This window comes from Povalibacter sp., assembly GCF_036520495.1.
GTDB lineage: Bacteria > Pseudomonadota > Gammaproteobacteria > Steroidobacterales > Steroidobacteraceae > Steroidobacter.
Map to the genome: position 1 here is coordinate 1 of NZ_DATDJO010000047.1, position 113,379 is coordinate 113,379.

At 62.7% G+C, this 113,379-nt stretch carries 109 protein-coding genes, 1 pseudogene and 1 riboswitch (1 of these 111 only partly in view); of the genes and pseudogenes, 64 read left to right on the forward strand and 46 right to left on the reverse strand.

What is annotated here, in order from left to right; genetic code table 11:
- From VIZ63_RS16910 to VIZ63_RS16920, 3 genes are all read right to left on the reverse strand, one after another.
- Positions 1–1,647: TonB-dependent receptor plug domain-containing protein (locus tag VIZ63_RS16910; protein WP_331610855.1), on the reverse strand; the 1,647-nt coding region annotated here is incomplete at its 3' end.
- 254 nt (positions 1,648–1,901) lie between these two features.
- Entirely contained in the window at positions 1,902–2,882 is a 981-nt protein-coding gene (locus VIZ63_RS16915) for a FecR domain-containing protein (RefSeq protein WP_331610856.1), read from the reverse strand.
- An 11-nt stretch (positions 2,883–2,893) separates the two neighbouring features.
- The gene (locus VIZ63_RS16920) at positions 2,894–3,511 is read right to left on the reverse strand and encodes an RNA polymerase sigma factor (RefSeq protein WP_331610857.1); all 618 of its coding nucleotides are present in this window, start codon (positions 3,509–3,511) and stop codon (positions 2,894–2,896) included.
- Positions 3,512–3,821: 310 nt separating this feature from the next.
- Here VIZ63_RS16920 and VIZ63_RS16925 point away from each other — a divergent pair, with 310 nt between their 5' ends.
- From VIZ63_RS16925 to VIZ63_RS16935, 3 genes are all read left to right on the forward strand, one after another.
- A complete protein-coding gene (locus VIZ63_RS16925; protein WP_331610858.1) occupies positions 3,822–5,285 on the forward strand; it encodes a DegQ family serine endoprotease in 1,464 nt (487 codons plus the stop codon).
- A 108-nt stretch (positions 5,286–5,393) separates the two neighbouring features.
- Entirely contained in the window at positions 5,394–6,074 is a 681-nt protein-coding gene (locus VIZ63_RS16930) for a response regulator transcription factor (protein WP_331610859.1), read from the forward strand.
- A 109-nt stretch (positions 6,075–6,183) separates the two neighbouring features.
- Positions 6,184–7,635: a HAMP domain-containing sensor histidine kinase gene (locus VIZ63_RS16935; protein WP_331610860.1), complete on the forward strand. Its 1,452-nt coding sequence runs from the start codon at positions 6,184–6,186 to the stop codon at positions 7,633–7,635.
- On the opposite strand, the gene VIZ63_RS16940 is transcribed toward VIZ63_RS16935, so the two are convergent.
- Together VIZ63_RS16940 and VIZ63_RS16945 are read right to left on the reverse strand one after the other, a co-directional pair.
- Positions 7,608–8,201, reverse strand: a complete 594-nt coding sequence (locus VIZ63_RS16940; protein ID WP_331610861.1) for a hypothetical protein — start codon at positions 8,199–8,201, stop codon at positions 7,608–7,610. The genes VIZ63_RS16935 and VIZ63_RS16940 overlap by 28 nt on opposite strands.
- 189 nt (positions 8,202–8,390) lie before the next feature.
- Positions 8,391–9,176: a secretin N-terminal domain-containing protein gene (locus VIZ63_RS16945; RefSeq protein ID WP_331610862.1), complete on the reverse strand. Its 786-nt coding sequence runs from the start codon at positions 9,174–9,176 to the stop codon at positions 8,391–8,393.
- Positions 9,177–9,325: 149 nt separating this feature from the next.
- On the opposite strand from VIZ63_RS16945, the gene motA reads away from it, so the two are divergent.
- Together motA and motB are read left to right on the forward strand one after the other, a co-directional pair.
- On the forward strand, positions 9,326–10,183 hold the full coding sequence (gene motA, locus VIZ63_RS16950) for a flagellar motor stator protein MotA (protein ID WP_331610864.1): 858 nt from the start codon (positions 9,326–9,328) through the stop codon (positions 10,181–10,183).
- A gap of 13 nt (positions 10,184–10,196) precedes the next feature.
- The gene (gene motB / locus VIZ63_RS16955; RefSeq protein WP_331610865.1) at positions 10,197–11,159 is read left to right on the forward strand and encodes a flagellar motor protein MotB; all 963 of its coding nucleotides are present in this window, start codon (positions 10,197–10,199) and stop codon (positions 11,157–11,159) included.
- A gap of 127 nt (positions 11,160–11,286) precedes the next feature.
- Here the strand turns inward: motB and VIZ63_RS16960 are convergent, their stop codons facing one another.
- From VIZ63_RS16960 to VIZ63_RS16980, 5 genes are all read right to left on the reverse strand, one after another.
- Entirely contained in the window at positions 11,287–12,024 is a 738-nt protein-coding gene (locus VIZ63_RS16960; RefSeq protein WP_331610866.1) for a proteasome-type protease, read from the reverse strand.
- A gap of 149 nt (positions 12,025–12,173) precedes the next feature.
- Positions 12,174–13,001, reverse strand: a complete 828-nt coding sequence (locus VIZ63_RS16965) for a transglutaminase family protein (RefSeq protein WP_331610867.1) — start codon at positions 12,999–13,001, stop codon at positions 12,174–12,176.
- A gap of 173 nt (positions 13,002–13,174) precedes the next feature.
- Entirely contained in the window at positions 13,175–14,122 is a 948-nt protein-coding gene (locus tag VIZ63_RS16970) for an alpha-E domain-containing protein (RefSeq protein ID WP_331610868.1), read from the reverse strand.
- Positions 14,123–14,126: 4 nt separating this feature from the next.
- Positions 14,127–15,548 carry a circularly permuted type 2 ATP-grasp protein gene (locus tag VIZ63_RS16975; RefSeq protein ID WP_331610869.1) on the reverse strand — a complete coding sequence of 474 codons (1,422 nt, stop codon included), beginning with the start codon at positions 15,546–15,548 and terminating at the stop codon, positions 14,127–14,129.
- Between the two features lie 146 nt (positions 15,549–15,694).
- Entirely contained in the window at positions 15,695–16,084 is a 390-nt protein-coding gene (locus tag VIZ63_RS16980) for a hypothetical protein (RefSeq protein ID WP_331610870.1), read from the reverse strand.
- Positions 16,085–16,217: 133 nt separating this feature from the next.
- Here VIZ63_RS16980 and VIZ63_RS16985 point away from each other — a divergent pair, with 133 nt between their 5' ends.
- The 5 genes from VIZ63_RS16985 (at position 16,218) to VIZ63_RS17005 (ending at position 20,644) form a co-directional block, all read left to right on the forward strand.
- Positions 16,218–16,517, forward strand: a complete 300-nt coding sequence (locus VIZ63_RS16985) for a hypothetical protein (protein ID WP_331610871.1) — start codon at positions 16,218–16,220, stop codon at positions 16,515–16,517.
- A gap of 215 nt (positions 16,518–16,732) precedes the next feature.
- Entirely contained in the window at positions 16,733–17,074 is a 342-nt protein-coding gene (locus tag VIZ63_RS16990) for a hypothetical protein (protein WP_331610872.1), read from the forward strand.
- 196 nt (positions 17,075–17,270) lie between these two features.
- A riboswitch (cyclic di-GMP riboswitch) is annotated at positions 17,271–17,357 on the forward strand.
- A gap of 213 nt (positions 17,358–17,570) precedes the next feature.
- Entirely contained in the window at positions 17,571–19,553 is a 1,983-nt protein-coding gene (locus VIZ63_RS16995) for a hypothetical protein (RefSeq protein WP_331610873.1), read from the forward strand.
- A gap of 142 nt (positions 19,554–19,695) precedes the next feature.
- Positions 19,696–20,181 carry a ribonuclease E activity regulator RraA gene (gene rraA / locus VIZ63_RS17000; protein WP_331610874.1) on the forward strand — a complete coding sequence of 162 codons (486 nt, stop codon included), beginning with the start codon at positions 19,696–19,698 and terminating at the stop codon, positions 20,179–20,181.
- Between the two features lie 115 nt (positions 20,182–20,296).
- Complete coding sequence (locus VIZ63_RS17005) at positions 20,297–20,644, forward strand: high-potential iron-sulfur protein (protein WP_331610875.1); 348 nt, start codon at positions 20,297–20,299, stop codon at positions 20,642–20,644.
- Positions 20,645–20,707: 63 nt separating this feature from the next.
- Here VIZ63_RS17005 and VIZ63_RS17010 read toward each other — a convergent pair whose 3' ends face one another.
- From VIZ63_RS17010 to VIZ63_RS17025, 4 genes are all read right to left on the reverse strand, one after another.
- On the reverse strand, positions 20,708–21,802 hold the full coding sequence (locus VIZ63_RS17010) for a carotenoid 1,2-hydratase (protein ID WP_331610972.1): 1,095 nt from the start codon (positions 21,800–21,802) through the stop codon (positions 20,708–20,710).
- A gap of 2 nt (positions 21,803–21,804) precedes the next feature.
- A complete protein-coding gene (locus tag VIZ63_RS17015) occupies positions 21,805–24,327 on the reverse strand; it encodes an FtsX-like permease family protein (RefSeq protein WP_331610876.1) in 2,523 nt (840 codons plus the stop codon).
- Between the two features lie 3 nt (positions 24,328–24,330).
- Positions 24,331–24,996: an ABC transporter ATP-binding protein gene (locus tag VIZ63_RS17020; protein WP_331610877.1), complete on the reverse strand. Its 666-nt coding sequence runs from the start codon at positions 24,994–24,996 to the stop codon at positions 24,331–24,333.
- 145 nt (positions 24,997–25,141) lie between these two features.
- The gene (locus VIZ63_RS17025; protein ID WP_331610878.1) at positions 25,142–25,786 is read right to left on the reverse strand and encodes an outer membrane beta-barrel protein; all 645 of its coding nucleotides are present in this window, start codon (positions 25,784–25,786) and stop codon (positions 25,142–25,144) included.
- Between the two features lie 158 nt (positions 25,787–25,944).
- Here VIZ63_RS17025 and VIZ63_RS17030 point away from each other — a divergent pair, with 158 nt between their 5' ends.
- The 10 genes from VIZ63_RS17030 (at position 25,945) to VIZ63_RS17075 (ending at position 39,613) form a co-directional block, all read left to right on the forward strand.
- The gene (locus VIZ63_RS17030; protein WP_331610879.1) at positions 25,945–28,629 is read left to right on the forward strand and encodes a glycosyltransferase; all 2,685 of its coding nucleotides are present in this window, start codon (positions 25,945–25,947) and stop codon (positions 28,627–28,629) included.
- Between the two features lie 206 nt (positions 28,630–28,835).
- The gene (locus tag VIZ63_RS17035; protein ID WP_331610880.1) at positions 28,836–29,165 is read left to right on the forward strand and encodes a hypothetical protein; all 330 of its coding nucleotides are present in this window, start codon (positions 28,836–28,838) and stop codon (positions 29,163–29,165) included.
- 227 nt (positions 29,166–29,392) lie between these two features.
- Positions 29,393–29,593 carry a cytochrome oxidase putative small subunit CydP gene (cydP, locus tag VIZ63_RS17040; RefSeq protein WP_331610881.1) on the forward strand — a complete coding sequence of 67 codons (201 nt, stop codon included), beginning with the start codon at positions 29,393–29,395 and terminating at the stop codon, positions 29,591–29,593.
- Positions 29,590–31,128, forward strand: a complete 1,539-nt coding sequence (locus VIZ63_RS17045; protein ID WP_331610882.1) for a cytochrome ubiquinol oxidase subunit I — start codon at positions 29,590–29,592, stop codon at positions 31,126–31,128. Before cydP ends, VIZ63_RS17045 begins: the two co-directional genes overlap by 4 nt.
- Positions 31,128–32,252: a cytochrome d ubiquinol oxidase subunit II gene (cydB, locus tag VIZ63_RS17050; protein WP_331610883.1), complete on the forward strand. Its 1,125-nt coding sequence runs from the start codon at positions 31,128–31,130 to the stop codon at positions 32,250–32,252. The genes VIZ63_RS17045 and cydB overlap by 1 nt, the downstream gene beginning before the upstream one ends.
- Before the next feature lie 27 nt (positions 32,253–32,279).
- The gene (gene cydX / locus VIZ63_RS17055; protein WP_331610884.1) at positions 32,280–32,405 is read left to right on the forward strand and encodes a cytochrome bd-I oxidase subunit CydX; all 126 of its coding nucleotides are present in this window, start codon (positions 32,280–32,282) and stop codon (positions 32,403–32,405) included.
- A 199-nt stretch (positions 32,406–32,604) separates the two neighbouring features.
- Positions 32,605–35,310 (forward strand): serine/threonine-protein kinase, encoded by a 2,706-nt coding sequence (locus VIZ63_RS17060; RefSeq protein ID WP_331610885.1) that lies wholly within the window; start codon positions 32,605–32,607, stop codon positions 35,308–35,310.
- A gap of 103 nt (positions 35,311–35,413) precedes the next feature.
- The gene (locus VIZ63_RS17065; RefSeq protein WP_331610886.1) at positions 35,414–36,880 is read left to right on the forward strand and encodes a tetratricopeptide repeat protein; all 1,467 of its coding nucleotides are present in this window, start codon (positions 35,414–35,416) and stop codon (positions 36,878–36,880) included.
- Between the two features lie 295 nt (positions 36,881–37,175).
- Entirely contained in the window at positions 37,176–37,802 is a 627-nt protein-coding gene (locus VIZ63_RS17070; protein WP_331610887.1) for a response regulator transcription factor, read from the forward strand.
- 23 nt (positions 37,803–37,825) lie between these two features.
- On the forward strand, positions 37,826–39,613 hold the full coding sequence (locus VIZ63_RS17075) for a hybrid sensor histidine kinase/response regulator (RefSeq protein WP_331610888.1): 1,788 nt from the start codon (positions 37,826–37,828) through the stop codon (positions 39,611–39,613).
- Positions 39,614–39,799: 186 nt separating this feature from the next.
- Here the strand turns inward: VIZ63_RS17075 and VIZ63_RS17080 are convergent, their stop codons facing one another.
- Entirely contained in the window at positions 39,800–40,144 is a 345-nt protein-coding gene (locus VIZ63_RS17080) for a GFA family protein (RefSeq protein ID WP_331610889.1), read from the reverse strand.
- 99 nt (positions 40,145–40,243) lie between these two features.
- Between VIZ63_RS17080 and VIZ63_RS17085 the strand changes: the two genes are divergently transcribed.
- Complete coding sequence (locus VIZ63_RS17085) at positions 40,244–41,092, forward strand: pseudouridine synthase (RefSeq protein ID WP_331610890.1); 849 nt, start codon at positions 40,244–40,246, stop codon at positions 41,090–41,092.
- Between the two features lie 69 nt (positions 41,093–41,161).
- Here VIZ63_RS17085 and VIZ63_RS17090 read toward each other — a convergent pair whose 3' ends face one another.
- A complete protein-coding gene (locus VIZ63_RS17090; protein ID WP_331610891.1) occupies positions 41,162–42,052 on the reverse strand; it encodes an acyl-CoA thioesterase II in 891 nt (296 codons plus the stop codon).
- Positions 42,053–42,204: 152 nt separating this feature from the next.
- Between VIZ63_RS17090 and VIZ63_RS17095 the strand changes: the two genes are divergently transcribed.
- The 9 genes from VIZ63_RS17095 to acs all read left to right on the forward strand — a co-directional run bounded on the left by VIZ63_RS17095 (position 42,205) and on the right by acs (position 53,955).
- Positions 42,205–42,948, forward strand: coding sequence for a PspA/IM30 family protein (locus VIZ63_RS17095; RefSeq protein WP_331610892.1), 744 nt, complete (start codon positions 42,205–42,207; stop codon positions 42,946–42,948).
- Between the two features lie 154 nt (positions 42,949–43,102).
- Positions 43,103–44,758, forward strand: a complete 1,656-nt coding sequence (locus VIZ63_RS17100) for an AAA family ATPase (RefSeq protein WP_331610893.1) — start codon at positions 43,103–43,105, stop codon at positions 44,756–44,758.
- Positions 44,755–45,606, forward strand: coding sequence for a hypothetical protein (locus VIZ63_RS17105; protein WP_331610894.1), 852 nt, complete (start codon positions 44,755–44,757; stop codon positions 45,604–45,606). The genes VIZ63_RS17100 and VIZ63_RS17105 overlap by 4 nt, the downstream gene beginning before the upstream one ends.
- 43 nt (positions 45,607–45,649) lie before the next feature.
- Positions 45,650–47,338, forward strand: coding sequence for a phosphate ABC transporter substrate-binding/OmpA family protein (locus VIZ63_RS17110; protein ID WP_331610895.1), 1,689 nt, complete (start codon positions 45,650–45,652; stop codon positions 47,336–47,338).
- Positions 47,339–47,452: 114 nt separating this feature from the next.
- Positions 47,453–49,990 (forward strand): ATP-dependent helicase HrpB, encoded by a 2,538-nt coding sequence (hrpB, locus tag VIZ63_RS17115; protein ID WP_331610896.1) that lies wholly within the window; start codon positions 47,453–47,455, stop codon positions 49,988–49,990.
- Positions 49,991–50,111: 121 nt separating this feature from the next.
- Positions 50,112–50,885: a hypothetical protein gene (locus tag VIZ63_RS17120; protein ID WP_331610897.1), complete on the forward strand. Its 774-nt coding sequence runs from the start codon at positions 50,112–50,114 to the stop codon at positions 50,883–50,885.
- A gap of 54 nt (positions 50,886–50,939) precedes the next feature.
- Positions 50,940–51,203, forward strand: coding sequence for a DUF4404 family protein (locus VIZ63_RS17125; protein WP_331610898.1), 264 nt, complete (start codon positions 50,940–50,942; stop codon positions 51,201–51,203).
- Positions 51,204–51,254: 51 nt separating this feature from the next.
- Complete coding sequence (locus VIZ63_RS17130) at positions 51,255–51,728, forward strand: HIT family protein (protein ID WP_331610899.1); 474 nt, start codon at positions 51,255–51,257, stop codon at positions 51,726–51,728.
- Between the two features lie 211 nt (positions 51,729–51,939).
- Complete coding sequence (gene acs / locus VIZ63_RS17135) at positions 51,940–53,955, forward strand: acetate--CoA ligase (RefSeq protein ID WP_331610900.1); 2,016 nt, start codon at positions 51,940–51,942, stop codon at positions 53,953–53,955.
- A gap of 125 nt (positions 53,956–54,080) precedes the next feature.
- Here the strand turns inward: acs and VIZ63_RS17140 are convergent, their stop codons facing one another.
- Complete coding sequence (locus VIZ63_RS17140; RefSeq protein WP_331610901.1) at positions 54,081–54,593, reverse strand: C40 family peptidase; 513 nt, start codon at positions 54,591–54,593, stop codon at positions 54,081–54,083.
- 218 nt (positions 54,594–54,811) lie between these two features.
- Here VIZ63_RS17140 and VIZ63_RS17145 point away from each other — a divergent pair, with 218 nt between their 5' ends.
- The 3 genes from VIZ63_RS17145 (at position 54,812) to VIZ63_RS17155 (ending at position 57,487) form a co-directional block, all read left to right on the forward strand.
- Positions 54,812–56,473: a M28 family metallopeptidase gene (locus VIZ63_RS17145; protein WP_331610902.1), complete on the forward strand. Its 1,662-nt coding sequence runs from the start codon at positions 54,812–54,814 to the stop codon at positions 56,471–56,473.
- Between the two features lie 25 nt (positions 56,474–56,498).
- Entirely contained in the window at positions 56,499–56,726 is a 228-nt protein-coding gene (locus VIZ63_RS17150; RefSeq protein ID WP_331610903.1) for an EF-hand domain-containing protein, read from the forward strand.
- Positions 56,727–57,280: 554 nt separating this feature from the next.
- On the forward strand, positions 57,281–57,487 hold the full coding sequence (locus VIZ63_RS17155; RefSeq protein ID WP_331610904.1) for a CsbD family protein: 207 nt from the start codon (positions 57,281–57,283) through the stop codon (positions 57,485–57,487).
- A gap of 50 nt (positions 57,488–57,537) precedes the next feature.
- Here the strand turns inward: VIZ63_RS17155 and VIZ63_RS17160 are convergent, their stop codons facing one another.
- The 4 genes from VIZ63_RS17160 to VIZ63_RS17175 form a co-directional block, all read right to left on the reverse strand.
- On the reverse strand, positions 57,538–58,011 hold the full coding sequence (locus tag VIZ63_RS17160; protein WP_331610905.1) for a LytR/AlgR family response regulator transcription factor: 474 nt from the start codon (positions 58,009–58,011) through the stop codon (positions 57,538–57,540).
- Between the two features lie 13 nt (positions 58,012–58,024).
- Positions 58,025–58,717, reverse strand: coding sequence for a response regulator transcription factor (locus tag VIZ63_RS17165; RefSeq protein ID WP_331610906.1), 693 nt, complete (start codon positions 58,715–58,717; stop codon positions 58,025–58,027).
- The gene (locus tag VIZ63_RS17170) at positions 58,717–59,781 is read right to left on the reverse strand and encodes a sigma-54 dependent transcriptional regulator (RefSeq protein WP_331610907.1); all 1,065 of its coding nucleotides are present in this window, start codon (positions 59,779–59,781) and stop codon (positions 58,717–58,719) included. The genes VIZ63_RS17165 and VIZ63_RS17170 overlap by 1 nt, the downstream gene beginning before the upstream one ends.
- A gap of 156 nt (positions 59,782–59,937) precedes the next feature.
- Positions 59,938–61,302: a CHASE3 domain-containing protein gene (locus tag VIZ63_RS17175; protein ID WP_331610908.1), complete on the reverse strand. Its 1,365-nt coding sequence runs from the start codon at positions 61,300–61,302 to the stop codon at positions 59,938–59,940.
- Between the two features lie 289 nt (positions 61,303–61,591).
- On the opposite strand from VIZ63_RS17175, the gene VIZ63_RS17180 reads away from it, so the two are divergent.
- From VIZ63_RS17180 to VIZ63_RS17195, 4 genes are all read left to right on the forward strand, one after another.
- A complete protein-coding gene (locus VIZ63_RS17180; RefSeq protein WP_331610909.1) occupies positions 61,592–62,017 on the forward strand; it encodes a hypothetical protein in 426 nt (141 codons plus the stop codon).
- 38 nt (positions 62,018–62,055) lie between these two features.
- On the forward strand, positions 62,056–62,394 hold the full coding sequence (locus VIZ63_RS17185) for a BON domain-containing protein (protein ID WP_331610910.1): 339 nt from the start codon (positions 62,056–62,058) through the stop codon (positions 62,392–62,394).
- A 174-nt stretch (positions 62,395–62,568) separates the two neighbouring features.
- Positions 62,569–62,826, forward strand: a complete 258-nt coding sequence (locus VIZ63_RS17190) for a hypothetical protein (protein WP_331610911.1) — start codon at positions 62,569–62,571, stop codon at positions 62,824–62,826.
- A 9-nt stretch (positions 62,827–62,835) separates the two neighbouring features.
- Positions 62,836–63,600 (forward strand): DNA-binding domain-containing protein, encoded by a 765-nt coding sequence (locus VIZ63_RS17195; protein WP_331610912.1) that lies wholly within the window; start codon positions 62,836–62,838, stop codon positions 63,598–63,600.
- Between the two features lie 15 nt (positions 63,601–63,615).
- Here the strand turns inward: VIZ63_RS17195 and VIZ63_RS17200 are convergent, their stop codons facing one another.
- A complete protein-coding gene (locus tag VIZ63_RS17200) occupies positions 63,616–64,098 on the reverse strand; it encodes a MarR family winged helix-turn-helix transcriptional regulator (protein WP_331610913.1) in 483 nt (160 codons plus the stop codon).
- A 191-nt stretch (positions 64,099–64,289) separates the two neighbouring features.
- Between VIZ63_RS17200 and gtdA the strand changes: the two genes are divergently transcribed.
- The 5 genes from gtdA to VIZ63_RS17225 all read left to right on the forward strand — a co-directional run bounded on the left by gtdA (position 64,290) and on the right by VIZ63_RS17225 (position 70,568).
- Positions 64,290–65,330, forward strand: a complete 1,041-nt coding sequence (gtdA, locus tag VIZ63_RS17205) for a gentisate 1,2-dioxygenase (RefSeq protein ID WP_331610914.1) — start codon at positions 64,290–64,292, stop codon at positions 65,328–65,330.
- Positions 65,331–65,372: 42 nt separating this feature from the next.
- Positions 65,373–66,056 carry a fumarylacetoacetate hydrolase family protein gene (locus VIZ63_RS17210; protein ID WP_331610916.1) on the forward strand — a complete coding sequence of 228 codons (684 nt, stop codon included), beginning with the start codon at positions 65,373–65,375 and terminating at the stop codon, positions 66,054–66,056.
- Positions 66,057–66,109: 53 nt separating this feature from the next.
- The gene (locus VIZ63_RS17215) at positions 66,110–68,161 is read left to right on the forward strand and encodes an acetate--CoA ligase family protein (RefSeq protein WP_331610917.1); all 2,052 of its coding nucleotides are present in this window, start codon (positions 66,110–66,112) and stop codon (positions 68,159–68,161) included.
- 14 nt (positions 68,162–68,175) lie between these two features.
- Positions 68,176–68,814, forward strand: a complete 639-nt coding sequence (maiA, locus tag VIZ63_RS17220; RefSeq protein WP_331610918.1) for a maleylacetoacetate isomerase — start codon at positions 68,176–68,178, stop codon at positions 68,812–68,814.
- 167 nt (positions 68,815–68,981) lie between these two features.
- Positions 68,982–70,568 (forward strand): AlkA N-terminal domain-containing protein, encoded by a 1,587-nt coding sequence (locus VIZ63_RS17225; RefSeq protein WP_331610919.1) that lies wholly within the window; start codon positions 68,982–68,984, stop codon positions 70,566–70,568.
- On the opposite strand, the gene VIZ63_RS17230 is transcribed toward VIZ63_RS17225, so the two are convergent.
- Positions 70,498–71,775, reverse strand: a complete 1,278-nt coding sequence (locus tag VIZ63_RS17230) for an aminotransferase class I/II-fold pyridoxal phosphate-dependent enzyme (protein WP_331610920.1) — start codon at positions 71,773–71,775, stop codon at positions 70,498–70,500. The genes VIZ63_RS17225 and VIZ63_RS17230 overlap by 71 nt on opposite strands.
- A 67-nt stretch (positions 71,776–71,842) precedes the next feature.
- Positions 71,843–72,280 (reverse strand): hypothetical protein, encoded by a 438-nt coding sequence (locus VIZ63_RS17235; RefSeq protein ID WP_331610921.1) that lies wholly within the window; start codon positions 72,278–72,280, stop codon positions 71,843–71,845.
- Between the two features lie 109 nt (positions 72,281–72,389).
- Here VIZ63_RS17235 and VIZ63_RS17240 point away from each other — a divergent pair, with 109 nt between their 5' ends.
- The 3 genes from VIZ63_RS17240 (at position 72,390) to VIZ63_RS17250 (ending at position 74,053) form a co-directional block, all read left to right on the forward strand.
- Positions 72,390–72,671 (forward strand): hypothetical protein, encoded by a 282-nt coding sequence (locus tag VIZ63_RS17240; protein WP_331610922.1) that lies wholly within the window; start codon positions 72,390–72,392, stop codon positions 72,669–72,671.
- Positions 72,671–73,039: a DUF2784 domain-containing protein gene (locus VIZ63_RS17245; protein ID WP_331610923.1), complete on the forward strand. Its 369-nt coding sequence runs from the start codon at positions 72,671–72,673 to the stop codon at positions 73,037–73,039. The genes VIZ63_RS17240 and VIZ63_RS17245 overlap by 1 nt, the downstream gene beginning before the upstream one ends.
- 69 nt (positions 73,040–73,108) lie before the next feature.
- On the forward strand, positions 73,109–74,053 hold the full coding sequence (locus VIZ63_RS17250) for a 2-dehydropantoate 2-reductase (RefSeq protein ID WP_331610924.1): 945 nt from the start codon (positions 73,109–73,111) through the stop codon (positions 74,051–74,053).
- A gap of 65 nt (positions 74,054–74,118) precedes the next feature.
- On the opposite strand, the gene VIZ63_RS17255 is transcribed toward VIZ63_RS17250, so the two are convergent.
- Together VIZ63_RS17255 and VIZ63_RS17260 are read right to left on the reverse strand one after the other, a co-directional pair.
- Positions 74,119–74,655, reverse strand: a complete 537-nt coding sequence (locus VIZ63_RS17255; RefSeq protein WP_331610925.1) for a BON domain-containing protein — start codon at positions 74,653–74,655, stop codon at positions 74,119–74,121.
- Positions 74,656–74,818: 163 nt separating this feature from the next.
- Positions 74,819–75,121 carry a hypothetical protein gene (locus VIZ63_RS17260; RefSeq protein ID WP_331610926.1) on the reverse strand — a complete coding sequence of 101 codons (303 nt, stop codon included), beginning with the start codon at positions 75,119–75,121 and terminating at the stop codon, positions 74,819–74,821.
- Between the two features lie 225 nt (positions 75,122–75,346).
- Between VIZ63_RS17260 and VIZ63_RS17265 the strand changes: the two genes are divergently transcribed.
- Positions 75,347–76,894: a class I adenylate-forming enzyme family protein gene (locus VIZ63_RS17265; protein WP_331610927.1), complete on the forward strand. Its 1,548-nt coding sequence runs from the start codon at positions 75,347–75,349 to the stop codon at positions 76,892–76,894.
- Positions 76,895–76,903: 9 nt separating this feature from the next.
- Positions 76,904–77,770 carry a fumarylacetoacetate hydrolase family protein gene (locus VIZ63_RS17270; protein WP_331610928.1) on the forward strand — a complete coding sequence of 289 codons (867 nt, stop codon included), beginning with the start codon at positions 76,904–76,906 and terminating at the stop codon, positions 77,768–77,770.
- Positions 77,771–77,914: 144 nt separating this feature from the next.
- Here the strand turns inward: VIZ63_RS17270 and VIZ63_RS17275 are convergent, their stop codons facing one another.
- Positions 77,915–78,994: a VOC family protein gene (locus VIZ63_RS17275; protein WP_331610929.1), complete on the reverse strand. Its 1,080-nt coding sequence runs from the start codon at positions 78,992–78,994 to the stop codon at positions 77,915–77,917.
- A gap of 103 nt (positions 78,995–79,097) precedes the next feature.
- Here VIZ63_RS17275 and VIZ63_RS17280 point away from each other — a divergent pair, with 103 nt between their 5' ends.
- The 6 genes from VIZ63_RS17280 (at position 79,098) to VIZ63_RS17305 (ending at position 83,822) form a co-directional block, all read left to right on the forward strand.
- Positions 79,098–79,601: a hypothetical protein gene (locus VIZ63_RS17280; RefSeq protein WP_331610930.1), complete on the forward strand. Its 504-nt coding sequence runs from the start codon at positions 79,098–79,100 to the stop codon at positions 79,599–79,601.
- A 163-nt stretch (positions 79,602–79,764) separates the two neighbouring features.
- A complete protein-coding gene (locus tag VIZ63_RS17285; protein WP_331610931.1) occupies positions 79,765–80,298 on the forward strand; it encodes a c-type cytochrome in 534 nt (177 codons plus the stop codon).
- A 15-nt stretch (positions 80,299–80,313) separates the two neighbouring features.
- On the forward strand, positions 80,314–80,637 hold the full coding sequence (locus VIZ63_RS17290; RefSeq protein ID WP_331610932.1) for a hypothetical protein: 324 nt from the start codon (positions 80,314–80,316) through the stop codon (positions 80,635–80,637).
- Between the two features lie 117 nt (positions 80,638–80,754).
- A complete protein-coding gene (locus tag VIZ63_RS17295) occupies positions 80,755–81,498 on the forward strand; it encodes a histidine phosphatase family protein (RefSeq protein ID WP_331610933.1) in 744 nt (247 codons plus the stop codon).
- Between the two features lie 108 nt (positions 81,499–81,606).
- Positions 81,607–83,646, forward strand: coding sequence for a carbon starvation CstA family protein (locus tag VIZ63_RS17300; RefSeq protein WP_331610934.1), 2,040 nt, complete (start codon positions 81,607–81,609; stop codon positions 83,644–83,646).
- Complete coding sequence (locus VIZ63_RS17305) at positions 83,643–83,822, forward strand: YbdD/YjiX family protein (RefSeq protein WP_331610935.1); 180 nt, start codon at positions 83,643–83,645, stop codon at positions 83,820–83,822. Before VIZ63_RS17300 ends, VIZ63_RS17305 begins: the two co-directional genes overlap by 4 nt.
- A 122-nt stretch (positions 83,823–83,944) precedes the next feature.
- Here the strand turns inward: VIZ63_RS17305 and VIZ63_RS17310 are convergent, their stop codons facing one another.
- Together VIZ63_RS17310 and VIZ63_RS17315 are read right to left on the reverse strand one after the other, a co-directional pair.
- On the reverse strand, positions 83,945–86,134 hold the full coding sequence (locus VIZ63_RS17310) for a xanthine dehydrogenase family protein molybdopterin-binding subunit (protein ID WP_331610936.1): 2,190 nt from the start codon (positions 86,132–86,134) through the stop codon (positions 83,945–83,947).
- Positions 86,135–86,136: 2 nt separating this feature from the next.
- Positions 86,137–86,601, reverse strand: coding sequence for a (2Fe-2S)-binding protein (locus tag VIZ63_RS17315; RefSeq protein WP_331610937.1), 465 nt, complete (start codon positions 86,599–86,601; stop codon positions 86,137–86,139).
- A 540-nt stretch (positions 86,602–87,141) separates the two neighbouring features.
- Here VIZ63_RS17315 and VIZ63_RS17320 point away from each other — a divergent pair.
- The 4 genes from VIZ63_RS17320 (at position 87,142) to VIZ63_RS17335 (ending at position 89,219) form a co-directional block, all read left to right on the forward strand.
- Positions 87,142–87,621: a polymer-forming cytoskeletal protein gene (locus VIZ63_RS17320; RefSeq protein WP_331610939.1), complete on the forward strand. Its 480-nt coding sequence runs from the start codon at positions 87,142–87,144 to the stop codon at positions 87,619–87,621.
- Positions 87,622–87,631: 10 nt separating this feature from the next.
- Positions 87,632–87,982: a hypothetical protein gene (locus VIZ63_RS17325; RefSeq protein ID WP_331610940.1), complete on the forward strand. Its 351-nt coding sequence runs from the start codon at positions 87,632–87,634 to the stop codon at positions 87,980–87,982.
- A gap of 58 nt (positions 87,983–88,040) precedes the next feature.
- Entirely contained in the window at positions 88,041–88,619 is a 579-nt protein-coding gene (locus tag VIZ63_RS17330) for a phosphoglycerate mutase family protein (RefSeq protein ID WP_331610941.1), read from the forward strand.
- Between the two features lie 81 nt (positions 88,620–88,700).
- Entirely contained in the window at positions 88,701–89,219 is a 519-nt protein-coding gene (locus VIZ63_RS17335; protein WP_331610942.1) for a DUF1993 domain-containing protein, read from the forward strand.
- 162 nt (positions 89,220–89,381) lie between these two features.
- Here VIZ63_RS17335 and VIZ63_RS17340 read toward each other — a convergent pair whose 3' ends face one another.
- The 5 genes from VIZ63_RS17340 to VIZ63_RS17360 form a co-directional block, all read right to left on the reverse strand.
- Positions 89,382–90,155, reverse strand: a complete 774-nt coding sequence (locus tag VIZ63_RS17340) for an LOG family protein (RefSeq protein ID WP_331610943.1) — start codon at positions 90,153–90,155, stop codon at positions 89,382–89,384.
- 67 nt (positions 90,156–90,222) lie between these two features.
- Positions 90,223–91,410 (reverse strand): ABC transporter permease, encoded by a 1,188-nt coding sequence (locus VIZ63_RS17345; protein WP_331610944.1) that lies wholly within the window; start codon positions 91,408–91,410, stop codon positions 90,223–90,225.
- Between the two features lie 34 nt (positions 91,411–91,444).
- Positions 91,445–92,584 carry an ABC transporter permease gene (locus VIZ63_RS17350; RefSeq protein ID WP_331610945.1) on the reverse strand — a complete coding sequence of 380 codons (1,140 nt, stop codon included), beginning with the start codon at positions 92,582–92,584 and terminating at the stop codon, positions 91,445–91,447.
- A complete protein-coding gene (locus VIZ63_RS17355; RefSeq protein ID WP_331610946.1) occupies positions 92,581–93,276 on the reverse strand; it encodes an ABC transporter ATP-binding protein in 696 nt (231 codons plus the stop codon). The genes VIZ63_RS17350 and VIZ63_RS17355 overlap by 4 nt, the downstream gene beginning before the upstream one ends.
- Positions 93,277–93,471: 195 nt before the next feature.
- Positions 93,472–94,698: an MFS transporter gene (locus VIZ63_RS17360; protein WP_331610947.1), complete on the reverse strand. Its 1,227-nt coding sequence runs from the start codon at positions 94,696–94,698 to the stop codon at positions 93,472–93,474.
- 153 nt (positions 94,699–94,851) lie between these two features.
- On the opposite strand from VIZ63_RS17360, the gene VIZ63_RS17365 reads away from it, so the two are divergent.
- The gene (locus VIZ63_RS17365) at positions 94,852–95,217 is read left to right on the forward strand and encodes a DoxX family protein (protein WP_331610948.1); all 366 of its coding nucleotides are present in this window, start codon (positions 94,852–94,854) and stop codon (positions 95,215–95,217) included.
- Between the two features lie 87 nt (positions 95,218–95,304).
- Positions 95,305–95,487: a PLD nuclease N-terminal domain-containing protein gene (locus tag VIZ63_RS17370; RefSeq protein WP_331610949.1), complete on the forward strand. Its 183-nt coding sequence runs from the start codon at positions 95,305–95,307 to the stop codon at positions 95,485–95,487.
- Positions 95,488–95,563: 76 nt separating this feature from the next.
- Here VIZ63_RS17370 and VIZ63_RS17375 read toward each other — a convergent pair whose 3' ends face one another.
- A complete protein-coding gene (locus VIZ63_RS17375; protein WP_331610950.1) occupies positions 95,564–96,544 on the reverse strand; it encodes a YafY family protein in 981 nt (326 codons plus the stop codon).
- Between the two features lie 95 nt (positions 96,545–96,639).
- Between VIZ63_RS17375 and VIZ63_RS17380 the strand changes: the two genes are divergently transcribed.
- Entirely contained in the window at positions 96,640–97,023 is a 384-nt protein-coding gene (locus tag VIZ63_RS17380) for a VOC family protein (RefSeq protein WP_331610951.1), read from the forward strand.
- A gap of 66 nt (positions 97,024–97,089) precedes the next feature.
- Here VIZ63_RS17380 and VIZ63_RS17385 read toward each other — a convergent pair whose 3' ends face one another.
- Entirely contained in the window at positions 97,090–97,725 is a 636-nt protein-coding gene (locus VIZ63_RS17385; RefSeq protein ID WP_331610952.1) for an inorganic pyrophosphatase, read from the reverse strand.
- A gap of 74 nt (positions 97,726–97,799) precedes the next feature.
- On the opposite strand from VIZ63_RS17385, the gene VIZ63_RS17390 reads away from it, so the two are divergent.
- Positions 97,800–98,303, forward strand: coding sequence for an adenine phosphoribosyltransferase (locus VIZ63_RS17390; protein WP_331610953.1), 504 nt, complete (start codon positions 97,800–97,802; stop codon positions 98,301–98,303).
- 143 nt (positions 98,304–98,446) lie between these two features.
- On the opposite strand, the gene VIZ63_RS17395 is transcribed toward VIZ63_RS17390, so the two are convergent.
- A complete protein-coding gene (locus VIZ63_RS17395; RefSeq protein WP_331610954.1) occupies positions 98,447–99,166 on the reverse strand; it encodes a DUF2238 domain-containing protein in 720 nt (239 codons plus the stop codon).
- 376 nt (positions 99,167–99,542) lie between these two features.
- Here VIZ63_RS17395 and VIZ63_RS17400 point away from each other — a divergent pair, with 376 nt between their 5' ends.
- Positions 99,543–100,196, forward strand: coding sequence for a TIGR04211 family SH3 domain-containing protein (locus VIZ63_RS17400; RefSeq protein ID WP_331610955.1), 654 nt, complete (start codon positions 99,543–99,545; stop codon positions 100,194–100,196).
- 158 nt (positions 100,197–100,354) lie between these two features.
- Here VIZ63_RS17400 and VIZ63_RS17405 read toward each other — a convergent pair whose 3' ends face one another.
- The 3 genes from VIZ63_RS17405 to VIZ63_RS17415 all read right to left on the reverse strand — a co-directional run bounded on the left by VIZ63_RS17405 (position 100,355) and on the right by VIZ63_RS17415 (position 102,691).
- Positions 100,355–101,341 (reverse strand): GlxA family transcriptional regulator, encoded by a 987-nt coding sequence (locus VIZ63_RS17405; protein ID WP_331610956.1) that lies wholly within the window; start codon positions 101,339–101,341, stop codon positions 100,355–100,357.
- The gene (locus tag VIZ63_RS17410) at positions 101,338–101,898 is read right to left on the reverse strand and encodes an isochorismatase family protein (RefSeq protein ID WP_331610957.1); all 561 of its coding nucleotides are present in this window, start codon (positions 101,896–101,898) and stop codon (positions 101,338–101,340) included. Before VIZ63_RS17410 ends, VIZ63_RS17405 begins: the two co-directional genes overlap by 4 nt.
- 142 nt (positions 101,899–102,040) lie before the next feature.
- Entirely contained in the window at positions 102,041–102,691 is a 651-nt protein-coding gene (locus VIZ63_RS17415) for a carbonic anhydrase (protein WP_331610958.1), read from the reverse strand.
- 138 nt (positions 102,692–102,829) lie between these two features.
- Between VIZ63_RS17415 and VIZ63_RS17420 the strand changes: the two genes are divergently transcribed.
- Positions 102,830–103,183, forward strand: a complete 354-nt coding sequence (locus tag VIZ63_RS17420; protein WP_331610959.1) for a RidA family protein — start codon at positions 102,830–102,832, stop codon at positions 103,181–103,183.
- Between the two features lie 35 nt (positions 103,184–103,218).
- Here the strand turns inward: VIZ63_RS17420 and VIZ63_RS17425 are convergent, their stop codons facing one another.
- The 4 genes from VIZ63_RS17425 to VIZ63_RS17440 all read right to left on the reverse strand — a co-directional run bounded on the left by VIZ63_RS17425 (position 103,219) and on the right by VIZ63_RS17440 (position 111,356).
- Positions 103,219–104,970, reverse strand: coding sequence for a DUF885 domain-containing protein (locus VIZ63_RS17425; protein WP_331610960.1), 1,752 nt, complete (start codon positions 104,968–104,970; stop codon positions 103,219–103,221).
- Positions 104,971–105,093: 123 nt separating this feature from the next.
- Positions 105,094–107,472, reverse strand: coding sequence for a TonB-dependent receptor (locus tag VIZ63_RS17430; RefSeq protein ID WP_331610961.1), 2,379 nt, complete (start codon positions 107,470–107,472; stop codon positions 105,094–105,096).
- A gap of 105 nt (positions 107,473–107,577) precedes the next feature.
- Complete coding sequence (locus VIZ63_RS17435; protein WP_331610962.1) at positions 107,578–110,493, reverse strand: TonB-dependent receptor plug domain-containing protein; 2,916 nt, start codon at positions 110,491–110,493, stop codon at positions 107,578–107,580.
- Positions 110,494–110,750: 257 nt separating this feature from the next.
- A complete protein-coding gene (locus VIZ63_RS17440) occupies positions 110,751–111,356 on the reverse strand; it encodes a rhomboid family intramembrane serine protease (protein ID WP_331610963.1) in 606 nt (201 codons plus the stop codon).
- A 141-nt stretch (positions 111,357–111,497) separates the two neighbouring features.
- Here VIZ63_RS17440 and VIZ63_RS25450 point away from each other — a divergent pair.
- Positions 111,498–112,436, forward strand: a pseudogene (locus VIZ63_RS25450) (aspartyl/asparaginyl beta-hydroxylase domain-containing protein).
- Between the two features lie 33 nt (positions 112,437–112,469).
- Here VIZ63_RS25450 and VIZ63_RS17450 read toward each other — a convergent pair.
- Positions 112,470–113,174 carry a hypothetical protein gene (locus tag VIZ63_RS17450; protein WP_331610965.1) on the reverse strand — a complete coding sequence of 235 codons (705 nt, stop codon included), beginning with the start codon at positions 113,172–113,174 and terminating at the stop codon, positions 112,470–112,472.
- Positions 113,175–113,358: 184 nt separating this feature from the next.
- A protein-coding gene (locus VIZ63_RS17455; RefSeq protein WP_331610967.1) for a hypothetical protein crosses the window boundary here: on the reverse strand, positions 113,359–113,379 show its final stretch. The gene runs 330 nt beyond the window's last position; only the last 21 of its 351 coding nucleotides appear in the window; the start codon falls outside the window, past its right edge; its stop codon occupies positions 113,359–113,361.

Here is a 113,379-nt window from a genome sequence, read left to right on the forward strand (position 1 = left end):
ATCCTTGCGATACAGCTCCAGCCGCGCGTCGAGGCCCGAACTGAACGAATGCTCGATGCTGAGGATGGCGTGATTGGCGTGCTGGGCCGGGTAGAAGCGATCGACGCCATCTTCGATCTGCAATTCATTGATGCCCTGTGACTGGTAGAACCGGCCCCAGCTCGCGCGCAGTCGTGTCTTCGGGCCAGCGTTGTAGAGCAGGTTGATGCGCGGACTCCATTGCGCCGAATCGCCGGAGCCGTCATAGGTCTGCGTGTCGACGCGCAAGCCGACCTCCATGGTCCACAGGTTGTTCGGCTGCAGCCGCGCGTCCCAGTAGCCGGATGCCTCGTAACCATCGGGATGCAACTCGAGATCCCGCAGCGTGGCGGTCGGCGGCGAGCCCGGGAACGGATAATCCGCGTCGAAGCGCACGTCGGCTCTGTATTCGTATTCGGCCCAGAGTCGTCGCACTTCGGCACCGAACCGATGCGACGCAGGCGCCGTGCGCCACTCATTCTCCAGGCGCAGACCGATGACACCGAACGATCGGTCGTCACGCACTTCGCCTGTCCGTCGACCCGGATCGCTCACCGCGCCGTGGCGCTCATCCGACACACTCGTCCACGACAGGATCGCGCGACTGGACAGCGAGTCCGACCAGGCATGGCTCAGCGTGCCCCACAGATAGCCGTTGCTGGATTCATCCTGCGCACGTTCCGTACCCGAGGAGCGCACCGCCGTCACCCGGTCGTGCGACAGCAATGCATGGAGCGCACCCGTCGTGGTCTCGCTGAATTGCCAGTCGAGCCGCGCGAAGCCATCCGAGTACTCCGGCTTGCCGATGTCGTTCTCGGCCAACGACGACAACTCGCCGAGGTTGCTGCGCCGGGCGGAAAGCAGCAACTGACCACGATCGTCGTCGAGCGATGTCGCGACCACCGCGTTGACATGAAACAGCGTGAGTCCGATCTCGTAATAACGATCGGTCTCGGGGCGCACCGATCGTGCGTCGACGATTGCGCTCATGCGATGACCGTATGGCGCGGGAAAGCCACCGAAGTACACGTCTAGGCCATCGATCAGCCGCGAATCGAGCAGGCTGACCGGACTGAGATAGTTCTTGAGATGAAACGGTTCGTAAAGCCGCAGGCCATCGAGCAGGATGGCCGTTTCATTCGGCACGCCGCCGCGAATCGGTCCGATGCTGGAAAAGCCATTGACCGCCGCGCCGGGCAACCGCTGTACGGCGTGCAGCGTTTCGTCGCCGAGCCGCGGCAGGTTCGTCACCTGCACCTGATCCAGAAACGCATGCGAGCCCGACAGGTCGGCAGCCAGTGCATAACGACTGGTCTGCACGACGACTTCCTCCAGCGTCGGGCGATTGCCCGTCCTGGCCACTGCGGAGCGCTGTTCCCTGGCGGATCGCTGCACCCTGACGACCGTGAACGTGCGCGGCGCGACTTCATCGAGCGTCAATTCGTAGGGCGCCAGGATCTCACGGGCCAGCGCCTCGCCCGATACGGCGTTCGGCTCTGTCGTCACACGCAGCGCGTCCGAGACGATTTCATCGTTATAGATGAACGTCAGTCCTTGCTGGCGCAACTCATCGAGGACGTCGTTGATTCGGCGGCCCACCAACCCGGCAGCGCAGACAGCGTCGCTCATGATCAATGCCAGCAGCACACCCGGTAAAAGGCGACGCGCGACCCGCAGGCCTCTGCTCCGTGAAATGCGGTCGACCAAGGGGATGCCGATGATTGCGTGCTGCGATGGAACGCGACTCACGGCATGTTAACAAAGACTCTCCGGCAAGCACCGTCGGCATGATCCCGGCGAAGAGCCGCGATACGTGCTTTCGGCGGTTTGCCCGCCACTGCGCGATCTTCTTGGATAAGCGCCTTGGATAAGCGCCATTGCCCCTAAAGCCCGATGCGAATCGAATCGTCGGTCTGCGTGCGCGTGAACGGCGTCGTCGCGAGCACCGCGGCGAGAGCCTGTTCCGGCGGCAGGTTGCTGACAGAGCCGCGCAGGATGAGCTGCTCGGCACGTGCCTGCACTTCCGGACTGGCGTAGACGATGCGCTTGCCGGTCTCGCGCGCCATCCATTCGAGAAACTCCGAGAGCGACCGGCGATCGATCGCAAAGACCGGGGCGATGCCAGTGGCCCATTGCCAGCGCGGATCCTGCGTCGAGATCGCTTCACGCTCGATGTCGCCCTGGCGCGGGATCATCAGACGCTCGCCAGCGGTGCCGGCATACACCTGTCCGGCACGCTCAACTTCGATGCGGCCTTCGCGCACGCTCACCGCGATGCCGCCGCCCAGGGTGCGCAATTCGTATTGCGTGCCGACGTGCCGCACGGATCCGAACAGCGTATCGATCACCAGCGGCTGCGCAGCCGCAGCGTCGCTGCCGGAATCCACGTACAGAGCACCGCTGTCGAGCACGATGCGATCCTCGCCCCTGAGCTCGACCAGCGAGTCGCTGTCGACCCGCACAGACACGCCTGCGCCGACGAGCAGGGCGGCACGTGTGCTTTCATCCGTGCGCAACATCGCACCTCGCGGCAACGGTGTGCCCGGAGTGACCGGGTGCCATTCGTCGCCGCCGCCACTGATGGTCATCTGCAGCGTGCCCTCGACTCGCGCCACCGTCGCTATCGGCTCGCCGAATCGCTGGCCGGGCTGGAATATCAGGATGGCCGCGACGATACCGGCTGCGAGGCTGGCCGCAATGCCATAGCGCACGATCCGACCGCGGCGACGCTGCCGAACCAGCTGCCGCCATTCGCGGTACACGGCCTGGCGCGCGTCATTGATGACGTTGTCGGGCGGCAGCTCGCGAGCACCGGCTGCGCGCAGCAAGTCACGCACGCTGGTTTCGTCGTCTGGTCCGGTCATGTCTGTTTCGCTCATGCAGCACCGCCCATGCCCGCCAGCACGTCGGCGGCGGTCGATCCGAACACGGTTTCCAGCGCTTCGCGAAAAGCGACCCGCGCACGTGCCAACATTGATTGCGCTGCAGTGTGACCGATTCCCAGCATGGCACCGATCTCCTCGACCGACCGGCCTTCGACGTACTTCCATTCCAGCACGTCGCCGTAACGCGCCGGCAGGCGATCGAGGATGCTGCGGATCAGGCGCCGGGTCTCCTCGGTGCCGTACTGGTGCGACGGCTCGTCCTGCACGGGGGCCTCGATGGAATCCAGAGCGGCGCGCAGTTCGGGCGTGTCCTCGATCAGGCTGATGCGGCTGGTGTGCCGGCGCTGGCTCCGCAGGTAGTCGACCACCTGATTCCGGCAGATCTCGCACACCCAACTGAACAGTGCGGCTTCGCCCCGATAGCTCGACAGATAGCGCATGGCTTTGACCAGGGTGGCCTGCACCACTTCCTTGCCGGCTTCCGGGTCGCCCCCGACGCGAGGCAGGGCAAAACGATAGACGCGGGGAAAATAGTCGTCGAAGAACACGCTGAACGCGCGTTCCTCGCCTGCCAGCATGCGCTGCACCAGTTCCCGATCGTCAGCCAAGTTGCCACCTTCCCGTTCCTGCTGCACGTTGGACGTTACCTCCGCGGCCGATCAATCGCACCGTGCGGGCGGTGCATCGCGCCGCGACAAATGTCGCTATACGTATGAATTCTTTGTAAGAAACCGGAATCGGCGCAGCGCGCGACCAAACTTTCCCCCCAGCACGTCGTCTCAATGACAATCGCGGAGCAGCAGCAGCTTTCATACCGGCGTTGCTCCGGCGCGGGAACGACCGGCAACGCAGCGGTGTTGTTCCCCCAGGGACGTACAGGTCAACTTCTTTTCGCGTGGAGACACTATGGTTGCGCATATGGTTCGGGCTTCGGTATTGGTCGCAGCAATCGGCTTTTCGCTCGCGGCGTGCTCCAAGGATCAGGGCGCTGCTGTACTTGGGGGCAGCTCGCTCGCCACTGCGACAACGCAGTCGGCCGCAGAAGCGCCCATCAACCTGAGCGGGACGCTGCCGGACTTCACGGTGCTGGTCGATCGATATGGCCCCGCGGTCGTGAACATCGGTGTGGTCGAAAAGAACCAGCCGGTCAGTAACTCCCCCGGTCCGCCGGGAATGTCGCCGAATGACCCGTTCTATGAGTTCTTCAAGCGCTTCGGCGGCCAGGCGCCACGCGGCAATCAGCCGCCGGCGCGCGGCGAGGGTTCCGGCTTCATCGTCAGCCCGGACGGCTACATCCTGACCAATGCGCATGTCGTCAACGGCGCTACGCAGGTCACGGTCCGGATGACCGACCGGCGCGAATACGAAGCGAAGGTGATCGGCGTCGACGAACGAACCGACGTGGCCGTCATCAAGATCGACGGCAAGAACCTGCCGATCGTGAAACTCGGCGATGCGTCGAAGCTCAAGCCAGGCGAATGGGTCATCGCCATCGGTTCGCCGTTCGGCTTCGAGAACAGCGTGACGGCTGGCGTTGTCAGCGCGACCTCGCGCTCGATGCCCGGTGAAGCAAACTACACACCGTTCATCCAGACAGACGTGGCCGTGAATCCGGGCAACTCCGGCGGCCCGCTATTCAATCTCAAAGGTGAAGTGGTCGGTATCAACTCGCAGATCTACAGCCGCACCGGCGGCTACATGGGCCTGTCGTTCGCCGTGCCGATCGACGTCGCCAACAACGTCAAGCAGCAACTCATCACCAACGGCAAGGTGACGCGCAGCCGCATCGGCGTATCGATCCAGGAAGTCGACGCACAGCTCGCGGATTCGTTCGGCCTCGATCGGCCGCATGGCGCGCTCGTAGGCATGGTCGAATCCGACAGCCCGGGCGCCAAAGCGGGCATCAAAGCCGGCGACGTCATCCTGAAAGTCGACGGTGCCGAGATCGAAACCTCCTCACAGGTACCGGCGATCATCGCTTCGACCAAGCCCGGCACGCCGGTGAAGATCGAGGTGTGGCGCGATGGCGGTACGAAGGTGGTTACCGCACGTCCTGAGGAGATCAAGGACGAAGCGCAACAAGTCGCCGCACGCGGCGGCGCCGATGTCGATTCGGCTAGCAAGCTGGGTCTCGCGATCCGTCCGCTCGCCCCGGAAGAGAAACGTGCGGCCGAGACCGAGGGTGCAATCCTGGTCGAGGACGTCGGCGGTCCTGCTGCCGACGCCGGCGTGCGTCCGGGCGACATCATCCTCGGCGTGAATGGCACGCGCGTGAAGTCGGTGCAGGAACTGCAGAAGGCTGCGAGCAAGAGCGGCAAGATCGTCGCCCTGCTGATCCAGCGCGACAACGCGCAGATCTTCGTGCCGGTCCGCGTCGGTTGAGCCGTGACACAGGAGCCCATGACGCATAAGGTTGGCGGGCAGGAATTTGCCTCCACACCCTCCTCCGCGTTGCGGGGGAGGGTCTCACGGCCCGCCATGGATTCCGTCATGCATCTGCTGTTGATCGAAGACGACCTCGAAGCGGCGGAATACCTCGTCAAAGGTCTGCGCGAAAACGGCTACACGATCGAACACAGCGCCGACGGCCGCGATGGTCTCGCACGCGCCACGCAGAATCGTTACGACGTCATCATTGCCGACCGGCAACTACCCTTCGTGGATGGCCTTGCCATCATCGGCACGCTGCGCCAGAAGGCCGATCACACGCCGGTACTGATTCTCTCGGCGCTCGGCACGGTCGACGATCGCGTGCATGGCCTGAAGGCTGGCGGTGACGACTACCTCACCAAACCGTTCGCTTTTTCCGAATTGCTCGCGCGTATCGAGGCGCTGAGCCGTCGCAGCTCCGCCTCCGGCGCGGAAACCACGCGACTGCAGCTCGGCGACCTCGAGATGGATCTGCTGTCACGCCGCGTCACCCGCGAAGGCCGTGACATCGCTCTCACGTCCAAGGAATTCCAGCTGCTCGAGTACCTGCTGCGACGGCCCGGCCAGGTGGTGACGCGAACCATGCTGCTCGAAGGCGTCTGGAATCTGCACTTCGATCCGCAGACCAACATCATCGACGTCCACATGAGCCGGCTGCGCAACGCGGTCGACAAGGGCTTTTCACGATCGCTGATTCACACGGTACGCGGCGCGGGTTACATGCTGAAGGACGAGAGCTGAAGTGGAGAGTTGATAGTTGATAGCTGAAGAGCAACGGAGGCGCGTTCTGTCGCTATCCACTATCAACTTTCAACGATCCACTTGCCGCCACTCGCTATAGTTGCCGCAAATGGCAACGACCTCGCAGCCCTCCAGAAAATTCCGCCTCTCCACCTCGCGCCTGTCGGCGCTGTTCGTGGGCATCTTCGCAGCCGGAATCGTCATCCTGCTGACCACCGTCTACGTCCTGACGGCCCGCGTTCTCGATCACGAAGTCGACGTGGTCATCCAGGCCGAAGTGAATGGTCTGCTCGACGAATACCGGCGCGGCGGCATCCTGCAATTGATCCAGAACCTGCATCGGCGCGCCGACAACTGGGGCCGCACGGGCGCCGTGTACCTACTCATCGACGGCCAGGGACGTCGCATCGCCGGCAACATCGCGCGCTGGCCGTCGGACATCAGCCTCGGCGACCAGTGGATCGAGTTCGAGATCGACGCCAGCGAGCACGGCGGCGGCGTGGCCCATCCGGTACGCGCGCAGACGTTCCTGCTGCCCGGCGGGCGCGCCCTGCTGGTCGGCACCGACGTTCTCGATCGCAAGCGCCTCGCCTCGCGCCTGCGCTCCGCCATGATCTGGGGCACGGGACTGTGTATCGCGCTCTCCGTGCTGGTCGCTTATTTCTACAGTCAGCGGGTCCGTCGCCGCGTCGCCGCAATCGCGAACACCTGCGACACGATCATGGCTGGCGAACTGTCGGAACGTCTCGCCATCGAAGGCGCCAACGACGAGTTCGACGAGCTGTCGACGACCGTCAACCGGATGCTGGATCGCATCGAACAGCAGACCAGCCTGCTGCGCACGACCTTCGACAGCGCCGCACACGACCTGCGTGCGCCGCTGTATCGCGCGCGCGTGCGCATCGAAGAAGCCCTGCAGCATCGCGAACTCGCCGAAGATTCGCGCGACGTGATGGAAGCGACGCTCGCCGAGCTCGACCGCGTGCAGCGCACGCTCGGCACGCTGCTGCAGATCGCGCAGGCCGATGCATATTCACGCGAACTGCCGCTCGAGGAGGTGGATCTGGCCAACCTCGCGCGCGAAATCGTCGACCTCTACCAGCCCGAAGCCAGCGAACGTTCGCAATCGCTGATCTATCGTGGCGAACAGAACGCTGCTCTGCGCGGCAACCAGCAATTACTGGCGCAAGTGCTGGTGAATCTCGTGGAAAACGCACTCAAGTACGTGCCTGCAGGCGGACGGGTGGACGTCAGCGTCGACACCAGTGCCGATGCCATCACGCTGACCGTCGCCGACAATGGACCGGGCGTGCCTGCCGAGGATCGCGAACGCATCCAGCAACCGTTCATGCGACTGGAACGCGATCGCAGCCAGTCGGGAAGCGGCCTCGGACTCAGCCTCGTCGCCGCAGTGATCCGCCTGCATCGAGGCACTGTCGAGCTACTGGACAATCAACCGGGACTGATCGTGCGCTGCCGGTTGCCGAAGGAGAAAACGGAGAGGCCGCAAAAGACCGTGACCGCAAGGCTTCCTCACCGCACCGCAACTTCCTCGACATAGAACAGCTCGCAGGCACCGGCGCCGGTGTCCTTGCGTGTCAGCGACGTGTTCCAGGTATAGCCATCGGCACGACTGACGTTGACCAGGTATCCCGTCAGCTGCACGACGTTGCCGGCGCGCACGGATTCGAGCTGCTTGCGCACCCGTTGCGAAGCGGGAATCAGATGCATGTTGGCGGCGCCCAGCAGTGCGGTGCCCAGATCGATGGCGCTTTCATCGGGATAGATCGTGAAGAAGCGGCTGCCCTGCTTGATCCGGAAATGGGACAGCACGGCGCTGTCGGACATCGGACCCCAACCCACCGCGAAATCGATCGGCGACAGTTTCGCACCGCCATCCACCCGATAGGGCTCGACGGACAGCACGCGGGCGCTGATGTCGAAACGCGCCTGTGGCGCGATCCGGAACTCCCCGATGCTGAAAGGCGCTGCGTCAGTCGGCGTCTGGATCGGTTCGTCCGGCGCGAGCACGCCAGGCGGACGTTCGATCGGCCGGCCGGACAACATGCCGGCAATGCCGAAGCAGCAGACGATGATCGCCAGCAGGGGTTTCCAGAAATCGCGCAAGAGGTAATGGTTGTCGTTTGAACTTGTGACGACGCTAATGGCGATGCGGGCGTCTTGATACGACACAGATCACACTAGGAGGCCGACTGGCTCACTGGCTAACTGGCTAACTGGTCTGCTGGCCAGAATGGAGTTTCCTGAGTTCTTGCCAGTTGGCCAGTTGGCCAGTCGGCCCCGCGTCCGCGCATCTCACCGCTCCTCCACCCTGACCCAGACCTCCAGATCATCGCTCTGCGTCGCGTAGCTGCGGCTGAGGATCCCGCTGGACTGCGAACGGGTCGACTCGCTCACGCCTCCCAGCGAAATCCATTCGCCTATTGCACCGCTGGCCTGCGTACTGATTCGCTGCGTCTCGATGGACTGATTGTTGGCGCCGACCTGCTCGGCCCGCTGTTCGATGTCCAGAGTCACACGCTGTGCCGACACACGTGGCGTGACGATAAACCCGGTGTTCACTTCGCTGTGGCTGGTGGAGGCCCCCACCCAGGGCTTGCGGCCGCCGGCCACGACTGCGGTCACGAGGGGAATACTCCGGCCGGTGGAGACGAACGCCGATGCACCTTCGAGCACGTGCACGCTGCTGATGCTGGATCCATTTGCCTGCGACGCGGCATCAGTGGCTCGCAGAGCGGCGCCCGATCCGCGATTGCCGATGACGACGGCTGCTTCCGCCGACTCGCGCTCGATGGCCTGGCGGGTCGCCCGTCGCACCGACACCAGCAACGAGCGCGGTTGCCGATCGATCTGTTCGAGCGCGCGCCGGATCTGCGCGACATTGGCCGGGCTGGCACGTACGAACAGCTTGTAGTCCGTGCCGCTGAGCGCACCGCCCGGCTCCACCAGCGGCTGCAGCACCGGGATCACTTCCGGTGCGGTGCGATAGTGCAGATCGATGATCTCCAGTTCCTGTCCCCAGGCGAGACCGGCCACCAGGCACAGGAGTGCAACGCGCCACGACAGGGTTAACAGTTTCATGCGTGGCATTGTCACCGCAGAAGGCACGCGTGGCGACCGGACATCGGGGGATACCTGAATCGCAGGGCCCTCAAGGTCCGCCAGCGCCGGCCGATCCTCATGGCTTGGACGGTGGTTTCCACGTCCATGTATTCCAGGAACTCCTGACCATGAATCTGATTCTCGGCATCGTCGTTGTCATGGGCTGCGTACTCGGTGGCTTCGCCTGGCATGGCGGTCAGTTGGTAGCGCTGTGGCAACCCTCGGAACTCGTGATCATCGGCGGCGCCGCGATCGGCGCCTTCATCATCGCCAATCCTTTCAGCGTGTCGAAGCGCGCGCTGGGCGGCGTAGGCGCACTGCTGAAGGGCTCGCCCTACAAGAAGGCCAACTATCAGGCCCTGTTTTCCGTCATGTACGACCTGCTGTCCGTGGCGCGCAAGGAAGGCATGATGGGCCTCGAACGCGTGATCGAAGATCCGTCCCAGAGCGAGATCTTCGCCAAGCGCCCGGTGCTGTTGAAGGACCTGCACGCGACCGAATTCATCCAGGACTACCTGCGACTCATCATCAGCGGCGACATGGACCAGTTCCAGCTCGAAGCCCTGATGGACCTGGACATCGAAACGCATCATCACGAGGCCGTGGAACCCGCCGGCGCAATGAACAAGGTCGCGGACGCCCTGCCTGGCTTCGGCATCGTCGCCGCCGTGCTGGGTATCGTGAATACCATGGGCTCGCTTGGCGGTCCGCCGGAAGAAATCGGGCTCAAGGTGGCTGCGGCTCTGGTCGGCACATTCCTGGGCATCCTGCTTGCGTATGGGCTCGTGAGTCCGATGAGCAATGCGATGGAGCGCATGGCCAACGACGAGTCGCAGTTCTACAAGACCATCAAGACCTGCATCCTCGGCTTCGTGCAGGGACATCCGCCGCAGGTGGCCATCGAGTTCGGTCGCAAGGCCACGCCGGGAGCGCTGCGCCCGAGCTTCAAGGACCTTGAAGCGCAGCTGCGCGGCAAGAAGGCCTGACGGGCAACTCGCGATGGCCGCAGGTAAAGGCAGTGACGCGCAGACGATCGTCATCAAGCGCGTAAAGAAGGGCGGCCATGGTCATCATGGCGGCTCATGGAAGGTCGCGTTCGCCGATTTCGCCACGGCGATGATGGCGTTCTTCCTGCTCCTGTGGCTGATGGGTTCCACCACGGAAGAACAGAAAGGCGCGATCTCCGAATACTTCAACAATCCATCGGCCGTTCCGGGCTCGAGCACCGCGCCTTCGCCGACATCGATCAATGGTCCTGGCGGCGCCAGCACCAGCATGATCGCGCTCGGCGGCGGCATGGAATTGCACCGCACTGCCACGGCAGAGACGAATTCAGCAGATGCAGCCGCGCCGGTGGACGTCGACGAGGCAGAGAAGATTGCCGAAGCGCTCGACAGGGAACGTCTCGAATCGCTGCTGCAGGAATTGAACAGGGCGATCGAGCAGCGTGAATCGCTGGCGAAATTCAAGGACCAGATCCTGCTCGACGTGACACCCGAAGGCGTGCGCATCCAGATCATCGATCATGAGCGCCGCTCGATGTTTCCGCTCGGCAGCCCGGTGCTGGAAGCGTTTGCCGATACGATCCTGCGTGAACTTGCGACCGTCATCGACGATGTGCCGAACCGCATCAGCATCAGCGGCCACACGGACATCCGTCCTTACGGCCGCCTCAACTACAGCAATTGGGAACTCTCTGCCGACCGTGCCAACGCCGCGCGCCGCTCACTCATAGGCGGCGGACTTACCGAAGCCCGCATTGGCCGCGTCGTCGGCCTGGCATCCAGCGTGCTGCTCGACCCGCAGGCCGCGGATAACCCGATCAATCGACGCATCAGCATCGTCGTGATGAACAAGCGCACCGAAGATGCGATCCATCATGAGAACGGCTCGATCCTCACCGTCCAGGACAACGGCGCTTTGGTACCTGCTGGCGAACCGGTGGCGGCAGTAGGTCAGTGAATCAAGGCAAGTACACCAAGGAGCACAAGGCCGGACCACAAAAGAGTACAAAGTAAGTCTCTCGGTCAGATCAAATCCCTTTGCGCGCTTGATTTGCGATCCTTTGTGTACCGTACTCAATCAGGACTCAGCTGCGCCGCATCCATTCCGGATCGGGCAGCTCATGGAACGCATGGCGCAGGCTCTCGCTCCAGCGCCTGCGGACCATCCGGAAATATTCGTGATCCTCGTCGATGTTGATATGACTCTGCACCCGCAGCGCATCGCGATGAATGCTCAGGAGGTCCAGCGGCAGGCCCACGGAAAGATTCGAACGGATGGTCGAGTCCATCGAGATCAGCGCGCACTTGGCGGCCTGCGCGACACTCGTGCTGCGGCTGACGACGCGATCGAGAATAGGTTTGCCGTACTTGGACTCGCCGATCTGGAAATACGGCGTATCGGTCGTCGCTTCGATGAAATTGCCCGCGGCGTAGACACAGAACATGCGCGGCGGTTCGCTGCCGATCTGGCCGCCGAAGATAAGCGAGGCATTGAACTCGATGCTGTGTTCCTTGAGGGCTTCGGCATCGCGCCGATAGACCTGTCGCAGCACCTCGCCGACATGCTGCGCCGCTGCGAACATGTTCGGCGCCGTGAAGAGACTCTCCGTCTCCGGATCATTCACCTGCTCGCGCAGACTGTTGTTCAGCGCCTGCGAAATGGCCAGGTTCCCGGCACTCATCAGCACCATCACGCGATCGCCCTGCTTCTCGAAGACCGAGATCTTGCGGAACGTGCTGATCTGATCGACGCCGGCATTGGTGCGCGAATCGGCCAGGAACACCAAACCGGCATCCAGCAGGATGCCCACACAATAGGTCATTTGAAATCCGCCTTTGGATTCTGCAATTCTGCAGAATAGCCGCAAAAGACCGTGACCGGAGGGAATCCCACGGGGCAAAAAGGCAAGACCGGCTGCGGCAGCGCCTCATCGTTTATCGTCTTGGTGCGGTTTTTGGCGGCCTCCGTCTCTTACTGTTGCTGTTGCTGTTGCTGCTGCGCCGAGGCAGCCACGATGACCGCAACTTCCATTTCTTCCGCACCGCCGCCCCGGCGGACGCCGCGAACCGGGCAGGCATCGAGATAGTCGCGGCCGACGGCGAGTCGGCAATGGCGGCCACTGATCAGCGTCCGATGAGTCACGTCGATGGGCATCCAACCCTCTTCAGGGCCGAGCCAGGCATCCGCCCATGCGTGACTAGCAAACTCATCGTCCTTGCCGCCGGTGTAGACGTAACCGCTGACATACCGCGCAGGGATTCCCACGGCGCGGCAGCAGGCAATGAACACATGAGCATGATCCTGGCAAACGCCCTTGCCGCGCGCGAACGCACGGGAGGCCGATTCGTGGACGTCAGTGGCGCCGCGCTCGTAGCCCACTGCGTCGCTCACCGCGTCGGCGAGTCGCAGCAGATTGGCTCTGCGGTCCGTCGCATGCGCCAGCCGATTCTTCGCGAAGGATTGAATCGCCGCATCAGCGCGCGTCAACGGCGTCTCCGCGAGATACGTCAGCGGCGACAACTTGCCCTCGTTGGGCAGCATCTCGCCTTCGATATCACGCGTCTCGACCACGCCGTTGACGATGATCCGGATCTCGTGATGCGGCTCACCCAGGGTCAGCAGATGCACGACATTGCCGTAGGCATCGATCTGTTCGTGCTGACGCCCCGGCGCACTGATGTTCCAGTTGAGCGCTCGCTGCACCGGATCGCGCCGCGGCGTGAGCCGCAGATTCTGGACACTACGCTTCACCGGCTCGTCATAGCGATAAATGGTTTCGTGGCGGATGTGCAGCTGCATTCAAAACTCCAGATTCAGCAGAAACAAGATCTCCACGGAGGACACGGGGCAAGAAGTCACTCAGGGGGTCGGATCTGCACAAATGCCACCGCCGGATGCAGTCCATGAGGAACGGAAGTTTCTTAGCCCCCGTGTTCCCCGTGCTCCCCGTGGAGATTCCTCATCCCAGTCCTCTAGTCCGCCGAAGACACCAGGAAGTCGCTCGACACGCGCTCGCCCAGGTCGCGCGTGCGGCCCATGAACTGCACGAGGTATTCGTGCAGGCCGAGCTCGAAAATATCTTCGATGCGGCCGAACCGCAGCGACGCATGTAACTCGCCGGCACGTCGCTCGGTTTCCGCCGACTGTCCGTTGCGGATGGCAATCAGGTGCGTGTACACCTGCTCGACACAGCGATGCAGCGAACGCGGCATGTCGGAGCGCAGCACCAGCAGCTCGGCTACGCGGCGTGGTGTGATCAGATCGCGATAGACGCGTCGATACACCTCGAAAGCCGATACCGAATTGAGCAGCGCACTCCACTGGTAGTAGTCCGCTGCGCCGCCGACCTTCTCGCCGCGCGGCAGCAGCAGGTGGTATTTCACATCGAGGATGCGCGCCGTGCTGTCCGAGCGCTCGAGATAGGTGCCGAGCCAGGTGAAGTGCCAGGCCTCGTCGCGCAGCATCGTCCCCTGGATCACGCCGCGGACCAGATGCGAGCGATGCTTCACCCATTCGAAGAAGTTGCCGACTTCGGCTTCCGTCGATGAGCGCATGCCGGCAACCCGCATTTCCAGCCAGGTCGCATTGATGCTTTCCCAGATTTCCGAGGTCAGTGTGCCGCGGACAGCGCGCGCATTCTCGCGGGCTGCACGCACGCAACTGTAGATGCTCATCGGGTTGTCGCGATCGAACACCAGGAAGGCAATCGCATTCGCCGGCGTCACTGCGGTGTAGCTCTGTTTGAACGCATCCAGCAGCCCGATGATGGTCAGGGTGGCGATCCAGCCCTGCTCGACGATTTCCGGGCCCTGCGGCAGCAGCGACATCCGGTAGTTCACTTCGAGGATGCGCGCGAGGTTTTCGGCCCGCTCGGTATAGCGGGCCATCCAGTAGAGATGGTCAGCGGTGCGGCTCAGCATTGACTCATCGCTCCAGCACCCACGTATCTTTCGTCCCGCCGCCCTGCGAGGAATTGACGACCAGCGAGCCTTCGCTCAGTGCGACACGGGTCAGGCCGCCCGGCACGAGCGTGACTTCACTGCCCGAAAGCACGAACGGCCGCAGATCCAGGTGACGCGGCGCGATGCCCTGATCGACGAAGGTCGGACAGGCCGAGAGCGCCAGCGTCGGTTGCGCAATGTATTTCTCCGGGGTGCGCAGAATGCGCTGACGAAAGTCCTCGATCTGTTCCCTGGTCGACGCCGGCCCGATGAGCATGCCGTAGCCACCGGCGCCGTGAACTTCCTTCACGACGAGTTCGGACAGGTGCGCCAGCGTGTACTCGAGATCCTCTTTTCGCCGCAGCACATACGTCGGCACGTTCGAAAGCAGCGGCGCTTCGTCGAGATAGAAGCGGATCATGTCCGGCACGTAGGGATAGATGGACTTGTCGTCCGCCACGCCGGTGCCGATGGCATTGGCGATTGTCACGTGTCCCGAACGGTACGCGGAGAGCAGCCCGGGAATGCCGAGCATGGAGTCGGGCCGAAACGCCAGCGGATCGAGAAAATCGTCGTCGATGCGTCGATAAATGACATCTACCCGTTGCGGCCCACGAGTGGTCCGCATGTACAGGAATTCGTCTTCGACGTAGAGATCCTGGCCCTCGACCAGCTCGATACCCATCTGCTGCGCCAGGAACGCGTGTTCGAAGTAGGCGCTGTTGTAGGCGCCCGGCGTCAGCAGCACGACGGTCGGATCGTTCACGCCAGACGGCGAGACGCTGCGCAGGTTATCGAGCAGCAGATCCGGATAGTGCTCGACGGGCGCGATTGAATGCCGCGCAAACAGCTCCGGAAACAGCCGCATCATCATGCGCCGGTCTTCGAGCATGTAGGACACGCCCGAAGGCACACGCAAGTTGTCTTCCAGGACGTAGAACTCGCCGGCACCCGCGCGCACCACATCGATGCCGGCGATGTGCGCATAGATCGACCCCGGCACGTCGATGCCCTGCATCTCGGGCCGGTATTGCCCATTGCAGAGCACCTGCTCGGAGGGAATCTTGCCGGCGCCGAGAATTTCCTGATCGTGATAGATGTCGGCGATGAAGGCGTTCAGCGCGCGGACCCGCTGCCGCAGACCTGCCGCCAGGTGCTGCCATTCCTGGGCAGGAATGATCCGTGGAACGATATCGAAGGGAATCAGGCGCTCCGTGCCCGCTTCCTCACCATAAACGGCGAAGGTGATGCCGACGCGGTGAAAGAGCGAATCCGCCTCGGTTCGCTTCTGGGCGACCCGGTCCTTCGGTGTTTTGGCCAGCCATGACGCGAAAGCACGGTAGTGTTCGCGAACACTACCGTCGGCGGCATGCATCTCATCGTACGGTCGGTCCCCTGCTGGCATCGCAATCCTGGTTTTCCGGCAACAGAAGCGACGGGAGCGAAAACCGTGCCAGCCAGAAATCGGTGCAATCCATAGGGATTCAACAGACGGATCACGCTCGACTGCCCCATAACAGGGCAGTCATACTGCCAAATTGGTGCAGTGAATCAGGGCAGCTGAATCTTGCCGCCGCGGGGGCCGCCACCCAAGTTGGGCATCCCGCCTTGCGGGACGACCAGCTGCGAGGCCTGCTGGCGGCGCATTTCCTGAATCTGCTGCACCGTCCGTTCGATCGCGGCCTGGGCCGCCACGCCAAACCCGGCAATCGCTTGCTCGAGCGTGTCGCCCGGAATCTCGAAGCTCAGGGGCACCGGGCCCATGTTCGTCATGATTTCAGCCTGCCCAACGTACAACGTCGGGCGATCGGTATCGGGAGAACCGTCCCTTTTGACCGGTGTGAGCCGGCGCAGCGCGCCCACACGGCGGTCGGTAAACATTTCTTCCTGATAGAGCGCATCCACGTCCATATGCGCTTCAGCGTCGCGTTCGTCAGCCATGGGATCCTCGGCAGTTATTTCAGCGGCGGGGAGTAAAGCAGCCCTGTTCTTTCACATCAAGGCAGGACCTTCTCTATCAAGGCGGGCCCGGCTGGTTACAATACCAACCCTCTTTGTTCGCTCCCGACCCCCCATGCAGGAAACTGACAACCCCTTCTCCGAAGCGTTCGGCAAAGCCGTCGATCTCGGCAATCGCATCGCTGATACCGATCAGAAGGCGGACATCTGGGATATCGCCGATGGCCTGCTCGCGGGTGCCGTCCAGTACTGGCTGTACTCGCGTCAACCCTGCTCTGACCCCGACTGCGAGGAATGCCTGCCGATCAGCACTGCTGACGGTCGATTGGAAGAACTGCGCAAGCTCATGAAACAGTTTGCCGCCGAAAGCGAATACTTCCATTCGCCAACGGATCGCAACGTCGGACGGGCCTGAAACGCCGCGCCAGCGGCATGACCGCAATCACAAGTCAATCGGGTTTTGGCCGGGCTCGAAGCGAAAATTTTTCTTTTCGCGCAGGTACTTGATCCGCAATGAGGCGCCGACGCGACACCGAAATGCGGCCGCCTTTTGTGATCCGGTTCACACCACGCGCCGGGCCCGCTTCCGCAGACTTTCGCCGACCAAACTCGAAGGACGGGCAAGCAGGTATGGGGTTGCTCCGAAATCTGAAGCTGCGGAACCGGGCCTACGTCTGTGCCTACAACTCGTTCCGCTTTGCAGCCCGGCTGCGAGGCGACCTGAGCGAGTTCGCACCGTCGATCGCCGAGACCCTGCAGAGCGTTGGCGATGAACTCGCCTCGCTGGCCCGCGACGCGTGCCCGAGCGAGACCGATCGACGCCAGCTGATCGATGGACTGGAAGGTGCGCTACGAGCCCTCGGCCTCTCCGATGCCGCTCAGGTTCACATCGTGTCCCAACTCGCGCCGCGGATCATGGCGGGCGAACCGGCCAGCGTGAGCAAGGAAGCCTGGACGCGCATGGCCGTCTGAATGAGACAGAGGGACGAAAGTGACGAAGATTTCCGAGGACATTGTGTCTGGATGTTTTCACCTTCGTCACCCTCGTGACTTTCTTCATAGGACATAACCTCATTCAGCCAACAGTCCCACCACTGTCGCCGTATCACCTGTCTCCTGAAGCCGACCTGGCTGCTTGACTTATCTACCCCCCTGCCAAAGAATCAAGTCGTGCTCAGGGCAAACTCGCCGAAAGGCGAGGACGCAAAGCTACCGGTCTAACGGAGTCATTTCCCAGGACAGCGGGGTTGCCACGAATCGCAGGATGAGTGCGATTGATTCGGCGGACGCAATCGGTTCAACGGCAGAAGTCCTCTGCTCGAAGTGAACCAGAAATTCCATCAGGCGCCGCCGGACGTGACATCTATCGAGTGTGCGGCGCACGCATGCTCTCCCCGTAGAAATGATCCTTCGCCAGGCCGCGCGCTTCGACCTGTTTTCGGGTTGCGTATGTGATGGGGAAGGAACAGTGGAAGAGAACACCAACAAGGTCTTCGTCGGACGCAGTGCCGCGACGCCTGTCGATCCGCTGCTCGTCGCAGCGCCGTCGACCGAACCCGCCAACACGCTCTTCATCATCAATCTGTGTTCGTCGATCGCTCCGGTGCAGACCACAGGGAAGACCATTCCCGGTTTCGAAGGCCACAAGCTCTATCAGGTCGCACGTGCGGAAGACGGTCGCACTCGTCATCGCCTCAGGCTCGGATTTTTCACCAGCGAAGCAGATGCCGAGCAGGCGCTGATCGCCGTTCGCGACAACTATCCGACCGCCTTCGTTGCCTGCCTGACCGACGACGATCGTCGCTTCGCTCGCGGTTACGTACCGGCCGCCGAAACGACGGCTGCCTGGAAGCGCCCCGTGCTCGTGCCGAAGCCCGAGGCCTCGCGATCACTCGCCGCCACCCCACCCGTTGCTGCACCGGCCGTGGCCACGGAAGTTGCGATACCCGCGCCAGCGGCCACAGCAACCCCGACAGCGAAACCGGTTCCTGCCAAGACAGCAACTCCACCACCGGCTGCCGCAGCAGCACCCGTTATTGCGAAGGCAGCGCCTGTTGCAGCGCCGGCTGCCGGGCTCGACGAAGCCATTGAACTCGACTGGGAACCGGCGATTGCACCCGCGGCCACCGCAGCACCGACGCCTGCAGGGTCGAATTTCGACACGGAGATCGAACTCTCCTGGGATCTGCCAGAGCTGACCGCGCCGCAGCAACCGGCAACAGCCGCGCAGCCAACACCGCAGACCTTCGCTCCCGTCTATAAGACCGACACCGTCATCAAGGCGCCGGCGCGTCCGGCCGAAGCCGCAAGAAAGCCCGCCGCTCCGCCTGTCGAAATCAAGTTGACCCTGGAGAAGGAGCCCGCAGCCGCGACACCACCTGCAGCGGTCACGGCCAGCAATGCCCCGGCGCAGCCTTTCCACGTGGGCAAGGGTGTCCAGATCCCGGCCTCGGCGCTAAGCCTGGAAGCCACAGCACATCACCCCGTTCCTGCCGCGCCGACCAGGCCAATCAACTCGAAGGTCGCAACACCGACGAAAGCTCCGAAACCCGCGGCGACGAACAAGAGCGAGCCTGCACTCAAGGCGCCCGAGACCAAGGCAGCGCCCGCGCGCAATGGGCACGCTCCGGAGCTCGACAGCACTCAGACGATTCGCGCGCTCACCAGTGCCGAGCTGAACGACGACTCGCAGGAAAAGTGGTTCTCGATTCAGCTGGTCGTCTCGGAACGTCCCGTCAATCTGGATGCGATGCCGCACCTGGATATCTTCGAGGCCTATCGGGTCTATTCGATCGCCAACGCCGGCAGCGGCAAGATCGTCTATTCGCTGCGCCTGGGCTTCTTCCGCGAAGAAGTTTCCGCAGAAGCGGTGTCCGGCTATCTGCGGACGTTCTTCCCGTCGCCGAGCGTGATTCGCATCAGCACCGCCGAGCAGACCCGCTTCAAGGATGCGCCGGCGCCACGGGCCACTCTCGCTCAATCCGAAGCCAAGGTCTTCGAGATCAACCACGCGCGCGACCGCAAACCGACGATCCCTACCGTGACCATGGAAGTGAGCGATCGCAGCCCGACCGGTGCTTTCAATCCCAATGCCACGGGTTCGTTCAAGCCCAACGCGACCGGATCGTTCAAGCCGAATGCAACGGGCTCGTTCAAGCCCGGCTCAACCGGATCGTTCAAGCCAAACGCCACGGGTTCGTTCAAGGTCGACGCGAGCGGCAAGCACAAGACGTTGAAGCCGGCCGCCAAAGCGGCCGCCCATGCCACCAGGCGCTCAGCCCCCGTCAGCAAGACGTCCACGTCAGGTAAGTACAAGTCGCTGCAGAAGCGCAGCCTGCAGGAGCAACTTCTCGACGAAGCACGCGAAGTGCAATTGTCGGAGAGCGCCATCCGCAAGCTGCCGAAGAACGATTCGCTGCTGTCCAGACTGGTCGGCAAGCTGACGAAGTAGAAGAAAAGGCCGCTGGACGCTGGCCAGAACAGACGTTCGCCCGCTCTCGATTTATTTTGCCGGCAGCAGCTCGGTTCTGTTCGCCTCCTCCCGGCGTCTGCGGCAAACTCCGTCGGGTCATTCATCGACGCACGTTGGGCCCATGGACTTCAGGACTGCCGATCTCTGCGATCAATTCAGCGACGAACTCCAGGTCTGTGAGCCGCTATTCTTCAACTATGGCGGCACGCCGCGCTTTGCCGGACCCGTCGTCACCATCAAATGCTTCGAAGACAACTCGCGCGTGCGCGATCTCGTCGCTGAACCGGGCAATGGCCGCGTACTGGTGATCGATGCCGGCGGCTCGAAGCGTCGCGCCGTTCTCGGCGACCTGCTGGCACAGACGGCCGTCGACAACCGCTGGAACGGCGTGATCGTGTACGGCTGTATCCGCGATTCCGCAGCCATTACGACCATGCCCCTCGGTGTCCGTGCACTCGGCACCTTACCGATGAAAACCGACAAGCGCGGCGAAGGTCAGCGCGACCTCCCCGTGCAGTTCGCTGGCGTCACCTTTCGCAATGGCGATTGGGTTTATGCCGATGAAGATGGCATCGTCGTCGCACGTCGCGAACTTCCGGCGAACTGAAAATCACTCGCAAGAACATTAAAAGTTGTCGGGTGAATGCGCAGACCCGACACCCCGCACACGACTCGGCGCTAGAATCCGCGGCAGCCAGCATTTCGCCAGCCGAGGGTACGCCATGAGTGACTCCAGGTTCGATCGTCGCACGCTACTGAAGACAGCCGTTGCGAGCCTCGTCGCCCTTCCTTGCGCCAGCCTGGTCCGGCGCGCAGAAGCCGACGAACTGCCGCACCTCTCCGAGCAGGATTCGCTCGCCGTAGCGATGGGCTATGTGCATGACGCGCACAAGGTGGATCCGAACAAGACGCCGCAGTACAAGCCCGGCAGCTTCTGCCATAACTGCGTACAGCTGACGGGCAAGGAAGGTGACACGTGGCGGCCTTGCAACCTGTTCCCCGGCAAGACCGTGAACAAGGATGGCTGGTGCAAGGTATGGGTGATCAAGCCCGGCGCGAAACCCGGCTGATCAAGCAGGCGCAGAACCAGCGGTGATCAGGCGACCGCGGGCCTGATCACCTTGCGACGTGTTTCAGAACCGCAGCTTCGCGCCATATCCCGTCAGTTCGAGATAGCCGCGTCCGATGGCACGGTCCTGCTCGTCGAACGCAGTCACCGCGCCTTCCCAGTAGATGATTCCAGTGCTCTCACGCGTGTCGCTTTCCTGATCGTCCATCGACGGACGCAACCGGAGGGTCCGCGCCCCCACACGCACCTGCCATTCCACCGGATACTCGATACCGGTCCGCGGCGAACGCCAGCGTCGCAGCGGTCGCCAGTCGATCTCGTCCGGCGCGAACGTCTGCACCTCACCCGTCTGACCCGATCGCACCGAAGCGAACGCCCACCGCTGCGCTTCAGCGGCGTCGCGTATCCGTGACGCCATCAATGCCGAGCCGTCATCCAGATTGAGGCCGATCCAGTCCCATCCACGCGCCTGCGAATCGAGGAAGGCGGTCGACCACTCGTGATCGAGCCACGCCTCTCCGCGCACTCGCTGCGTTCCTGCAACGGTCCGCAGTGTTCCTTCCACCTGCAGCCCGGGACGGCTGTAGTAGTAGCTGGCACTCTCGGGATCCGGTCCCTTCTGGCTGTAACCGCCGTTGCCGTTCAACAGGGGCGGCGACTGTGCACGCAGTTGCAGATCGAGCGAGAAATCCGCAGCGTCCGCGACTGCGCGATAAACGGCCGTCTGCGTGTCGCCATCATCGAGTCGCCGCAGCGACCAGTCGTCGATGGCGACATCGAGTCCGCCCGTCCGCGCGTACGCGAGTTCGAATCCTTCACGCGCCGCACGCTCCCCGCGCAGCAATTTGCCGCGACGGGAATCGCTCAATGCCGCATGCGCGAACAGCACCTGCTTCGCCGCGAAGCGTGACGGGTTGTCTTCCTGCGTCCCGGGACGCGTGCGAAAGAATGTCACCTGGAAGCCCAGGGGTTCTCCCTGCGGCGTTTCGAGCCAGCCGGTGACGTACCACCATTCCGTGCGGAACTGCGGATGACTGCCCTCATCCCGCGGGAACTCGATCGAGTAGCCGGGCACGACAGCAAGATAGACAACTTCGGCCGCGACCGCGGACAGCCCTCCTCCCCCCAAGACTGCGATTGCCAGCACGAGTACGCGCATCCTCACCAATCCTCCTTCACTGCTGCGATGGCGTCGCCGCGCATCGCCTGGCGGCCGCTGCCTACGGCGATGAGTGCGGCCGCAGCGATGAGCGCCGCACTCAACACCGCCAGCAGCCCGACCGGCACGAACAGATCCATGCTCCAGTGAAATGACTGGCGATTGACGACATGGATCAGGATCAGACTCACCAGCCCGCCCGTGACGAGTCCCGCGATCACGCCAAGCGTTCCGAGTCCGGCGCCCTCGATCGCCAGCGTTGCCGCGATCTGCCGGCGAGTCAGTCCGATATGTCGCAGCACACCGAACTCCCGCCGTCGCGCCAGCACCTGCGCGCTGGTGCCGGCGGCAATGCCGAACAGTCCGATGAGGATGGCAATCAATTCGAGTATGTAGGTGATCGCAAACGTCCGATCGAACACCTGCAGCGACAGACGTCGTATCTCTGCGGGCACACTCATGTCGAAAACGGCGCCTGCCGGCAGCCGCTGACGGATCTGCGCCTGAGCGTCGTCTTCCCGCGCGCCTGGCTTCAACCAGACCCAGAGCGTATTGATGGCCGTATCGTTGGTGAGTTCGAGATAGGCGTCGCGCTCCATGATGATGGCGCCGCGCGCGTGTTCGTAGTCACGCCAGATGCCCTGAATCCACGCCGGAACTTTCCGGTCTCCCACGAACAACTCAAACGTGGCCCCAGGCGCCAGGCGGATGTCGTCGGCAACGGCTTCGGACAACCACACGCGAACACTGCCCGTGGGCGGCGAACCGCTCGCCACCTGTTCCAGCCACAGCACGCGACCCGCGTGTTGTGGCTCGATATCGCGCGCAATGAGCGTAACGGTGCGTCCGGAGGCTGCAATCTGCGCTTCGGCAAACCGGCTGACCCCGACGCGCTCTATCGATTCGATGTCACGCAGGATCGCCACCGTCGCGGCATCGAAGTGAGACGACTGGCCGACATATCCCGCACGCAGGTACAGGTCCGCAGGAAGCAGTCGCTGCGTCCACGCATCCAGCGAGTTGCGAAACGACGCCACCATGATCGCCATCGCGACCATCAGGCTGAAACTCACGACGATGGCGGACACGCTGAGCGTCGCATAACGCGCGGTGCCGCGCAGCTGTGCAATTGCTATCTCCCACGGCACTGCGGACAACAACGGCGCATGCGTCAGCAAGCTGCGCAGGATGAGCGGCATGGCAATCACTGCACCGATGATCAGCAATGCAATGGAGACATAGCCGGGCAACGGCAGGCCTGCGATCGGCGGCAGCAGCAGAACGAGGAACGCCAGCGACAGCAACCCCGCGACCAGGATGCCATGCGTGCGCGTTGCGTCGCCCGCCACATCGGCGGCCTTCAGTGCCTGCGCCGTCGGAATGCGCGCTGCATCCAGAGCCGGCTGCAACGTGCCCGCCATGGCGACGACCACGCCGAGCAGACAGAACGCGGCAGCCTCGGGGAACTGCAGCTCGAGTTGCGGAATCGCGCCGCGAAAAAAACCCGCGCCCAGATCCGCCCCCAATGCATTCAATCCGAATTGCGCCAGCACGGCGCCCAGCAAGACTCCGAGCACGGAACCGACGACCCCGATGAGCGCACCGCCAATCAGCGCCAGCCACAACTGTCCCGGCCGCGTCACGCCCAATGCATGCAGCAACGCGAACTCACGCCGTCGACGCAGCGTCGCCAGCGATTGCGTCGAGTAGACGAAGAAGCCGCCCGTGAACAACGCCACCAGCGCCAGCGCCGTGAGATTCGAGCGATACGCCCGTGACAGGCTGAGCGCTTCGTCCGCGGCATCACCGGGCGACACCACGCGTGCACCCGGCGGCAGGACGCGCTCGATGTCGGCGAGGGCCTGCTCGATGCCTGTCCCGGGCGCGAGCCGCAGGTTCATGCGCGAAATGCTGCCCAGGCGAGCGAACTTCCATTGCGCCACCGCGATATCCAGTATTGCGGCGCGTTCTTCCAGTGCCGCCTGCGGCAGCACACCTGAGACGACGAACTCCAGCTGTTCCAGGCCTACCTGAAATCGAATGGGCGAACCTCGCTGCAGCCCGAGACTGCGCGCGGCGCTGGCGCTCAGGAAAATCGGTTCTTTCGATGTGTCGATGGGTTCGTCATCCGGATTCCCGGACGTGACACCCGCGAAGGCGGGCTGCAGTCGTCGCGACTGGAAAACATCCATGCCGAGCACGGTGAGTGCGCCTCGCTCGCCAACCAGCTTTGCTTCGATCTGAACCACCGGACTCGCGACGGCAATGCCCGGCAGACGAGCGATGACGGGATAGAGATTTTCATCGATCCCCTCGCCCGTCGCTTCGACCGCAAGATCGGCTTCGCCGAACAGACTGCGCGCTGCGAGCGACACTTCATCGGCAGCGACGCGATTGATGAGATAGATAGCCAGGCCGAGCGCTACACCCAGGGCGATGGCCATGACCGCGAGCAAAGTGCGACCGGGCGCGTGACGCATCGGCCCCAAGACCGCGGCGTTCAGCACCGTTGCATTCGCAGCCATCGCTCAGGCCCGCTCGAGTCCGTTGGCGCTCAGGCGCAGAACGCTGTCGGCCGTTGCGGCAGCCATCGTCGAATGCGTCACGAGGATGCCGACCGCCTGATCGCGCTTCAGCTGCGAGCGCAGCAACTGCAACACCTCGGCCGCCGAATCACTGTCGAGGTTGCCCGTGGGCTCATCGGCGAGCACCACCTGCGGACGATGCACGAGCGCACGCGCCACAGCGACTCGCTGCATTTCTCCGCCAGACAGTTGCGACGGCGAATCGCGCCGCCGGCCACTCAGACCAACCGCCGTCAGCAGTTCGTCGACTCTTGCAGCGGCCGCACTGCCGACGATGCCGTTGAGCGCCAGCGGCAGCGCGACGTTGCGCTCGACGCTGAGATGCGGCAGCAGATGAAACGCCTGGAACACGAACCCCAACCTCGCGCGGCGCAGACGGGTTCGCCCGGTATCATCGAGCGCCGCCATGTCCTGGCCATCGATGACGATGCGGCCGGCATCCGGCGTATCGAGGCCCGCGATGAGATTGAGCAATGTCGACTTGCCGCTCCCCGACTCGCCCATGATCGCGAAGTAATCGCCGGGCGAGGCCTGCAGCGAGATATCGCTGAACACGCGACGCGGCGACGCGCCGGCAAATGACTTGGAGAGCCTTTCGACGATCAGCATTCCGTCACCGACACGCTCCGGATCGAGGTCAGATCATGGGCGACGGGGCCAATTAGCAATTGAGAATTGACAATGAACAATGAACGAATCGGACGCGAGATCCCATCTCAATTTTCAATCGTTCATTGTCAATTGTTAATTGACCTCAGAACGCCGCGATCAAGCCGAGGCCGGCGCCGTACTGAATGAACGTGTCGCCCGACGCGGCGATGGCACAACCGGACCCGGTCGACGGGTTGGAAACACAGAAGAAGCTGCCATCCGTGTCCAGCAGCGTCACGAAGGCGCGCACGTCGAAGCGCAGGCCGATGTTGCGGGTGAACTTGTATTTCAATCCCGTGCCGACACTGGCGGAGAACTTGGTTTCATCGTCGAGACCAGGGCCGTCGGGACTGAACTTCGTGGCGCCGATGGTGATGCCAAAGTACGGGATGACGGGCTGCACGTCGGTGAAGTTCACGATGCCGCCAACATGCAGGTACCGGATATCCAGGTCGAGCGGCACGGCACCCTGCACCTGCGTGCTCTGGTTGGCGTAAATCACTTCGTACTGGCGTTCCGGGCTGTCGGCGTTGATGTTGAAGAACAATTTGAAATCGGTATCGCCATCGACGTCACGATCGCTGCCGTCGGTCGTATCCTTGAACTCGCCGCCGGTGAGCTGGCCGACATACGGAGTGATTTCGAAGTTCGGTGGCTTCTGCGACTCCGCAGCCAGCGCCGTCGAGGCCAGCGACAGCCCGATGCACACCCCCACTGCCGACAGCACACTGCTCACCCTGCGGGACATGTTGAAGTTCTCCGTGTAAACAAGAAGTTGAATTGCCGTCAGCAGCCCTGTGCCCGACGGGCTGCGCACAATGGCCGGTAAGTTACCATGCAGCCAGCACGGTACGCGGCCCGGAGAAATACCGGCACACCTCCCCACCAACCCCCCGCAGCGGAGCGATGAAGTTTTCCAGTTACCTCGTCGCGATCGTCTTCGCAGCGATCACTTTCGGCCTGTGGGCCTGGCTGAACAAGCCGGTCGACGAGCCGCGGTGGCCGCATGGCGTGCAGGGCATGGCGTTCTCGCCATTCCATGCCGATCAGAATCCGGCCGACCGTGTCCTGCCCTCACCCGCGCAGATCGATGCCGACCTGGCGCTGCTGGCCGCTGCTTCCGTCAATGCCGTGCGGACGTATTCATCGCTCGACACCCTGGCTGACGTTCCCGCACTCGCGGCGAAGCATCAGATCAAGGTGGCGGTCGGCGCCTGGCTGGATCGCGATCGCGCGACGAACCAGAAGGAAATCGACGCTGCCATCGCACTGGCGCGTCAGCACAGCAATGTCATTCGCGTGATCGTCGGCAACGAAGCCGTCCTGCGCGGCGATCTCACTGCGGACGAACTGATCACTGCACTCGAACGTACGCGCGCCGCAGTCGATCAACCCGTCAGCACCGCCGAGCCCTGGCACGTCTGGATCAGTCATCCGCAACTCGCGGAGCACGTCGACTTCATCGGTGTGCACCTGCTGCCGTACTGGGAAGGCATCCCCGTCGAAGAGGCGATCGACTACATGGCCTCGCGGATCGAGTTGCTGCAGCAGACGTTCCCCGGCAAGGCCATTGTGATCTGCGAAGTCGGCTGGCCGTCTGAAGGCCGCACGCGCGAGGGAGCCGTGGCATCGCTGAGCAATGAAGCGCTGTTCCTGCGGCGCTTCCTCGCGCGCGCGCGCGACGAAGGTTACGTCTACTACATCATGGAAGCCTTCGATCAGCCCTGGAAGGCGCGCTACGAAGGCGCGGTCGGCGCGTACTGGGGCGTGTACAACGTCCAGCGCCAGCCGAAATTCGAATTCATCAAGCCGATCGTGCGCATTCCTCAATGGCAGCTGCTGGCGGGCATCTCCGTCGTCACGGCTGCGATCCTGCTGCTGCTCGTCTACACCAACACCAGCGGCATGGGCACGCGCGGACGCAGCTTTCTTGCGACGGTGATTTATGCAGCCGCAACCTGCGCGGTGCTCGTGATCTATCGGTTCTCGCAGCAGTACCTGACGCTCGCGAGCGTGATCGTCGGCACGTTGCTGATCTTCGGCATGCTCGGTGTCATCGCGGTCGTGATCTCGGAGGCGATCGAATGGGCCGAAGCGCGCTGGGTTCGTCAGCGTCGTCGCGCGCTGGTCCAGCCGCTGACCGCGCCCGAGGTGTGGCCGAAAGTGTCGATTCACGTGCCGGCGTACAACGAACCGGCATCGATGCTGATCGACACGCTGAACGCGCTCGCGCGACTCGATTATCCCGACTGCGAAGTCCTGGTCATCGACAACAACACGCCGGACGACGCTACATGGAAGCCCGTCGAAGCGCATTGCCGCCTGCTCGGACCCCGCTTCCGCTTCTTTCATGTGAAACCGCTGGCAGGCTTCAAGGCCGGCGCGCTCAACTATGCGCTGCAACGAACCGATCCTGCGGCAAGCATCGTCGCGGTCATCGACAGCGACTACGTGGTCGAACCCCAGTGGCTGAAAGACCTCGTGCCCGCTTTTGCCGATCCGACCGTCGCCATCGTGCAGGCGCCGCAGGACTACTGCGATCACGACCAGAGCGCCTTCAAGGCAATGTGCCATGCCGAGTATCGCGGGTTCTTCCACATCGGCATGGTCACGCGCAACGAACGCAACGCCATCATCCAGCACGGCACGATGACGCTCGTGCAACGCGCAGCGCTGGACAGCTCGGGCGGCTGGGCCGAATGGTGCATCACCGAAGATGCCGAACTGGGCCTGCGCCTGCTGGAGCACGGTCATCAGTCGCACTACCTGCCACGCAGCTACGGACGCGGCCTGATGCCTGACACGTTCATCGACTACAAGAAGCAGCGCTTCCGCTGGGCCTACGGCGCAATGCAGATCCTTCGCCGTCACTCGACCGCCTTGTTTTCGAAGAGCACGCAGCTCACCGCGGGACAGCGCTACCACTTCATCGCCGGCTGGCTGCCCTGGCTCGCCGACGGACTCAACCTGCTGGTGAACGTCGCCGCCGTCGGCTGGTCCATCGCAATGATCTGGGCGCCGCATCGCATCGATCCGCCGCTCGTGATGTTCTCGGTGCTGCCGCTCGCGCTGTTCACGTTCAAGCTGGTCAAACTCGCACATCTGTACGTATCGCGAGTCGGCGCGAACATTCGCCAGACCATCGCCGCCGCGCTGGCGGGTCTCGCGCTGTCGCACACCATCGGCCTGGCCGTGGTGAAAGGCATGGTCACGAGCAATCAGCCTTTCTTCCGCACACCGAAGGGAACCCAGCCGCATGCGCTGGCGCGAGCCTTCGCGGATGCGGCACAGGAGACGGCGTTCCTGATCGTGCTGCTGATCGCCGTTTACTTCCTCACGCACCAGAGCGTGATCGCTGGCCACACTGTGGGCGTTCCAGCGGAGCTGCGCGGGCCGGATCTCAGCATCTGGGTTGCGGTGCTGATGATCCAGTCGATTCCGTATGCCGCATCGCTGCTCGTGTCGCTGATCGCAGTGCTGTCACTGCCGGCACGCTGGCTGGGCCCCGCGCCGGGGACACAGGACAGGGATCAGAAATATTCTCCGCTGGACACACAGGGCGGTGCGAAGCAATCCAAGCCTCGGACCTGAGAGTCGAAGATCTCCACGGGGGAGGCATGACCGAGAGAAAGCCCGCGGGACGGGTGGAAGAACTGCATTTTTGTAGCCTTCTCTTGCCCCGTGTCATCCCGTGTTCCCCGTGGAGACTCTTCATCTCTGCTTCGAAATCCGTCATCTCTTCGCAACACGCGACTTCTTTACTGCGTCGGTCGTCAATCAACCGCGTGGAGTCTGCCGTGCTGGACAAAGATGTTTTCACCCCTGCCGTCGCTGTGGGTGAGGAGCCTGAGAGCAACCCCTCGAACAAGCCCTGGTTCACCGACATCGTCGAACGGCGCTACGACCGATGCGACATCGTGAAAGGCGGTGTCGCCGCCGCAGTGACCGGACTGGTGAGCCAGTCCGCCCTCGCCGGCAAGGACGAGCGGCACAATCATCACGATCACGACGATCATGCCGACTGGCCCCGGCGTCGTATCGATCCGGGCTTGCCGCGGTCGCTGCATTCAACGCCGGCCTCGAAGATCAGGTCGTCGTGCCCGCGGGCAACCAGGCCCAGGTGCTGATTCCGGAAGGCACGCCGATCAGCGGCTAGCTGCGGTCCTACATCCCCGGCGACTTCAACACCGGCGCCGATCGCGAACAGCTTCCTGTGGGTTCGACTTCCCCGCGGGATTCCTTTGAGTCACAGTCGAACGCTTCAACGTCTCCCGAACGTCCGCGCGTATTTCCCGCAATTGATCGCACCGCAGCAACCTCCGAGAATCGCGGCGGTCAGTCGCAGGCGATCGGCATGTCTGATCCACTTCATCTCAGTCCGCACGCACGACACATCTTCGGCCTGCGCCGTGAAATCATCGCGGTTCTCGCTCTCAAGTTGCTGGCGCTGATCGCACTGCGCTTCCTGTTCTTCGACGAACGCCCCGAGATCACGCCGACGCGCGTGGAAGAACACCTGCTCGATTCCTCTTCTCTTGCAGAGGACGGATCATGATCGATGTCGACGTCGTCATTCTTTCGCGGCTGCAGTTCGCACTGACGGCGCTCTATCACTTCCTGTTCGTACCGCTGACGATGGGCCTGTCGGTGCTGATGGCCATCATGGAAAGCGTGTACGTGATGACAGGGCGCCCCATCTGGCGTCAGATGACGAAATTCTGGGGCGTGCTGTTCGGCATCAACTTCGCGATGGGTGTCGCGACCGGGATCACCATGGAATTCCAGTTCGGCACCAACTGGGCGTACTACTCGCACTACGTCGGCGACATCTTCGGTGCGCCGCTGGCCATCGAAGGTCTGATGGCGTTCTTTCTCGAGTCGACGTTCGTCGGTCTGTTCTTCTTCGGCTGGGATCGACTGTCGAAGTTGCAGCACATGATCGTGACCTGGCTGGTGGCGCTCGGCTCCAACTTCTCGGCGCTGTGGATCCTGATCGCGAATGGCTGGATGCAGAACCCGGTGGGTTCGCGCTTCAACTTCGAGACCATGCGCATGGAAGTGACGTCGTTCGCCGAAGTCATTTTCAATCCGGTGGCGCAGGCCAAGTTCGTTCACACCGTCAGCGCCGGATATGTCACGGGCGCGATGTTCGTGCTCGCGATCAGCTCGTTCTATCTGCTGCACCAACGCAATCGTGCGTTCGCGCGGCGCTCGTTTGCCGTGGCCGCCAGCTTCGGCCTCGCTTCAGCTCTCTCGGTCGTCGTGCTGGGGGATGAGAGTGGCTACACGGCGAACGAGCACCAGAAGATGAAGATCGCCGCCATCGAAGCGATGTGGCACACGGAACCGGCGCCCGCGGGTTTCACGGTCTTCGGCGTTCCCGACGTGGCGCAGCGCAAGACGCACGCAGAAATAAAGATTCCCTGGGCGCTCGGCCTGATCGCAACGCGGTCAATCGACAAGGAAGTGCCCGGCATCATCAACCTGGTCGACGATGCGGAAGCCCGCATCCGCAACGGCCAGATCGCCTATGCAGCACTGCAGCGTCTGCGTGTCGACGGCAAGGACGTAGAAGCGCTGCGTCACTTTGGGCGCTATCAGTCCGATCTCGGGTACGCACTGCTGCTGAAGCACTATGTTGCCGATCCGAAGGACGCCACCGACGACCACATCGAGGCCGCCGCGTGGTCCACGGTGCCCAACGTGCCAGTGCTGTTCTGGTCCTTCCGCGTCATGGTTGGACTAGGCATCTTCTTCATCCTGCTGTTCGGCACGGCATTCATCCTCACGGCTCGTCGTCGCATCGAGAATCATCGCGGCCTGCTACGCATCGCTCTCTACAGTCTGCCAACGCCGTGGATTGCCGCGGAACTCGGCTGGATCGTTGCGGAGTACGGCCGCCAGCCGTGGGTGATCGAAGGCATGCTGCCGACTTCGTTGGGCGTCTCATCCGTGAGTTCCGGCCAGGTCTGGTTCAGCCTGCTTGGCTTCGTCATTTTCTACACCAGTCTCGCGATAGTCGATGTCTTCCTGATGCGACGAGTCATCAAGCAGGGACCTGAACGCTGGTCGGCAGAAGGAGCGCACTGATGGACTACGAAATTCTGCGCCTCATCTGGTGGGCCTTGCTCGGTGTGCTGCTCGTCGGCTTCGTCGTCACGGATGGTTTCGATCTGGGCATCGGCATGCTGTTCCGGTTCCTCGGCAGAACCGATGATGAGCGCCGCGTGTTCCTGGAGACGATCGAGCCCGTGTGGGAAGGCAATCAGGTATGGCTGATTCTTGGCGCCGGCGCAATCTTCGCCGCCTGGCCGCCGCTATATGCGACGGCGTTCTCCGGTTTCTACACGGCGATGTTCCTGGTGCTCGCCGCACTGATCCTGCGACCGGTCGGTTTCTCGTTCCGCAACAAGCTCACCCAGCCGCGCTGGCGCAACGCCTGGGACTGGGCGCTGTTCATCGCCGGCTTCGTACCCTCACTGGTGTTCGGCGTAGCGTTCGGCAATCTCCTGCTCGGCGTGCCGTTCCGCTTCGATGACACGCTACGCGTCTTCTACGAAGGCTCGTTCCTCGCGCTGTTGAATCCGTTCGCGCTGGTGTGTGGCGTCGTCAGTGTCGCGATGCTGGCGATGCACGGCGGAGCGTATGCCGCCTTCAAGACTCATTCGCCCATGATGGATCGCGCCGCTGCAGCAACGCGTGCGATGGCAGTCACGTACATCGCGCTGTTCACGATAGGCGGCGTAATGATCACCATGTCGGTCGACGGTTATCGCATCGTGTCAGAGATCAATCCCATCGGCCCCTCGAATCCGCTCGGCAAAGCGGTGATCGTCGGGACTGGCGCGTGGCTCGACAACTACGGTCGCTATCCGTGGATGATGCTGGCGCCGGTGTTGGGATACGTCGGCGCGATTGCCGCGTTTGTGTTCGTGCGTCTGCGACCCGGACTCGCGCTCATGGGCAGCGCCCTGACCGGCGCAGCCACCGTCTGCACCGCAGGATTCAGCGCGTTTCCCTTCCTGCTGCCGTCGTCACTCGATCCCGGCAGCAGCCTCACGCTCTGGGACGCCAGCAGCAGCCGTCTGACGCTGCTCATCATGCTGATCGCGACATTGATCTTCATGCCGTTGATCCTTGCTTACACGAGCTGGGTGTTCCGCGTGCTGCGCGGCAAGGTCTCGCTGGACCACTTGCACAAGGGCGCCTACTGAAGTCGCCCTCACATCACGGTAACCGCCATGTGGTACTTCTCCTGGATTCTCGGTCTCGGGCTCGCCTGCACCTTCGCGATCCTGAATGCGATGTGGCTGGAGTTGTACGAGAGCGACATCGCGTCGAAGGACGACGGTGAACCCGATCAGTAGGGCCTGACCTGGCGGCCAACGCCGCCCCCTCCACGCAGTTCCTTGCGCATTTTCGCCTCGTCGAACTGCCGCGGTTGCGATGCATGTGTCTTGGACATGACGGTCTCCACAGAGTATTGAGTGCTCGAGGTATTTACACCCTCCCTGCACCACGCCACAAGCGGACCTTTGTACGTCGCATCCGCGCTGATCACGTGTCATGACGGACGCTGGTAAATCCCTGCTGGATCAGATCGTGAACGAGGCGCAGACCCTGTCGCCGGAGAAGCGGCTGCAATTCATCCGTGCCGCGTGTGCCGACGACAGTGCGTTATTCCAGAGCGCCTTGCTGAAAGTGCAATCGCGGCAGCAGTGGTTCGACGACCAGTCCGTCGACGATTTCGACCCCGGTGTCGTGCTGCCGGATCCCGCGGGAGAACTGATCGGCCCCTATCGCATCGTGCGCAGTCTGGGCGCGGGCGGCATGGGCGAAGTGTTCCTGGCCGAGCGGGCGGACGAGCAGTTTCAACAGCAGGTTGCAATCAAGCTCGTGCGCCGCGGACTGTTATCGCGTCACGTACAAAGTCGGCTGCGGCAGGAACGCCAGATTCTCGCTTCGCTCGACCATCCCAACATCGCCCGACTCTATGACGGCGGGGCGACTGCCGACGGCACGCCGTACATAGTCATGGAATATGTGGACGGCGAGCCCATCGATGTCTATTGCAACCGACGACGACTGAGCATCGAAGCGCGAATGCAACTCGTCGTAGCGGTGTGCGCCGCGGTGCACCGCGCTCATCAGAATCTTGTCGTGCATCGCGACTTGAAGCCGTCCAACATCCTCGTGACGGCGGACGGAACCCCGAAGCTGCTCGATTTCGGCATCGCCAAAATGCTCGACGAGCGGCAGATGATGCACACGATGGCCGTGACGCAGGCGGATATCCGCGTCATGACACCCGATCATGCGAGCCCCGAGCAGATACGCGGCGACCTCATCTCCACCGCGAGTGATATCTACGTCCTCGGCGTGCTGCTCTACGAACTCCTGTGTGGCTACAAGCCGTTCGTCCTGCACAGCAACCGCCTGCAGGACCTGGAACGCACGATCTGCGAACACATGCCGCCGGCGATGAGCGTTGCGGTTGCTGCGGCGCAGGACACGCCGGACAGTGGCATCCACGAGATCGCCGCCGAGCGCTCGACCACAGCCACCCGACTTGCGCGGCAGTTGCGGGGCGACCTCGACAACATTGCGCTGATGGCGCTGCGCAAAGAGCCCGAGCGCAGATATTCGTCGGTGGAACATTTCGCAGGAGACATCGGCAAGTATCTGCGCGGCCTGCCCGTCAGCGCCCGGGCGGACACCTGGGCATATCGGGCTGGCAAATTTCTGCACCGGCATGCGCTGGTCGCGGCCATGTCGGCGGCGTTCGTCGCGCTGCTCGTCGGCTTTACCGTCACGACCTATCTGCAATCCCGGCGCATCGAGCAGGAACGTGACGCGGCGCAGGTCGAGAGAACGCGGGCCGAGGCGGAACGCGAACATGCGCAGGCCGTGTCGTCGTTCCTCATCGATTCGTTCCGCCTCGCGGACCCGACTCAGTCGCGCGGTAAGGAGATCACGGCGCGCGAAATCCTCGATAGCGGCGCATCGCGCATCACGCGCGAATTGCAAGGCCAGCCGGCTCTGCAAGCGACATTGCTCGACACCATTGGCCGCGTGTATCTGGGACTGGGTGACTTTGTCGACGCGCAGCCGCTCATCGAGCAGGGACTGTCAGTAAGGCGTGCGCTCGACCCCGACAGCGTCGACGTTGCGCGCAGCCTCTACAGCCTGAATCGGGTCTACGAAAAAAAGGGCGACCTCAACACCGCGGAAGCATTGGCGCAGGAGAGCCTGCGCATCACGCAGACTGAAACCGGCAGGGACAGTATCGAAACCGCAGAGAGTCTCTGCAGGTTCGGCGTCATCAAGCAGGAGCAGGGCCAACTCGCCGCCGCAGAATTGCTGTTGCAACGTTGCCTGGACATTCGCGTGCAGCGCCTCGGCAGCGACAGCGAGGGAGTTGCCATTCCTCTGGACAACCTCGCGCGCATCGCGCAGACGCGCAACGATCTTCCCAGGGCGGAAGAGCTGCTACGCCAGGCTCTCGCGATCGACGTGCGCCGCCGGGGCACCGACCACCCGTACTACATCCGCCATCTCATCCGGCTCGCGATGATCACTGCGGACCAGGGACACGTCGCTGAAGCCGAGAAACTCTATCGTGAAGCGGTTGCGGCGCATCGCAGCGTCATGGGCATCGAGCACCCCGAAACCGTCGATGCCATGAGTTCACTCGGCCTCTTTCTGATGGAGACCGGACGTCTGGACGAGGCGCAACGGATTCTCGAGCAGGTCCTGGAAATCAGCCGGCGCATCCGCCCCAATCATGCGTACGTCGGGAATGACCTCGAGAACCTGGGTCGCCTCGCATTTCGCCGGCAGCAATATGCGCGCGCGGAAAGCTTCTTCCAGCAAGCGCTGGCGATCTACTACCAGACTCTGCCGCAATGCCACGGGCTGATCGCCACGACCTCGACGGTTCTCGGACGCGTGCAATTGCTGCAGGGTCGCCCGAGCGACGCCGAAAAATTACTCACGGGTGCGCTCGAATGCTGGCGCATCGAGTACGGAACGCAGAGCCCGGGCTTCGCGATGGCGAGAGCCGCTCTGGGGCGCTCATGGGCAATGCAGGGCAAGTTCGCGCAGGCGGAACCGGCACTGCTCGAGAGCTATCCGGTGCTGGCGAAGGATATGCGCGCCACCGGTCGTGAGGCGAGCGGCGTCGTGCGCGAGTGGATCGAGGACCTGTACAGAGAGATGCACAGACCGGAGGCCGCTCAGCAGTATCTGCAAAAATTTCCGGGATCGGGATGATCGACTGGTCGTAAGTGCGATTGTGGCGAAGAAGATCACTCGATCACCATGATCAATGGCAGCGCCCTCCGCCATCAAGATGAACAATGCCAGGGAGAGACCCATGAGAATCCTGATTGCCGATGACAAGGTCGCCGGGTCCAGGGCTTTGCGCCCATTCTTCAGAACCGGCGCGCGCAGCACACGTGTCAGAAAATTGCGCGGCACCAGGGCCGGCAAGGCGACGATGGGGGAACTGATTGTTTCGTGCCCACCGCGCAAAGCGATCAAGGGGCCCGAGGATTGCTCGTGCGCCGGCATTGATCTCGGCGACCAGCCTGAACAAGCGGCATCCGTCTTCGATGCGCTGGGCCTCGCGCTACTGAATCGTGGCTGCCTGAAGGAAGGCGCAGCACTCGTACAACGAGCGCTGGAAATTCGCCTCAAGTTCTTCGGCCCCGACCATCCGTTGACGGCGCTGAGCCGCAACAGCACGGCACGCGCCCAACGCGAACTCGGCGAACTGGACTCTGCCTTTGCTGCAGTCAGCGACGCAATCCGGATCAACACCAAGGCATACGGGCCGCACAGCCTTGCAATCGCGATCAATCTCGTCGAACTTGGCATTTGCCAGCTGCAGCAAGGCAGTTTCGGGGCCGCGCTTCAATCGGCCCGCAATGGCCTCTGTATCCTCACGACGCTGGGCTTGTACGACACGGACCCCAACACGACGCGTCTGCTGGACATACGCGGCCGTGCAGAATTGAATCTTGATCAGGTGCAGGAAGCTGCAGCGACCTACAAGGAGTTGTTGCCGCTCGACTTGCGGCAGCTCGGCACCAGGAACCACCCCAAGTATGCGACCCACCTGGCGAACGAAGCGGGAGTGAAGGAAGCGCTGAGAAAAATTGCCGCAGCCGAGCAAGGCTATCGAACAGCCATCGATCTCTATGAGAAGAGCCTCGACCGGCCATGCCATCCCAACTTGATCGACGCGTGTAGCGCGCTGGGGTCCCTGCTGCGGATTCGCAATGGCTCAGGGGATCTCGCCGAAGCTGGCGAGCTGTTTGACAGGGCCCTGCGCCTGGACGTGCAGATTCGCGGCCCCGGTCACTACTTCACAGGTAACGATCACGCGGACCTGGGACGCTACTACTACGACTCGGATCAGCGCTCCAGCGCCCTTTCGGAGTTCCAGCAGGCACTGGATATCTATGACAAGAATGTGCAAACAGGCGCCCTGCCCGCCAATCATATATTCATCGCCGAATCGCAAACCTGGAAAGGCCGCATCCTGATCGAAAGCGGGGAAGCAGACGCAGGGTCAGCTGAATCGATTCTCGAGAATGCAGTGCAGATCTGGCCGACCCAGCTCGGGCCGGATACGGTGGGCGGAGCCATTGCCAAAGCATGCCTGGGTCGTTCGTTGTTCCTGCAACACAAGTCATTGCCTCGCGCACGACAACTATTGCTCGAGGCCTATCCCATCGTTCTGCGTGCTCTGGGCGTCAATCACGCATTCACGCAGCAGGTCCTGCAATGGCTCGCAGAGCTGGGAATCAACCCTGCAAAGAAACGCGCTATGGCTTAAGCGCCAAAAAAACGCCGGCGGTTTTGCAACGGCCGGCGCAACTCTCACGGGGGATCGAAGTACGGTGTTATCGTCCTCCGCGATCCTTGTTCGGACAATTGGCACTATGGGCAGCGATGGCCGTAGAAACCGACGCTGCTTTCGCGGTGCACCAAAGGGCATTGCCCGCATCCCGTGCCCGGACGTACGATGGACTCGACGTATCGAGGGGGCTAGAACCCCACACTGCAGGCAACGGAAGCGCTGCAATCTTCTCTGGCAGGAGCGATCGCTTTAGCACCGTTGGGGCACAGCCATGAAAATCCTGATCGTGGACGACCATCCTCTCTTCCGGGCCGGCTTTCATGCGGTTCTCGAGCAGGGTGCGCTGGACGCCGGAATCCTCAGTGTTTCCTCCGTGCAGGAGGCGATGCAAATCCTGCAGCGCGATCCTGAAGTCGGCCTGGTGCTGCTGGATCTGCATCTGCGCGGCGAAGACGGCTTCAATGCACTGAAGGTCATCGGCGAAAAGCACCCGACCACTGCCTGCATCATCATCTCGGGCGACGAGCAGGACGGAATCGCTTCCCGCGCCGTCGCGGCCGGCGCTTCCGGATTCATTCCAAAGTCCTTCACCGCGGATGAAATGGTCGCAGCGATCAAGCGGGTGCTGGAAGGCGAAGTCTTCATGCCCAAGGAACAGGCGTCGGCGACTGGCGACAACAGCTCCCTCACGCTACGCCAGCTCGAAGTGATTCAAATGCTGGGACGGGGTTGCAGCAACAAGGAAATTGCGCGCGCGCTCGATGTCGCGGAGCGCACGGTCAAGGCCCACGTGAGCGCCGTGTTCGAAGCGCTCAACGTGCGCAACCGCACGCAGGCCGTGCTCGCCGCGCAGCGCCGTGGCTTTCTGCCATCGACGGCCTACGCCGCCACGCGCTGATCCGCCGCCCGTCCACCAACCCCATGGACGCCGCGCTGTTGCGACGCGTTGAACAGCAACGCGTCGCGATGCTGTATGGAAATACCGCCGCGGTTTCGGGGTCGGCCGTGCTCATGGCCGTGCTCATGGTCATCATCGCGTGGCCAGACGTTTCCGGACTGACGATCGCTCTGTGGTGCACCGGCGTGCTGCTGGTACAGGCGGGCGTGCAATGGTTGACGTTCGCGTATCGACGCGCCGCCAATGCGCAGGCCGAGCCGCGCCTGTGGGGCATGCGCCTCGCCAATGCAGCCTTCATCGCTGGACTGGTCTGGGGCTCGGCGGCATTCGTGCTCGTCGGGCCGAACCAGTCGCTGGCACTCGCCCTGATCTCCGCGTGTCTGGCGAGCCGCGCGACCATCAGCATCATGACGCACGCCTACTTTCCACCCGCGCTGCATTCCTTCGCCGTGCCCGTGTTCGGCCTGCTCGCGGTGCGCTACGTGTTCGAGGGCGGCTATCGCAATGCGGCGCTCGGCGTGTTGTGGATCGCTGTCCTGGGCTATGTCCTGCTGTTCGTCGAACGCCAGGCACGTGCGGTCGCGACGCAGATCCGGCTGCGTATCGAGAACGAACAGCTCGTCGATGAGCTCAAACGTCAGAACACACTGGCGGAAGAGGCGCGCGTGCGCGCCGAAGAAGCGAGCCGTTCGAAATCGAGGTTCTTTGCGGCTGCCAATCACGATCTGCGTCAGCCACTGCACTCGCTGGGTCTGTTCGCGACGGCGCTGCGCAATGGCTCTGCCGGGCGTTCAGGCATCAAGCTGGTCGACCAGATCCTGCTGTGCACTGAATCGCTGGAACAGCTGTTCGACAACCTGCTCGACATTTCGCGACTGGACGCCGGACAGGTCCAGGTCAAACGCGAGGCCGTCCCTGCCGATCAGGTCCTCGATCGATTGCGCAGCACCTTCCTGGTGCCGGCGCAGGAGAAGGGGCTGCGGCTGCGCGTGCGACGTTCCGGGGACATCCTGGCGACGGACTCGACATTGCTGTTCCGGATGCTCTCCAACTTCGTGTCGAACGCGATCCGTTACACGAATGATGGCGGTGTGCTCGTGGCCTGTCGCAAGCGCGGCAAAAAGCTGCTGGTCGAAGTCTGGGACACCGGCGTGGGTATTCCGCCCGATCAGCACGAGCGGATTTTCGAAGAGTTCTACCAGATCAATAACCCGGAGCGCGATCGCACCCGCGGACTGGGCCTGGGACTCGCCACCGTCCGGCGTATTTCGACACTGCTCGATCACCCGCTCACGCTCGACTCGAGACCAGGACGCGGTTCGCGCTTTTCCATCGAGGTTCCGCTCGCGGATGCGCAGCGCGCACCGTCGGTGACTGCAACGGTCGAACAGAAAGTACCGAATCTGCTGCGAGGCAAGCTCATCGTCGTCGTGGACGACGAGGCTTCCGTACGCCTGGGCATGCAAAGCCTGCTGGAAAGCTGGGGCTGCCGCTGCGTGACGGCCATGGACGCAAGCGAAGCGCTCAGCGCACTCGGCAGCGATATTCCCGATTTCATCATTGCCGACCTGCGGTTGCGTGGCGAGGACACGGGCATCGAGGTCATCCGCACGTTGCGCGCACAGCTGGGCGAATCGCTGCCGGCCGTGCTGATCTCCGGCGACACCGCGACCGAGCAATTGCGCAAGGTAAGTACGGCCGGCCTCACGATCATGCACAAGCCGCTCAAGGCAGTGCGCCTGCGTGCCCTGCTCAATCACGAGTTCGCGCGGCAGGGGCGCGAGGTGCTGGCAGAAGCGGCAAAAGCTTGAGGGGGCGCAGGGCTGCTGGCAGACACAAGACAAAAGCAGCCAGGATTTCACACGGGGATCACGGAGGGCACGGAGGGGAAAATTCTTCTTTTTCCGTTCCGGGGCCTCCGTGTTCTCCGTGAACTCAGTGTGAGCTCTGTTCCAGCTTCGTAAGTCAGTCCATTGGGCTGCGGCCAGCGGCCCTCTTCAGAAACTCCTGCCATCCACTGGCGTGATCTTGAGCGCCGAGCGATCCACGTTCTCCAGGCAGCGGACATTGATCGCTGCCACATCGCCCTGCGGGCCCTTGCCTTCGCCGAACGGGGCGCAACCGCAATTGCTGCAGAAGCGATGCCGGATGGCGTGCTTGTTGAAGGTGTACGTCTGCAGGGTGTCCGCCGACGTTTTCAGCGTCAGCTTGTCTCGCGGCACGAACCACAGCAGGTAGCCCTTGCGGCTGCAGTGCGAGCAGTTGCACTCGTTCACTTCCGTCAGTGTTCCCTCGACTTCGTACGCAATGCTGCCGCAGTGACAGCTGCCGCTGTAGATCATGATGAACTCCTCCCGAAAAGGACTTGCAGAACCACGAGAACCGCTCAGTAGCGGGCAGCGAACCTATAACACCGCCCGCCTGTCCGGTAAGCTGCCCCCATGAAGAATCATTCCCCCGCAGCCCGCACTCCCGCGGGTGTCCGGCTGCAGAAAGCCATGGCTGATGCCGGTATCGGTGCAAGACGCGACTGTGAAGACATGATCACGGAGGGGCGGGTGCGCGTGAACGGCAAGGCCGTGACCACATTGCCGTGTTTCATCCATCCCGAAAAGGATGTCGTCGATCTGGACGGCGAGGTGATCCAGTTTCCCGACAGCGTATACGCATCGGCGACGGCAAGGGCTGCCACGAGATCGCACACCTACGTGCTTGTAAACAAGCCGAAAGGCGTGATCACCACGACGCGCGATCCGGACGGTCGGAAAAATGTCCTCGACCTGCTGCCGCCGGCGATGCGCAAGGAGGAGCGCCTGTACCCGGTGGGGCGGCTCGATGGCGACTCGACCGGCCTGCTGCTGCTCACCAATGATGGCGACCTCGCGTTCCAGCTGACGCACCCCAAATTCGGCGTCGCCAAGGAGTATCGCGTCCTGTGCGCCGGACTTGCTTCCGATGAGCAATTGCAGGCATTGAAGCGCGGCATGTATCTGGTCACGCCGACATCGGACGGCGCGAAGACATCGAAGCGCGCCTCGATGGAGTCGGTGCGCATCGTCAAGCGTTTCGTCGATCGCAATCGCGGTGATCGCACGCAGCTGAGCGTGACGCTGCGCGAAGGCCAGAACCGCGAGATTCGCCGCATGCTGGCGCGCGTGGGTCTCAAGGTGAAAGAGCTGGAACGAGTGGCGATCGGTCCGCTGCGCGCAGGCGATTTAAAGCCCGGTCAAATCAAGCTGCTGGGGAAGAAAGACGTGGATAAGCTGCGATCGGCGGTGCTCGGTAGTTGATAGTGGATAGTTGACAGTTGCAAGCTCCGGACAGGCGCTGCAGCCTTCCTCGCTATCCACTATCAACTTTCAACTCCTCTTCATCGGCCTCACCAACCCCTCCTGCGCCACCGATGCCACCAGCCGGCGCTGGCGATCATAGACTTCGCCGCGAGCGAAGCCCCGGGCGCCACCCATGAAGGGGCTCGTCGTATCGAACAACAGCCAGTCGTCGGCGCGGCACGGCCGATGAAACCACATCGCGTGATCGAGACTCGCGAGCAACACCTCAGAGCGAGTCGCCTCGGGATGTCGCAGCAGGGCGCTGCTCAACAGGAAGTAGTCGGACAGATATGCGGCGCCGGCCAGCTGCGTCACCGAATCGTTGGGCAGCGGCGAGGAGGACCGGATCCAGTACAGGCCACGCGCAATATGGGATTTGCGCATGAAGAACTCGTCGGGATTGGTGGGACGGAACTCAACGATCGACGGCCAGTGCTCGAGCGGCGGTGAGTCCTTCGGCAACAAGGCCGAGTACTTCTTCGCCAGCTCCACGGTGCTCATCAGATCTTCGGGGTCCGGCACGTCGATATCGAGCACGACGTCGTGTTCGTAACCTTCTTCCTGCCGATGAAACGACAATTCCATGTGGAAAATGGTCTTGGCACGTTGGCGGGCGACCACGCGCCGGGTCGAGAAGCTGCCGCCGTCGCGCGTCAGTTCGACGTCATAGATGACGGGAATATCGCTGGCTCCGGCCAGCAGGAAATAACCGTGCAACGAGTGGGCATGACGCGCGCCATCCACGGTGAGCGCCGCGGCTTTCATGCTCTGCCCGAGAATCTGCCCGCCGAACAGCGAGCCGTTCATGTTTTCCTGATTGGCGCGGCTGCGGAACAGGTTGCTGTCGAGCTGCTCGAGTTCGAGCATCTCACTCAAATGCTGGGGCGCCAGTGGCGGCGTGCTGATAGGTGCGGGCATGGCGCAAGTATAGCCAGTCCGCGAGATCGGCCGGTAGGCAGCGGCCACTCGCCGGTGGCTCTCCGTATCTTGCCTGCCCTCCCTACTCCTCACACAGGGTTTGCCGTAGTCTCCCTGCCGATAAATGTATGGTGACCGTCGCCGGAGGACGCATGTTCAGCAGAGTCGCAAATCTCATCAAAGGATTTTTTTCGCTGTTCATCTCGGGAGTGGAGAGGCGCAATCCCGAAGCCCTGCTGGAACTCGAGCAGGAAAACCTGCGCAAGCAGATCGCCAATTTCAACCAGGGCCTGGCGACGCATGCCGGCATGTGCGAGCGGATCATGGGCCAGGTCCGCAAGCTCGAAGCGGAACAGAAGGATCTGCGCGCGAGGACGACCGCCCACCTGCGCGCGGGCAACAAGCAGGCCGCGGGCCAATATGCGCTGCGGCTGCAGACGATCGAGCAGCAGCTCGAAGAGAACCGCAAGCAGCTCGAACAGGCCGAACAGACGTACAAGAATCTCGTCAAGGCCCGCGACGTGGCCGTGCAGACAGCGCGCGCCAAGATCGAAGGCCTGAAGGGCGCCATCAACGACATGCGCATGAATCAGGCCATGGCGGAAATACACGAAATGGCCTCGGGCATGATTTCGACCATCGGCGGCTCGGGCGACACGCTCAACCGGCTGCATGAGATGGTGGAAGAAGACCGCACCAAGGCCGCCGGACGGGCGCGCATTGCTCGCGACTCGGTCGACATGAGCGAGGTGGACCTCAAGGAAAGCGAAATGAACGCGCTGGCCGATCAGGCTCTGGCTGACTTCGCGGCGCGCGAAGGCATCTCACTGCCGGGCGAAGCCACCCCGGCCGCACCCGCCGCGCGCAGCATGGGCACCGAGAGCCAGAGCGGATGAAGATCCGAGACGGAGAAGATCTCCACGCGGGGCACGGGGAACAGGGGTTCGGAACAAGTGATTCAGATGCAAGCATTCCTCCTTCGTCTTGATCTTGCCCCCGTGATCCCCGTGTCCCCCGTGGAAATTCCTTCTTCTCTTTTCTGATCGTCATATGCCTGCACCCCAAGGAGCTCCCGGCTGGGCGAATGAACTCGCGCTTGCGTACGAAAGCGGCGCGCATGGTCAGTTCATTCTCTACGGCAACGTCCATGACCGGATCGCTGTGGGCAACCGGCTGGTCAACCTGGCCGGGTATCTCGAGAACGAACTGCTGGCCGGATTTCAGATCGTGCTGTCGTACGACCTCGGCAACGGGCTCACCATCGAGCGGGGCGGCGAAATCGTCGAGAAGTGGTCGGGCGCCGATCTCAAGCGTGCGCCGCGCCTGCCGCTCGACGCGATCCAGTACATCAGCAAATACCTGCGCTATCTCGGCAACCTGCGCGCACTCGGCAGGGAGTCGAAAGAGAATGTCGCCGTCATCCTGCGTGGCATCGATCAGATCGCACCTGCCGACGGCACCGGTTACGAGCACGGCAGCCTGACCAGCCTGTTGGGTGAGTGGGCCAGCGAGGCGCCGTTCGCGGATCTTGCGTTCACCAGCATCCTGATTGCCGACAATCTCAACGACGTCGCCCCGTCGATCGCCTTCGATGCCCACACGGCGCGCATCCGGGTACCCCTTCCCGATGCGACTGCGCTGGAACGAGCATTGACGCTGCTGCAAACATCGCAGCCAGCCGCATTCGCGCCGAACGTCGGTGTGAGCCAGCTCGCCGCGGCGCTGAGTGGCGTCACTGTGTCGGCGCTGGAAAGTCTCATCAAGATTCGCGGCCACGAAAAACGCTCACTCGATGCCCAGGACCTGACGCGCATCAAGAAGGACCTGGTGGAGCGCGATTCAGCCGGCCTGGTCGAGTTCATCGAATCGAAGCGCACGTTGGACGACTATCACGGCCAGTCCGCACTCAAGCAGTGGCTGCGCCAGGACATCGCGCTGTGGCAACAGGGCGATCTGAAGGCCTTGCCGATGGGCTACCTGCTGTGTGGTCCGGTCGGCACGGGAAAAACATTCCTCGTCGAATGCCTCGCCGGGGAAGCCGGTGTGCCAGTCGTCAAGCTCAAGAATTTCCGGGACCGCTGGGTCGGTTCGAGCGAAGGTAATCTGGAAAAGATCTTCCGGCTCGTGCGCGCCCTGGGACGCTGCATGGTGTTCATCGACGAGGCGGACCAGACGCTCGGCCGGCGCGAATCAGGCAGCGGCGACAGCGGCCTGTCGGGTCGTCTGTATTCGATGATCGCGCAGGAGATGGCCGACAACGCGAATCGCGGGCGCGTGCTGTGGATACTGGCGTCGTCGCGACCGGACCTGATCGAAGTCGATCTGAAACGTCCCGGTCGCCTCGATGTAAAAGTACCGCTGATGCCGACGGCAACGCAGGCAGAAAGCGCCGGGCTCATCGGGGCACTCGCCAGGCGCTATGGATTGCCGCTCGAAGCCGCGGAGCTGACCGCACTCGAATCGAAGATGCCCATCCTGCTGACGCCCGGCGCTGCCGAAGCGCTGGTGGTGAAGGCTTACCGGCATTCGCGCACACAGAATGTCGCAGCCGCCGCGGCGCTCGACGCCTGCCTCGTCGGCTACCAGAATCCCGTACCGCTGGATGTGCTGGAATTTCAGATGCGCATCGCCGCACGCGAAGCGACCGATCTCGCCTTCGTTCCCGAGTCGTTCCGCCACTACGCGGCGGCCTCGCCTGCGGCATGAGCGGCCGTCGTTCCTATCTCGCGGCGGCCTTCAACGCACGCCCCCTGGGCATGCCGGTGCCGCCGAACTGGTTCGGCGTCGCCGCCTTCGCATTACTTGGCGCACTGATCAATCCCGGCTTCTGGCTGATCGGCGCCGGCCTCGAAGGTTTGTATCTCTGGGCGCTGTCGCGCAACGATCGTTTCCGTGCGACGGTCGATGCCGAAGGCGGCAAGCAGAACTGGACCAGTCGCTACGGTTCGTTGCTTGCGCTGCTCGACAATCACGGGCGGCAATCTCAGGACGCGATCGAGGCGCAGGCCCTCGAGATCGTCGACCTGCTGGCGCGCACCGGCTCGACCGAATCGCAGATCGCCGATGTGCGGCAGATGGCATGGCTGCATCTGAAACTGATGGCGGCGCGAGCCTCCATCCTGCAGGTGATCACTTCTGCCGATCGCGAGAAGCGCAATCTCGAAGACCAGGAACGCCGGCTCATCGAACGACTGTCCGGCAACGACATCAACGATGGGCTGCGTCGCAGCCTCGAACAGCAACTCGATGTCATCCGTTCGCGCCGCGCCGCGCACACCGATGCGCAAAGCCGCCGCGAGCTCGTCGAGGCCGAACTCGAGCGTCTGCGCCAGCAGGTATCGCTGGTACGCGAACAGGCGTTGCTGGCCACCGACGAGCACAGTGTCGCGTCGTCACTGGATGCGCTCTCCGCTTCGCTCAACGAAGCCAATCGCTGGCTCAAGGACCAACGCGAACTGTTCGCGGGCCTCGACTACCTGACCGACGAGCCACCGCCGGCGGAGTTGCTGCGCCCCAAAGCGACTACCGGGCGCCGGCAGCGAGTGTCGGAATGACAACCGCCGTCACGATGCAAGAACTTCATACAGGAGCTTTCTGATGAATCAGTCCCGCCCCAGCCAGACCTGCGGCTCTGCGGCCGGCAATCTGATCACGCTGCTGTTGTTCGTGGGACTCATCGCACTCGGCGCGTGGCTGTGGCTCGGCAAGAAGACTCCCGACGCAACCTCGCCGAACGGCTCCCCATCGTCAGTCAGCACGACGGCCGCCGATGGCACCGCACCTGAGCCGATCGAGCCCGTCGACGGCACCCCGACCCTGGATGCGGCCGGCACATACGAACCCAAGGACGGCGTGCTGCAGATCGACATCAGCGAGTACGCAGGCTACGGCGGACTGATCGTCGCCAACGGCGGGCTCGAACCGAACGCCGATTCCTTCTTCGCCAGGGAATATGGCTTCAAAGTGAAGATCTCGATGAGCGAGGACGAAACCTGGTCACCGCTCAACAATGGCCGCCTCGCCGCCACGGCAACGACGACCGACGCGCTTGCCGTGCTCGGTCGCCAGTTCGACGCTGTCGTGCCGGTGCAGATCGGCTTTTCGCGCGGCGCCGACATGGTCGTGGTCGATCGCGGCATCGCGTCGATCAACCAGCTCGCCGGCAAGGTGCTGGCGGCATCGCAGTTCAACGAAAGCGAATTCTTCATCCGCTATCTCGCGCAGGAAGCCGGCGTACCGGTCACTGTGCTGCGCGATCTCGATTCGAAACCCGACGCCGGCCAACTGGGACTGGTGTTCTACGAGGACGCCTTCGTTGCCTGCGACGCTTATGCACACGAACTGAATCGCAACTCGCAACGCCTGAACGGCTGCGTCGGCTGGACGCCGCGCACCAACGAAGTGGTGGAACAGTCGAACGGCAAGGCCAAGGTGCTGGTCTCGAATCGCAACCTGCTGGTCATCGCCGATGTGCTGGCCGTCAACAAAGGCTTCGCGAAAGCGCATCCCGACATGGTTCGCGGCCTGGTGCACGGCATTCTCGAGGGTAATCGCCGGTTGCGCGATCAGCAGGCCCAGAACATCGGCGTCGTGGCGAAGGCCTTCGGCTGGACGGAGACCGAAGCACGCGATGAACTGGCGCACGTGCATCTCGCCAATCTGCCCGAGAACCGCGCCTTCTTCGCCGGCACCATCGACTCTGCCGGCTCCTTCGGCGGCATCTTCCAGTCGTCGGTGCTCGCGTACGGCAGTGTCATCAGGAATCCCACCGACCCGGCGCGCTTCGTCGATACCAGCTTCCTCGATGCACTCGCCGCCAAGGGCCTGTTCGCCGATCAGAAGATCGCGATCGCGCCGATCAAGACCTCGAGCTCCGCGTCGCTCGAAGGCGATCCGCTGCTGAGCAAGGACATCCGCTTCTTCTTCGAACCCAACTCATCGACGCTGGACAAGAACGCGACCCAGAACGCCGAGTACCTGGAAACGATCAATCGCTTCCTGCAAGTCAGCCCCGGCTCGACCGTGCTGCTGCGCGGACACGTGGATAACGCGCGCGTGAACGAGTTTCGCGACCAGGGCGGCGAACAGCTGCTGAAGAGCATGGCGCTGAAGGCCATGGAGCTGTCACGCCAGCGCTCGATCGCCGTACGCGACGCGCTGCTGGAACGTCACCAGAAAATCGACGCCTCGCGCATCGAGACCGTCGGTCGCGGCTGGGAAGAACCGGCCAGCCCCAACAGCGACCTCAATCGCCGCGTCGAGGTGCAGTGGTTCACACTGGAGTAGAAATCAAGAATTGGGAGTAGCCGCATAGAACACATAGAAAGGGCATCATGCGAAATCTTCACCTGATGCACTTTGTGTCTTCCTGGGTGCAGGCTGCGTGACCATAATCGCGCGGTGACCCACACCCTGCCCTCCCTGCCCATCACCGAAGCGCTGCCGCAGTTGCGGCAGGTACTCGCCCGGAATCCCAATGTCGTGCTGCAGGCGCCGCCGGGCGCTGGCAAATCGACGCTCGTGCCGCTGGCCCTGCTGGACGAACCCTGGCTGGCCGGCCAGCGCATCGTCATGCTGGAACCACGGCGGCTCGCCGCGCGCGCAGTCGCCGCACGAATGGCGCAGCTGCTCGGCGAACCGGTGGGACGCACCGTCGGTTATCGCACGCGACTCGACAGCAAGGTCACGGCGCAGACCCGCATCGAAGTGATCACCGAGGGCATCCTGACCCGCTGGCTGCAGCGCGATGCCGCGCTGGAAGGGGTCGCGATCGTGATCTTCGATGAGTTTCACGAGCGCAGCCTGCAGGCCGATCTCGGGCTCGCGCTGTGCCTCGATGCGCAGGGCGCGCTGCGCGACGATCTGAAGCTGCTCGTCATGTCAGCCACTCTCGACGGAGAGGCCGTGGCGAGATTGCTGGGCGATGCACCGATCGTCACCTCCGCCGGGCGCATGTTTCCGGTCGACACGCACTACCGGACGGCGCCGCCCGCCCGCACGGGTCGCGGATTCGACGAGGATATGGCGATAGTTGCAGCAAATGTCACTGCACGCGCCGTTGAAGAACACGAAGGCGACGTGCTCGTCTTCCTGCCCGGGCAGGGAGAAATCCGTCGCGCGCAACGCAGGCTCGACGAACTGCAGCTGCCGCGTGGCACTCGCGTGCTGCCTCTGTACGGCGAGCTGGCCATCGAACAACAGGACGCTGCGATCCGTCCGAGCGTTGCCGGCGAACGCAAGATCGTCCTCGCCACCAATATCGCCGAGACCAGTCTCACCATCGAGGGCGTGCGCGTCGTCGTCGATTCCGGGCTGGCGCGACGTGCGCAGTTCGATCCTGCCAGCGGGATGAGCCGGTTGGAGACCGTGCGAATCTCACGCGCGTCGGCCGATCAGCGGCGCGGACGCGCCGGCCGTCTGCAAGCGGGCGTTTGCTACCGGCTCTGGCCGGAAGGCGAACAAGCGATGCTGCCCGCGCAGACAGCGGCGGAAATCATCGAAGCCGATCTTGCGCCGCTCGCGCTGGAGCTGGCCAACTGGGGCATCAGCGATCCTGCGTCGTTGCGCTGGCTGGATGCGCCACCCACGGCAAGCTTCGCCCAGGCACGCGACCTGTTGCGCGAACTCGATGCGCTCGATGCCGATGGCCGCATCAGTCCACACGGTCGCGCGCTGGCGCGAATCGGCGCGCATCCGCGGCTCGCTCACATGATCGTTCGCGGCAACGAGCTCGGGCTCAAGGCGGCGGCGCTGCAGATTGCGGCGCTGCTGGGCGAGCGCGACCTGCTGCGTCTGCCTCCGGGGAATCGCGACGTCGATTTCCGGCTGCGAGTGGATGCACTTCGCGATGGCCGTGCGCCCCCGGGAGCGAGTATCGATGCCGGCACTCGCCAGCGTGTCGCGCGCAACATGGAGCTGCTCGAGCGCCAGGTGAGTGTGCCCGCCACTGCGCAGACGTCGTACAGCGATGAAACTCCCGGACGGCTGCTGGCCCTCGCCTATCCCGACCGTATCGCACAGTCGCGCGGCGACGGCGGCCGCTACCTGCTGGCACAGGGGCGCGGCGCCCGGCTGCTCGAAGCGACCAATATCGGCCAGCAGGAATTCATCGTCATCGCCGACCTCGATGCGGGCGAACGCGAGGCAACGATTCGCCTGGCCGCACCGATTTCCCGGCACACGCTCGAACGGGATTTCGCCGGGCATCTGCAGACCCGCGAACGCATCGAATGGAATTCGCGCGAACAGGGCGTCGTCGCACAGCGCGAGCGCTGGCTCGGCGCGATTCCCTTCGAGTTGCGACGCCTCGAAACCCCCGACAGTGGTCGGGTCGTTGCCGCGCTGCTTGCCGGCATTCGCGAACTGGGAATCGCCAGCCTGCCGTGGACGCGTGAAGCCAGAGCATTGCAGACGCGCATCGGCTTCGCGCGTGCCGGAGATCGGCAGGCGAACAAACCGTGGCCGGCGGTCGATGACGCGACACTGCTCGATACACTCGAGGAATGGCTCGCGCCGTGGCTCGACGGCATGACGCGGCGCGATCACTGGTCGCGGCTCGACCTGCATGCCGCGCTGCTCGCGCTGCTCGACTGGGATCAGCAGCAGCGTCTCAATGAGATTGCGCCCACGCATCTCGCGGTGCCGAGCGGCTCGCGAATTCCGATCGATTACTCGAGCGAATCGCCGAGCGTCGCCGTCCGGCTGCAGGAAGTGTTCGGCCTGCGCGAAACGCCATCGATCGCCGGAACGCCGCTGACGCTGCAGCTGCTGTCGCCAGCACATCGCCCGGTGCAGGTAACCCAGGACCTGGCCAGTTTCTGGGCGCGCGGCTACGCCGATGTCAAACGGGAACTGAAAGGCCGCTATCCGCGTCATTATTGGCCGGACGATCCGCTGACAGCGGCAGCGACTGCGCGGGCGAAACCCCGCGGAACATGACACGCGCACCGCGCCAGCGCTGAAATACGGCCCGCGCTGAATACCGACTGTGCAGTGCATTGCGGCTGCTGCACAATCGACACGACCACGCCACGGGGAAACGCTTCATGGGAAACGCTTCATGTTGAGTCGCATTGTGACGCTCTCGCTCGTGCTGGCTGCGGGGGCCACGCACGCAGGCACGGTGATCGAAATGCTCAGCCGTGACCTGGGCGGCAAGTCGGCTGAAACGCTGATGACGACCCACGCGCAAAACGGCCAGTTGCGCATCCAGTCCAGCGACAAGGAGGGCTTCTCTCTTTTCAAGGACGACGCGCTGACCATCGTCAATACGCGCGACAGGAACTACGTCGTCATGGATCGCGCCGCGCTGCAGAAAATGGCGGACGCGATCAGTCCCGCCATGAAAATGCTCGCCCGGATGCCGCCCGAACAACGCGCACAAGTCGAGAAATTGCTGGGCGGGAAGGCCGCCGGCCTCAGCGGATCGTCGCAGCAGGAGGTTCGCAAAACAGCCCGCAGCGACCAGGCCGCCGGCCACTCATGCAACTACGTGGAGATTCTCAAGAACGGCGTCATCGAGGACGAACTGTGCGTGGTCGCGCCGAACACCCTGAAAGGCGGGGACGAACTGATGGCGGCAGCACAGAAAATGAGCGCGATGCTGCAGGATGCCTTCAAGGATCTGGACGCACCGCAATTGAAACAGATGATCGACGATCAGACCGCGCTGTACGCCAGGGTCGGCGGCATTCCCGTGCTTTCCCGCCATTACACGGATGGCAAGCCGGTCACTGAAACCACACTGAAATCGAATCGCAGCGAAACCATTCCCGCATCCACCTTCAACGTACCTGAAGGCTATACCCGCAAGGATTTCATGCCGGGTCGCTGACGAAACGACGATCGATGCACCGCAGACGACGCACTACGTCAACCGGAGAAAACCTTGAACCAGGATTTGCGCCAACAGATCGAAGCCATGCACGTGGAGCTGAGCCGGATCGACTCGGTGGATCCGCAATCGCGCACGCTGCTCATCACCCTTCTCGGCGACATCACTCGCCTTCTCGAACAATCCAACGGCGACACCGACCAGCACAATCTCGCCGAACGACTCGATGAACTTGCCGTGCATTTCGAGGCCGACCATCCTTCGCTCGGCGCGGCGCTGCGTCGCGTCGTGGATGCATTGGGCAAGGCAGGCATCTGATGCGGAAGGTCACGAGGGTCACGCAAGTCACGCAAGTGACGCCGGCCTCCGATGCTCCCGCACCTTCATCACTTTCGTGACCTCATCACTTACGTCACTCTCACCATGTACGACCCGAACAATATCTTCGCCAAAATCCTGCGCGGCGAAATCCCCGCATTCAAAGTCCATGAGGACGCGCACACCCTCGCCTTCATGGACGTGATGCCGCAATCCGAGGGCCATACGCTCGTGATCCCGAAGACGCAGGCGCGCAACATCTTCGACATCGACCCACCGGCGCTGGCGCGCCTGATCGAATCGACCCAGCACGTGGCAAAGGCCGTGCAGACGGCATTCAAGCCAGACGGCATGCGCATCATCCAGTTCAACGAACCCGCTGCCGGCCAGACAGTCTTCCACATCCACTTCCATATCGTGCCTTGCTATGAAGGCCGTGAGATGAAGGGCCACGCGCGCGAGATGGCGGACAAGGCAATGCTTGCGGAACACGCAGAGCGGATCCGCAAGGTGTTAACCGCGTAACCCGGAACGCAGGAAGGGACCTCCACGGGGGCCACGGGGAACCACGGGGTTCAAACATCTCCGGGCTTCGCACCTGCCTTGGACTCTCTATCCCCGGTGATACCCGGTGCCCCCCCGTGGAGATCTTCTTCTCTCCGGCTTGCCTGACTCTCGTGCGACCGGCTATCTGATAGGCTCCACTTCCCCCGACCGACGAGCGGACTGACACGCGATGAGCAACAAGATCTACAAGGTCCCCGAGGATTTCGCCGCATTGGCGCACCTGCGCAATGCCGACTATCAACGGCTCTACCAGGAATCGGTGCGCGATCCGAACGGCTTCTGGGCCCGCATGGGACGACGTCTCGACTGGATCCAGCCGTACAGCAAGGTCAAGGACACGAGCTTCGACGAGCACGATTTTCGTATCCGCTGGTTCTACGACGGCAAGCTCAACGTATCGGCGAATTGTCTCGACCGGCATCTGACCAAGCGCGGCGACAAGGTCGCAATCATCTGGGAAGGCGACGATCCGAAGCTGTCGGAACACATCACGTATCGCGAGCTGTACGAGCGTGTCTGCCAGTGTGCCAACGCGCTCCGATCGCTCGGCGTCAGGAAGGGCGATCGGGTCACGATCTATCTGCCGATGATTCCGGAGGCTGCAGTCGCCATGCTCGCCTGCTCCCGCATCGGCGCGATTCACTCGGTGGTGTTCGGCGGCTTCTCGGCGGATTCGCTCGCAGGACGCATCGTGGATTGCGGTTCGAGTGTCGTGATCACCGCCGATGAAGGCGTTCGCGGCGGCAAGCGCATCGCGCTCAAGACCAATGTGGATCTCGCGCTGAGCACGCCGGGCACCGAATGCGTCAAGCACGTGCTGGTGATCAAGCGCACCGGCATCCGCGTGCCCATGTATGGCCGCGACCAGTGGTTCGACGCACTCGTCGACGCGCAGCCGAAGGAATGCCCGGCAGAACCCGTCGATGCGGAAGATCCGCTCTTCATTCTCTACACCTCGGGCTCGACGGGACGACCGAAAGGCGTGCTGCACACGAGCGGCGGTTATCTCGTTTACGCCGCGATGACGCACGAACTGGTGTTCGATGTGCGTGAGGACGACATTTTCTGGTGTACCGCGGATGTGGGCTGGGTCACCGGTCACAGCTACGTCGTCTACGGTCCGCTTGCCAACGGCGCGACGACGATCATGTTCGAAGGCGTGCCGAACTACCCGGACGCCGGGCGTTTCTGGCAATCCGTCGACAAGCACAAGGTCACGATCTTCTACACCGCACCTACGGCACTGCGCTCGCTGATGCGCGAAGGCGAAGAGCCCGTGAAACACTGGTCGCGCAAGTCGCTGCGACTGCTCGGCTCCGTGGGCGAGCCCATCAACCCGGAAGCATGGGAGTGGTATCACCGCGTCGTCGGTGACGGTCGCTGCCCCATCGTCGATACGTGGTGGCAGACAGAAACCGGCGGCGTGCTGATTTCACCGCTGCCCGGCGCGATCGACCAGAAGCCCGGCTCGGCGACGCTGCCCTTCTTCGGCGTAAAGCCCGCGATCGTCGACAACGAAGGCCAGGTGCTGGAAGGCGCGACCGAAGGCAATCTGGTCATCAATGACAGCTGGCCGGGGCAGATGCGCACCGTGTTCGGCGATCACCCGCGTTTCATCGACACCTATTTCAAGACCTTTCCGGGCAAGTATTTCACGGGCGACGGCGCACGCCGTGATGAAGACGGTTACTACTGGATCACGGGCCGCGTCGACGATGTGCTCAATGTCGCGGGCCATCGACTCGGTACGGCGGAGATCGAAAGTGCGATGGTGGCGCATGCCAAGGTCGCGGAAGCCGCCGCGGTCGGTTGCCCGCACGACATCAAGGGCACCGGCATCTACGTGTACGTCACACTGATCGCTGGCGAGGAGCCCTCGGAGGCGCTGCGCAACGAACTGCGCGACTGGGTCCGCAAGGAGATCGGCCCGATCGCAACGCCCGACTTCATTCAGTGGGCGCCCAACCTGCCGAAGACGCGCTCGGGGAAAATCATGCGCCGCATCCTGCGCAAGATCGCCGCGAACGAACACGATCAGCTCGGCGACATCTCCACGCTCGCCGATCCCGGCGTCGTCGAGAGCCTGGTACGCGAACGCATGAATCGCCCGGCGTCAGAGATGGAGAAAGATGCTCCCGCTGCAAAGGCCGCGACGAGATCGAAGCGGAAGAAAGCAGAGAGCTAGAGCGAAAAAAAAGCAGGTACACAGCACACCAGAGCGCAGATTAAATTTTCCGGAAAGAAAGATCTCTCTGTTTTTGTGCTCCTTTGTGGTTCCGCCTTGCGCTCCTTTGTGTACTCGCCTGGTTCTTAGAACAGCCGCCCAGCGCCGGCGAGACGCGGCTTGTAGTACTCGTCATCCAGCGTGCGTAGTTCGATCGGACGTCCCGTCTGCGGTGCGTGCACGAAGCGTCCGGAACCGGCGTAGATGGCGACATGCGAGATGCGTTTGCCGCTGATCCGGAAAAACAGCAGATCGCCCGGGGCGATGTCATCGAGCCGGATGGGAGCGGCGGCGCGATATTGATCAGCCGCGGTGCGCGGCACATCGAGGCCGAGTTCGTGATGGATGAACTGCACCAGGCCACTGCAATCGAAGGTCGTCGGTCCGCTGCCGCCGAATCGATACGGCGCACCGAGCAGTGAAATGGCGCGTATGACGATTTCGCTGCCGACGGAGGCAACGGCGCCTTCCTGTCGCTGCGGAAATGGCGTATCGAGCGGACCCGGCACTGAGCCGATGTCCCCCAGGGGCGGCAGCATTCGCGACGGTGGATCGGTGGCGCATCCCTGCAACCCCACGGACAGCGCTACGCAGGCCACGGCGATGTGGCGACAGGACCCTGCAGATTGACGCTTTTTCAATTCCAATACCCGGCGGCTCCGGTGTGGCGCGCGAAGAATGCCCCATGCCGATCCTCGGCGCCAGCCGCGGAATGGACTGTGAACCCGGACGGGCCGCAGAATTCCCAAACGCGACAGACTGTGTGTAGTGTGTTGTCGCTCAGACGACTGTGGAACACCTGAGAACGATCGCGACTATGACCCGCAGATGGCGAATCACAAACTGGCTGGCCGCCGGTACGGTACTGCTGACGGCGACGACTGCGCATGCAGCAGAGCCCTGGTCGCTGGTGCGACCCGAGGCGATCCGCAGCCATGTCGAATTCCTCGCTGACGACCTGCTCGAGGGACGCGCCACCGCATCCCGCGGTTATGACATTGCCGCCGCGTACGTGGCGGCGGAATTTCGCCAGGCCAATCTGAAACCGGCTGGCGATGGCGACGGTTTTTTTCAGACGGTGCCGTTGCTGGAAGCGACGCCGGTACTGCCGGGATCGTCCGCTGAACTCGTGATCGACAAGCAGACCCATACGTTCGAATACGGCACCCACTACCTGCCCTCGGCCGACTATCTGTCCGCGAGTTCCACGCTCACTGCGCCACTGACCTTCGCGGGTTTCGGCATCGCTGCGCCGGAACTCGATCATGACGATTTCGCCAATGTGCATCTGGCCGGGCGCATTGCCGTGATCTTCAGCGGCGCACCCGCGCAATTTCCTCACACGCAGCGTGCGTATTATTCGTCCAGTCATGCGAAGTTCGAGCAGCTGATCGAACGCGGCGCGGTCGGCGTCGTGACGATCGCATCCCCGCAGGACGAGAAGCTGTTTCCCTGGGAACGCCAGGTCGCGATGAGCTGGACGCCGCAGATGCGCTGGCTCGACGACGCCGGCAAGCCGCGCAATGCATATGAGCAGCTCAAACTGCGTTTCCGCTTCGATCAGAAGGCCGCTGCGGGCTTCTTCGAGAACGCGCCGAAGGACTTCGCCGAGACCCTCGCCGCGGCCGAGGCCGGCGAAGCGCAGGCATTCGATCTGCCGGGCATGCTCACGATGTCGGCCACTACAGGCTTGCGACGCACGGAAAGCGCCAACGTGGTCGCCGCTGCGACGGGTACCGACCTGCGCGACGAGGTTATCGTGATCACCGCGCACCTCGACCATCTGGGCCGGGGTTCCGCGGTCAACTCAGACTCGATTTACAACGGCGCGCAGGACAATGCGCTGGGCACCGGCATCCTGCTCGAAATGGCGCGCGCGCTGCACGCATCCGGCGTCAAGACCCGCCGCACCCTGCTCTTCGCTGCACTGACAGCCGAGGAAAAAGGCCTGCTCGGTTCCGACTACCTGGCTCAGCATCCGTTGCTGGCCGGCAAGACGGTCGTCGCCAATATCAATATCGATATGCCCATGCTGTTTGCGCCGACGCTCGACATGGTCGCTCTCGGCGAGCAGCATTCCTCGCTCGGCATCGCTGCCCGCAATGCGGCCACACATCAGGGCTACCGGCTGAACCCCGACCCGATGCCCGAGCAGGTGGCCTTCGTGCGCAGCGACCAGTTTTCGTTCATCCGGCAGGGCGTGCCTGCGATCGTGGTCATGGGCGGCTACCAGTCGCGCGACAAGCGCACCGATGTGGCGGTGATGCGTAGTGAGTATCTCGAGAAGCGCTATCACCAGCCGAGCGACGATCTGTCGGGCGCCATCGACTACGGCACGGCGGCCGACCTTGCGCGCATCAACCTGCGCATGGCCGTTGATGTGGGAAATGCGACCGCGCGGCCACGCTGGAAGAACGGCGATTTCCTGGGTCGCATCTTCGTGCGACCCGGCCCGAATGGCACTGACAAACCGGAATAGTTACATCGTCATCGAGGGAGGCCGTATGCAGGATGTGAAACCGGATGAACTGAGCGAACTGCGCCAGAGCTTCGACAGCTGCGACCACGACGCCGACGGCTGGATCGATACCGGAGAATTTACGACCCTGCTGCAATCGCTCGATCAGGATCTGTCGAAAGACGAATGCCTGCTCGCCTTCGAGATGACGGACGGCGACGGCGACGGCCAGATCAGCTTCGAGGAATTCATGGGATGGTGGTCGGGGGAGTAATGCCGTTTACGTCGGGGGAGTAATGCCGTTTACGAAGCGTTGCGCCTGACCGAGCGCGGCCGCGACGCCTGCGCGGACTCTTCTGCGCACCGAAGGACCGATCCGCCTCTTCTCTTGCAGGCTTTGCTGCAGCAGCGCCTGACGTCCTCGACATGGGTGCTCGCCGGGATGGGTGCTCGCCGGGTCGGCCCGAAGGCCCTCCCTCCAGTTGCAACTCTGATACTCGCTCAAAAAAAGGCCGCGCCGGGGGCGCGGCCTGAATGTACAGCCACCTGCCGTGGTGTGCGATGGGATCTCAGCGGGTGCCCCATCGAACTGGGAGGTCCACGGAGTGCACTGTACGGATCGAGAAAGAAACAGCACGACGTCAGCAATCCGTCGTGCAACGCCTGCCGACCGCTTGCGGATCCATGGAGCGCGATTTTTTATTGGTTTTTTTATTGGCCCGCGACGCCAGAACGCTCTTTACGCAACGAACCATTGCTCCGCTCATTCGTTGAAGATAAGGACGCGGCGCATTCAGTTTCGCGTCATCACGATCCCGGAGGAACGTCATGAACAAAGACATTGCAGCAGGCAACCTCAAGCAACTGAAAGGCAAGATCAAGCAGCAGTGGGGCAAGCTCACTGATGACGAGATCGATCAGGTCGAAGGCAATATCGAAATTCTCGCCGGCAAGCTGCAGGAGCGGTACGGCTGGGAACGCGACGAGGCCGAACGCCAGGTGAAGGACTTCTCCTCACGTCACGGCTGGCAATAAGACCAGGCGCACGCCGGCCGGTGATCCGGCCGGCTCGGCGCTTGGGCCCGTCAGATACTGCTGCGCGGGCGATGGCTGAGCAGCACATCGCGCACTTTGTCGAACTCGGAGGCCTTGTCGAAAAAGTGATCGGCGCCGCATTCGTGGCTCGCCTGCCGGTAATCGTCGGTCGGATAGTTGGTGACCACGATGACGAGTTCGGGCCGATGCATGCCCGCCGCACGCATCTGCTTCAGGAGCCGGATGCCGCTTCCGCCACGTAACTGGATGTCGAGAATCAATACGTGCGGCTGTGAGCTGCGCACTCCTTCGAGTGCATCCGTGACTGCCACAGCCTCACCGACGACACGCGTATCCGGAATCTCCCGCACGGTTTCGATCAGACGCTCGCGTACAGGAGCCGAATCCTCGACGATGTAGATCGTCAATTCGCGTGGGGCCGGCGATCCGCCGACGCATGCATCCTCCGACGCGTTCGCGCTGATGGAGGGCAGAAGATCGAGTGGACGCGCGCGTCGCGGCAAGATTACCTCGCGCTCAGTCGACCAACTGATTGCGGACGGCGTACGCGGCGATTTCCGCATTGCTGCGCATGGCCATTTTTTCCAGGATACGAGCGCGGTAAGTACTTACCGTCTTGACGCTCAGTCCCAGCTCACTGGCCATCACCGCAGGCGAGATACCGCGGGCGATGCGTGTGAAGACCTGCAGTTCGCGCTCCGACAACCGATTGTGCATCGGACCGTCTTCGTTCTCGGCACAGTCGGACGCAAGCAACTCGGCTACGATCGGCGTGATATAGCGACGACCTGACCCCACAGCACGTACGGCCTTCACCAATTCTTCGGGTACGATCATCTTGGGTACGTAGCCGTTGGCGCCGGCACGCATCAGGCGTACGGCAAAACTCCGTTCGGGGTGCATGCTGAGCACCAGAATCGCGAGTTCCGGACGCTCATCGCGCAGCTGCTTGAGCAGCTCGATGCCGCTCTGTCCGGGCATCGTGATGTCGAGTACGACGACGTCGACTTTGGGACCGCCCGCCAGAAACTGCAACGCTTCCTCTGCGGATCCCGCCTCGCCGACGACCTCCAGACCATCCTCGTCCGACAGCATCTCGCGCACGCCAGCACGCAAAATGGCGTGATCATCCACAATGAGGATGCGGATCTGTTGATCCTGGACGGGGCGATGGGTCTCCGGCATCTCGTTTTCTCGGGCATTGAACATCAGTTGGCCACCTCAATAGGTTCACGGTCATGATCGCCCGTCAACCCCTGCGCGCGGTAGGCATGCAATCGGTTGTAGAGCGTCTTCAGACTTACACCCAGTAACGCAGCAGCCCGCGTCTTGTTTCCCTCACATTTTGTCAACGTCGCAAGAATCATCCAGCGCTCCGCGTCCGCCAGCCGCGTACCAATGGGGATGCGCAGGCATTCAGCGTCGCCAATCGAAGACAGCGGCGGCGGTCTATGGATGGCCGGTGCGATATCCAGGTCGCCGTCCGCCAGAATGAAGGCACGATGTACCGCATTGCGCAATTCGCGCACGTTGCCCGGCCACGAGTAAGCCATCAGGCGTCGAGCGGCATCGCCGGACAGCCGCTTTGCAGTGCCCTCCTCCGCATTCAGCACTTCGAGGAAATAATGCGCGAGCAATTCCACATCCTCGCCACGCTCACGCAGCGGCGGCACGCGCAATTGGCAGACGGCGAGACGATCGAGTAACTCCGGTCGCAGCCCGCTCTGCGCGGGATCCCCCTGCAGCGTCGTGACGACGCGGCATTGATAGGTGAGTTCGTGCACACCGCCCACGCGCATGATGCGGCGCGATTCCAGCGCGCGCATCAGCTTCAGCTGCAATTCGGGCGAGAGTTCTGCGACTTCTTCCACCAGCAGCGTGCCGCGCCCGGCGCGCTCCATGCTGCCCTGCTGACCGGAAAACTGCGACACGACGCCTTCGATGCGGTGGCCGGATTCATGGCCGAACAGCTGCGATTCGACGAGGGAGGGCGTGAGGGCCGCGCAGTTCAGGACCAGAAAGGGTTGCGGCGACCGACCGCTGAGGTCGTGCAGACAGCGTGCCGCCAGCTCCTTGCCGCTACCGCTTTCCCCCACGATCAGGACATCAGTGTTCAAGCCGGCGATCCGCGCCATCTGCTCGAACATGGTCTGCATCGCCATCGATTCACCGAGCAATCCGCCAACGCTGCATACGCGCGCGACGGCCAGGGCATCCGAGTCGCTGAAGGATGACGACTGAAATGCACCATATTCATCGGACAGGACGGTCATCGCTGTTGTTCTCCGTGCCGGTCATTCGTTCGTGGACCCAACCCTCCTCGCAGCAATGCGAGAGACTGGCGTTAGCGGCCGGCTTTGGCCTCGTGAGTATCGGCAAATCGTTACTGCGCTTGCAGCATCCACAACCGACTGCGCGTCAGCAGGTTCCTACACTGCGGCTCGCGGAATGAATGCATCGACGATGGTCCCACCCTTCACTTCGTCCTTGCCAAAATGGATCACGCCGCCGATTTGTCGCATGCGTTCGCGCATGCCAATCAGACCGTGCGATTTGGCGCGCGAGATTGCCCCATCAGGAATCCCGGCGCCATCGTCGATGATACGCAAGCGGATTCCCGCCTCTTCCCGCGAAAGCTCCACGTGCACCGACTTGGCGTGAGCGTGTCGGGTGATATTCGTCAGCGCTTCTTGTGCTATGCGATACAGCGCGATCGACCATGCTGGATCGAGGTCGTCGAAATCTTCAGCGACCTGGACCTCACACGGTATGCCCGTACGCCGCGTGAACTCGCGGCAATGCGTGCGAATGGCGTATGACAGGCCGAGATTGTCGAGATGACTCGGCCGCAAGCCCTCGATCACTTCATGTTTCAGCTCCACCGTATCCGCCAGCATCTGCAATGAGCGTTGCAGCCGGTCGCGCAGCTCATGGTGTTCGGGCGGCAGGCGCTTGTTGATCCAGTTGAGATCCATGTTGATCGCCGTGAGATTGCTGCCAAGCGTGTCGTGGAGCTCGCGGGCGATCCGCGCTTTCTCCTCCTCGGAGACACTGATCAGATGCTGCGACAGCTCGCTCAACTCCGCGGTGCGCTCCTCGACCTGGCGATTGAGCTGCTGATTCGCCTCGAGCAGTGCCCCCTCGGCGCGCGCGCGTGCAGCTACATAGCGGCGCAGCAGCGCCTGCAGTCCGATCAGCACGCCAACCGTGAGCACGGTCGTGAAGACCGCGACGCCCACGGTGAGCCACATGTCGTGCAGCACTTCGCCACGCAGAGCCTCGATGCGCATGTCTTCCTCCTCGACCATGCGCGTGACGCGTTCCCGAACGAGATCCATGTCGGCTGTGGCCCAACCGGTTCCAGCGACATCGGCATTACCGGCTTGCCCGGTTTGCCTGATCGTGTCTTCCAGGCGCGCGACCGCGTTGGCGGTCAGCGCCTCCAGTTCATTCAGATCCGTGGCGCGCTGCGATTGACCGGTGCCGCCGTTATCCGCCACCAACGTGCGCAGACGCTCGATCTCGGCGCGCCATCGGGCCACCGCGCGCTGAAAAGGCTCCAGATAAGCGGTCTGACCTGTCAGCAGATAACCGCGCTGCCCCGACTCCGCCGTGGCGATGGTCGATTGAAACTCCGTGAGCGAGCGCTTGATCTCATACGAACGCGCGTACTGCTCATTCGAGTCCATCGTACCGGCGGTGTTTATGACGAGGAGCGTCGCGTTCAGCAACAGCAGAGCAATGGATACGAACGTGATCACCACGACGGCGAGCGGTACCTGGCCTGTGGCCATGGCAGTCGCAACGGGTCTGTCGGTGACCGGGGTTTCAGACGGGCTGAGCAAGGACGTGGACATCAAGACATCTAAGGGAAATGGGGAAATGCAAGGACTGCCTGACGGATTCTTTCCGACGTCTGCAGTAACGCGATCACATCCTGCGAGTTCCTTGCAAAATCCCCGTCGCGACGTGGCGACGCTGCAACTGCCGCGCCTGGAACCTTGAATTCGACCGCACGTTAAACGACGCAGGTAAGGGCCGCGCACCGGGCGCGAATCGACTTCCAACGATGAGGATCTACCAATGAAACTTTATTCAGTTCTGATGATCATGGCCGCGGGTATCGCGGTAGCAGGGTGCAACAAGGCGGAGTCCCCCGCAGAAGTGCAGCACGATGTCGCTGATGCGCGAGCTGATGCGCAGCGCGATGTAGCCGACGCGCAGGCGGACGCGCGCGAGAACATGGCAGATGCGCAGAAAGACGTGGCTGATGCGCAGGCTGACCGTGATTCCAGTGAACTGGCTGATGCCGCCGGCGACGCCAGCGAGACAGCGGCGAAAGGCGACTTTAAAGTAGCGGTCGCCCAGGCCGAAGCCAATCACAAGATTGCCCGCGAAAAGTGCGAGTCCCTGAGCGGTTCGGCACAGGCCGACTGCAAGGATCGCGCTGATGCAGATCTCGAGACTGCCAAGCGGCAGGCCGAGATGCGCCGTGACGGTGCTGGCTGAATAACGATGAACAGGAATAATCAGAACAGGAGCGCTCAATGAGTATCTTTAACGTAGGTAAGCGCACGGGGGCCCTGCTGGTCGCTGCGATGCTGGGTGGTTTTCTGGTGGCGGGGTGCAGTTCCACACCGTCGCAGCAGTCGACGGGCGAAGCCATCGATGATGGCGTGGTCACGGCGACGGTGAAGGCCAAGCTCATCGAAGATCCGGTCACCAAGGCTCATCAGATCAACGTCGATACGTTCAAGGGCAATGTGTCCCTGAGCGGATTCGTCGAATCTGAACAGGCACGGTCCCGGGCGCTGCAGCTGGCACGTGACGTCAATGGCGTGAAGAGCGTCAAGGACGCGATGCAGATTCGCAAGGCGACTTCGTAGTCGTCAGCCAACCGTCCTGGAGGCAGCGGGCGTTCTGTGAAACGCCCGCTGCTTTTTTTTGCGCCGTGACTACAGATTCCTGGCGCGGCTTTCTGGACCAGATGCTGGCTTATACTCCGGCTGCACAGCCACTGACTGACGCTATTCGCAGTCGTCCTTCCTCGGAGTTCGCAGATGAATCCTAGAAAAATATCCGGTGCAGCCCTGGCTTCGGCAGCAGCGCTGTTGTTCGCGTCGACCGCAGTCACCACCGCGACTGCCGCAGATGAAGCAGCGGTGAAATGTGAAGGCGGCAATGCGTGCAAGGGCAAATCCGCCTGTCATACGGCGAAGAACGCCTGCGCCGGTCAGAATGCCTGCAAGGGTCAGGGCTATGTGATGCTGCCGCAGGCTGAATGCGAGAAAGCGCAGGAATCCAGCAAGCAGTCCTGAGACATCGACATGGATCTCGCGCAGCTACAGCGAGCATTTCAGCGGCATGTGCTTGCCGGGGACGAGACGATCGCCGCCGTCATCCATGCCTCCGCAGCCGTGCCCGTGGCGACCCGGCTCGCGGTCTATGCAGGCGCCTATCGCCTGCGTCTGGCGGAGGCTCTGGCTCACAACTATCCGCGACTGCAACAGCTGCTCGGCAGCGAAGCTTTCGATACCGTCGCGCACGGTTACATTCAGGCGCATCCGTCCACTGTCGCGTCCGTGCGCTGGCTGGGCGACCAGCTCGCGGACTATTTCGCGTCCATCCATCCCGATCAGCCGATCCTCGCCGATCTTGCGCGGTGGGAATGGGCGATCGCCGCTGCATTCGATGCGGCCGATGTCGAACCGCTCACCGAACGCAGCATGAACAGCATCGACCCGGTGCAATGGGCCGCTCTGCGGCTGCAACTGCATCCGTCGGTGAAAGTGTTGCAGATGAGTACGAACGCTCCTGCCGTGTTCAAGGCGCTGACGAACAATGCGGAACCGCCGCCGCCAGCGACACTCCCATCACCGCAGAGCTGGTTCATCTGGCGTCAGGAACTGACGCCGCGTTACCGGTCGGCGCCTGACGACGAGGCCGACGCGTTGCAGACGCTGGCGTCACAAGGCACGTTCGAACAGCTCTGCGAACGGCTGTGTGACTGGCACGATGCCGACGCCGTACCGACGCGGGCCGTGATCCTGCTGAAGGGTTGGATTCGCGACGAAATGCTCGTACGCGACTGACGACTCACGACCGCCTCAGGGACGGTCCACCATCTTGGCGAGCAGCTTGAGCAGCGTGGCGCGTTCGACCGCAGTGAAATGGTCGGTAAAGGCCGACTCGTGTGCCATCACGGCGGGAATGGCCTCGTCGAGGAACTCCTGTCCGCGGCGCGTCAGATGCAACGCGTAACTGCGTCGATCACCGATCAAGCCGCGCCGCTCGACCAGCTTCTCGCGCTCGAACCGATCGACGAACTCGCCCAGCGTGGCACGCTCGATCCCCACCGCACGCGCCAGGGCGACCTGGTTGATGCCCGGATTCGCGGAAATCATCACCAGCAGCCCGAGCTGGCCGGGAGTGATCTTCAAATGTTGCAGGTGCTCCTCGAAATGCGCGAAGAGACGGGTCTGGGCGCGGCGGATCTGGTAGCCGAGCAGCTGATCCAGGATGCCGCGTTTGGGCACTTCCATCACCCGCACCGTTTTCGCGGCAGAGGTTTTCTTGGCTTTCACTGTCATGATCGAATCCTACGGAACTGCCCGATTGGCCGTCCACACCGTTGATTGACACCAGCGGTACGAACCGCTTACTGTAAGGTCACCTTACTAAATCACTTGTCATCGTTCCCGTGCACCTGCCGGCTTCCGGCCGGGAGGGTACTGGGCGACAATGGCGCAGCCGTTCGCACCGCTTGCAGCGGGGTAATCACATGACCGTGCCTGCCGAAAACATCGCCCGGCTTCGCCAGCTTTTCTACCAGCGCATCGCCCCGCGCCATCTCAAACCGCTGTGGGAAGTGCTGCATTCGCTCGTGCCGCCGCAGCCCCAGCCCAAATGCGTACCCGTGCTGTGGAAGTACTCTGATCTGCGCGGGCCGCTGCTCGAAGCCGGCGACCTCATCTCGGCCCGGGAAGCGACGCGGCGCGTTCTGATCCTGGAAAACCCCGCCTTCGCGGGTGAATCAAAGATCACCAATTCCCTGTACGCCGGCGTGCAATTGCTGAAGCCCGGCGAAGTCGCGCCGGCGCACCGGCACACACAGTCAGCCCTGCGATTCGTACTGGAAGGCCGAGGCGCGTTTACGGCTGTGGACGGCGAACGCGCCTACATGGAACCGGGCGATCTCATCCTGACGCCGTCCTGGACATTCCACGATCACGGCAGCGAGACCACCGAACCCGTGATGTGGCTCGACGGACTGGATATTCCCATCGTGCAGCTGCTGGATACGGGCTTCTGCGAGGATCTGAGCCAGGATCAGCAGCAGGTCGCACGCCCGGTCGGCGATGCCCTCGCCCGCTATGGCGCCAACATGCTGCCCGTGGATTACCAACCGCAGACCCTGACGTCGCCCGTCTTTTCCTATCCCTACGCGCGCACCCGCGAAGCGCTCGAGCGTCTGGCGAAGGGCTCACCCGTCGATGCCTGCCACGGCTTCAAGATGCGCTTCATCAATCCGGCCACCGGCGGACATGCCCTGCCGACCATCGCAACGTTCATGCAGCTGCTGCCCAAAGGCTTTCGCGGCAGCGCCTGTCGCAGCACCGACGCGACGGTGTTCGCGGGCGTGGAAGGCAGCGGCCGCAGCCGCGTCGGCAACGAAACATTCGAGTGGGGCCCGCGCGATATCTTCGTCGTGCCCAGCTGGGTCCCGTGCACTCACGAAGCCGATCAGGACGCGGTCCTGTTCAGCTATTCAGACCGGGTCGTGCAGGAACAGCTCGGCCTGTGGCAAGAGTCGCGCGGCTGATCGCTCCCATCCATCCTTTCCGTCATCGCACAGAGTCAACTCATGTCCTACGTCTTTCCGCCCCCTGCTCAGGTCTCGGTCGAAGTCAAAGGACGCGCCGAGCGCTTTCCGGTCAACCGCATCTACTGCGTCGGCCGCAACTACGCCGCGCATGCGCGCGAGATGGGCAAGGATCCGGATCGTGAGCCGCCGTTCTTTTTCACGAAGCCCGCCAATGCGCTCGTGCCCAACAACTCCACCATTCCCTATCCGCCGCGCACGGCCAACCTGCATCACGAGATCGAGCTCGTGATTGCCATCGGCAAGGGCGGCAAGGACATCGCGACGGCTTCCGCACTGGAGCACGTGTTCGGCTATGCCGTAGGCAACGATCTCACACGGCGCGATCTGCAGTTCGCAGCGCGCGATGCAGGCAGGCCGTGGGACACGGGCAAGGCCTTCGATCGTTCGGCGCCGATCACGGCGATTCAACCGGCGCAGGGCCAGGGCTTCGACAAGGGCAAGATCTGGATCAAGGTCAATGGCGAGTTCCGTCAGCAGGCCGATGTCGCTGATCTGATCTGGGATGTGCCGGAAATCATTTCCGAACTATCGACGCTGTTCGAACTGGCGCCTGGCGACCTGATCTTCACCGGCACGCCGGCAGGCGTCGGTGCGGTCAAGCCCGGCGATCATCTCGAAGGCGGCATCGATGGGCTCGATACGCTGATCACCACGATCAGCTGACGTCCTGTGCGTGGTACTCAACGCCACGCACTTCTCGCAACGGATGTGAACGCATGACAGCAGCGCAGCGGTCCGGACTTGCGCGCCTGTTCGCCCCGCGATCGATCGCGATCGTGGGCGCGTCGGCCAGTCCCGAAAAAGTCGGTTACCAACTCGTCGACGCATTGCGTCAGTTCGATGGTGACGTCTTCCCATTGAACCCCAAGGCCAGCGAAGTCGCCGGGCGCCGCGCCTATGCGTCGCTGCGGGATCTTCCCGTGGTTCCGGATCTGGTCATCCTCGGCATCCCTGCCGCAGCCTGTCCTGACGTACTGCGCGAAGCAGCCGCCGTCGGCGTGGGCGGCGCGGTCATCGTCAGCGGCGGCTTCGGTGAAGCCGGCGAGTCGGGCGCCGACTTGCAGCGACAGCTCGAAAGCATTTGCAGGGACAGTGGATTGCGACTGCTCGGCCCGAACACCAGCGGTTACACGCAGCCGGGCACGAAGTGTCATGCATGCTTCCTGCCGACGGTGCAGCACTTCAAGAGCGGTCCGCTCGGCATCGTCGCGCAGAGCGGCGGTGTCAATCTGACGCTCTCCTTCCTGGCGCGAAAACAGGGACTCGGACTGCGACTCGCCGTCGGTCTCGGCAACTCAGTCGATGTCGATGCTGCCGATGTGATCGGCTATCTCGCCGACGATGCGGACACACAAGTCATTGCCGTGCATCTGGAAGGCGTGCGCGCAGGACGCAAGCTCTACGACGCGATTACCGCCGCGACTGAGCGCAAGCCAGTGGTCGTGCTGCCGGTCGGGCGCGCACAAGTGGCGGACTTCGCCGAATCCCATACCGGCAATCTCATGGGCGCACATGCGGTGACTGCTGCCGCCTTGCGTCAGGCGGGCGCCATCGTCGTCGATACGACGGAGATGCTGATCGACTGCGCCGCTGCGTTCACTGCAGGCCGGATTCCGCCAAAAACCAATCCCGGCATTGGCATTCTCACCGGTCAGGCCGGTCCCGGACTCATCATTCTCGACGCACTTCGATCGGCCGGTGTCTCTGTGCCGCCGCTGTCCGACGCCACCGTTGCCGAGGTCGCAAAGCATCTGCCGCCGATGACCTACCTGCGCAATCCGATCGACACGGGACGTCCGTCGCCGGCGTTCGCGGACGTGCTGATGGCGGGCGCGCGCGATCCGGCCATCGACGCCCTGATCACGTTCGCGCTGGACGAACCGGCAGCACTCGATCCGGTCGCGGTATTCGCCAAAGTGAAGAGCGCGGTGCGCCAGCCGTTGATCTTCGCCACGCTGGGATTGGAATCCTCGATCGAACGCACGCTGCCGCAGCTCGCTGAATCCGGGATCGCCGCGTATCAATCGCCGGAACGGGCCGCCAATGCGGCGCGGGCGCTGGTGGAGGATTCCCGAGCGCGTCATCGTCTGGCGACGCCAGCCGCAGTCGCTCGCTTATCCGCAGCAGCGGCGCCGGCGCGCGATGAGGCTGCGGCGAAAGCATTGCTGGCCGCGCACGGTATTCGTTCGCCGCGATCGCAGGCTTGCCGCACGGCGCAGGAAGCACTGGTCACGTTCGACGGACTGACCAAGCCCATCGTCGCGAAAGTGCTGGACGCTGCCATCACCCACAAGACGGAGGTCGGCGGCGTGCATCTGAACATTCGCACGACTGCACAACTGGAATCGGCGCTACAGAAGATCGATGCGATTCCAGGCGACCGCAGCATGCGCGGCTACCTGCTCGAGGAGATGGCACCCACCGGCGTCGACCTGATCCTCGGCGCGCGTCGCGATCCGAGTTATGGCCCGACCGTTCTGATCGGTCTCGGTGGCATCGAGGCCGAAGCGCTGCAGGACGTGAGCATCCGGCTCGCTCCGTTGAGCGCCATCGACGCGCGCGAAATGCTGGATGAACTGCGCGGCCGTGCGCTGCTCGACGGTTGGCGCGGCGCACCCGCCGTCGATCGCGATGCAATCATCGCTGCTATCCTCGCGGTCGCAGACCTGATCTGCACGCAACCCGCGTTGCAGGAACTCGATATCAATCCGCTGCGCTGCGGACCCGACGGCGCGCAGGCACTCGATGCCCTGATGATCTGGAAATAGCACTGGAACCGACCATGAAGCTCTACACGTTCTTTCGCAGCTCCGCCGCCTTTCGCGTGCGCATCGCACTGAACCTGAAAGGCCTGGCGTACGAGTCGATTCCGAAGGTGTTCGCGAAGCACGAACACAAAGCGCCCGAGTACCTGGCGCTCAACCCGCAAGGCTTGCTCCCCGCGCTGGAGGACGACGGCGTCGTACTGTCGCAGTCGCTCGCGATCATCGAATACCTCGATGAAAAACATCCGGCCCCACCGCTGCTGCCGCAGGGCGCCATCGCGCGTGCGCAGGTTCGATCCATGGCGCAGGCCATCGCCTGCGACATCCACCCGCTGAACAACCTGCGCGTCCTCAACTACCTGCGCAAGCAGCTCGGCCAGAACGACGATGGCGTGAATGCCTGGTACCGCCACTGGATCGCCGAAGGTTTACGGGGACTGGAGCAGCAGGCCCGGACCCATTCGACGTCGCAGCGCTTCTGTTTTGGCGACAGCGTCTCGATCGCCGATGTCTGCCTGGTACCGCAGGTGTACAACGCGCGCCGCTTCGCCACCGATCTCAGTCCGTTCCCGACACTGGTCGCGATCAGCACGCATCTGGAGTCCCTGCCGGCATTTGCGGACGCGCGACCCGAAGTGCAGCCAGACGCGGTCTAAGAGTAAGAATCTCCACGGGGACACGGGGCGAGAAAAGACCAGAAGAGATTCTTCCACCCCCTGTTTCCCCGTGTCCCCCGTGGAGGTCTTCCTCCGTTCCCTGCGCAAAATCATCCAGGTCCGAAAGCGGCTAGTCGACTGTCAATGGCGGGCGTATCGTCCGCCAGATGAACGATATCCATGGCCTCGACGAAAGAGCGCTCGACCGCGCACGCGTCAGTCGCGATCCGCGCTTCGACGGCCGGTTCTTCATCGCCGTCAGGACCACCGGTATCTACTGCCGGCCCGTGTGTCCGGCACCGAGTCCGAAAAAGATCAACGTCCGCTACTACGCCACCGCTGCAGCCGCCGCCGAAGCCGGGTTCCGACCCTGCCTGCGCTGTCGCCCCGAGGCCGCACCCGGTACACCCGCATGGCTCGGGACGTCCGCTGCGGTACGTCGCGCGCTGCGACTGATTCAGGACGGCGCTCTCGATCGGCTGTCGGTCGAGCAACTCGCGGAGAAAATCGGTATCGGCCCGCGCCACCTGCATCGGCTGTTCATTCAGCACGTCGGCGCCTCGCCGCTGGCCGTGGCACAGACGCGTCGACTGCATTTCGCCAAACGACTGCTCGATGACACGCAGCTGTCCATCACCGAGATTGCACTGGCGTCCGGGTTCGGCAGCCTGCGGCGCTTCAACGATGCGTTTCAGAAGACCTACCAACGTGCGCCGCGCGAACTGCGCAGGCAGCGACGCTCCTCTTCCCTGCCAGACAGCAACGAGGTCGTCCTGCGACTGGCGTACCGTCCACCGTACGACTGGGAACACGTGCGCAACTTTCTCTCCTCGCGCGCGATTCCCGGCGTCGAGCGTATCGATGCACGCGGCTATGCACGCACGGTCAGGATCGACGGGGGACACGCCATCGTCTGCGTGCAGAAGATCGAAGGCATCGACGGCCTCGAACTCCGCGTGAGTGGCGCCGCGCCCTCGCTGCTGTTCCAGTTGTCGGCGGCGGCACGACGCATGTTCGATCTGTCCGCGGATCCGACGCGCATCGCGCTCGCATTCCGGGCAGATCCGTTGCTCGCCCCACTGGTGAAGGCGAGTCCGGGGTTGAGGATTCCCGGCGCCTGGGATCCGTTCGAATGCGCAGTGCGCGCCGTGCTCGGACAGCAAGTCACGGTCGCGGCCGCGCGAACGCTTGCCTCGCGGTTGGTGGATCGTGCCGGCGTGAGGATCAGCGAGGACGCGGACGGACTCACGCATCTGTTCCCGCCCCCCGCTGTGCTCGCCGCCGCCAGCCTCGATGGCTTGGGAATTACCGGATCACGCATCGCCGCGATTCATGCGCTCGCGCGTGCCGTTGCGGATGGCGCGATCGACTTCAATGGCAGCTTCGAGGAGGTCGTCACAGCCCTCGCTGACCTGCCAGGAATTGGCGTGTGGACCGCTCAGTACGTCGCGTTGCGGGCGCTCGGCGAGCCCGACGCGTTCCTGACCGGCGATCTGATCCTGCGACAGATGGCGGCGGCTGATGCGATGCCGCTCACTACGAAGGCGCTCGAACTTCGCGCCGAGATCTGGAAGCCCTGGCGCGGCTACGCGGCCATGCACCTGTGGAATGCAGCGGGGCTCGCGAAGAAAAAAGCCGCCGCTGCAACCGCCCCCGCATCCCGGGGGAGGTCCGGGAGTTCACTTACTTCGCGAGCAGTTTCTCAGTCGCCGCCAGCAGCACGCAGATCGCCACGCCCTCGGCAGCCTGCGTAACCTCGGCGAGCTCCGGAAAGCTCGGCGCGATGCGGATGGTGCGATCCTGCGGATCGTTACCCAACGGATGCGTTGCGCCCGCTGGAGTGAGCTCGACGCCGGCTTCCTTCGCCAGCTTCACGACCTGCTTCGCGCAGCCATCCATGACATCGAGGCTGATGAAGTAACCGCCCTTGGGCGCCGTCCACGAAGCCACGCCGGCATTGCCAAGGTGCTCGGTAAACGTCGTCAGCACCGACTCGAACTTCGGCGCCAGGATCTCGCGATGGCGATCCATCAGCGCTGCGACGCCGTCCGCGTTCTTGAGCAAACGCAGGTGACGCAGCTGATTGAGCTTGTCACCGCCGATGGTGCGCTTCTCGATGCGCTTCACATACCAGCCGACGTTGTCCTTCGAGCTCGCGAACACGCCGATACCTGCGCCAGCGAACGTCACCTTCGACGTCGAACCGAAGATGAAGGTGCGGTTCGGATTGCCATGGCTCGCGCAGGCCGCATCGATGTTCGCAATCTCGATGCGCTCGGGCGTCAGGTGGTGCACCGCGTAGGCATTGTCCCAGAAGATGCGGAAGTCGCGCGCCGCAGTCTTCATTTTGGCGAGACGTCCGATGGTCTCGTTCGAGTACACCGTGCCGCTCGGGTTGCTGTACTTCGGTACGCACCAGATGCCCTTGATCTGTGGGTCACCCGCCACGAGCTTCTCGACCACATCCATGTCCGGTCCGTTCCCGGTGAGCGGCACGGGAATCATCTCGATGCCGAACTCCTGACAGATGGAGAAGTGCCGATCGTAGCCAGGGACCGGGCACAGGAAGGCGATGCGCGATTCCTTCGACCACGGACGCTCGCTGTCGCAGTTGCCCTTCAGCATCGAGAACGCGACGCAGTCGTGCATGATCGACAGGCTGGCGTTTTCGCCGACGATCAGGCGATCCGCCGTGACGCCGAACACCGTCGCCATCAGCGCGCGCAGTTCCGGCAGTCCGGCCAGCTCGCCATAGTTGCGGCAGTCGATATTCCCGGACATGAAGTCGCCGGTGCCCGGCAGGGACAGCAGCTCATTCGACAGATCCAGCTGCGCTGCCGACGGTTTGCCGCGCGTCAGATTCAATTTGAGGCCGCGCTTGGCGAATGCGTCATAACGCTGGCGAATCTGGCTGTGATAGCTGCGGAGGTCTTCGCTACTCAGGGCGGGCAACTGCGGCATGATCATCCTCGGGACCAGGTGGGCAAAAAACGGGGCGCATTATCCGGACTTGCCCGCCGCCGCGCCATCAGATCTTGGCTTTGATGGGCTCGAATTCCCGCTTCCACGCCGACCAGGTCCAGAGAAAACTGCCGAAATCCTGAATTGCGAACAGCAATGCCAGCTGCCAGGGGATCAGGTTCAGCAGCCACAGCGCCGCCATGACCGGTGGCACCAGCGGCCGGTCGAGCAGCGAAGCGAAGATGAACCCCTGCGCATTGAGCCGGCCGCTGACGACGTACAGCATTCCCAGACCGCCGACCAGCAATCCCACGAGTCTCAGGTAGTTCGCCGCCTGCTCAGAAAGCGTCGGCAGACGCAGCAATGAGGCGGCGAACTCCGGCGCCAGGAACAGCAGTACGCCTTCCGCCAGGATCAACCACCCGAAGATTTCGACGGTCTTCGCCGTGGAGCCCTGTCCTTGCGCGCCGAGCATGCGCTGCATCATTTCCGCAAACGTGGGCATGACCGCTCCTTTGCTCCCCTTGAGCCCGAGCCTGACAGGTGCGCCCGCCGCGACAATCGCCCGAACGGCCATACGCCGGTGCCGCAAGCCGTTCGCATATCATCGCGCCATGCCGCAGAAACTCCTGACCGTCGCCGATTCCTTCCAGCTCCATGACCTGCCGCTGGTCGTCGCGCCGGGACCGCGTGTGAGCGAGTTCGACGGTCCAGGCGATGTCATGGTCGAGATCAGTCGCCCGGACGGTACGACGCTACCCTCCGTCATGACATTGTCGTTCAGTGCGGAGTTGATTCCTGGCGACGAGGCGCGCTGGATCTGCGCCTTCCGCGAACTGCGCCCGGCCGACGTTCCGATCGGGTCGGAAGTCTGGTTCCGGCCGACATTGCACTGATGATTTTCGGGGCGCTCGCCGACGTCGTCCTGATCATCCATCTTGCGTTCATTGTTTTCGTCGTGGCCGGCGGCCTGCTCGCACTGCGATGGCCACGAATCGTCTGGCTGCATCTGCCGGCGGTCGCCTGGGGCATCTGGATCGAGTTCAGTGGTCGCTACTGCCCACTGACACCGCTCGAAAATTCACTGCGCGTGCGCGGCGGCGAGTCGGACTACAGCGGCGGCTTCATCGATCACTACATCACCGCGCTGATCTATCCGGACGGTCTGACGCGCAATGCTCAACTCGCGATCGGCAGCTTCGTGCTGCTGCTGAACCTTGTCGTCTACGCCATTCTCATCCGTCGTTCGCGACGCACCCGCTGAGCAAAGTTCGCCCTGCCGGACGGCAGCCGTTACGATGCCTGCTTCATTGCAATTGCAGGCATCGGCACCATGACAGCAGCATCTCCCTCTATCCTGATCGTCGGCGCAGGCGCGATCGGCGCGCTCTACGGTTCAGCGCTGTCGCGGCAGGGAACGCAGGTCTCCGTGGTCTGCCGATCGGATTACGACCACGTTCAGCAACATGGCTACGCGATCCGCAGCGTCGTACTGGGCGATCACGTGTTTCGTCCGCATGCCGTGTTGCGCGACGTCTCGCAGCGCGCGTCGCCGCCGGACTATCTCTTGCTGACGGTGAAAGTGTTGCCGCAAGTCGACCGCGCCGCGCTGATCAAGCCTGCGGTCGGACCAGATACCGTCATCGTATTGATCGAGAACGGTATGGACATCGAAGCCGAGATTGCCGCGGCGTTCCCGAACAATGAACTGTTGAGCGCACTGGCCTTCGTGCAAGTCAGCCGCACGGGCCAGGGCGATATCGTCCATCAGGCGCTCGGCTCGCTGAGCCTGGGACGATATCCGTCGGGCACCACCCCGGCAGCACAGCGCCTCGCCGCATTGTTCGATGCCAGCCAGTTCAATTGCGCGCTCACTGACGCTGTCGTTACCGCGCGCTGGCAGAAGGCCGTCTGGAATACAGCGTTCAATCCCATCTCCGTCCTTGGCGGTGGGCTCGATACCGAAATGATGCTGCGTACCTCCGACAATCAGGCACTCATCCGCCGGGCGATGGAGGAAGTCTGTGCCGCCGCAGCGGCTGCCGGACATGCGCTGCATCCGAAGCTGGTTGATCGCATGATCGCCGACACGCGCGCGCTTCCCGGCTACAAGACAAGCATGGCGGTGGACTATGAAAATGGCCGGCCGATGGAGATCGAGGCCATCCTCGGCAACGTCGTGCGATCCGGACGCAAGAATGGAGTGGCCATGCCTACGCTCGAAACGCTCTATGCGCTGGCGCAGATGGTGGAGAACCGGTTGAACGTGCCGAGGTGACGCGCAGGATCACGTTGATCCATACGCGTCACCTCTTTCATTTCATCGAAAGTATTTCAGATCGATCAGCCGGCAGGCTTCACGGAGATGTTGTTGCGAACTTCCTTGACGCCGCTGATGCCGCCGGCCACTTCTGCCGCGTGAGTCTTCTCGGCCGTCGTAGCGACGAAGCCGCTCAGTTCCACGATGCCTGCGTTGACTTCGACGTTGACGTCGGATGCCGTGCCGAGGCCCGCTTTACCTGCGATCTCGCCCTTCACCTTGGCAGCGATGACGGTGTCATCGACCACTTCGCCAGTCGAGCGATTCGGATCGCGGATCGAGAGCTGGTTCTCGACCTTCGTCACGCCAGCGACGTTCTTTGCGGTGGTTTCCGCGGCGGCCTTGGCCGCTGCCGAATCAACGAAACCGTTGAGCTGCACTACGCCGCCATGGGTCTCGACGTTGATCTGACGCGCCTTGGTGGCATCGTTGCTGATCAATGCAGACTTGACGCTGCCGGCGAGGCTTGCGTCGCTCTTGCCCGCCGCATTGTCGGCGATGGCGCCGGACGAAACTGCTGCGAGACCGAGACCAAGAACCAGAGTCGGAAATTTCCGCATGACATTCACCTGTGTTGACTGTGTTTACGGCTGCGTAATGCCGCAGGCCGCAACCCAGTTCCGATGGGAATGACATGCGGCCGTCTGATATGACGGCCGCAAATTAAAGCGCGTGATGCGGGAACTTTGTCGGCAGCTCGATCGTAGGCCCTGCCGCTCGCGCTCAGGCCGCAGGCACTGCCTTCTTCCTGGCTTTCGGCGGCTGCTTGACTGCATGCAGCACGTTATCGGCAACGCGCGACATCCAGCCGCCCGAGTAGAGCATCATCTTCAGTTGATGCAGCAACACCTGACCGGGGCCTTCGACCGCGAGGCGGCAATCTTCCTCGATCTTGCAATTCTGCATTTCGAAGAGACCCGTGCCTTCGATGATCAACGTCGAATCCTTGAAGTGACACTCCGTGAACGACTTGTTGTCGAGCACGATGCGCTGACCGTTGAATGCCTTGCCGCGTACTGCCTTCATTTACGAATACTCGAGTTTGCCGGGACGATGGATCGCCGACACCCGGCTGGGTTCCGGTCGACCGTTTCTTGCAGGCGGCGATCTTAGCAAAGGCCCGGCGGGTCCCGCTGACCATATCCTTCGGTACCAGCCACCGTCACCCCTCACCCATATTGTAAGGATGGCTTACAATACCCCTGGGGTGGGCCTTTCAAGCCCAATACAGCAGCTGCCGGATTCATTTCGATGTTGACGGGCGACTTTCTGCGAAATTCTGCGCGCCGCCACCCTGACCGGATTGCCGTGACTCAGGATGGGCGGCAGTTGACCTATTCCCAACTGGACTCGGCAGCAGACCGGTTTGCGCAGGCGCTGGTTGTTCGTGGTTTGGGGCGCGGTACGCGGCTCGCGATCGTCGCGCCCAACATTCCCGAATACGCCATCGTCTATTTCGGCGCGGCCCGCGCCGGCTGCGTCTCGGCCCATCTGTCGGTGCGCGCAACGACCAACGACATCGCCGCCATGCTGGCGCGGATCGGGGCCCGTATGGTGCTATTCGATTCTTCCTGCTCATCAGCGGTCGTGCCGGCATTGGCGCGCAACGGCGCCGAACTCGCCGTGCTGCTCGACGAGTCGCCGCAACCTGACGGCCACGCCCGTCTGCCCACCCTGAAAGAACTGCTGGACGCGGCGCCAGCGGCGCCGGTTGCGGTCGATCTGGCAGACGATGATCCATTGGCAATCACGTTCACCGGCGGCACCACAGGCACGCCGAAAGCCGTCGTCGTGAGCCACAGAGCGCGCCACACATCGGCACTCACCGCCGCAACCCGGTTCAGCTGGCGCAGCGATGACATCGTGGGGATCGCAACGCCGCTGTTTCACGCCGCCGGGCTGTTCGTTTGCTTTGCACCTGCCATCCTGCTCGGCGCCACGGCGGTACTGCTGCGCACCTGGAATGCCGGTCGATTCATCGAACTGGTGGAACGCGAACAGATCACGGCTGCGCTGCTCGTGCCGACCCAGCTCAACGACCTCATCAGCCACCCCGAATTTTCGGAGCGACGGCTCAGCAGCCTGCGCGAGCTGTCCTACGCCGGTTCGCCGATGTCGCCCAACTTGTTTGCGCGCGTGAGGGCTGCGTTGCCACAAGTCCGCTTCACGGAAAATTACGGCCAGTCGGAGACCGGTCCGATCACCATTCGCCGACCCGACGATCCAGTAGCGAGCATCGCCACTGTCGGGCGCAGAGCACCGGATGTCGCCGTCGAGATTTTTCGGGAGGATGGCCGCATCGCCGCGGCCGGCGAAACAGGCGAAATCTGCACACGCGGCGCGCACGTGTTCTCCGGCTACTTTGGCGAGGCCGAGGTTACGGCGCAGTGCTTCCGCGAAGACGGCTGGTTACGCACCGGCGACGTGGGCTACTTCGATGACGCGGGATTCCTGACGCTGGTCGACCGCATCAAGGATGTCATCATCCAGAGCGGCGAGAACATTTATCCGGCGGAGATCGAGAATGCCCTGTATCGACATCCGGCGGTCGCCGAATGCGTGGCTTTCGGTATTCCCGATGAGCGCAGCGGCGAAGCACCCGCCGCGCACGTAGTCCTGAAATCGACTGCTACCGTGACCGCCGACGCCCTGATCGATTTCTGCGCGACCCAGATCGCGCGACACAAGCGTCCAAGGCTCGTGAAGTTCGTTCCGGCGCTGCCGCGCACGCCGATCGGAAAAATCCAGCGCAACGTGGCCCGCGCCGACTACTGGCAGGGCCGGACGCGACCCATCTGAGGCATCACCATGCGCCTGTGCCGTTTCGATCAACATCGCCTGGGCGTCGTTCTCGGCGACAGCGTTGCGGATGTATCCGCTGTACTGGACACATTGCCGTCGCTGCGCTGGCCGCTGCCCGCCGGGGATCAATTGATTGCGAATCTCGCGCGCCTGCGTCCCCTGATCGAGCAGACCCTGGAGCACGCGCCGCGCAGAGCGCTCGCCGACTGCCATCTCGACAGTCCCGTTGCGAATCCGACCAAGATCATCGGCGCACCGGTGAACTACCAGAAACATATCGACGAAGCCCGGGCCGACCGGCAGATCAATGTCGGCAACGACGTGCGCACGATCGACTACTACGGGCTCTTTCTGAAGGCGAACAGTTCGCTGGTGGGTCAGGCGTCCGGTGTGACGCTGCCGTTTGCTGACCGTCGGCATGATCATGAAGGCGAACTCGCGGTCATCATCGGCCGAGAGTGTCGCGGCATCATCGCCGCTCAGGCACTCGATCATGTCGCCGGCTACTCCGTGGCACTCGACATGACAGTGCGGGGCAGCGAAGACCGCAGCTTTCGCAAATCGCCGGATACCTACTCGGTGCTCGGCCCGTGGCTCGTCACACGCGATGAGATTGCCGATCCCGGTGATCTCGAGCTGTGGCTGCAGGTGAACGGAGTCGATCGCCAGCGCACTAACACGCGCCACCTCATCTACGATGTGCCGCAACTCATCGAGTATGCCGCAGCGCAATACACGCTATATCCGGGCGACATCATCATGACGGGAACGCCGGAAGGTGTCGGGCCGGTCGTGCCCGGCGATGTCATCGAGGCGGGAATCGGCGGCATCGGCGCTCTGCGCGTGACAGTCAGCGGGCAAAATAAAAGGTAGGAAGCCACGATCTTCCTACCTTCAGCCTGCAAGAGACTTTTCGAACTTCTTGTTGCGTGTACCGGAGCACCAGCACCGCATTTCAGACTTCAGCCCGACAACGGCGGAAATCCCTTCGAATGTCTCTGACTCATCACCCCTGAGCTACTTGCCCTTTTTCGGCCTGGCGACGACTTTTTTGCTGCCGGATTTTTTCCGGGGTGTCGCCTTGACCTTGTTGACCTTGCGTGACCGGCTGCGGACTGTAACCGCTTTGCCACCGGAACGCTTCACAGTTTTTTTCTTCGTGGCGCCTTTCTTCCTGGCAGCTGCCTTTTTTCTGATCGGTGTTGACCTCTTCCTTGTCGACGTTGACTTCCTCGGGGTCGACACCGACTTCCTGGCAGCGATTTTCCCCACCTTGGTCGCGGGCTGCGCGCGCGATGCCGAGACCGCCGGTTCGCTGACCCTGGCTTTCGCCGCCTCGACATCCGCCTTGATGACATGCACCGCAAACATCGCGCCCTGCGGATCGATGAATTGCGCGATCCAGTCCCCACCCGGAACCTCCATCGGCCCATTGATCAGCGTGCCACCACCTGCCCTCGCTTTGGCGACGACCGTGTCGAGGTCCTTACCCCGGATGTAACCGAGCCAGGCCGGTGGCCCCGGCATCTCTACAGGCTTGTCGAACGCGCCCCCGATGTCACGGCCGTTGTGCCCGAAGAGATAGTAGAAACCCAGGGGGCCCATGTCATGGACAGCGGTCCGCTCCCAGCCGAACAGCTCACAGTAGAAGCGCAGGGCCTCATTGGCATTGGTGCTCGCGAGTTCCATCCAGGAAAACTCACCCCGCCGCGGGGTGCGCTCTTCGCCATTGACGCGCGTACTGGAGTAGAGAGCGAAGAGCGCACCCTGAGGATCGGTCAATACGGCATAGCGGCTGTCATCGGCGATGACTGTCGGGCCTTTGACCACGGTAGCGCCGAGACTCGTCGCCAGCGCCAGCGATGCTTCCAGGTCGGGGGTACCGATGTAATGCAACCAGTGCGGCGTGCCTTCAGTCAGCGCGGCCGTGCCACCGATGCGTTCGCCGCCCGTCGCGAACATCGTGTAACCGGAATCCTGATCCCACGGCACTGTTTTCCACTGGAATACGCTGTTGTAGTACTTGTGGCCCGCGGCCGTGTCCGGCGTCACGAGTTCGTGCCAGACAAAGCGTCCCCGTAGCGTCCTGTCCGTCATCGCTTTACTCCTGCTGGATTGAGCCGATCGGCTTGCAGCCTGCGCGGGCGTCCGAGCATACGCCGCCCCTTTTGCGATGAGTAGGCGCGACATGCAGGCGTGCGTGGCTCCTTTGGCCGATCGATCCGCAACACTCGCCGACTACTCTGTCGACCTCGCACATTCGCAGACATCGAGCGACACCATGTTCCAGTCCGTGATGCCCGCCGTCAGCGTGCTGGAAGCACACAGCAGCTTCCTGACCACGGCGCGCGACATCTACGCCACCAATGTCACGTGGGTGGCACCGAGTCGCAACGTGCGCGTCGTCGGCCGTGATGCCGTGATCAGGCAGCAGGTGCGCGAGGTCGGCGGCATGCGCGATCCCGAGTTCACGTCTCTGCGCCGCAACGGCAACCCGCGGCAGATCATCGATGAGTTCTCGGTGCGCTTCGTCTATGCCGGTGATGGCATCGTCAACGCACCGATCGAATGCGGCGATTTCATCGAACTCAAGCGCGTGCGAATCCTGGAAGTTCATGCCGGCCGCGTAAGTTACGAAACATGCATCGAGAATTGGACGGTGCTGCAGCCGGCCACTCGCCCCGCGCTCATCCCACCGCTGTAAAGCACGCAGCTGACGGTCGTCAGCGCGCCGCCCCTCACTATCGTCATGGCTCCGCCGGCGGCCGCGAGCTGGCTCCTCCGGTCGATGTTGCGTGGAGCGCCCCTCGCGAGAATGACTGCATCGATTGCCATCCGCGCAATCACCAGATTTTCCGGAGTTCATCATGAAGAAACGCATCATCTGCGGCTCGGCCGCTATCCTGCTGACCGGCCTGACGGCCGCGATGTTCTCGCTCGCCGCCTCTCAGACCCGGGAAGCCGCAATCCGGCCCGCCGCAGATCACCCTGGCTCCGGCGCAGTCATCGATACGGTCGTGGTCGAGCGCGGCCGGTATCTGGCACGCACCGCAGGTTGCAACGATTGCCATACCCCGGGCTATGCCGGCAGCAACGGCACGGTCGCCGAGAAAGACTGGCTCATCGGCGACTCGATCGGCTGGCAGGGTCCGTGGGGCACGACCTACCCGATCAATCTTCGCCTGTTCGTGCAGAACCTGACTGCGGAGCAGTGGCTCCTGGTCGCCCGCCAGCCCGCCCGTCCGCCGATGCCGTGGTTCGCGCTGCGCGACATGACGGACCAGGATCTGCTCGCCCTCTATCACTACATCCGTACGCTCGGACCGGCGGGCCAGCAGGCGCCGGCCTGGGTGCCTCCTGGCAAGGCTTCGGCGACTCCCGTTGTGAAATTTCCTGGGTAAGTGCGGGTGGGCGCCATGCAAAGAACAACCATCGCCTGCCTCACCGCCGGACTCGTCGCGACCGCCCTGGCTGCAGCACCACCCGTCAGCAATGGGGCGGTGGTGCGCATTCAGTCCAGCGCCATCGAGGGCGGCTGGCACCAGGGCCGCCTGCATCTGGATGCACAGAAGTGCTGGATGGTGAAACTGGATAAACCCACTCGCGACCAGTACACGATGCTGGCCCTCATTGCCGTGACTCAGATCGAAGTGACCAGCAATGGCACGTGGCAGCCCGTTGGACTTCGATCGGTACTGCAGGCCCAGCCCAACGTCTGCAGCGAATACGTCAACGACTGATCCGGCAGCGGATCGCGTTTGCATCGATTGTTGTGTTGCGGCAGTTCTCCTGCTGTCGCCGATAAGGTACAAGATGGCTCACGCCGGATTGCGGCGCAGAGTGACTGATCGAATCGCATGAGCCAGCCCTGCCGATCGCACAGCCGCAGACGTTTCGTAGCCGCCGCCCTGAGCCTCACGGCGGGGTTTGCTTTCCCGACTTTCGCGGCGGAGACAACCCCGGAACAACCGATCCAGTTCTGGTTCATCCGTCACGGCGAGAGCGAGATCAACGTCGACTCCATCGCGCACCCGGCACCCGATGACGGCGTGAGCTATCCCTTGACGCGTACGGGGGTGCAACAGGCCCTCGCGCTCGGAGAGTCGCTTGCTGGCATGCCCATCACCACGATCTACGCCAGCACGCGCCTGCGTGCGATCCAGACGGCGGATGCCATAGCCTTCCGCCATGGACTGAGCCTGTCACTGGCGCCGGCCGTAGTCGAAATCGATTCAGGGTTGCCGATCGACGCGCCGGATGGCGCGCGCGCGTACCGCGAACTGTCCCGCAAGTGGCTCGTCGACAAGGACGTGAATGCCAGGATCGGCACAGGCGAAAGCCTGCTGGATGCACAGCGTCGTTTTCTGCCGTTCGTGCGCGAACTGATGAACCGGCATGCCAACGACACAGGTATCGTCGTCATCGTGTCGCACAGCGCCACCCTGGGACTTCTCGTCCCGATACTCACGTCCAACGTGCCTGCCGACTATATGGTCAGTCATCCACTGCCCAATACCGGGGTCATCAAGACCGAACTGCGCGACGACAGGCTTTTCTGCACCGAATGGGGCGGCGCGCCAATCACCGCAGCCGGCCAATGAACCAGGCCGTTCGGCTCAGGCGCGAATCCAACTAAAATAGGCGCCGCCGCATCGACCTCGCCGCCGTATCGCGGCTGACTGACTATCGGCAGGGAATGAGGACCATCGATGCGTAAGCTCTCGTGGGGTCTCGTTGCGGTAATCGGCGCTTTCGCGGTTGGGGGAATCGCGCTGCACCGGGGCGAAACCGTCAACGCCATGTGGATCGTGGTCGCCGCGATCTGCATCTACGCCATCGGCTACCGTTTCTATAGCGCCTGGATCGCGACTCGCGTCCTGTGCGTCGATTCCGCCCGGCTTACGCCTGCCGTGCGACTGAACAACGGTCGCGACTACATGCCGACGCACCGCTGGGTCGTCTTCGGCCATCACTTCGCCGCCATCGCGGGGCCGGGACCGTTGATCGGCCCCACGCTCGCGGCCCAGTTCGGCTACCTGCCCGGGACGTTGTGGATCCTCGTCGGCGGTGTGCTCGGCGGCTGCGTCCAGGACATGACCATCCTGTTTCTGTCGACCCGGCGCAATGGCCGCAGTCTCGGCCAGATGGCGCGCGATGAGCTCGGCCCCCTCGGCGGCTATGCCGCCATGATCGGGACGCTGACGATCATGCTCATCCTCATCGCCGTGCTGGGGCTCGTCGTGGTCAATGCGATGAAGCACAGCCCGTGGGCGACCGCGACCGTGTTCGCGACCATACCGATCGCGGTGCTGGTCGGGGTCTATCTGCGCAATATCCGGCCCGGACGCGTGCTCGAAGCCACGCTGATCGGTATCACATTGCTGCTCGGGGCCGTGATCGGCGGCGGCGTCCTCAATGAACACGAGACGCTGCACACCTGGTTCGATTTCGGCGGCCAGCCGCTGGCGGCATTCGTGATCGGTTATGGCTTCATTGCCGCCGTGATGCCGGTCTGGCTGCTGCTGGCACCGCGCGACTACCTTTCGACCTTCCTGAAACTCGGCACCGTCATGCTGCTGGCATTGGCGGTGATCCTCATGCGTCCCGACATCAGGATGCCGGCGGTCACGCAGTTCATCGACGGCAGCGGACCGATCTTCGGCGGGACCCTGTTTCCATTCGTGTTCATCACGATCGCATGCGGCGCGATCTCGGGATTCCACGCCCTGGTGTCGAGCGGCACGACACCCAAGCTCATCGGCAACGAGACTGACGTGCGCCTGATCGGCTACGGCAGCATGATGCTCGAGTCGGGCGTGGCCCTCATGGCGATGATCGCGGCGACGCTGCTCGATCCGGGTGTCTACTTCGCGATCAACAGTGCTCCCGGTGTCGTCGGCGCGACCGCCGAGGCCGCGGTCACGACGATCAGCAGCTGGGGCTTCCCCGTGACGGCAGAACAGATGCACGCTCTGGCGGCGGCGATGGGCGAATCGACGCTGCTCGCCCGCACCGGCGGCGCGCCATCGCTAGCCGTCGGCATGGCGAGCATTTTCTCGTCGGCTTTCGGCCAGGGCATGCTCGCGCTCTGGTATCACTTCGCGATCATGTTCGAAGCGGTGTTCATCCTGACGACGCTCGACGCAGGCACGCGCGTCGGACGGTTCATGCTGCAGGACTTCCTCGGGCACTTCTGGAGGCCGCTCGGCGAGACGTCGTGGTATCCGTCGATTCTGTTGTCGAGCGCGCTGGTCGTCGCGGGCTGGGGATATTTCCTGTACATCGGCGTCGTCGATCCGAACGGCGGCATCAACATCCTGTGGCCGCTGTTCGGAATCGCGAACCAGCTGCTGGCCGGCATCGCGCTCTCGGTCGCCACCGGCATCCTGATCAAACAGGGACAGTTGCGGTATGCATGGGTGACGGCCGTACCGCTGGGCTGGATCGCCATCATCACCACGGTGGCGACCTGGGAAAAGATCGTCTCACCCGATCCGCGCATCGGCTTTGTGTCGGCAGCCAATCAGCTCGCTGGCAAGCTGGCATCCGGCGCAATGAGCCCGGAACAGGCAGCCGTCGCGCCGCAACTGATTTTCAACCAGCGGCTCGATGCGGTGCTGGTGATTGTTCTCACCGCGATTCTGTGGATCGTGATCGCCGACATGCTGCGGGTCGCGAGCCGCGTGGTTCGCGGCCTGCCGGTTCTGCCCAGCTCGGAAGCGCCGGCCGTTGCGGAGGTTCGCGCATGAAGAAACGCCTGCAAACCCTCTGGCAATTCCTGCGCACGCTGGCGACGGACAACGCCTATGAGCAGTACCTGCAACATCACCGCGGCGCGCACGCCGATCAGCCGCCCATGAGCCGCCGCGCGTTCTACCTGCACCAGCAACAGCGTAAGTGGAGCGGCGTACAGCGCTGCTGCTAGGTAACGACTGATCGAGTCTTTCCCGTGTCCCGTCGCAGGGACGGGATCCAGATCAACAGGCAAGCCAGTGATCAAGCCGCGCATTCACGCGACTTGATCAACGTTTACCTGAGCACCGTCAGTCACACCGCGATTCCATGCTTCGTTACGGGTAACGTGCGCAGGCGCTTGCGAGTTGCCGCGTAGATAGCGTTGCATACCGCGGGGGCAACCAACGCGACTACAGGCTCGCCCATCCCGCCGGGCTTCTCCTCGCTTTCGAGAAAATAAACTTCCACCGCTGGCGTCTCATTGATGCGCATCAGTCGGTACTCGTGGAAATTCTGTTCCTTCACCTTGCCCGCAGTGATGTTGATGTCATCGTAGAGCGCGGCCGTCAGGCCAAAAATGATGCTGCCTTCCGCCTGCGCATGCACGATGTCGGGATTCACGATCTGACCGCAGTCGATCACGCAAACGATCCGGTGAACGCGCAGCTTGTCGCCGTCCATGGAGATCTCGGCAACCTGCGCCAGGTACGTGTCGTACCCCGACATGAGAGCAATGCCCTGGTAGCGCCCCTCCGGCGGACGCCCCCACTGCGCCTTCTTCGCAGCAGCGTCCAGGACCGCCTGCCAGCGCGGCTGCTTGCTCAGCAGGTCGTGACGGAACTGATAGGGATCCTTGCCGACGGAGTGCGCCACCTCGTCCATGAAACTCTCGACCGTAAAGCAGTTCAGTGCGTGACTCACGGATCGCCAGTAACCCACGTCGATGCCGATCTCGTGCTGCACATAGTCGACCCGGACATTCGCTGCCGCATACGGATAGTTGTGCGCCCCCTCGACCGCAAACGGATCGACAATGTCTTTCACCACGGCAGGCGCCCAGCGCGCTGTGATCGATGGCGCCACCAGTTGCAACTTGAACGTGGTGAGATTGCCCTGCGCATCGAGCGCAGCGGCGCAGGTGTTGCGCGCCGGCGGCCGATACACATCGTGCGAAAAGTCATCTTCGCGGGTCCACAGCAGCTTTACCGGCTTGCCGACGGCCTTTGCCACCTCGACAGCCGGAGGGATGAAGTCCACATCGAGCCGGCGCCCGAAGCCGCCGCCGAGAAAGGTCGTATGCACGAACACCTTTTCGATTGGCAGTCCCGACGCCTGGGCAGCTACGGCTTGCGCCATCTGCTGCACCTGGGTTGGCGCGTAGACATGACAGTTGCCGTCCTTGAACTCGACCGTGCAGTTCTGCGGTTCGAGGGTTGCATGCGCCAGCATCGGCAGTTCGTAGACGGCGTCGACGCGTTTCGCTGCCGCACGTAAACCCGCATCCACATCGCCCTCCTTGCGAACTTCCTTGCCGGCGCCGCGCGCGGCCGATTTCAATCCTGCGTAGATGGCTGCGTTATTCAGCCTGGCATTCGATCCCGATTTCCATTTGATGACGAGTGCATCGCGTGCCTGCTTTGCCTGCCACCAGCTGTCGGCCACGACCGCGACGCCTTTCGAGGTCTGCACGATCTGGCGAACGCCAGGCATGGTCTTCGCCTTCTCGCCATCGAAGCTGTCGACCGTGGCACCCAGCTCAGGCGATTGTGCGAGCGCCGCATACAGCATGTCGGGCAAGCGCACATCGATACCGAACTGCGCGCTGCCATCGACCTTCGATGCTGTATCGAGACGCTTCTGCGGTTTGCCGATGAAACGCCAGCTGTCGCGATCCTTCGGTTGTACGTTGGCGGGCTTGGGAAGCGCTGCGGCGGCTTCGACCAGTTCGCCGAACGCCGCCCGGCGGTTCGTGAAAATGACGTAGCCGTCCTCCACGGAACAGCGCGAGGCCGGCACGCTCCATTTCTCCGCTGCGACCGCGACCATCCGTTCTCGCGCTTCAGCACCTGCCATGCGCAGCTTGTCCCATGCATCGCGCACGCTGGTGCTGCCGCCAGTCACCTGCGCCCCGAGCAGATTGTTGACATAGGCAGCACCCGGCGGCGCGAACTCGACGCGAATGGTTTCCGGCGATACGCCGAGTTCTTCCGCGATCAGTGTCGGCAACGCCGTGTACACGCCCTGGCCCATTTCGGAACGATCGCAAAGCACGGTGATGGCGCCGTCGGTGCCGATCCGCAACCAGGCATTCGCTTCGACGATTTTGGCCGGTCCGGCGCGCTGCGCCGCATTCTCCGGACCGCTGCAACCGGGCAGACAGATCGCGATCACCAAGCCGCCGGACGCAGCGGCCGCCGACTTCAGAAAACTGCGCCGCGAAAATTCGACACGCGGCTCAACGGCGCGATCCGACAGAGAGGACTTCATTTCGTCGAGCGACATGATCAGCCCTCCTTGCCGGTGAGTTCAGCGGCGCGATGGATCGCTTTGCGAATGCGCACATACGTGCCACATCGGCACAAGTTGCCGGACATCGCAGTGTCGATATCGGCGTCCGTGGGCGACGGCGTTGTCGCGAGCAGCGCCGCGGCAGACATGATCTGACCCGACTGACAGTAGCCGCACTGCGGCACATCCAATTCCATCCACGCCCGCTGCACTGGGTGACTGCGATCGGCAGACAGCCCCTCTATGGTGGTGATCGACTTGCCGACCACTGAACTCACCGGAGTGATGCAGGTACGCATCGCGACCCCATCGATGTGCACGGTGCATGCACCGCACAACGCCATCCCACATCCGAACTTGGTTCCTGTCATTCCCAGGGTGTCACGCAAAACCCACAGCAGCGGAGTGTCGTCAGCCACTTCGACATCGTGAGCCTTGCCATTGACGGTGAGCTTCAGCATGCGAGTCCCCCCATGTTGTCGAATCGGTATCAGGTCCGATGTCGTGCGGAATATACGCCGCGAAGTCGGCGCTGGAGCGCAGGGACTTGTACGCACATATCGGCAGAGACGGCAGCCGGCCTTTTTGTGAACTGCGTGTTGCTTTGCAACAATAGGTGACAGAGGCAATTGACTTAACTAGGCTTACTGCTATTGTGCATTGCAATATAAAGTAGGCAGTAAGGAGATAAAGTCATGGAAATCATCTATCTGGCGTTCCTGATTGGCACGGTGGCCATCACGCTGATGATGACGTTCGACAGCATCGGCTGATCGACGTCTTTCCCCGCGAGAGCCCGCCGTCCCGGCTGGTTCTTGCGGGCGGGCCTGAGCGAACCCCGCCTCCGCCCGCCCCGCTTCAGATCGATTCCCGCCTTTCTCGATGTCTGTAACTCCCGACAGAAGTGTCGGCCTGTTTGACACTTCGTACTCGCGCTGTGTATTTACCTTCGACGGTCTTCGCTGACCGCATTCGAAGGCATGTCCACAGGAGGGTTCGTCATGGCGTTGTGGAAAGATCAGTACGGCCGGGAACAGAGCGGGCCTGATCCTGCTGCCAAAGAACCCGAAAAGACAGCCTCGACGCTAGTAGCCGTCGCTGAGCCGGCACGCACCGCGCCACAGACGCGCCCCGACACGGCGGCGGGAAGCAAGGAATCCGTGATCGCAGCGGGACTGACCATCGAAGGCAAGATCGAAGGTACCGGTCACGTACGCATCGCCGGCAACTTCAAAGGCGACGTGCACGTGCAGGGCAACCTGACCATCGAGTCCGGGGCTCATCTCACCGGTGGTGTGCGTGCGCACACGGTCGTGGTGGGGGGCGAACTCGAAGGCAACATCGATGCCGCCTCGCGTGTCGAACTGCTGCAGACCGGCGTTCTCAACGGCGATCTGAAGGCGGGTTCGCTCACCGTCGCGGCCGGTTCCCGGATGCGCGGTCGCGCGGAATTCGGCTGGGACGAAAAGCCCAAAGGCTGATTCCTGACCGATGAACAGCCGCACCGCGGCGCCCGGAAAGACGAGGATCTGTCCGCACTGCAAGGCCACGATCCTCGAAAGCGCCGCCATCTGTCCGGGCTGCCAACACCATCTGCGTTTCGACTCGAAAGCGATCGTCGAACGCCGCACGCAGCCGACGTTCTCCGCGCTGCGTGTCGAAGGCTCGTTCCGCAATCCGCAGGCTGGCACGGCATGGGAGTATTCCGTGGTGGTATCGATCCGCAATGACAGGGGCGAAGAGATCGCCCGCAAAGTCATCGGTGTCGGAGCGTTGGGTAACAACGAATCGCGCACCGTCACTCTCTCCGTCGACGTGCTGGCGCCGACGGGCTCGCGATAGGACGTTCGAAGGTTCTCGATTCAAGGACGACCGCGGCCACTGGCCGCACGCGCAAGGCATGCCAAGACTATTTCTCGTCAGACACGCAAAACCGTCGGCCGGCTGGGACGAACATCCGGATCCCGGCATCGACGCGACAGGCATCGAACAGTCCCGCACCACGGCCAGTGAACTTGCGGTCAACCTGGCACCCGCCGTCATTCTCTCGAGCCCGATGCGCCGCTGCCGGGAAACAGCGCAACCCCTCGAGCAGATGTGGCAACAGTCCGCCAAAGTGCTCACTCCGGTCGCCGAAATTCCGGCGCCGCCGCTGGCGGTCGCGGCGCGACGCGACTGGCTGAATCGTGGCATGCGCGGAACCTGGCAGGAACTGCAAGCCGATTCGCCGCCGGGGTCGCCAGACTATCTCGCGTGGCGCGAGGCCCTGCTCGATTCGCTCATGGCGCTCGAACACGACAGTGTCATTTTCACGCACTTCATTGCGATCAACGCGGCGGTCGCGGCCGCGCGGAGATCGCCAAACGTCGTGTGCTTTCGCCCCGACCACGCCTCGGTCACGGTGGTGGAAACGTCGGGCCGCGACTTCAAGGTCATGGTATTGGGTCGCGAAGCCGAAACCGGCGTACTGATGCGCTGATCGTCTTCGCGGTGCGCACGCCGCTCGGCCGCACGGTGACGGACTTATACTCCGCGCCCCACACCACACGAGCAGTGATCCATGACCGCAATTTCGATGTACGAAGCGTCGGTACCGACCTTCATTCACACACTCACGAGCCTGAAGACGATCCTGCAGAAAGGCATCGCCTCAGCAGAAGCGCGCAAGTTCGATCCGGCCGTCCTGGCCGGCAGTCGCCTGTACCCCGATATGTTACCTCTGACTCGTCAGGTGCAAATCGCATCCGACGCTGCCAAGGGCGCAGTGGCACGCCTCGCGAACATCGAGCCGCCCAAGTTCGAAGACACGGAAGCGACGCTGGCGGAGCTGGTAGCCCGTGTCGAGAAAACCATCGACTTCATCAAGAGCGTGAAGCGCGAGCAGATCGACGGCTCGGAGGATCGGGAGATCATCATCAAGACACCACGCGGCGAGCTGAACTTCAAAGGGCTCGTGTTCCTGCGTCACTGGGCGCTGCCCAACTTCTTCTTCCATGTGACCACGACGTACAACCTGCTGCGCCACGCCGGCGTCGATGTCGGCAAGCTGGATTATCTCGGCGGCACCCTGCAGGGCTGATCCGCTTTTGTTTCAGGCGCGGCCGCGTCCGGCGGCCGCCGTCTTGCGCCGTACTGTCTTCGCAGCCGCTGGCACTTTCCGGCTGAAGCCGGACCCACAGCGCGCATGGAGTCAGTACGTTCATCGCAGCCCCGTTCGGGAACGCTGGCCTCACCGGCTCGATCAGATCCTCGCGGACGCGTGACACGTGATTCCGCGTTCCTCCAGCTTCGCCCACGCATCTTCGGCATCGCGGGCGTAGCAGAACAGCTCCAGATCACGCGGATTCACCATGCCATGCTCCAGCATGGCGTCGACACTGAAGACCGATCGCCAGTACTGCTCATCGATCAGGACGGTGGGCGTGAGCGGCGCCTTGCCGGTCTGCTGCAACGTGACGATCTCGAACAACTCATCGAGCGTGCCGAAGCCGCCCGGCAGCACGACCAGCGCTTTTGCACGCATCGCGAGGTGCATCTTGCGCATGGCGAAGTAGTGAAAGCGAAACGTCAGATCCGGCGTCGAATACGCGTTGGGCTCCTGCTCCGCCGGCAAAGTGATGTTGAATCCGATGGACGGCGCGCCAACTTCCGTCGCACCGCGATTCGCCGCCTCCATGATGCCCGGTCCACCGCCCGTGGCGATCACGTTGTCGCGCGCGTCGCCTGTAATGCGCAATGCACCGCCGCGTTGCGAAGCGATCCGACCGAAGTTGCGCGCCTGTTCGTACCAGAACGCCTGGCGACCCGGCCCGTTCTCGCGCACGCGCGCACCACCGAAGACGACGATGGTCGAGCGCACGCTCCAGCGCCGCAGTGCTTCTTCCGCCTTGGCGTACTCGAGCAGGAAGCGCACACCGCGCATCGAGTCACTGAGCAGAAAATCCTGGTCGGTTGCAGCGAGCCGGTACGAGGGCGACGCCATCTGTGCGGCGTTGGCGGAGAGAACATCTGTCATGGCGAGTATTCCAAAGAGACCGGCGTGCAGTCTCCCGCGCCATGCACGTTCGCTCAAGCCTTGCGCGTCAGATTGCCCGCAACGCCGTTGCCACCGGCAGGCGCGCGGCACGAACTGCCGGGAACAGTCCACCGATCAATCCGATCACACATGCCCAGACGATGCCGGTGACGACGAGCTGCGGACTGACAGTGAGTTCGAATACGAGCTGCCCCGTGGCGGTGCCACCCGTGCTGACTACGTGTCCGTTGAAGAAGAGCCACGCCAGTACTGCGCCGATGGCGCCGCCGATGCAGGAAAGCAGCAGCGCCTCCGACAACACCGAAATCACCATGGCGGTCGAGCCGAACCCCAGCGCCCGCAGCGTGGCGATTTCCTGCAGCCGCGCACTGACCGCGGAGTACATGGTGTTGAGCGCACCGAAGATCGCACCGATCGCCATGATGCCACCGACGACATAGGCAATCACGGAAATGACGCGACCGATCGTCCTGGACTGCTGCCTGTAGTAGTCGCGCTCGCGGTAGACATCGACTGCCAGTGCCGGATTCGACGTCAGCGAATCTTTGAATGCCTGGAACGCAGCAGTCGATTGCAGCTGGACGTTCACGCTCTGCGCACCGCCGCCGCGGCGCTCGGCGGAGTTCAGCGTATCGATGTCGGCCAGCAGCTCCGATTCGTGCGAATCGCCGCCGCTCGAAAAAATGCCGACGACGGTCCAGTTGGCGCCGCGCGTGGTGATCCGATCGCCGATCGCCAGTCCCTTGAACTGGGCGTGGGCGGATTTCCCCACGACGATCTCATTCACCGCCGCGTTGAACATGCGTCCTTCGAGAATCCTGAACTCGGGACGCAGCACCTGGAACTTGTTGCCCACGCCGCGCAGCACGACGTTGATCTCGGCACCATCACCCTTCTTGAACATATTGACGAGACGGATGCCCTCGGCCGAAACGATGGGCTTGCCATCGACGTCCCTCCTGATGCCGGCGCCGTCACTGATGAGTCGTACCGCATCGCGCGAAAGTACGCTGCCGCTCTCCGCTGCGGATCCATTGCGCAGCACCAGGGCACGATCGTCGCGACCGGTGTTGTTCATGGTCTTGATCATGCCGGTCGACATGGCCAGCACCGAGACCAGCACGGCGACCACGCCTGCAATGCCGATGACGATGACGAGCGACGTGCTCAGCCGTTGCGGAATGCTGCGCAGATTCATTGCCGTGACCGAGCCGATCTGGCGCCACATCTTCATGAGTCCGTCACCTTTCTCACTATTGTTCGCACGCTCAACGGCCCGCCAACGCGTCGACGATATTCAACTGACGCGCCCGCCAGGCCGGCGGCAGCCCGCTTACGAGCGCCAGCAGCATCGCCAGCGCCGCGCCCATCGCCACGACGACAAGTGGCATCTTGAAATCACCGAAGATCGGCTTCAGCGCGGGGAAAACCAGGCCTGCGAGCACCAGCCCCAGTGCCGCTGAAAACAGGCAGAGCAGGAACGCCTCGGTCAGCACCAGGCCCAGTACCTTGCCGTCGGAGAATCCGAAGGTCTTGAGCACTGCGAGCTCCGAAGTCCGCTCGCGCACCGATTGCATCATCGTATTCGCCGTAAGGAACAGCAATGTGAACAGCACGGCGCCCACGATCGAATTGGCGATGAAATTGATGTCGCCGATCTGCTTGAGCTGCATCTGCATCATCGCCGACTCCGTCTGGGTGCGGGTCTCATTGGTGGAGTTCTCGAACATCGCATCGATTTCCTTCGAGATGCGGGTCGCGTTCGTCGGGCTGTCGATGCCGACGATGTAGTAGTGGACTACGCCATTGCCGAAGGCGGCCGCTTCGTCGAAATAGTCGTGATTGAAATAGAACGACGGCATGCCGGCAGAGGGAACCTCGAAAGTGCCGACGATATCGAACTGCCAGGTATTGCTGCCCTGCTTGTCCGTCCAGATCGATGTGCCGATCGGCACGCGATCACCGATCTTCCAGTGATACTGCTGCGCGAGCTTCTCGCCAACGAGTGCGCCCGTGCGCGTGCGCTTCATCGCCTCGAGATACTCGGGCTTGATCGTCAGTTCGCGATACACCTGGAACAGCGCTTCGGCATCGGTCGAGAAGGCGGGAATGACGTTCTTGGATTCCTGGTAATAGCCGCCGAAGTACGTCCAGTGCGATACGGCCCGTACGCCCTGCACGCCCTTGATCCGCGCGGCATATGCATAGGGGAGCCCGTCCGTCATGTTGGTCTTCGCCGAGGTGTACAGGCGATCGACATTCAGGTTCTGGACTGCCTGATTGAAGCCCTGGTTGATTCCCTGCAGCAGTCCGAACAGCAGGAACGCCACGACGATCGACAGCATGGTGAAGATCGTGCGCGCCTTCTTGCGCCACAGCCCGGCCCAGATCAACGGGAAGTACTTCATGCGACGTGCCTGGCTTCTTCGTGGGCGAGCTGACCCTTGTCCAGATGCAATTCGCGCGTCGCATACTCGGCGGCCCGCGGATCGTGCGTCACCATCACGATCGTCTTGCCCTGCGACCGGTTCAACGCCTGCAGCAGATTCATGATTTCCTCGGCGTTCTGGCGATCGAGGTCACCCGTGGGTTCGTCGCACACCAGCAGCGTCGGATCGGCAACGATGGCGCGCGCGATGGCGACGCGCTGTTGCTGACCGCCCGAAAGCTCATTCGGCTTGTGCTTCGCGCGATCAGCCAGTCCGACCAGCTGCAGTGCCGTCTGGGCCCGCTGTCGACGCTGCGCGCGCGACAGATTGGTGAGCAGCAACGGCACTTCGACGTTTGCTTCGGCAGTAAGCACGGGCAGCAGGTTGTAGAACTGAAAAATGAACCCGATATTGCGGGCGCGCCAATCGGAGAGAGCGCCGCGTGACAGCTTGTCGATGCGACTGTCGCCGACGATCACTTCGCCGCTGGTCGGCTGATCGAGGCCGGCGATGAGATTCAGCATCGTCGTCTTGCCCGAGCCGGACGGGCCCATCAGCGCCAGAAACTCCCCCGCCCGGATGTCCAGATCGACGCCATGCAGAACTTCGACCTTCTGCTTGCCGCGAACGTAGCTCTTCGTGACCCGGCGCAGCGAGACGAGTGCAGTCATGAGAAATCCCCTTGCACCTTGCTGTCGTGGCAGGGAGTGTATGACGCGGTGTGCAATCCCGGAATCGCGGGTCGGTGAATTGCAGGAACGCGCCGGTCGGCGCGCATGGCCGCATGCGCCCCGTGGGATTCCCGTTGGTCACAATCGGACATCCGGTCCGGAATGTCGGTCACAGAGCCTGACCGGCTGCGCCTCTCAGGCCAGCACCGCCCGCGCCTCGAGCCTCTGTTCACGAATCGGCAGGTTGATGACGGCCGCCAGCAGTGCCAGCGCAATATCGGCGTACCAGATCCATTCGTACGTGCCCGTCCTTGCCAGCGCGACGCCACCGAGCCACGCACCGAGAAATCCCCCGATCTGATGCGAGACGAGCGTGAGTCCGAACAGGGTCGCGATATAGCGGGTGCCGAACAGCTTGCCGACGAGTCCGGCGGTGGGCGGTACCGTCGCCAGCCACGTGAAACCCAGCGCGCCTGCAAACAGGTACACGTTGAGCGCAGTCTTCGGCATCACCATGTAGATAGCGACGATGAGCGCACGGCTGCCGTAGATGGCGGCCAGCAAGTACTTCATGCGGTAGCGCTGGCCGAGCCAGCCGGCGACCAGGCTGCCGGCAATATTGAAGAGACCGATCAGTGCCAGCGAGTTCGCCGCCACCGATGCGCTCAATCCGCAGATCTGCAGATCGCTCGGCAGGTGCGTCACTAGGAAGGCGATGTGAAAACCGCAAGTGAAGAATCCTGCGTGCAGGTACAGATAGCTCGGATTGCGCATGGCGTCGCGCAACTGTTCGCTGAGGCTGACGTGCGGTACAGCGACGTGCGCGACGGGCGTACCCGGTTCCTGCTTCGAATCGCGCAACAGCCACGTGAGCGGAATCGTCAGTAGAGCCGCCGCCGCGGTAAAGAACATTGCGGTGACCCAACCGGACGCACCGATGACCACCTGCACCAATGGCGCGAACACGAACTGCCCGAACGAACCGCCGGCATTGATGAAGCCCGAGGCAAACGATCGCTTCTCCGGCGGCAGGCGCTGCGCGGCGATGCCGATAAGGATCGAGAAACTACCGGCGGCGGCACCCGCTGCGCCGAGAATGCCCATCGTCACGAGCAGGCCACCACTGCTCGACATGTAGGGAGTGAGAAACGATCCGAGCGCCATCATGAGCGAGCCGGCAATGATGACGCGGACAGCGCCATACTTGTCTGCGATGGCGGCGAAGATCGGTTGCGCGAGACCGAACATGAACTGACCGATGGCCAGTGCAAAACTGAAGGCCACCACCGTGACGCCGACCGACTGCGTGATCGGGAGCAGGAACAGACCTGACGTCTGCCGCACGCCCATGGTGATCATGAGGATTGCGGCAGCGGCCACCGTCAGCACGACGATCTGCGATTGTGAGAGTTTCTGATTCATGGATGGCGCGCGGTGCGGTTCGCAGTGTCGTCCTTTTCGCCTGGACCGTGTAGACACAGCCGCGATAGATTGGATCACTCACAGTCGGCACTGCAAGTGGCTTGCGGCAAGCCTTCTTTGTCCCGGCGTTTCAGATAGGGACCCGAACTGACCATGCGCTTTTCGTCCATTGCACTCATTCGCATCGCCGTCGCCGCGATGTTCATCATTCACGGTGTCGCACGCGTCGTCGCCGACGGTGTGACGCCGTTCGGCACGTTCCTGACCGCCAGAGGCTTTCCCGCAGGCCTTGCCTGGGCCTGGGCCGTCACGATCATCGAGATCGTCGGCGGCATCCTGCTCATCATCGGGCGCTACAGCGCCGCGCTCGCTGCGTACTTCATCGCGCAGACCGCCTTGGGAATCTGGCTCGTCCACTGGTCCGCCGGCTGGTTCGTCGTCGGCATGGGTCGCAACGGCATGGAATACAGCGTGCTGCTGATCGTTTGCCTGACGGCAGTGCTGCTGGGAAAACGCTGAGCGAGCTGTGGGTAGATACACTCTGTCATCGCCCGCACGCAGCAGGGATGATGGCCGCATTCTTGCCAACGACCGTGGAGTCTATCGATGGGTAATGTAAACGGGCTATGGGGATTGATCGTCCTCGTTGCCGACGTCTGGGCGATCGTCAATATCTTTCAGAGCCGCGCGACCACCGGCGTCAAAGTCCTGTGGACCGTCCTCGTCATCCTGCTGCCCGTCCTCGGCTTCATCATCTGGCTCATCGCGGGTCCGAAGACTGCGAAGTAGACAGTTCCGGGAGGCACACAAAGGAGCTTTGTGCTCGTTTGCGCTCTTCTGTGCTCCTTGTGTGCCTCCTGGTTCCCTACGACGTAGCTGCGACAACGCGAACGGCAAGCGCATTGAGCTTACGACGCAGCACTTTCGGTTTGACGATCTCCGCATCGTCGCCGAGCTGGAACAGCACTCGCAGCGCGGCCTCCTCTCGATCGAAATCCAGCGTCACCGGTTTGCGCCCCGGCTTGTCGTCGAGCGCCTCGAGGCGTTCGCGAAACCAGCTGCCATAGGTCGACAACAGGTATTTGCGGCCGCGCGCAGAAACGAGCAGTTCGACTGCATAGTTGTTTGGCGGATTTTTCTCGAAGCGCTCGCACCATGCATGCCAGAACTTGTGCAGGTCGAACTCCGGATCGCGCACGAACGTGCGGCCGGTCCGTTGCAGCGACTGCAGTCGCGACAATCGATAGACACGTATCTCGGGCCTGGCTTGGCCGGGCTTGCGCCGCTGTCCGATCAGATACCAGGTGTCGACCTTCACGACCAACGCGTAGGGCTGGACTTCGTAATCGGCGAGCGTGCCGTCACCACGCTGATAGACGATTGCGATGCTCTCGTCGTTCCACACGCAGGCCCGCAACTCATCCAGAAAAGGCGAAGCCACCGAGGCGCGGAACCATGCCTTGGTGTCGAACAGCATCCGGCCGCGGGCGTGCTGTGCACGCAGCTGATGCATCGAAGGAACCGCGGCAGCAAGCTTGTCGAGCGCCGTGCGCGACGGTGTGGCCAGTTCACTGGTGCCGATGGACGCCGGACTTGCGATCAGCGCCAGTGCTTCGGCCTCGCCAGACGACAATCCCGTGAGATCGGAGGTGTAGCCCTCGATCAGCCGGATGCCGCCGCCACGGCCTGGCTCGCTGTAGACGGGTACGCCCATCGCCGACAACGCATCGATGTCGCGAAAAATGGTTCGCATCGATACATCGAGACGATTGGCCAGCTCGTTCGCCGTCTGGCGACCGCCGCGCTGCAGCGCCATCAACAGTGAGATCAGTCGTTCGGCTCGCATGGCCGTATTGAACTCCCCAAAGATGACAGGGATTGGCAAGGATCGTCAGGATAATACTCGCGAACTCGAATCGATCGGTGGACGGAGGGACGACCATGAATATCACTGCACTGGGGCATGCCGCGATTCGAGTCCGGAATCTGGCATCGAGCGAAGCGTTCTACTCCGGCGTCCTGGGCATGCCGGTGGTCATGCGGTTTCCGGAAGAACAGGAAGTCAGTTTCAAGGTAGGTGCATCGGGCCTGTTCATGGTGCACGCGGTCGGGGCGGACGCTCCCGCTCCCGATTCACGCACGCTCGGCATACATCACATGGCCTTCATCGTGGGCAACACTCCGGCAACGCTCAGCGACGCGGCCCGCCGTCTCGATCAGCATGGCGTTCGCTACCAGCATGTTGCGCACGAGGAGTTCGAATCCCTGTTCTGCCGCGATCCGGACGGACATCTCATCGAACTCTATTACTGGCCGTCGTGGTGAAGGGGTTCTCAGAGGCAGAAGAGGCAGAAAAGAAATCTCCACGGGGATATCTTCTCTGAACTCCGCTCACCGCATGGCCGCGCCCCGGAATGCTGCGTTGTAGTCGGCTACGCTGCGACGGATCACTTCGTGCGCTTCGCTGCGGCTGTAGACATGGGTGATCTCGACGGGATCGGGTGAGCCGGGAGACAGTTTGTAGGTCAGGAAGTAGTGTCGCAGGCGCTCGATCACGGCTGCCGGACATTGCCGGATATCGGTCAGATGGCCGTAGACGGCGTCGTCGCGCATCACGGCGATGACCTTGTCGTCGGCCTGGTTGATATCGATCATCCGCAGGCCGCCGATCGGTATCGCCTGAATCAGTACGTCGCCGCGTGGCAATGACTTTTCCGTCAGCACGCAGATATCGAGCGGATCGCCATCGCCGATGATGCCGACGCGTCCTGTCTTCTCGCTGCAGTACGCTCCGACGCGCTCGGCGCACAGCGTGCGCGGCACGAACCCATACAGAGCCGGGCAGACGTTGGAGAATCGTTGCGGCCGGTCGACCTTCAGCAACCCCGTGGCCTTGTCGACTTCGTACTTGACAGTGTCGGCCGGCACGATCTCGATGAACGACGTGACGACCGACGGTGCGTCCGGACCCGGATCGACGCCGTGCCAGGGATGGGCTCGAAAGGCAGACGGAAAGTGTGTGGGCATGCAGAATGGCCGGGAAGTTGAGCCGGGACGATCTTCCGCCGCGCGTAACGCACACACAAGCACCGGACCATGCAATGACCGATCTCAAGCACGCGATACGCGACGTTCCCGATTTTCCACAGCCTGGCATCGTGTTTCGGGACATCGCACCCCTGCTGCGCCATCACTTCGCGGCTACGATCGATGCGTTGAGCAACCTGCTGACGCCGACGCAGTGGGACCGCATCGACGCCGTCGCCGGCATCGAGTCCCGTGGCTTCATCCTTGCCGCGGCACTGGCTGAAAGGCACGCCAGGGGATTCGTGCCGATTCGCAAGAAGGGCAAGCTGCCGCCGCCGGTCGTGGATCGTGCCTATTCGCTCGAGTACGGCAGCGGCGTTCTCGAAATGCAGCACGGCACCGGCGCCCTGCTGCTCATCGATGACGTGCTCGCCACCGGCGGCACCCTGGGCGCTGCAGCGGAGTTGTCACTCGACGCCGGTTATTCGATCGCCGGGCTCGCCGTACTCATCGATCTGAATCTGGTCGCAGGCTGGCGTTGGCGCGACCGGGAGGTGCTTGCGGTCATCCGGTACTGAGGCAATCGCTTTGGTGCTGCGGCGTCGCGATCCGACAATTCTTTACCGAGTCCACGGCTTCGCTGCGGCCTGTCAGGTCAGATCGGGAACGGACAGAACCCATTTCTTCAGCTCGGTGCCCTCTGTGTACTCTGTGTGAAATCTTATCTTGGTCGCTGAGCCCGCAGTCTCAGCAACTCCACTTCGCCCAGCGGCTGCGGGCTCTTGATGCGCAGGCTCTCGCTCCATTCCCAGGCGAAGTCGCGCTTGATGCGCGAATTGATGAGCGCGACGACGACCATGGTGATGACGGCGCCGAGACTCGCGAGCGCCATGTCCTTGTGTGCGTCCCAGACATCGCCCTGGGTTCCCAAATAGGCGACGCCGAGATCGCCGCCGAAAAATTCGGCCGCACCCCATTCGATCAGCTCGTACAGCATGGAACTCGACATCGTCAGGTCGAGCGGCAGGAAATAACCCCAGAAGCCGCGCACGCCGGCGATGCGCAGGAAGACCTCGCGTACAGGGTAGGCGAGCAACAGGCCGTAACCGAAGTGAACGACGCGGTCGAAGTTGTTGCGCTGCCAGCCGACCAGTTCATTGAAGCCCGATCCGGTCAGCGCCCACCACCAATCGTCATACGGCACTTGCGCATAGGTGTAGTGCGCGCCGATCGTGTGCAGGCACAGGAATACGAAAATCAGCGTGTACGAGGTGCGCGAGAGCGTGAAGCGACGATACGTCGCCGCCAGCAGCCCCACGGCCAGTACGACCAGCACATTCTCGAGCAGCCAGTCCTTGCGATCGGAAGGATCGAAAGCGAGCGGCAGCCAGAGCACTAGCAGCAAACCGGCCAGTGTCAGGACATAGCGGCCATGACTCATCGCGGTGGGACTCTTGTTATTGTCTTCCGACTCATCTTAGCGCGTCGGGCAATTGACCTCGGGAAACAACTGAACGACCTGGAACCCACGGGCGCTATCAGGCGTCTTTTCTGCGGAAGCACTCACAAACCGTTCGATGGGAGTCCGGGGATTTTCCCGAAAGCTCTTCGAGATCGAACAGTCTGAGGTCTTCCGCCGAAGCCCCGCCATCGTGACGGGGCTTCTCTATGTCTGGCTCTTAAAACCCATGACGTTAAAGTGCCGCGCGCTCAGTGTCGCTAATCGGCGAAGGCTGACTATCAGCGACAGGGTGTGCAGACTTTGCAGCCCTTTGTCGTATCGACGTCGCCAGAACGCATCACCTCGGATCGTCAGAATGCCAAAAGTCCTGTTTTTCGCCCTGCTCCTCGCCTGCACCAGCAGCTTTGCCGCGACGCTATACATCTCCGATGAACTGACCGTGCCGCTGCGCCGCGGTCCGACGAATGGTCATCGCATCGTCAATGCGGCGCTGCCCAGCGGCATGGCGCTCGAGGTGCTCGGCGAGGACAAAGCCGCCGGCTTCACGCAGGTGCGCACCCCCAATGGCACCGATGGCTGGGTTCCGACGCAGTACCTGACCACCCAACCCGCGGCCCGCGACCTGCTCGTCGCCGCCAACAAGCGCGTCGAGGCTCTCGAGGCGCAGCTCAAGTCGACTCGCGACGATGCCAAGGAAACGCGCAGTGCACAGTCACAAGCCCAGAGTCGCAATAGCGAACTCGACAAGCAGACGAAGCAGCTGCAGTCGGAACTCGCCGAACTGCGCCGCGTGTCCGCCACGTCGATCACCCAGTACGAAGAGAACAAGACGCTCAAGGTCGAGAATCAGCGGCTGAACGCACAGGTGTCCGAGCTGGGCAGCAAGGTGTCCCAGCTACAGCGCGGCACGCAGTTCAAATTCCTGCTGGGTGGTGGCGCACTGGTGCTGCTCGGCCTCGCGTTCGGCGCGTGGATCAAGTCGCGCCCGAAACGCAGCACTTGGGCGTAGCGGTGGGCTGCTGAGCGTAGTCCAGTGGGATTTTCTTCCGGCCAGACTGCCGGGCTCCCGGCCAGAGCAAGACCTGGCCAGAGTAAGGAATAACGTTCACACCGGTTCTGGCCCGCAGCCCAGCGCCCAGCAGTCCAGAGCCCTCCATCGCGCAGCTGCTACGCCATTGCGAGCTGCGCCACCTCACCCGACGACGCGCCACTTCGTTGCACGCTCGGCGCGCGTGATTCCCACCGCCGCCACACCCGACGCAGGTGATGCGCCGAGCTGAATCCCGAGCGCTCGGCGACGCGTTCGATGTCGAGACTGCTGTTGCTCAGCAGGTCGCGGGCCAGCGCCACCCGCATGCGCTGCACGTAGTCGAGCGGCGAACAGGCCGCATGTTCTGCGAAGAGCCGCGCGAGATTGCGCTCGCTCATGCACGCGACGGCGGCGAGCCTGGGCGCTGACCACTCCGCCGCAGGGTTCTTCGTGACCGCGTCCTGCACGCGATGCACTGCGGGATGGATGTGATTGCGATGCATCAGCCACGGTGAGAGCTGGGGATCCGATCCCGAACGCCGCATATACACCACCAGTTTGCGCGCCACCGTTGCCGCCACCTGGTGCCCGAGGTGCTGGCCGATCATGTGCAGCGCCAGATCCGTGCCTGCAGTGACGCCCGCGCTGGTGAGTATCCGGCCGTCTTCGACAAAGATGCGATTGCCATGCACGACCGCCGTGGGCTCGATCGCCGCAAGTTCGTCGAGATGCTCGTGATGCGTCGTGCACTCGCGGCCACGCAACACGCCCGCCTTCGCCGCGATGACACTGCCGGCGCAGACGCACATGATGGTGACCAACGCATCCTCGCGCACCGCTGTCAGCCACTGCACCAGTCGCCGGATCGGCTCCCTATCGAAGTGCACTTCATTGCCAGTGATGCCCGTGACCACGACGATGGCATTCGACGGCACCTGACGCGGCAGCGGCGGCAACTGGTGCAGCTCGAGTCCGACGCCCGTCAGCAGGCTGGGGGTCGGCGCGACGAACTGCAGGTCGTACGTCCCCGGCACCAGCTGGTTCGCGATGCGAAAGGCCTCGGCGGCGCCGGCAACATCCAGCAGCACCAGATCCGGCAGCATCGCGAACAGAACGGGTCTCATGGACTCACGGCCTCCGCTTTGACGACCTCGGCAAACCGGCCGGCCAGGACCAGCCCGGTGCGCTCGCGAATGTCGTCGGCACTGAAAGTACGGCCCGATTCCGACACCATCGGGAAGGTCAGTGTCGCATCCAGCGCATAGGTAACGGAATAGCCGAGATCCGACGCATGCCGGGTGGTCGTCTCGCAGCACTGCTCCGTGCGGATGCCGGTAACGACCAGCCGCTCGATACCGCGACGACGCAGCCAGTAGTCGAGGCTTTGACCCTGCACGCTGCTGCCGAACATGGCCGAATGCACGGATTTGTAGAAGACCTCGTCAGGGGTGATGACCAGGCCAGGCAGGGTATCGACGAAGCCGGAATGCCGGGAAAACACTCCCGCGGGACCATCCTGTTCCTCGACGTGGAAAACCTGCAGCACGGGCGAACCGGACGCGGCGAACCGATCGACCAGCCCCTGCAATCGCTGCAGGAATGCCGGCAGTTCCCGGTCGGTCCAGTAGGGGCGATGCAGGAAGGATTGCTGGACATCGACGACGATCAGGGCGGATTTCATGGGCGTCACCTGCGACTTGGATGACGCGATCCTCCGCCCGCCGCCGCTTGGTCACAAGTCCGTTCAAGCCCGGCAGCGGTCAAAAACGGACAAGCCTTGCGGGAGAAGGGAATCGGCAGATTCCAAGGCCAGTCGCCCGCTTCTAGCGGGGAGTGAATTCGGAACGAACACTGGCGTCCCAATCGTCGAAGAAATCGACGATGCCGGTTTCGAGGGAGTACTCGGCGCCGACGACGCGCAGGCCGCCGTGCTCGATCAGTTCCTCGATCGTCTGCGAGCCGTGACGCAGGTGCGCGGCGGACGCGCGGATGTTGGCGCGCACGGCGTGATACGTCAGCGCCCGCATGTCGTGTCTCAGTTCCGTCGCCATGAGTTCCTCCACGGACGGACGCACCCGATCGACGATGGAGCGCAGATTCTGCGAGCGGCCGCTGGTGGGACGCTCCAGTTCTTCCAGCGTCGCCTGGATCGCACCGCACATGGAGTGACCGAGGACCACGACCAGTCGTGTGTCATAGCGCTCGACCGCGAACTCGACGCTGCCGATTTGCGAAGGCGCAACGATGTTGCCGGCGACACGGATCACGAACAGGTCGCCGAGACCCTGATCGAACACCATCTCGGCGGGTACGCGCGAATCCGAGCAGCCGAGGATGATCGCGAACGGCTGCTGCGCCATCGCCACTTCCCGGCGACGCGTCTGACTCGGCATGGTTTGGGTGCTCCAGTCTTCGGAGACGAAGCGGCGATTGCCATCGCGCAGACGATCGAGTGCCTCTTGGGCCGAAATCATGAGAACCATCTCCTCTGCAGCCAACGAGGCGCCGGCGCCGGATCATACGCGAGCCCGGCTGCCCTGCAGAAGTCGCATGTACGGCGTCTGGCAGCCTGCCGTTACAATCGCGCCCCCGATCCTGCGAAAAAAAACCCCATGAATATTCGGCGTATCGAAGGCGGCAGCCGCATGAGTCAGGCAGTCGTCTACAACGGCATCGTCTGGCTGGCCGGACAGGTTGCCTCGGACACCAACGACACGAGCGTGGCGGGACAAACGCAGCAGGCCCTCGCCGAGATCGATCGCCTGCTGGCGCAGACAGGCACGAACAAGACGAATCTGCTATCCGCCTCGATCTGGCTGGCCGATATCGACACGTTCGATGAAATGAATGCCGTCTGGGATGCGTGGATCGCCCCCGGAGCGACGCCCGCTCGCGCAACGGTGGAAGCGCGCCTCGCGGGACCGGAGTATCTGGTCGAAATTGCCGTCGTAGCGGCGGTGCCCTGAGAAATCAGGGCATGAGCGGCGCCAGACTGGCAGTACTAGAACAACTCGCCACCTTGCGCCTTCAACATCTGCGCCCGCACCAGTGGAATCGGCGGTCCGCCGAACGACAGGAACTCGTCGTGGAATTGTTTGAGCGACTTGCCCGGATTTTCCGCCTGCCAGTCGCTGCGTAACTTGCGGATCATCAACTTGCCCATCGTGTAGTTGAGATACGCCGGATCGTAGGTGCCGCGCGCCGCCTGCTGCCGCGCATTGCCGACATCCTGGTACGCCTTGTCGCGAAACATCTGTTCGCACTCCGCAACCTTCATGCCTTGCGTGTGCAGGCCAATGGCACACACGTAACGAACATTGCGCAGCAATGCATTGAGCAGCTGACCGATGTGGCGCTCGGGATTGTCAGTCGCCAGTCCCTGCTCGACCATCATTTCTTCGGTGTAATGCGCCCAGCCTTCGGCGAACGCATAGCCGACCATCAACTGGCCGAAACGCCACGGCGAACGATTCGAATGCAGGAACTGCAGGAAGTGACCGGGCCACACTTCATGCACGGACGTGAATAAAAGACTCGCTTCACCGGGGATGTAGGCGAGCTGCTCGGCCTTGGTCCACGTCGGATCGGGCGGCGCGATGTAGTACACCGACGGCATGTTCTTTTCGTACGGGCCGGGAATATTGATGTATGCGGAGTTCTGGGCGTTGTAGGCAGGCGCTGCTTCGACCTTCGCTTCTTCGGTGCCCGGTATGGAAACGATGTCGTGATCGACGACGTACTGACGCAGTCCGGTCAGCTGCTCGCGTGCTGCGGCGACGGGGCCGTCTTTCGGCTTGTCGGCTTCCTGCTTCGCCACACATTGAGCGATCGTGCCCTTCGGCAGGTACGCCTTGCAGGCTTCGGTCAGCGCTGCCAGATTCCGCTCGAGATCGGCCTGCCCGATCGCTGCCAGCCGATCGAGCGACGTCGTCACGCCTTCCGTCATTTTCACCATGGCAGCGAAACGCTCTGCACCGAGCACGTAGTCCTCCGTGGCCTGCGCACGCTGCGACTCGACCCACTGGCTCGTTGCCATCATGGCCTGCGCGGCCGGTTCCAGCACGGCCTTGAGTTCCGCCTGCAGCGCATCGTCCTTCACGTCGGCAAACGCCAGCGGTACATCGTTGCGATAGAAATCCGCGAATCCCTTGAATCCCCGCCAGCCATATTCGACGAAGGTGCGCGGCATCGGCGTCTGCAGATTGGCGCGGATCTGGCTCAACGCCGTCGGGATCGACTTTGCATAGCGAATGAAGGCACGCAAACGCACGTCGGCGGGCGCATAAGGCACCGTGAGGTACGTAGCGGGATCGAGTCCATGATCGAAATAGTAGGAGACGTTCGTGAATGGCTGACGTGCGTCGCGCCGCCAGAAGATATCCTTGTCGAGCGTTGCGATCAGGTAGTCACGCTGAAAACGTTGCTCCTCGGACAGCGAGGCATCGCTGAATTCCGCTGCCTCGGCCCGCATTTTCTCCAGCGACTCGAGTTCCTTGCGCAGCCCCTCGGCACTCCAGTCCGGCAGCTGGCCATCGAACTCGTGACGACCGGCCATGACGGCGAATGGTGGATTGAGAACGAAGGACTGTTCGATGACGCGATCGACGAAGGTCGCCCAGGCAGCCTGCCCTGCCGCCTTCATGGCGGACTCATTGTCTGCCGGCGGCGGCGACCGGTCGCAGGCAGCGAGACCAGTCAATGCCAGTACCGCGACGGACAGCGGCAGCAGGATGCGAAGGAATGCTCGTGCCATTGGATGCGACTCCCGGACGGTGGAAGCCGCATCATACTCACGGAGTGGTCGCGAAAGCAGCTGAGTCCGCTCGTCGCGGTGATTGGCTCCCCCGCCGCAGCGAGGGAGCCAACGACACGAACCTCAGAAATCCAGTCGCAGCGACAAACCGTAGGTGCGAGGCATGTTGGTCAGGTATCCGACGCGCGCGCTGCGACCACGCTCGCGGTCGAGCGCGAGATAGGCACGCTCATCCCACAGGTTATTGACGAACGCCGCCAGTTCCCACTGGTCCTTGCGTACGCCGAAGCGCAGATTGCCCAGGTCATAGGACGGCAACTCACTCGCAAACGTAATCGTTGACACGTCCGGATCGCCGTACGGAATCAAGCGCGCCGACCCGGGGAACGCTGCCTGATCGGTGGCAATCACCCCGAAGTTCGCGGTGTTGTCGGCGAACTGGGAGAACGAGGAGCCAACGTACTGCAGCGTCAGGTTGGCGAAACCTCGCAGGTCGTTACTGAAGTCGACGGAGTATCCGAGGCTGGCGACCGCCTGGAACTCCGGTGCCGTGGGCAATCGCTTGCCATCCTCCAGCCCGCCCACGACCACGGTCTCGCCGCCGCTCGTGGACGAGACAGTCGATTTCAGTTCCGCATTCACCCACGTTGCTGCGACACCAAAGTCCCAGTTGTCTGAAGGTCGCGCAAACAGCTCCGCTTCAACGCCGATGCTGCGTGCCTTCGGTACGTTGAACACGATACGCGACGAGCACGTGCCCGCGTCCGTCGTTGCCTGCAGATCTTCGATGTCGCTGTAGAACGCCGCGACGTTGAACGTGACGCGGCGATCGGCGAATTGCATCTTCGCGCCCAGCTCATAGTTCCATACGGTCTCATCATCGAACGTTTGCTGATTGCCGAAGATCAGCACGTCCTCCGGTGAACACAGCGGCAGGTTGATGGGATCGTTGATGCCGCCGAGGCGGAAGCCGCGCGAGACCTGCGCCGTGAGCTGCACGTCGTCGGTCGGATTGAAGGCGAGAATGGCGCGCGGCGAGAAGCCATCCGAACTCGTCGAACCCGGCAGATCTTCCGTCACGTCAGCAAACGCACCGCCGAAATTGAGAATGCGGTCCTCATCGAAATCGTAATAGCGCACACCGCCAGTCAGCGCCCACTGATCGCTGAAATGCCAGGTGGCTTCTCCAAACAGCGCCAACTGCTTGAATTTGTAATCGAGCCCCGAGAAGAACGGCGAATCCGTCACGGCGTTCAACGACGCATTGTCGGTGCCCGTGGCGGCATCCCAGCCTGGCGTTGGCAGGTACTGCGAGTAGTCGCGATCGACGTCCTGATAGAACGCGCCCACCAACCAGTCGAACGGACCCGCAGAGGTGGAGGCCAGCCGCAGCTCCTGGCTGAACGCCTTGAGATCCGTCGTGTCGACCAGCGCCGAGCTGAGTCTCACGATATCCGGAAATTCGATGTCGAAGCTGACGCTCCCGGTCAGCGTGGTCGCGTCGCGAGTGACAACGACTTTGCGATCGGTATAGGAACTGACCGAAGTCAGTGCGACGTTGCCGAACCCGAACTCCAGCTTGAGATCAGCCAGCGTGAACTCATCCTCGAGCCCTTCTTCGAGCTGGATGTACTGCTGCCGATCGCCGATGTTCACTCGCGGCTGAGTGGTCGTGTACGGATTCGCCAGGATGTTGAAGTCGTCGATGCGCGGGAAGCCATCGGTGTCCAGCTTCTGATACACGATGCGGGGTGTGATCGAGATGTTCTCGTTCGGCTGAATCGTCAGCGCGATGCGTCCGCCAGTCTTGCTGCCCGTGTCGACATCGTCATCCACGACCTGATCGTCGAGGCCTTTCACATCGATAAAGCCCGGCAGCTCGTTGTAGTAACCGACGATACGCAGCGCGGCAATCTCACCCAGGGGCAGATTGATCGCGCCCTTCACCGCGCCACCGAAACTCGTATCGGAGCCATCGAGTGCCGAGAGCTCCACCGCGCCGCCGAATTCGCCCAGCTTGGGTTGCGCAGTGATATAGCGCAGCGTGCCGGAGAGAGAACCCGCGCCAAACAGCGTGCCCTGCGGGCCGCGCAATACTTCGAAGCGTGCAAGGTCGAAGAAATCGAGATCCGGCGTGAACAACGCGATCGAGATCGGCGATTCATCGAGATAGATACCCACCTGCTCTTTCACGCCCGGCTGGTCGCGAATGACCTGCCCCGCACTGATCCCGCGGATGGCTACCTGGCTCTGTCCGGGGCCGAGATCGGCGATGGCAAGACTGGCGAAGTTGCGCGCGAGATCGACAACGTTGGTCGCCCCTGAACTGCGTATCTGCTGTTCGCTCGCCGCTGCGACGGAGAACGGTACATCCTGAAGTGCAGTTTCGCGCTTCTGCGCGGTGACGATGATCTCGTCGATGATGCTGCCTTCCTGAGCGCCGGCAGCGAATGAAATCGCCGGCGCCAGCATTGCTACAATCAAGCCACTTTGCTTCTTCATGTAGACAACCCCCTCTTTTGACCCTGTTTTGTTATCGATGGTAATGATCAGAAATTGGCTCGTATCTCGCTTGCATGCTCACCCAATCGTTCGTGTTGTTGACCCTCAGAATTTCACCGCAGCCCTGGCATGAAAGAAACGGCCGGGGATCGGGTAAATCGTTCCGTCCATGTTCGCAAGGTCGCACGTCCGGCACACGTCCGGCTCTTCGTCGGTGAGGTTCTGTACACCGACCGCAAATTCGGTGCGCTCCCCGAGGAAATCCGGCGCCCAGGCGACACGCAGGTCCGCGTAGACTTTCTCGCCCAGTTCATTTCCAGCGGCTCCGTCGCTGCAGAAATCTTCGAGGCCGTCGGGGCAGCTCTCATCGAGCGCGCTGATATAGCGAAGGGTGAGCGAGGTTACGAAATCCCCCAGTAGCCAGTCGGTGATCAGACTCGACTTGTAGCGGACAAATCCACGCGTGGGCGAGCCGAGCTCGGTTCCGGTGCGGTCGGTTTCGATGTCGCCGTCCGGACCCGGAGTGAACTCTTTGAAGCTGTTGAGGTAGGTGTTCGCCCACTGAAAGCGCAGAGATCCGAATCCAAACTCCGCAGTGTTGAGCGTCACGGTCCAGTCGAACCCGTCCGTCTCGATCCGGCCGATGTTGGTGAGCTGATTCGCGAACGCGATGATGGCGCCGCCGGCTCCCCGGTCAATGCCGCCGCAGAACAGCGGGTCGAGCGTTGCGACGCAGTTGTTCAACTGGTCCTGCGCGTTCAACGCCGCAATGGCGTCATCGAGTTTGATGTTGTAGTAGTTGATGTCGATGGTGAATTCCTCGAGCCAGGAGGAATTTCGGGCCCATGCCGGACTGTACGCCAGGCCCAGCGTGTAGGTATCGGAAGTCTCGGGCTGCAGATCCGCATTGCCGCCCGTCTGTACGCTGATCTGCTGATTGAGCTGCTGGAACGTACCGGGAACGCCGAGCGCAGTGCAGTTCGCTCGCGTCTGCGGGTCCGCATTGTCGCTGTCGCACGGATCCGAAATGTTGGAATCGAATCGCGATCCGCTGTTGAACAGCTCGCCGATGTTTGGAGCGCGAAATCCCTCCGCATACCTGGCGCGCACCGACAGATCCGGCAGCGGCCGCCAGTAGAGCCCGCCGCTGAGTACCTCGTCGCGGCCGATACCATCGTAATCGGACGAGCGTACCGCCGCGGACAGCTCCAGATGATCGATCGCCGGCAGATCGCTCAGAAGCGGCGCGCGCAGCTCCAGATAGAGTTCCTTGACCTTGGTCTCGCCATCGGTGGGAGAAGCTGGCACGTCTGCGGTCTCGCCGGCCGCCACCGTCGCATCGGGCGTGAAGGAACCAGTTTCCTTGCGGTACTCGAAGCCCAACGCGTAGGCAAACGCGCCAGCGGGCAGGTCGAAGATTTCGCCGGAGAGATTCGCTGCGACGTCGTTCAGTTCCTGCTCGCTCTGGTCATTCTGGACGAAGGTCGTAAACGCGAGCATCTCGGGCGTGATGCTGCCTTGTCCGTCCGCTCCCTGACCGCCAAAGACATTGAAGGGCACGCAACCCTGCACCGCCGCACATGCCGCCGGATCGCCCAATGCGAGCGCCAGCTTGCGCGCATTGAAGATATTCCGGCCCTTCTGCGAGGCGTTGTTGCGGCCCCAGTTCAGGCTCACGTCCCAGAACATAGGGCGCTGGCCCAGCTGAAACTCGCCATCGAGCGCACCCGAGACGATCCACGTGTCGACGCGCTGCTCGAAGATGCGCGGGCCCGCCTCGACCGGACGGCGCCCGATGGTGATCAGATTGTCTGTGCCGTCGAGATCGATGCCGAACGGATTGAACGGCTGATTCGCCGGAATCAAGATGTTGTCGAGATAGAACCCCGAGCCTGCATCCGAGCCCATGAAGATCGGATTCGGAGCGGCCTGATTGCTCGACTCGCGGTTCGTGAACGACGCGGTCAACGTGAATTTCACGTCCTCGGCGAGCGCGTAGTCCGCCTTGCCGAACACATTCACACGCCGGTTCGGCGTGACCAGATAGTTGTACGGCTGGAAGTTGAAACGGTCCGCATTGCCGAAAGCGTGGAAGTCACCACTCGCCGGATCGTTGGGATCGTAGTTCGGCCGAGTCACGCCGTCATTGAGCACACCATCGTTGAGCGTCACATCGACGACGTCGGGCTCGCCATCGCCGTCCACATCCCCGCGGGGATCGAAAAAAATGTACCGGCCCTGCGGGGTGCCGCCGCTGCCGCTGGTGACAGGCGGGGCGCCGGGCTCGGGAACGGACGACAGCTTGCGGTCGCCAGCGAACACTGCGTCCTGACGCGTGTATGCCACCGTCAGAAAACCACCCGCGCGCTCGCCGCGCGAGCCCAGCGTCAGGCTGTAATCCTGGGAATAGCCGTCACCCTCGTCGTACTGGCCTTGGTTGGTCTCGAGTTCGAAACCCTCCTCGGGCGCGCGGGTAATGACGTTCACGACGCCCGCGATGGCGTCGGACCCGTAGATGGCGGACGCTCCGTCCTGCAGAACTTCGATACGGTCGATCGCGGCCATCGGAATGGTGTTGAGATCTACCGAACCCGACACGCCGCTTCCGGATGAGCCGCGTACCCAGCGCCTGCCATCCACGAGCACAAGCACACGCTTGGCGCCCAGGTAACGAAGATCGATCTCGCTGGCACCTGCACCGATACCGCCGCCGTCAGGCGGGAATCCCAGATTGCCGCTGGCGTTGTTGGTGCGGTTGATCGCCGAGCCGGAAATCGGCAGGCGCTGCAGATAGTCCGCCACCGAGACTTCGCCGGTGCGCTCGATATCAGCAGCGCTCGCAGTTTGTACCGGAGCCGTTCGCTCCACGGGGTTCTGACGGATTCGCGAACCGGTGACGACGATTTCCTCGACGGGACCGGACTCAGCCGCATGTATACATGTGGCCGGAATAACACAGACGGCGGTCAGCAGGGCGCGACGGTTTTTTGCGATCAGATTCCCGAGAGTCGACATGTCCATGATGTGTCCTCCCCATTAATTGGCGCGGACGCTATCACTTTGAGTGCACGCCGCCACTACGCTCAAATACTTCATGCACTGCACAAACGGACGGCCACGCTCGAATGTTGTTCTCGCACTACAAACAAACCCGGCAACCAACCAGCGTCATGGATTCGACTTCAGTCGAACAAGCCGTCCGCTGAAGCCGGATCACCGGGCCACAGCAGGGCAGCGCGCAACGCGCTTTTCTGCCGCCAACTGTCGATGCTGTGCTTTTAGAACAGCGATGCGAAGAGCGACCGGTACGCGCCAGGAGTCAGCAGCGCAACGAACACCAGGCCTGCGACCGCCCCGCCCAGGTGCGCATCGTGATTGATGCGTCCGTGCGGATGCTTCGAGGCGTAGTACGTGTAGGCCAGGTAGCCGACAGCAAAGAGCGGCGCCGGGATCGGTACGGGGATCGGGATGATGAACAGCGACTGGTCGGGGAAGTACATGATCGACGCGAACAGCACAGCGGAAATGGCGCCCGATGCGCCGAGACACTGGTACTCCGGATTGTTGCGATGGCTGAACCACGTGCCCGCATGACTCACCAGCAATCCGAAGGCATAGAGGACGACGAACCAGAACGTGCCGATGTAACGCTCCAGCGGGAACGCGAAGAAGTAGAACGTCATCATGTTGAAGATCAGATGCATGAGATCGGCATGCACCAGCGCACTCGTCACCACCGTCGCGTATTGATGGCGGCGCAGGAACCAGTAAGGGCGAAACAATGACCAGTCGAGCAGTCGCGGCGACTGATACAGCGCCAGGAGACTGATTGCGATCGTCGCAAAGAAAATGAGGGTCGCTGCGGGACTGCCGATGAAACTCATGGGGATGAATATTTCCGAAACTTCATGTTGATTGTCGAAGAATAACTTCGATACTGCCCGTCACGACAAGTTGCGGTCTGGAAATCCGCGCTGTCCCGTCGGTCGAATGTCTGTGGTCTGACCATGAACCATCTGCATTCCATGTCTTCCGTCCTGCCCCGGCTGCTGGTGCTGGCAACTTTCGTCGCAGCAGCCGTCTACACCCACACACGGGGTGGGTCCGCCACCGCATCGGTCGCCAGATCACGGATCACTCGACCTTCATGGCGCCCTGCAACGCACTGATGTACCTGTTCTCCGCCGTTCCGGCGCGACCTTTCCCGGCTCCCAAGGACTTTCCCGAACTCGGTCCGCTCAGCCAGAACTGGCGCACGATCCGGGATGAAGGCCTGCGCCTGTTCGACATGGCTACATCCGCTCGGCAGCGAGATACAACGATCTGGGATTCAATTCCTTCTTCAAGAGCGGCTGGAAGCGCTTCTACCTGAAGTGGTACGACGACTTCCTGCCATCGGCGCGCGGCCTGTGTCCATGCACGACCGAATGCTATCGAGGATACCCAACGTGCAGGCGGCGACGTTTGCGCTGTTGCCGCCCGGCGCCAGACTGCCTTCGCATCGCGACCCGTTCGCGGGTTCACTGCGCTATCAGCGGGGCCTGCGCACACCGAACAGCGACCGATGCCACATCTTCGTCGACGGCGAGCTGTGCTACTGGAAGGACGACGAAGCGGTGCTGTTCGATGAAACGTACATTCATCGCGCCGAGAACCAGACCGACGTGCAGAGGCTGATCCTGTTCTGCGATGTCGAACGGCCGCTCTCGAATCCGATCGCCCGCGCGCTCAATCACTGGATCGGTCAGCGGCTGGCACGTGGGGCCGGGAATCAGAACCTGCCGGGAGAGAAAGTCGGCAGCCTCAACAGGGGATTTCAGTACGCCTATCAGTTCCGGCTTCTGACCAAGCGCGTCAAGGCCTGGAATCGCAGCGTGTATTACGCGCTCAAATGGGCCCTGCTCGGTACGCTCGCGTTCTTTCTGTTTCTTCGGCCGCTATTGGCAACCGGCTTGTGGCAGTAGGCCAGAAGCCGGCGCTGGGCCCGTGCCTTTCGGTCAATCCCCCAGGAGCTGCACTGCATCGATTTCGTTCCACCCCGGCACCGCATTGGTTGCGAGCGTGATGCGCGCGCCCTTGATCTTGTCCGTCGTCTTGTCGAACGACCGATCGAACCAGCCGATGGTGCCTGGCGCATACGCCTGGTCATCCACACCCTGCCAGACTGTCTGCTTCGAGCCGCGCTCGGCGATCAGCTCGACCTTGATGATCGCGCCCGGGTTGTAGTTCTGGCGAATGCGGATCTGTGTCGCCTGCACCGGCCTCCCGAAGGTTACTTCCAGCCATTCGATACCTTTGTCCGGGGTCGCAGTCGCCCATGAGTTGCCGTTATCGGAATATTTTTCGACGTTAGGCACGCCCGTCGCTGCGAACGGTGTGTAGCTCGACTGCGAGTCGGGCGCTTTATCACCATACGTCGAACTGCCAGTGGCGCCGACGGCGAACTGACCACGCGCATCGGACACGATCTCCTCCTCGGCCAGGGCCGCCTCGATGGCCGCGGCGCGCTCGTCATTGACCGGCGAAGCTGCGTCCGCCACCGGGGCAGCCGGCGGTGCGCTCGTCGTGGCAGGTGCGGCAGGTGCGGCAACGACAGGTTCAGGCGCGCTTGCAGGTGCCACGGGCTCCTGCTGTTTACTGCATCCGACCATTGCCACAGCGGCCGCCAGTGCCGCGATCATCCATCTCGAACTGAAATTCATGGTCACTCCGGGTACGGGTTGAAGCTTCCGGCTCATGCCAGACGGGAGGCGCAACCTCGCACCGCGAGTGTTTCAGGACAATGGCTCCGACGACTCACATCCTGCGAACGATGAACTCGGTTCGCCGCGGGAACTGCCGCTGGTGACAGCCCGTTGCGGACTCATGCGACCGTAGCTGAACCCGTCAGTCCGTCTTGCGGCGACC

Coding starts and splice junctions, on each gene's coding strand:
- VIZ63_RS17060 (WP_331610885.1), top strand. CDS start 32,605: ATGACGGACGCTGGTAAATCCCTGCTGGATCAGATCGTGAACGAGGCG.
- VIZ63_RS16990 (WP_331610872.1), top strand. CDS start 16,733: ATGGGGTTGCTCCGAAATCTGAAGCTGCGGAACCGGGCCTACGTCTGT.
- VIZ63_RS16985 (WP_331610871.1), top strand. CDS start 16,218: ATGCAGGAAACTGACAACCCCTTCTCCGAAGCGTTCGGCAAAGCCGTC.
- VIZ63_RS17275 (WP_331610929.1), bottom strand. CDS start 78,994: ATGACGGACAGGACGCTACGGGGACGCTTTGTCTGGCACGAACTCGTG.
- VIZ63_RS16965 (WP_331610867.1), bottom strand. CDS start 13,001: ATGCAGCTGCACATCCGCCACGAAACCATTTATCGCTATGACGAGCCG.
- VIZ63_RS17175 (WP_331610908.1), bottom strand. CDS start 61,302: ATGGCCACAGGCCAGGTACCGCTCGCCGTCGTGGTGATCACGTTCGTA.
- VIZ63_RS17350 (WP_331610945.1), bottom strand. CDS start 92,584: ATGAAGTACTTCCCGTTGATCTGGGCCGGGCTGTGGCGCAAGAAGGCG.
- VIZ63_RS17240 (WP_331610922.1), top strand. CDS start 72,390: ATGCCGCAGAAACTCCTGACCGTCGCCGATTCCTTCCAGCTCCATGAC.
- VIZ63_RS17345 (WP_331610944.1), bottom strand. CDS start 91,410: ATGAAGATGTGGCGCCAGATCGGCTCGGTCACGGCAATGAATCTGCGC.
- VIZ63_RS17305 (WP_331610935.1), top strand. CDS start 83,643: ATGAAGAAACGCCTGCAAACCCTCTGGCAATTCCTGCGCACGCTGGCG.
- VIZ63_RS17270 (WP_331610928.1), top strand. CDS start 76,904: ATGCGCCTGTGCCGTTTCGATCAACATCGCCTGGGCGTCGTTCTCGGC.
- VIZ63_RS17320 (WP_331610939.1), top strand. CDS start 87,142: ATGGCGTTGTGGAAAGATCAGTACGGCCGGGAACAGAGCGGGCCTGAT.
- VIZ63_RS17130 (WP_331610899.1), top strand. CDS start 51,255: ATGCTCCCGCACCTTCATCACTTTCGTGACCTCATCACTTACGTCACT.
- VIZ63_RS17120 (WP_331610897.1), top strand. CDS start 50,112: ATGTTGAGTCGCATTGTGACGCTCTCGCTCGTGCTGGCTGCGGGGGCC.
- VIZ63_RS17395 (WP_331610954.1), bottom strand. CDS start 99,166: ATGAGTCATGGCCGCTATGTCCTGACACTGGCCGGTTTGCTGCTAGTG.
- VIZ63_RS17105 (WP_331610894.1), top strand. CDS start 44,755: ATGAGCGGCCGTCGTTCCTATCTCGCGGCGGCCTTCAACGCACGCCCC.
- cydX (WP_331610884.1), top strand. CDS start 32,280: ATGTGGTACTTCTCCTGGATTCTCGGTCTCGGGCTCGCCTGCACCTTC.
- VIZ63_RS17180 (WP_331610909.1), top strand. CDS start 61,592: ATGAAACTTTATTCAGTTCTGATGATCATGGCCGCGGGTATCGCGGTA.
- VIZ63_RS17450 (WP_331610965.1), bottom strand. CDS start 113,174: ATGAATTTCAGTTCGAGATGGATGATCGCGGCACTGGCGGCCGCTGTG.
- VIZ63_RS17335 (WP_331610942.1), top strand. CDS start 88,701: ATGACCGCAATTTCGATGTACGAAGCGTCGGTACCGACCTTCATTCAC.
- VIZ63_RS16935 (WP_331610860.1), top strand. CDS start 6,184: ATGGCAACGACCTCGCAGCCCTCCAGAAAATTCCGCCTCTCCACCTCG.
- VIZ63_RS17230 (WP_331610920.1), bottom strand. CDS start 71,775: ATGCCGCAGTTGCCCGCCCTGAGTAGCGAAGACCTCCGCAGCTATCAC.
- VIZ63_RS16980 (WP_331610870.1), bottom strand. CDS start 16,084: ATGGCTGACGAACGCGACGCTGAAGCGCATATGGACGTGGATGCGCTC.
- VIZ63_RS17210 (WP_331610916.1), top strand. CDS start 65,373: ATGTCCTACGTCTTTCCGCCCCCTGCTCAGGTCTCGGTCGAAGTCAAA.
- VIZ63_RS17290 (WP_331610932.1), top strand. CDS start 80,314: ATGCAAAGAACAACCATCGCCTGCCTCACCGCCGGACTCGTCGCGACC.
- VIZ63_RS17015 (WP_331610876.1), bottom strand. CDS start 24,327: ATGGCTGCGAATGCAACGGTGCTGAACGCCGCGGTCTTGGGGCCGATG.
- VIZ63_RS17385 (WP_331610952.1), bottom strand. CDS start 97,725: ATGCCCACACACTTTCCGTCTGCCTTTCGAGCCCATCCCTGGCACGGC.
- VIZ63_RS17370 (WP_331610949.1), top strand. CDS start 95,305: ATGGGTAATGTAAACGGGCTATGGGGATTGATCGTCCTCGTTGCCGAC.
- VIZ63_RS17095 (WP_331610892.1), top strand. CDS start 42,205: ATGTTCAGCAGAGTCGCAAATCTCATCAAAGGATTTTTTTCGCTGTTC.
- cydB (WP_331610883.1), top strand. CDS start 31,128: ATGGACTACGAAATTCTGCGCCTCATCTGGTGGGCCTTGCTCGGTGTG.
- motB (WP_331610865.1), top strand. CDS start 10,197: ATGGCCGCAGGTAAAGGCAGTGACGCGCAGACGATCGTCATCAAGCGC.
- VIZ63_RS17090 (WP_331610891.1), bottom strand. CDS start 42,052: ATGCCCGCACCTATCAGCACGCCGCCACTGGCGCCCCAGCATTTGAGT.
- VIZ63_RS17380 (WP_331610951.1), top strand. CDS start 96,640: ATGAATATCACTGCACTGGGGCATGCCGCGATTCGAGTCCGGAATCTG.
- VIZ63_RS17170 (WP_331610907.1), bottom strand. CDS start 59,781: ATGACCGTCCTGTCCGATGAATATGGTGCATTTCAGTCGTCATCCTTC.
- VIZ63_RS17145 (WP_331610902.1), top strand. CDS start 54,812: ATGACCCGCAGATGGCGAATCACAAACTGGCTGGCCGCCGGTACGGTA.
- VIZ63_RS17110 (WP_331610895.1), top strand. CDS start 45,650: ATGAATCAGTCCCGCCCCAGCCAGACCTGCGGCTCTGCGGCCGGCAAT.
- VIZ63_RS17360 (WP_331610947.1), bottom strand. CDS start 94,698: ATGAATCAGAAACTCTCACAATCGCAGATCGTCGTGCTGACGGTGGCC.
- VIZ63_RS17080 (WP_331610889.1), bottom strand. CDS start 40,144: ATGATCTACAGCGGCAGCTGTCACTGCGGCAGCATTGCGTACGAAGTC.
- VIZ63_RS17165 (WP_331610906.1), bottom strand. CDS start 58,717: ATGTTCAATGCCCGAGAAAACGAGATGCCGGAGACCCATCGCCCCGTC.
- VIZ63_RS17260 (WP_331610926.1), bottom strand. CDS start 75,121: ATGAAGGCAGTACGCGGCAAGGCATTCAACGGTCAGCGCATCGTGCTC.
- VIZ63_RS17020 (WP_331610877.1), bottom strand. CDS start 24,996: ATGCTGATCGTCGAAAGGCTCTCCAAGTCATTTGCCGGCGCGTCGCCG.
- VIZ63_RS17255 (WP_331610925.1), bottom strand. CDS start 74,655: ATGCGGAAATTTCCGACTCTGGTTCTTGGTCTCGGTCTCGCAGCAGTT.
- VIZ63_RS17075 (WP_331610888.1), top strand. CDS start 37,826: ATGGACGCCGCGCTGTTGCGACGCGTTGAACAGCAACGCGTCGCGATG.
- VIZ63_RS17010 (WP_331610972.1), bottom strand. CDS start 21,802: ATGCGCGTACTCGTGCTGGCAATCGCAGTCTTGGGGGGAGGAGGGCTG.
- VIZ63_RS16970 (WP_331610868.1), bottom strand. CDS start 14,122: ATGCTGAGCCGCACCGCTGACCATCTCTACTGGATGGCCCGCTATACC.
- VIZ63_RS17005 (WP_331610875.1), top strand. CDS start 20,297: ATGAGTGACTCCAGGTTCGATCGTCGCACGCTACTGAAGACAGCCGTT.
- VIZ63_RS17190 (WP_331610911.1), top strand. CDS start 62,569: ATGAATCCTAGAAAAATATCCGGTGCAGCCCTGGCTTCGGCAGCAGCG.
- VIZ63_RS17070 (WP_331610887.1), top strand. CDS start 37,176: ATGAAAATCCTGATCGTGGACGACCATCCTCTCTTCCGGGCCGGCTTT.
- VIZ63_RS17285 (WP_331610931.1), top strand. CDS start 79,765: ATGAAGAAACGCATCATCTGCGGCTCGGCCGCTATCCTGCTGACCGGC.
- VIZ63_RS17295 (WP_331610933.1), top strand. CDS start 80,755: ATGAGCCAGCCCTGCCGATCGCACAGCCGCAGACGTTTCGTAGCCGCC.
- VIZ63_RS17325 (WP_331610940.1), top strand. CDS start 87,632: ATGAACAGCCGCACCGCGGCGCCCGGAAAGACGAGGATCTGTCCGCAC.
- VIZ63_RS17245 (WP_331610923.1), top strand. CDS start 72,671: ATGATTTTCGGGGCGCTCGCCGACGTCGTCCTGATCATCCATCTTGCG.
- VIZ63_RS17430 (WP_331610961.1), bottom strand. CDS start 107,472: ATGAAGAAGCAAAGTGGCTTGATTGTAGCAATGCTGGCGCCGGCGATT.
- maiA (WP_331610918.1), top strand. CDS start 68,176: ATGAAGCTCTACACGTTCTTTCGCAGCTCCGCCGCCTTTCGCGTGCGC.
- VIZ63_RS17265 (WP_331610927.1), top strand. CDS start 75,347: ATGTTGACGGGCGACTTTCTGCGAAATTCTGCGCGCCGCCACCCTGAC.
- VIZ63_RS17195 (WP_331610912.1), top strand. CDS start 62,836: ATGGATCTCGCGCAGCTACAGCGAGCATTTCAGCGGCATGTGCTTGCC.
- VIZ63_RS17065 (WP_331610886.1), top strand. CDS start 35,414: ATGAGAATCCTGATTGCCGATGACAAGGTCGCCGGGTCCAGGGCTTTG.
- VIZ63_RS17025 (WP_331610878.1), bottom strand. CDS start 25,786: ATGTCCCGCAGGGTGAGCAGTGTGCTGTCGGCAGTGGGGGTGTGCATC.
- VIZ63_RS17435 (WP_331610962.1), bottom strand. CDS start 110,493: ATGGACATGTCGACTCTCGGGAATCTGATCGCAAAAAACCGTCGCGCC.
- VIZ63_RS17250 (WP_331610924.1), top strand. CDS start 73,109: ATGACAGCAGCATCTCCCTCTATCCTGATCGTCGGCGCAGGCGCGATC.
- VIZ63_RS17085 (WP_331610890.1), top strand. CDS start 40,244: ATGAAGAATCATTCCCCCGCAGCCCGCACTCCCGCGGGTGTCCGGCTG.
- VIZ63_RS17310 (WP_331610936.1), bottom strand. CDS start 86,134: ATGTCGCTCGACGAAATGAAGTCCTCTCTGTCGGATCGCGCCGTTGAG.
- VIZ63_RS17225 (WP_331610919.1), top strand. CDS start 68,982: ATGAACGATATCCATGGCCTCGACGAAAGAGCGCTCGACCGCGCACGC.
- VIZ63_RS16975 (WP_331610869.1), bottom strand. CDS start 15,548: ATGCCAGCAGGGGACCGACCGTACGATGAGATGCATGCCGCCGACGGT.
- VIZ63_RS17200 (WP_331610913.1), bottom strand. CDS start 64,098: ATGACAGTGAAAGCCAAGAAAACCTCTGCCGCGAAAACGGTGCGGGTG.
- VIZ63_RS17440 (WP_331610963.1), bottom strand. CDS start 111,356: ATGAGTTTCATCGGCAGTCCCGCAGCGACCCTCATTTTCTTTGCGACG.
- VIZ63_RS17300 (WP_331610934.1), top strand. CDS start 81,607: ATGCGTAAGCTCTCGTGGGGTCTCGTTGCGGTAATCGGCGCTTTCGCG.
- VIZ63_RS17340 (WP_331610943.1), bottom strand. CDS start 90,155: ATGACAGATGTTCTCTCCGCCAACGCCGCACAGATGGCGTCGCCCTCG.
- rraA (WP_331610874.1), top strand. CDS start 19,696: ATGGACTTCAGGACTGCCGATCTCTGCGATCAATTCAGCGACGAACTC.
- VIZ63_RS17405 (WP_331610956.1), bottom strand. CDS start 101,341: ATGAGACCCGTTCTGTTCGCGATGCTGCCGGATCTGGTGCTGCTGGAT.
- VIZ63_RS16925 (WP_331610858.1), top strand. CDS start 3,822: ATGGTTCGGGCTTCGGTATTGGTCGCAGCAATCGGCTTTTCGCTCGCG.
- VIZ63_RS17315 (WP_331610937.1), bottom strand. CDS start 86,601: ATGCTGAAGCTCACCGTCAATGGCAAGGCTCACGATGTCGAAGTGGCT.
- VIZ63_RS17150 (WP_331610903.1), top strand. CDS start 56,499: ATGCAGGATGTGAAACCGGATGAACTGAGCGAACTGCGCCAGAGCTTC.
- VIZ63_RS17235 (WP_331610921.1), bottom strand. CDS start 72,280: ATGCCCACGTTTGCGGAAATGATGCAGCGCATGCTCGGCGCGCAAGGA.
- VIZ63_RS17425 (WP_331610960.1), bottom strand. CDS start 104,970: ATGGCACGAGCATTCCTTCGCATCCTGCTGCCGCTGTCCGTCGCGGTA.
- gtdA (WP_331610914.1), top strand. CDS start 64,290: ATGACCGTGCCTGCCGAAAACATCGCCCGGCTTCGCCAGCTTTTCTAC.
- motA (WP_331610864.1), top strand. CDS start 9,326: ATGAATCTGATTCTCGGCATCGTCGTTGTCATGGGCTGCGTACTCGGT.
- VIZ63_RS17185 (WP_331610910.1), top strand. CDS start 62,056: ATGAGTATCTTTAACGTAGGTAAGCGCACGGGGGCCCTGCTGGTCGCT.
- VIZ63_RS17365 (WP_331610948.1), top strand. CDS start 94,852: ATGCGCTTTTCGTCCATTGCACTCATTCGCATCGCCGTCGCCGCGATG.
- VIZ63_RS17390 (WP_331610953.1), top strand. CDS start 97,800: ATGACCGATCTCAAGCACGCGATACGCGACGTTCCCGATTTTCCACAG.
- VIZ63_RS17215 (WP_331610917.1), top strand. CDS start 66,110: ATGACAGCAGCGCAGCGGTCCGGACTTGCGCGCCTGTTCGCCCCGCGA.
- VIZ63_RS17100 (WP_331610893.1), top strand. CDS start 43,103: ATGCCTGCACCCCAAGGAGCTCCCGGCTGGGCGAATGAACTCGCGCTT.
- VIZ63_RS16960 (WP_331610866.1), bottom strand. CDS start 12,024: ATGACCTATTGTGTGGGCATCCTGCTGGATGCCGGTTTGGTGTTCCTG.
- acs (WP_331610900.1), top strand. CDS start 51,940: ATGAGCAACAAGATCTACAAGGTCCCCGAGGATTTCGCCGCATTGGCG.
- VIZ63_RS17410 (WP_331610957.1), bottom strand. CDS start 101,898: ATGAAATCCGCCCTGATCGTCGTCGATGTCCAGCAATCCTTCCTGCAT.
- VIZ63_RS17355 (WP_331610946.1), bottom strand. CDS start 93,276: ATGACTGCACTCGTCTCGCTGCGCCGGGTCACGAAGAGCTACGTTCGC.
- VIZ63_RS16945 (WP_331610862.1), bottom strand. CDS start 9,176: ATGAAACTGTTAACCCTGTCGTGGCGCGTTGCACTCCTGTGCCTGGTG.
- VIZ63_RS17415 (WP_331610958.1), bottom strand. CDS start 102,691: ATGATTTCGGCCCAAGAGGCACTCGATCGTCTGCGCGATGGCAATCGC.
- cydP (WP_331610881.1), top strand. CDS start 29,393: ATGTCTGATCCACTTCATCTCAGTCCGCACGCACGACACATCTTCGGC.
- VIZ63_RS17420 (WP_331610959.1), top strand. CDS start 102,830: ATGAATATTCGGCGTATCGAAGGCGGCAGCCGCATGAGTCAGGCAGTC.
- VIZ63_RS17400 (WP_331610955.1), top strand. CDS start 99,543: ATGCCAAAAGTCCTGTTTTTCGCCCTGCTCCTCGCCTGCACCAGCAGC.
- VIZ63_RS17030 (WP_331610879.1), top strand. CDS start 25,945: ATGAAGTTTTCCAGTTACCTCGTCGCGATCGTCTTCGCAGCGATCACT.
- VIZ63_RS16930 (WP_331610859.1), top strand. CDS start 5,394: ATGCATCTGCTGTTGATCGAAGACGACCTCGAAGCGGCGGAATACCTC.
- VIZ63_RS17155 (WP_331610904.1), top strand. CDS start 57,281: ATGAACAAAGACATTGCAGCAGGCAACCTCAAGCAACTGAAAGGCAAG.
- VIZ63_RS17330 (WP_331610941.1), top strand. CDS start 88,041: ATGCCAAGACTATTTCTCGTCAGACACGCAAAACCGTCGGCCGGCTGG.
- VIZ63_RS16915 (WP_331610856.1), bottom strand. CDS start 2,882: ATGACCGGACCAGACGACGAAACCAGCGTGCGTGACTTGCTGCGCGCA.
- VIZ63_RS17375 (WP_331610950.1), bottom strand. CDS start 96,544: ATGCGAGCCGAACGACTGATCTCACTGTTGATGGCGCTGCAGCGCGGC.
- VIZ63_RS17045 (WP_331610882.1), top strand. CDS start 29,590: ATGATCGATGTCGACGTCGTCATTCTTTCGCGGCTGCAGTTCGCACTG.